The organism is Streptomyces sp. NPDC047042 (assembly GCF_040644035.1).
Taxonomy (GTDB): Bacteria; Actinomycetota; Actinomycetes; order Streptomycetales; family Streptomycetaceae; genus Streptomyces.
Window position 1 is genome coordinate 115,343 of record NZ_JBEYVP010000016.1, and the last position, 109,999, is coordinate 225,341.

General features: G+C 70.1%; 105 protein-coding genes, 2 tRNA genes and 1 riboswitch (1 of these 108 only partly in view). Of the genes, 42 read left to right on the top strand and 65 right to left on the bottom strand.

Annotated features, from left to right (window positions below; translation table 11 throughout):
- Positions 1 to 538, bottom strand: partial view of a trypsin-like peptidase domain-containing protein gene (locus ABZ855_RS20175; protein WP_360808594.1) — the 5' portion only. The gene continues 1,469 nt to the left of window position 1, outside the view; only the first 538 of its 2,007 coding nucleotides appear in the window; it begins with the start codon at positions 536 to 538; its stop codon lies beyond the left edge, outside the window.
- Positions 535 to 903: a CU044_2847 family protein gene (locus ABZ855_RS20180; RefSeq protein ID WP_360808596.1), complete on the bottom strand. Its 369-nt coding sequence runs from the start codon at positions 901 to 903 to the stop codon at positions 535 to 537. The genes ABZ855_RS20175 and ABZ855_RS20180 overlap by 4 nt, the downstream gene beginning before the upstream one ends.
- A 172-nt stretch (positions 904 to 1,075) precedes the next feature.
- Here ABZ855_RS20180 and ABZ855_RS20185 point away from each other — a divergent pair, with 172 nt between their 5' ends.
- From ABZ855_RS20185 to ABZ855_RS20195, 3 genes are all read left to right on the top strand, one after another.
- Entirely contained in the window at positions 1,076 to 1,255 is a 180-nt protein-coding gene (locus ABZ855_RS20185) for a DUF6104 family protein (protein WP_003992906.1), read from the top strand.
- Between the two features lie 144 nt (positions 1,256 to 1,399).
- Positions 1,400 to 2,281 (top strand): DUF4097 family beta strand repeat-containing protein, encoded by an 882-nt coding sequence (locus tag ABZ855_RS20190; protein ID WP_360808598.1) that lies wholly within the window; start codon positions 1,400 to 1,402, stop codon positions 2,279 to 2,281.
- Between the two features lies 1 nt (position 2,282).
- Positions 2,283 to 3,338, top strand: coding sequence for a helix-turn-helix transcriptional regulator (locus ABZ855_RS20195; protein WP_360808600.1), 1,056 nt, complete (start codon positions 2,283 to 2,285; stop codon positions 3,336 to 3,338).
- A 16-nt stretch (positions 3,339 to 3,354) separates the two neighbouring features.
- On the opposite strand, the gene ABZ855_RS20200 is transcribed toward ABZ855_RS20195, so the two are convergent.
- From ABZ855_RS20200 to ABZ855_RS20215, 4 genes are all read right to left on the bottom strand, one after another.
- Positions 3,355 to 3,930, bottom strand: a complete 576-nt coding sequence (locus tag ABZ855_RS20200) for a Clp protease N-terminal domain-containing protein (protein WP_360808602.1) — start codon at positions 3,928 to 3,930, stop codon at positions 3,355 to 3,357.
- A complete protein-coding gene (locus tag ABZ855_RS20205) occupies positions 3,930 to 4,139 on the bottom strand; it encodes a helix-turn-helix domain-containing protein (protein ID WP_055525534.1) in 210 nt (69 codons plus the stop codon). The genes ABZ855_RS20200 and ABZ855_RS20205 overlap by 1 nt, the downstream gene beginning before the upstream one ends.
- Before the next feature lie 137 nt (positions 4,140 to 4,276).
- Positions 4,277 to 5,242, bottom strand: coding sequence for a zinc-binding dehydrogenase (locus ABZ855_RS20210; RefSeq protein WP_360808604.1), 966 nt, complete (start codon positions 5,240 to 5,242; stop codon positions 4,277 to 4,279).
- A 226-nt stretch (positions 5,243 to 5,468) separates the two neighbouring features.
- Positions 5,469 to 6,677 (bottom strand): NADP-dependent malic enzyme, encoded by a 1,209-nt coding sequence (locus ABZ855_RS20215; protein WP_360808606.1) that lies wholly within the window; start codon positions 6,675 to 6,677, stop codon positions 5,469 to 5,471.
- A gap of 682 nt (positions 6,678 to 7,359) precedes the next feature.
- On the opposite strand from ABZ855_RS20215, the gene ABZ855_RS20220 reads away from it, so the two are divergent.
- Genes ABZ855_RS20220 through ABZ855_RS20230 form a run of 3 tightly spaced genes read left to right on the top strand, consistent with a single transcriptional unit; the run spans position 7,360 to position 10,084 of the window.
- A complete protein-coding gene (locus tag ABZ855_RS20220; RefSeq protein WP_360808608.1) occupies positions 7,360 to 8,313 on the top strand; it encodes an ABC transporter substrate-binding protein in 954 nt (317 codons plus the stop codon).
- 42 nt (positions 8,314 to 8,355) lie between these two features.
- Positions 8,356 to 9,285 carry an amino acid ABC transporter permease gene (locus ABZ855_RS20225; RefSeq protein ID WP_360808610.1) on the top strand — a complete coding sequence of 310 codons (930 nt, stop codon included), beginning with the start codon at positions 8,356 to 8,358 and terminating at the stop codon, positions 9,283 to 9,285.
- A 37-nt stretch (positions 9,286 to 9,322) separates the two neighbouring features.
- Positions 9,323 to 10,084: an amino acid ABC transporter ATP-binding protein gene (locus ABZ855_RS20230; protein WP_360808766.1), complete on the top strand. Its 762-nt coding sequence runs from the start codon at positions 9,323 to 9,325 to the stop codon at positions 10,082 to 10,084.
- Positions 10,085 to 10,148: 64 nt separating this feature from the next.
- Here ABZ855_RS20230 and ABZ855_RS20235 read toward each other — a convergent pair whose 3' ends face one another.
- On the bottom strand, positions 10,149 to 10,937 hold the full coding sequence (locus tag ABZ855_RS20235; RefSeq protein WP_360808612.1) for a class I SAM-dependent methyltransferase: 789 nt from the start codon (positions 10,935 to 10,937) through the stop codon (positions 10,149 to 10,151).
- 132 nt (positions 10,938 to 11,069) lie between these two features.
- On the opposite strand from ABZ855_RS20235, the gene ABZ855_RS20240 reads away from it, so the two are divergent.
- Positions 11,070 to 11,699 carry a CGNR zinc finger domain-containing protein gene (locus ABZ855_RS20240; protein ID WP_360808614.1) on the top strand — a complete coding sequence of 210 codons (630 nt, stop codon included), beginning with the start codon at positions 11,070 to 11,072 and terminating at the stop codon, positions 11,697 to 11,699.
- Here ABZ855_RS20240 and sodX read toward each other — a convergent pair.
- On the bottom strand, positions 11,603 to 12,061 hold the full coding sequence (gene sodX / locus ABZ855_RS20245; RefSeq protein ID WP_360808616.1) for a nickel-type superoxide dismutase maturation protease: 459 nt from the start codon (positions 12,059 to 12,061) through the stop codon (positions 11,603 to 11,605). The two genes, ABZ855_RS20240 and sodX, sit on opposite strands and share 97 nt — an antisense overlap.
- A 144-nt stretch (positions 12,062 to 12,205) precedes the next feature.
- On the opposite strand from sodX, the gene sodN reads away from it, so the two are divergent.
- On the top strand, positions 12,206 to 12,601 hold the full coding sequence (gene sodN / locus ABZ855_RS20250) for a superoxide dismutase, Ni (RefSeq protein WP_005480378.1): 396 nt from the start codon (positions 12,206 to 12,208) through the stop codon (positions 12,599 to 12,601).
- 69 nt (positions 12,602 to 12,670) lie between these two features.
- Here the strand turns inward: sodN and ABZ855_RS20255 are convergent, their stop codons facing one another.
- The 4 genes from ABZ855_RS20255 to ABZ855_RS20270 are packed head-to-tail and all read right to left on the bottom strand — an operon-like array spanning position 12,671 to position 15,733.
- A complete protein-coding gene (locus ABZ855_RS20255; protein WP_360808618.1) occupies positions 12,671 to 13,480 on the bottom strand; it encodes a class I SAM-dependent methyltransferase in 810 nt (269 codons plus the stop codon).
- Positions 13,481 to 13,513: 33 nt separating this feature from the next.
- Complete coding sequence (gene ppk2 / locus ABZ855_RS20260) at positions 13,514 to 14,398, bottom strand: polyphosphate kinase 2 (protein WP_360808620.1); 885 nt, start codon at positions 14,396 to 14,398, stop codon at positions 13,514 to 13,516.
- Positions 14,395 to 14,646 (bottom strand): hypothetical protein, encoded by a 252-nt coding sequence (locus ABZ855_RS20265; protein ID WP_360808622.1) that lies wholly within the window; start codon positions 14,644 to 14,646, stop codon positions 14,395 to 14,397. The genes ppk2 and ABZ855_RS20265 overlap by 4 nt, the downstream gene beginning before the upstream one ends.
- Positions 14,647 to 14,662: 16 nt before the next feature.
- Positions 14,663 to 15,733: an inorganic phosphate transporter gene (locus ABZ855_RS20270; protein ID WP_360808624.1), complete on the bottom strand. Its 1,071-nt coding sequence runs from the start codon at positions 15,731 to 15,733 to the stop codon at positions 14,663 to 14,665.
- A gap of 107 nt (positions 15,734 to 15,840) precedes the next feature.
- Between ABZ855_RS20270 and ABZ855_RS20275 the strand changes: the two genes are divergently transcribed.
- A complete protein-coding gene (locus ABZ855_RS20275; protein WP_360808626.1) occupies positions 15,841 to 16,659 on the top strand; it encodes a VOC family protein in 819 nt (272 codons plus the stop codon).
- On the opposite strand, the gene ABZ855_RS20280 is transcribed toward ABZ855_RS20275, so the two are convergent.
- The 6 genes from ABZ855_RS20280 to ABZ855_RS20305 form a co-directional block, all read right to left on the bottom strand.
- Complete coding sequence (locus tag ABZ855_RS20280) at positions 16,656 to 16,919, bottom strand: hypothetical protein (RefSeq protein ID WP_360808628.1); 264 nt, start codon at positions 16,917 to 16,919, stop codon at positions 16,656 to 16,658. The genes ABZ855_RS20275 and ABZ855_RS20280 overlap by 4 nt on opposite strands.
- Positions 16,916 to 17,248, bottom strand: coding sequence for a DUF952 domain-containing protein (locus ABZ855_RS20285; protein ID WP_360808630.1), 333 nt, complete (start codon positions 17,246 to 17,248; stop codon positions 16,916 to 16,918). Before ABZ855_RS20285 ends, ABZ855_RS20280 begins: the two co-directional genes overlap by 4 nt.
- A gap of 59 nt (positions 17,249 to 17,307) precedes the next feature.
- Complete coding sequence (locus ABZ855_RS20290; RefSeq protein WP_360808632.1) at positions 17,308 to 17,526, bottom strand: hypothetical protein; 219 nt, start codon at positions 17,524 to 17,526, stop codon at positions 17,308 to 17,310.
- 61 nt (positions 17,527 to 17,587) lie between these two features.
- Positions 17,588 to 18,196 (bottom strand): GNAT family N-acetyltransferase, encoded by a 609-nt coding sequence (locus ABZ855_RS20295; protein WP_360808634.1) that lies wholly within the window; start codon positions 18,194 to 18,196, stop codon positions 17,588 to 17,590.
- A 174-nt stretch (positions 18,197 to 18,370) separates the two neighbouring features.
- Positions 18,371 to 19,501, bottom strand: a complete 1,131-nt coding sequence (locus tag ABZ855_RS20300) for a family 2 encapsulin nanocompartment cargo protein polyprenyl transferase (RefSeq protein ID WP_360808636.1) — start codon at positions 19,499 to 19,501, stop codon at positions 18,371 to 18,373.
- Between the two features lie 104 nt (positions 19,502 to 19,605).
- A complete protein-coding gene (locus ABZ855_RS20305; RefSeq protein ID WP_360808638.1) occupies positions 19,606 to 21,012 on the bottom strand; it encodes a family 2B encapsulin nanocompartment shell protein in 1,407 nt (468 codons plus the stop codon).
- A 271-nt stretch (positions 21,013 to 21,283) separates the two neighbouring features.
- On the opposite strand from ABZ855_RS20305, the gene ABZ855_RS20310 reads away from it, so the two are divergent.
- The 3 genes from ABZ855_RS20310 (at position 21,284) to ABZ855_RS20320 (ending at position 23,250) form a co-directional block, all read left to right on the top strand.
- The gene (locus ABZ855_RS20310; RefSeq protein ID WP_044473334.1) at positions 21,284 to 21,517 is read left to right on the top strand and encodes a hypothetical protein; all 234 of its coding nucleotides are present in this window, start codon (positions 21,284 to 21,286) and stop codon (positions 21,515 to 21,517) included.
- A gap of 135 nt (positions 21,518 to 21,652) precedes the next feature.
- Positions 21,653 to 22,243 carry an N-acetylmuramoyl-L-alanine amidase gene (locus tag ABZ855_RS20315; RefSeq protein WP_360808640.1) on the top strand — a complete coding sequence of 197 codons (591 nt, stop codon included), beginning with the start codon at positions 21,653 to 21,655 and terminating at the stop codon, positions 22,241 to 22,243.
- Between the two features lie 122 nt (positions 22,244 to 22,365).
- A complete protein-coding gene (locus ABZ855_RS20320; RefSeq protein WP_360808642.1) occupies positions 22,366 to 23,250 on the top strand; it encodes a pyridoxal-phosphate dependent enzyme in 885 nt (294 codons plus the stop codon).
- A gap of 22 nt (positions 23,251 to 23,272) precedes the next feature.
- On the opposite strand, the gene ABZ855_RS20325 is transcribed toward ABZ855_RS20320, so the two are convergent.
- A complete protein-coding gene (locus tag ABZ855_RS20325) occupies positions 23,273 to 24,868 on the bottom strand; it encodes a Na+/H+ antiporter (RefSeq protein WP_360808768.1) in 1,596 nt (531 codons plus the stop codon).
- A 95-nt stretch (positions 24,869 to 24,963) separates the two neighbouring features.
- Between ABZ855_RS20325 and ABZ855_RS20330 the strand changes: the two genes are divergently transcribed.
- The 3 genes from ABZ855_RS20330 (at position 24,964) to ABZ855_RS20340 (ending at position 27,089) form a co-directional block, all read left to right on the top strand.
- Positions 24,964 to 25,224 (top strand): UBP-type zinc finger domain-containing protein, encoded by a 261-nt coding sequence (locus ABZ855_RS20330; protein ID WP_319210868.1) that lies wholly within the window; start codon positions 24,964 to 24,966, stop codon positions 25,222 to 25,224.
- 336 nt (positions 25,225 to 25,560) lie between these two features.
- A complete protein-coding gene (locus ABZ855_RS20335) occupies positions 25,561 to 25,974 on the top strand; it encodes an anti-sigma regulatory factor (RefSeq protein WP_053744517.1) in 414 nt (137 codons plus the stop codon).
- Positions 25,971 to 27,089 carry an RNA polymerase sigma factor SigF gene (locus ABZ855_RS20340; RefSeq protein ID WP_360808644.1) on the top strand — a complete coding sequence of 373 codons (1,119 nt, stop codon included), beginning with the start codon at positions 25,971 to 25,973 and terminating at the stop codon, positions 27,087 to 27,089. Before ABZ855_RS20335 ends, ABZ855_RS20340 begins: the two co-directional genes overlap by 4 nt.
- 30 nt (positions 27,090 to 27,119) lie before the next feature.
- Here the strand turns inward: ABZ855_RS20340 and ABZ855_RS20345 are convergent, their stop codons facing one another.
- Positions 27,120 to 27,596: a hypothetical protein gene (locus tag ABZ855_RS20345; protein ID WP_360808646.1), complete on the bottom strand. Its 477-nt coding sequence runs from the start codon at positions 27,594 to 27,596 to the stop codon at positions 27,120 to 27,122.
- A 152-nt stretch (positions 27,597 to 27,748) separates the two neighbouring features.
- Between ABZ855_RS20345 and ABZ855_RS20350 the strand changes: the two genes are divergently transcribed.
- Positions 27,749 to 28,717, top strand: coding sequence for a diacylglycerol kinase family protein (locus ABZ855_RS20350; RefSeq protein WP_360808648.1), 969 nt, complete (start codon positions 27,749 to 27,751; stop codon positions 28,715 to 28,717).
- 319 nt (positions 28,718 to 29,036) lie between these two features.
- Positions 29,037 to 29,294, top strand: coding sequence for a WhiB family transcriptional regulator (locus tag ABZ855_RS20355; RefSeq protein ID WP_006380970.1), 258 nt, complete (start codon positions 29,037 to 29,039; stop codon positions 29,292 to 29,294).
- 185 nt (positions 29,295 to 29,479) lie between these two features.
- Here ABZ855_RS20355 and ABZ855_RS20360 read toward each other — a convergent pair whose 3' ends face one another.
- Complete coding sequence (locus tag ABZ855_RS20360) at positions 29,480 to 30,946, bottom strand: PAS domain-containing sensor histidine kinase (RefSeq protein WP_360808770.1); 1,467 nt, start codon at positions 30,944 to 30,946, stop codon at positions 29,480 to 29,482.
- A gap of 501 nt (positions 30,947 to 31,447) precedes the next feature.
- On the opposite strand from ABZ855_RS20360, the gene nagB reads away from it, so the two are divergent.
- Complete coding sequence (gene nagB, locus ABZ855_RS20365) at positions 31,448 to 32,233, top strand: glucosamine-6-phosphate deaminase (RefSeq protein ID WP_360808650.1); 786 nt, start codon at positions 31,448 to 31,450, stop codon at positions 32,231 to 32,233.
- Between the two features lie 141 nt (positions 32,234 to 32,374).
- On the opposite strand, the gene ABZ855_RS20370 is transcribed toward nagB, so the two are convergent.
- The 4 genes from ABZ855_RS20370 to ABZ855_RS20385 form a co-directional block, all read right to left on the bottom strand.
- On the bottom strand, positions 32,375 to 33,856 hold the full coding sequence (locus ABZ855_RS20370; RefSeq protein ID WP_360808652.1) for a glycoside hydrolase family 3 protein: 1,482 nt from the start codon (positions 33,854 to 33,856) through the stop codon (positions 32,375 to 32,377).
- 10 nt (positions 33,857 to 33,866) lie between these two features.
- Positions 33,867 to 34,727, bottom strand: coding sequence for a carbohydrate ABC transporter permease (locus tag ABZ855_RS20375; RefSeq protein ID WP_360808654.1), 861 nt, complete (start codon positions 34,725 to 34,727; stop codon positions 33,867 to 33,869).
- The gene (locus tag ABZ855_RS20380) at positions 34,724 to 35,722 is read right to left on the bottom strand and encodes a sugar ABC transporter permease (RefSeq protein WP_360808655.1); all 999 of its coding nucleotides are present in this window, start codon (positions 35,720 to 35,722) and stop codon (positions 34,724 to 34,726) included. The genes ABZ855_RS20375 and ABZ855_RS20380 overlap by 4 nt, the downstream gene beginning before the upstream one ends.
- Before the next feature lie 113 nt (positions 35,723 to 35,835).
- On the bottom strand, positions 35,836 to 37,122 hold the full coding sequence (locus tag ABZ855_RS20385) for an extracellular solute-binding protein (protein ID WP_360808657.1): 1,287 nt from the start codon (positions 37,120 to 37,122) through the stop codon (positions 35,836 to 35,838).
- A 400-nt stretch (positions 37,123 to 37,522) separates the two neighbouring features.
- Between ABZ855_RS20385 and ABZ855_RS20390 the strand changes: the two genes are divergently transcribed.
- The 7 genes from ABZ855_RS20390 (at position 37,523) to ABZ855_RS20420 (ending at position 47,132) form a co-directional block, all read left to right on the top strand.
- Entirely contained in the window at positions 37,523 to 38,287 is a 765-nt protein-coding gene (locus tag ABZ855_RS20390; RefSeq protein ID WP_319210853.1) for a GntR family transcriptional regulator, read from the top strand.
- 90 nt (positions 38,288 to 38,377) lie between these two features.
- Positions 38,378 to 38,656 (top strand): DUF3311 domain-containing protein, encoded by a 279-nt coding sequence (locus ABZ855_RS20395; RefSeq protein ID WP_319210851.1) that lies wholly within the window; start codon positions 38,378 to 38,380, stop codon positions 38,654 to 38,656.
- Positions 38,653 to 40,281 carry a monocarboxylate uptake permease MctP gene (mctP, locus tag ABZ855_RS20400; protein WP_360808660.1) on the top strand — a complete coding sequence of 543 codons (1,629 nt, stop codon included), beginning with the start codon at positions 38,653 to 38,655 and terminating at the stop codon, positions 40,279 to 40,281. Before ABZ855_RS20395 ends, mctP begins: the two co-directional genes overlap by 4 nt.
- A gap of 122 nt (positions 40,282 to 40,403) precedes the next feature.
- Positions 40,404 to 40,545, top strand: a riboswitch (cobalamin riboswitch).
- Positions 40,546 to 40,670: 125 nt separating this feature from the next.
- A complete protein-coding gene (locus ABZ855_RS20405; protein ID WP_360808661.1) occupies positions 40,671 to 43,037 on the top strand; it encodes a ribonucleoside-diphosphate reductase subunit alpha in 2,367 nt (788 codons plus the stop codon).
- Positions 43,037 to 44,053 (top strand): ribonucleotide-diphosphate reductase subunit beta, encoded by a 1,017-nt coding sequence (locus tag ABZ855_RS20410; protein WP_360808663.1) that lies wholly within the window; start codon positions 43,037 to 43,039, stop codon positions 44,051 to 44,053. The genes ABZ855_RS20405 and ABZ855_RS20410 overlap by 1 nt, the downstream gene beginning before the upstream one ends.
- 331 nt (positions 44,054 to 44,384) lie before the next feature.
- Positions 44,385 to 46,454, top strand: a complete 2,070-nt coding sequence (locus tag ABZ855_RS20415; protein WP_360808665.1) for a putative Ig domain-containing protein — start codon at positions 44,385 to 44,387, stop codon at positions 46,452 to 46,454.
- A gap of 105 nt (positions 46,455 to 46,559) precedes the next feature.
- Complete coding sequence (locus ABZ855_RS20420) at positions 46,560 to 47,132, top strand: hypothetical protein (protein WP_360808667.1); 573 nt, start codon at positions 46,560 to 46,562, stop codon at positions 47,130 to 47,132.
- Here the strand turns inward: ABZ855_RS20420 and ABZ855_RS20425 are convergent.
- Positions 47,099 to 47,320, bottom strand: a complete 222-nt coding sequence (locus tag ABZ855_RS20425; RefSeq protein WP_360808669.1) for a hypothetical protein — start codon at positions 47,318 to 47,320, stop codon at positions 47,099 to 47,101. The genes ABZ855_RS20420 and ABZ855_RS20425 overlap by 34 nt on opposite strands.
- Positions 47,321 to 47,413: 93 nt before the next feature.
- Between ABZ855_RS20425 and ABZ855_RS20430 the strand changes: the two genes are divergently transcribed.
- On the top strand, positions 47,414 to 48,376 hold the full coding sequence (locus ABZ855_RS20430) for a helix-turn-helix domain-containing protein (protein ID WP_360808671.1): 963 nt from the start codon (positions 47,414 to 47,416) through the stop codon (positions 48,374 to 48,376).
- A gap of 28 nt (positions 48,377 to 48,404) precedes the next feature.
- Here ABZ855_RS20430 and def read toward each other — a convergent pair whose 3' ends face one another.
- The 8 genes from def to ABZ855_RS20470 all read right to left on the bottom strand — a co-directional run bounded on the left by def (position 48,405) and on the right by ABZ855_RS20470 (position 55,259).
- Positions 48,405 to 49,055: a peptide deformylase gene (def, locus tag ABZ855_RS20435; protein WP_360808673.1), complete on the bottom strand. Its 651-nt coding sequence runs from the start codon at positions 49,053 to 49,055 to the stop codon at positions 48,405 to 48,407.
- Between the two features lie 168 nt (positions 49,056 to 49,223).
- On the bottom strand, positions 49,224 to 50,204 hold the full coding sequence (locus ABZ855_RS20440) for a hypothetical protein (RefSeq protein WP_319210836.1): 981 nt from the start codon (positions 50,202 to 50,204) through the stop codon (positions 49,224 to 49,226).
- A gap of 157 nt (positions 50,205 to 50,361) precedes the next feature.
- Entirely contained in the window at positions 50,362 to 51,588 is a 1,227-nt protein-coding gene (locus ABZ855_RS20445) for an HD domain-containing protein (RefSeq protein ID WP_360808676.1), read from the bottom strand.
- Complete coding sequence (locus ABZ855_RS20450) at positions 51,585 to 53,006, bottom strand: HD domain-containing phosphohydrolase (RefSeq protein WP_360808678.1); 1,422 nt, start codon at positions 53,004 to 53,006, stop codon at positions 51,585 to 51,587. The genes ABZ855_RS20445 and ABZ855_RS20450 overlap by 4 nt, the downstream gene beginning before the upstream one ends.
- 165 nt (positions 53,007 to 53,171) lie before the next feature.
- A complete protein-coding gene (locus ABZ855_RS20455; protein WP_360808680.1) occupies positions 53,172 to 53,603 on the bottom strand; it encodes a roadblock/LC7 domain-containing protein in 432 nt (143 codons plus the stop codon).
- 18 nt (positions 53,604 to 53,621) lie between these two features.
- Positions 53,622 to 53,786 (bottom strand): hypothetical protein, encoded by a 165-nt coding sequence (locus tag ABZ855_RS20460; protein ID WP_360808682.1) that lies wholly within the window; start codon positions 53,784 to 53,786, stop codon positions 53,622 to 53,624.
- Between the two features lie 221 nt (positions 53,787 to 54,007).
- Positions 54,008 to 54,823 (bottom strand): hypothetical protein, encoded by an 816-nt coding sequence (locus tag ABZ855_RS20465; RefSeq protein ID WP_360808684.1) that lies wholly within the window; start codon positions 54,821 to 54,823, stop codon positions 54,008 to 54,010.
- Between the two features lie 70 nt (positions 54,824 to 54,893).
- Positions 54,894 to 55,259 carry a hypothetical protein gene (locus tag ABZ855_RS20470; RefSeq protein ID WP_360808686.1) on the bottom strand — a complete coding sequence of 122 codons (366 nt, stop codon included), beginning with the start codon at positions 55,257 to 55,259 and terminating at the stop codon, positions 54,894 to 54,896.
- Between the two features lie 163 nt (positions 55,260 to 55,422).
- Between ABZ855_RS20470 and ABZ855_RS20475 the strand changes: the two genes are divergently transcribed.
- Positions 55,423 to 55,788 carry a hypothetical protein gene (locus ABZ855_RS20475; RefSeq protein ID WP_360808688.1) on the top strand — a complete coding sequence of 122 codons (366 nt, stop codon included), beginning with the start codon at positions 55,423 to 55,425 and terminating at the stop codon, positions 55,786 to 55,788.
- 75 nt (positions 55,789 to 55,863) lie between these two features.
- Here the strand turns inward: ABZ855_RS20475 and rsrA are convergent, their stop codons facing one another.
- From rsrA to ABZ855_RS20495, 4 genes are all read right to left on the bottom strand, one after another.
- Complete coding sequence (gene rsrA / locus ABZ855_RS20480) at positions 55,864 to 56,157, bottom strand: mycothiol system anti-sigma-R factor (protein WP_360808690.1); 294 nt, start codon at positions 56,155 to 56,157, stop codon at positions 55,864 to 55,866.
- Positions 56,154 to 56,834 (bottom strand): RNA polymerase sigma factor SigR, encoded by a 681-nt coding sequence (gene sigR / locus ABZ855_RS20485; RefSeq protein WP_319210820.1) that lies wholly within the window; start codon positions 56,832 to 56,834, stop codon positions 56,154 to 56,156. The genes rsrA and sigR overlap by 4 nt, the downstream gene beginning before the upstream one ends.
- Before the next feature lie 276 nt (positions 56,835 to 57,110).
- Positions 57,111 to 57,773: an alpha/beta family hydrolase gene (locus ABZ855_RS20490; RefSeq protein ID WP_360808693.1), complete on the bottom strand. Its 663-nt coding sequence runs from the start codon at positions 57,771 to 57,773 to the stop codon at positions 57,111 to 57,113.
- Between the two features lies 1 nt (position 57,774).
- Positions 57,775 to 58,590: an SOS response-associated peptidase gene (locus tag ABZ855_RS20495; protein ID WP_360808694.1), complete on the bottom strand. Its 816-nt coding sequence runs from the start codon at positions 58,588 to 58,590 to the stop codon at positions 57,775 to 57,777.
- A 49-nt stretch (positions 58,591 to 58,639) separates the two neighbouring features.
- Here ABZ855_RS20495 and ABZ855_RS20500 point away from each other — a divergent pair, with 49 nt between their 5' ends.
- The 4 genes from ABZ855_RS20500 (at position 58,640) to ABZ855_RS20515 (ending at position 62,285) form a co-directional block, all read left to right on the top strand.
- A complete protein-coding gene (locus ABZ855_RS20500) occupies positions 58,640 to 59,362 on the top strand; it encodes a M50 family metallopeptidase (RefSeq protein WP_360808696.1) in 723 nt (240 codons plus the stop codon).
- A 117-nt stretch (positions 59,363 to 59,479) separates the two neighbouring features.
- On the top strand, positions 59,480 to 60,820 hold the full coding sequence (gene aroA, locus ABZ855_RS20505; RefSeq protein ID WP_360808698.1) for a 3-phosphoshikimate 1-carboxyvinyltransferase: 1,341 nt from the start codon (positions 59,480 to 59,482) through the stop codon (positions 60,818 to 60,820).
- A 16-nt stretch (positions 60,821 to 60,836) separates the two neighbouring features.
- The gene (gene rsgA / locus ABZ855_RS20510) at positions 60,837 to 61,847 is read left to right on the top strand and encodes a ribosome small subunit-dependent GTPase A (protein WP_360808700.1); all 1,011 of its coding nucleotides are present in this window, start codon (positions 60,837 to 60,839) and stop codon (positions 61,845 to 61,847) included.
- 114 nt (positions 61,848 to 61,961) lie between these two features.
- Positions 61,962 to 62,285, top strand: coding sequence for a multidrug efflux SMR transporter (locus ABZ855_RS20515; protein WP_360808702.1), 324 nt, complete (start codon positions 61,962 to 61,964; stop codon positions 62,283 to 62,285).
- A gap of 36 nt (positions 62,286 to 62,321) precedes the next feature.
- Here ABZ855_RS20515 and ABZ855_RS20520 read toward each other — a convergent pair whose 3' ends face one another.
- Positions 62,322 to 62,954: a TetR/AcrR family transcriptional regulator gene (locus ABZ855_RS20520; protein ID WP_360808704.1), complete on the bottom strand. Its 633-nt coding sequence runs from the start codon at positions 62,952 to 62,954 to the stop codon at positions 62,322 to 62,324.
- Positions 62,955 to 63,163: 209 nt separating this feature from the next.
- Between ABZ855_RS20520 and hisN the strand changes: the two genes are divergently transcribed.
- Both hisN and ABZ855_RS20530 read left to right on the top strand, forming a co-directional pair.
- Positions 63,164 to 63,964: a histidinol-phosphatase gene (gene hisN / locus ABZ855_RS20525; RefSeq protein WP_319210809.1), complete on the top strand. Its 801-nt coding sequence runs from the start codon at positions 63,164 to 63,166 to the stop codon at positions 63,962 to 63,964.
- Positions 63,965 to 64,113: 149 nt separating this feature from the next.
- Positions 64,114 to 64,506 (top strand): CBS domain-containing protein, encoded by a 393-nt coding sequence (locus tag ABZ855_RS20530; protein WP_360808706.1) that lies wholly within the window; start codon positions 64,114 to 64,116, stop codon positions 64,504 to 64,506.
- A gap of 56 nt (positions 64,507 to 64,562) precedes the next feature.
- Here ABZ855_RS20530 and ABZ855_RS20535 read toward each other — a convergent pair.
- From ABZ855_RS20535 to ABZ855_RS20550, 4 genes are all read right to left on the bottom strand, one after another.
- Positions 64,563 to 64,636, bottom strand: a tRNA-Met gene (locus tag ABZ855_RS20535).
- 201 nt (positions 64,637 to 64,837) lie between these two features.
- On the bottom strand, positions 64,838 to 66,664 hold the full coding sequence (locus ABZ855_RS20540; protein WP_360808708.1) for a sel1 repeat family protein: 1,827 nt from the start codon (positions 66,662 to 66,664) through the stop codon (positions 64,838 to 64,840).
- Between the two features lie 206 nt (positions 66,665 to 66,870).
- Positions 66,871 to 66,944 (bottom strand) — tRNA-Met (locus ABZ855_RS20545).
- A gap of 72 nt (positions 66,945 to 67,016) precedes the next feature.
- A complete protein-coding gene (locus ABZ855_RS20550) occupies positions 67,017 to 70,007 on the bottom strand; it encodes a UPF0182 family protein (protein ID WP_360808772.1) in 2,991 nt (996 codons plus the stop codon).
- A gap of 165 nt (positions 70,008 to 70,172) precedes the next feature.
- Between ABZ855_RS20550 and ABZ855_RS20555 the strand changes: the two genes are divergently transcribed.
- On the top strand, positions 70,173 to 70,715 hold the full coding sequence (locus ABZ855_RS20555) for a PPA1309 family protein (RefSeq protein ID WP_360808710.1): 543 nt from the start codon (positions 70,173 to 70,175) through the stop codon (positions 70,713 to 70,715).
- Between the two features lie 81 nt (positions 70,716 to 70,796).
- Here the strand turns inward: ABZ855_RS20555 and ABZ855_RS20560 are convergent, their stop codons facing one another.
- The 4 genes from ABZ855_RS20560 to ABZ855_RS20575 form a co-directional block, all read right to left on the bottom strand.
- Complete coding sequence (locus ABZ855_RS20560; RefSeq protein WP_360808712.1) at positions 70,797 to 71,894, bottom strand: PDZ domain-containing protein; 1,098 nt, start codon at positions 71,892 to 71,894, stop codon at positions 70,797 to 70,799.
- A 58-nt stretch (positions 71,895 to 71,952) separates the two neighbouring features.
- A complete protein-coding gene (locus ABZ855_RS20565; RefSeq protein WP_006379628.1) occupies positions 71,953 to 72,111 on the bottom strand; it encodes a hypothetical protein in 159 nt (52 codons plus the stop codon).
- A 106-nt stretch (positions 72,112 to 72,217) separates the two neighbouring features.
- On the bottom strand, positions 72,218 to 72,679 hold the full coding sequence (locus ABZ855_RS20570) for a molybdenum cofactor biosynthesis protein MoaE (protein ID WP_360808714.1): 462 nt from the start codon (positions 72,677 to 72,679) through the stop codon (positions 72,218 to 72,220).
- Between the two features lie 193 nt (positions 72,680 to 72,872).
- Positions 72,873 to 73,985 carry an SDR family oxidoreductase gene (locus ABZ855_RS20575; protein WP_319210798.1) on the bottom strand — a complete coding sequence of 371 codons (1,113 nt, stop codon included), beginning with the start codon at positions 73,983 to 73,985 and terminating at the stop codon, positions 72,873 to 72,875.
- Positions 73,986 to 74,173: 188 nt separating this feature from the next.
- On the opposite strand from ABZ855_RS20575, the gene ABZ855_RS20580 reads away from it, so the two are divergent.
- Positions 74,174 to 75,589, top strand: a complete 1,416-nt coding sequence (locus tag ABZ855_RS20580) for a zinc-dependent metalloprotease (RefSeq protein WP_360808716.1) — start codon at positions 74,174 to 74,176, stop codon at positions 75,587 to 75,589.
- A complete protein-coding gene (locus ABZ855_RS20585) occupies positions 75,586 to 76,101 on the top strand; it encodes an NUDIX hydrolase (protein WP_360808718.1) in 516 nt (171 codons plus the stop codon). The genes ABZ855_RS20580 and ABZ855_RS20585 overlap by 4 nt, the downstream gene beginning before the upstream one ends.
- A 112-nt stretch (positions 76,102 to 76,213) precedes the next feature.
- Here the strand turns inward: ABZ855_RS20585 and ABZ855_RS20590 are convergent, their stop codons facing one another.
- From ABZ855_RS20590 to ABZ855_RS20605, 4 genes are all read right to left on the bottom strand, one after another.
- Positions 76,214 to 76,969, bottom strand: a complete 756-nt coding sequence (locus ABZ855_RS20590) for an AIM24 family protein (protein ID WP_360808720.1) — start codon at positions 76,967 to 76,969, stop codon at positions 76,214 to 76,216.
- Positions 76,970 to 76,986: 17 nt separating this feature from the next.
- Complete coding sequence (locus ABZ855_RS20595; RefSeq protein WP_329271175.1) at positions 76,987 to 77,667, bottom strand: AIM24 family protein; 681 nt, start codon at positions 77,665 to 77,667, stop codon at positions 76,987 to 76,989.
- Positions 77,668 to 77,678: 11 nt separating this feature from the next.
- Positions 77,679 to 79,358: a TerD family protein gene (locus ABZ855_RS20600; RefSeq protein WP_360808723.1), complete on the bottom strand. Its 1,680-nt coding sequence runs from the start codon at positions 79,356 to 79,358 to the stop codon at positions 77,679 to 77,681.
- A 133-nt stretch (positions 79,359 to 79,491) separates the two neighbouring features.
- Entirely contained in the window at positions 79,492 to 80,094 is a 603-nt protein-coding gene (locus ABZ855_RS20605) for a M48 family metallopeptidase (RefSeq protein ID WP_360808725.1), read from the bottom strand.
- A 230-nt stretch (positions 80,095 to 80,324) separates the two neighbouring features.
- Here ABZ855_RS20605 and ABZ855_RS20610 point away from each other — a divergent pair, with 230 nt between their 5' ends.
- Positions 80,325 to 81,635, top strand: coding sequence for a TOMM precursor leader peptide-binding protein (locus ABZ855_RS20610; protein WP_360808727.1), 1,311 nt, complete (start codon positions 80,325 to 80,327; stop codon positions 81,633 to 81,635).
- The gene (locus ABZ855_RS20615) at positions 81,628 to 82,992 is read left to right on the top strand and encodes an AarF/ABC1/UbiB kinase family protein (protein ID WP_360808729.1); all 1,365 of its coding nucleotides are present in this window, start codon (positions 81,628 to 81,630) and stop codon (positions 82,990 to 82,992) included. Before ABZ855_RS20610 ends, ABZ855_RS20615 begins: the two co-directional genes overlap by 8 nt.
- A gap of 100 nt (positions 82,993 to 83,092) precedes the next feature.
- Here ABZ855_RS20615 and ABZ855_RS20620 read toward each other — a convergent pair whose 3' ends face one another.
- The 4 genes from ABZ855_RS20620 to ABZ855_RS20635 all read right to left on the bottom strand — a co-directional run bounded on the left by ABZ855_RS20620 (position 83,093) and on the right by ABZ855_RS20635 (position 86,645).
- Positions 83,093 to 83,416, bottom strand: coding sequence for a hypothetical protein (locus ABZ855_RS20620; RefSeq protein ID WP_319210781.1), 324 nt, complete (start codon positions 83,414 to 83,416; stop codon positions 83,093 to 83,095).
- Positions 83,413 to 83,781, bottom strand: a complete 369-nt coding sequence (locus ABZ855_RS20625; protein ID WP_189147026.1) for a WhiB family transcriptional regulator — start codon at positions 83,779 to 83,781, stop codon at positions 83,413 to 83,415. The genes ABZ855_RS20620 and ABZ855_RS20625 overlap by 4 nt, the downstream gene beginning before the upstream one ends.
- Positions 83,782 to 83,954: 173 nt before the next feature.
- The gene (locus ABZ855_RS20630; protein WP_360808731.1) at positions 83,955 to 84,278 is read right to left on the bottom strand and encodes a hypothetical protein; all 324 of its coding nucleotides are present in this window, start codon (positions 84,276 to 84,278) and stop codon (positions 83,955 to 83,957) included.
- A 171-nt stretch (positions 84,279 to 84,449) separates the two neighbouring features.
- Positions 84,450 to 86,645: an ATP-dependent DNA helicase UvrD2 gene (locus tag ABZ855_RS20635; RefSeq protein ID WP_360808733.1), complete on the bottom strand. Its 2,196-nt coding sequence runs from the start codon at positions 86,643 to 86,645 to the stop codon at positions 84,450 to 84,452.
- Between the two features lie 193 nt (positions 86,646 to 86,838).
- On the opposite strand from ABZ855_RS20635, the gene ABZ855_RS20640 reads away from it, so the two are divergent.
- Positions 86,839 to 87,096, top strand: a complete 258-nt coding sequence (locus ABZ855_RS20640; RefSeq protein ID WP_360808735.1) for a glutaredoxin domain-containing protein — start codon at positions 86,839 to 86,841, stop codon at positions 87,094 to 87,096.
- Between the two features lie 98 nt (positions 87,097 to 87,194).
- Here the strand turns inward: ABZ855_RS20640 and nudC are convergent, their stop codons facing one another.
- The 5 genes from nudC to ABZ855_RS20665 all read right to left on the bottom strand — a co-directional run bounded on the left by nudC (position 87,195) and on the right by ABZ855_RS20665 (position 97,359).
- Complete coding sequence (nudC, locus tag ABZ855_RS20645) at positions 87,195 to 88,142, bottom strand: NAD(+) diphosphatase (protein WP_319210773.1); 948 nt, start codon at positions 88,140 to 88,142, stop codon at positions 87,195 to 87,197.
- Positions 88,143 to 88,308: 166 nt separating this feature from the next.
- Complete coding sequence (locus tag ABZ855_RS20650) at positions 88,309 to 89,718, bottom strand: dipeptidase (protein ID WP_360808737.1); 1,410 nt, start codon at positions 89,716 to 89,718, stop codon at positions 88,309 to 88,311.
- Positions 89,719 to 89,722: 4 nt separating this feature from the next.
- On the bottom strand, positions 89,723 to 93,271 hold the full coding sequence (locus ABZ855_RS20655) for an ATP-dependent DNA helicase (protein WP_360808739.1): 3,549 nt from the start codon (positions 93,269 to 93,271) through the stop codon (positions 89,723 to 89,725).
- Between the two features lie 36 nt (positions 93,272 to 93,307).
- The gene (locus ABZ855_RS20660) at positions 93,308 to 96,736 is read right to left on the bottom strand and encodes an ATP-dependent DNA helicase (RefSeq protein WP_360808741.1); all 3,429 of its coding nucleotides are present in this window, start codon (positions 96,734 to 96,736) and stop codon (positions 93,308 to 93,310) included.
- Between the two features lie 257 nt (positions 96,737 to 96,993).
- The gene (locus ABZ855_RS20665) at positions 96,994 to 97,359 is read right to left on the bottom strand and encodes an MGMT family protein (RefSeq protein ID WP_360808743.1); all 366 of its coding nucleotides are present in this window, start codon (positions 97,357 to 97,359) and stop codon (positions 96,994 to 96,996) included.
- 185 nt (positions 97,360 to 97,544) lie between these two features.
- Here ABZ855_RS20665 and ABZ855_RS20670 point away from each other — a divergent pair, with 185 nt between their 5' ends.
- From ABZ855_RS20670 to ABZ855_RS20680, 3 genes are all read left to right on the top strand, one after another.
- Positions 97,545 to 100,280, top strand: coding sequence for a lysylphosphatidylglycerol synthase transmembrane domain-containing protein (locus ABZ855_RS20670; RefSeq protein ID WP_360808745.1), 2,736 nt, complete (start codon positions 97,545 to 97,547; stop codon positions 100,278 to 100,280).
- A gap of 107 nt (positions 100,281 to 100,387) precedes the next feature.
- Positions 100,388 to 101,938 carry an alpha/beta hydrolase gene (locus tag ABZ855_RS20675; RefSeq protein ID WP_360808747.1) on the top strand — a complete coding sequence of 517 codons (1,551 nt, stop codon included), beginning with the start codon at positions 100,388 to 100,390 and terminating at the stop codon, positions 101,936 to 101,938.
- Positions 101,939 to 102,052: 114 nt separating this feature from the next.
- Positions 102,053 to 103,600, top strand: a complete 1,548-nt coding sequence (locus ABZ855_RS20680; RefSeq protein WP_360808749.1) for an alpha/beta hydrolase — start codon at positions 102,053 to 102,055, stop codon at positions 103,598 to 103,600.
- Between the two features lie 80 nt (positions 103,601 to 103,680).
- Here ABZ855_RS20680 and moeZ read toward each other — a convergent pair whose 3' ends face one another.
- The 5 genes from moeZ to ABZ855_RS20705 all read right to left on the bottom strand — a co-directional run bounded on the left by moeZ (position 103,681) and on the right by ABZ855_RS20705 (position 109,828).
- Positions 103,681 to 104,859 carry an adenylyltransferase/sulfurtransferase MoeZ gene (gene moeZ, locus ABZ855_RS20685; protein WP_360808751.1) on the bottom strand — a complete coding sequence of 393 codons (1,179 nt, stop codon included), beginning with the start codon at positions 104,857 to 104,859 and terminating at the stop codon, positions 103,681 to 103,683.
- A gap of 63 nt (positions 104,860 to 104,922) precedes the next feature.
- Entirely contained in the window at positions 104,923 to 105,672 is a 750-nt protein-coding gene (locus ABZ855_RS20690; RefSeq protein ID WP_360808753.1) for a spherulation-specific family 4 protein, read from the bottom strand.
- Entirely contained in the window at positions 105,660 to 106,619 is a 960-nt protein-coding gene (locus ABZ855_RS20695) for an NAD-dependent epimerase/dehydratase family protein (RefSeq protein ID WP_360808754.1), read from the bottom strand. The genes ABZ855_RS20690 and ABZ855_RS20695 overlap by 13 nt, the downstream gene beginning before the upstream one ends.
- A 141-nt stretch (positions 106,620 to 106,760) precedes the next feature.
- A complete protein-coding gene (locus tag ABZ855_RS20700; protein WP_360808756.1) occupies positions 106,761 to 108,095 on the bottom strand; it encodes a hypothetical protein in 1,335 nt (444 codons plus the stop codon).
- Positions 108,092 to 109,828 carry a DUF3492 domain-containing protein gene (locus tag ABZ855_RS20705; RefSeq protein WP_360808774.1) on the bottom strand — a complete coding sequence of 579 codons (1,737 nt, stop codon included), beginning with the start codon at positions 109,826 to 109,828 and terminating at the stop codon, positions 108,092 to 108,094. The genes ABZ855_RS20700 and ABZ855_RS20705 overlap by 4 nt, the downstream gene beginning before the upstream one ends.
- Positions 109,829 to 109,999: the final 171 nt, after the last annotated feature.

Consider the following 109,999-nt stretch of genomic DNA (forward strand, 5'->3'; position numbering starts at 1 on the left):
CGCCGTCCTTTCCCACCCGGCGCGCCTTGACGATGCCGGCGACCAGCCCGCGCTCACGGTCGAGCAGCGGCCCGCCGGACGCCCCGTGGGGGATCTCGGCCAGGGGCCCGAGCGTCAGTCCGTAGCCGCCGTCCGTGCCGTTGCAGTCGGTCTCTCCGCTCCAGCGCTTGGGCAGTCCGTCCGTGGGGCGCCAGCCGTAGGCGGCGACGGAGTTGGGACGGTCGTAGCGGTCGGTGAGCCGCACGCACGCGTGGGGGACGTCTTCCGTCAACCTGATGAGGACGAGGTCCTGTTCGGGGTCCGTGCCGCCGCCGAGCCAGTAGGCCGGCCGGGCCCTTACGTCGAGACCGTCGTACCCCTGGACCCGTAAGGAACCCACGCCCTCCGGGCCGTCCTTGAGGGGCAGGATGTGGCGGCAGGTCAGTAACCATCCTGGTGCGACGAAGAATCCGCTGCCCCAGAGGGTGCCCGGTTCGTCGTCGGGTCCGATCCGTACGGTGGCTCGCACAACCAGGGCGTCGAGCTTGGCCGAGGTCATGTGGGGTTCGTGTCCCCCCGCCAGGTGAGGGTGATGGACAGCGCCGCCTTGGCCTCGCCGTCGGCGAGCAGGGCGACGGCCTTGCCCGGTTTCACGGCCAGTTCGATCCCGAAGGTCGCGCTGACCTCGTCCGGCCTCACGGCCCGCGCCGCGTCGAGGACGGCGCCGCCGACGCCTCGCACCAGCTCGTTCAACTGCTCGACGCGGGACGCCATGTGGTCGAGGGCGCCGACGTCGTCATAGGAGAACTCGTCCGCGGCGCCCGGCACTTGCCCCGGCCACGCCTCCGGGTCGAGAACGCTGACCCGGGCGAGTACGGTCCCGCCGCCCGGCAGCTCGATCTCCTGGACTCTGCGCTGTTCCACGACACCCCCGAACCTGGTGACTACAGGTGATGCCATTGTGCCTGTGCGAGTACGCGCGCGTGGGGAGGATCGTGAGGTTCGGGCACGCAGGGCCCGTTCACGCGTGCGCATAACCTGGAGGGACAGCACAAGCGGACCGCGAGAGTCCCCCCATCAGCCCAGGAGAACATCCGTGTACTTCACCGACCGAGGCATCGAAGAACTCGAGAAGCGCCGCGGCGAGGAGGAGGTCACCTTCGAGTGGCTCGCCGAGCAGTTGCGCACCTTCGTCGACCTCAATCCCGACTTCGAGGTACCGGTGGAGCGCCTGGCGACCTGGCTGGCCCGTCTGGACGACGAGGACGACGAGTAGGCAGGTCCACGAACGGGTGTCTTGACTTCCCGTGAGCGCGATATATCGTGAATAGCGGAAGACGCGATATGGCGCGTTGCGTCCTGTCGCCTCCTCCGCTGTTCACCTGTCGTCCGTTCATGTTCAACCAGGGGGGTCCGCATCATGTCCACGACGTCCGAGTGGTCCGTCAAGGAGCCCGGCAAGCTCACCTTCGACGAGCCAGTCACGGCCCTGCACGTACGCATCGTCAACGGAACGGTGAACGTGGTGGGCACCGACGACGGTTCCGCCCGTCTGGAGGTCTCCGAGATCGAGGGCCCACCCCTGCTGGTGACCCACGAGGACGGCGTCCTGACGGTGGCCTACGAGGACCTGCCCTGGAAGGGTTTCCTCAAGTGGCTGGACCGCAAGGGTTGGCGCCGCAGCGCGGTGGTGTCCCTGGCCGTCCCGGCCGACACCCGCGTCAAGGTGGGCGTGGTCGGCGCCAGCGCCGTGGTCTCGGGGGTCGACGGACCGACAGTGGTCAACGGCGTCACCGGCGACACGACACTGGTCGGCCTCTCCGGCCCGGTCCGCGCCGACACGGTCTCGGGCAGCCTGGAAGCCCAGGCGGTCACGGGCGATCTGCACTTCAACTCCGTCTCCGGCGACCTCACCGTGGTCGAGGGCTCCGGCCCCTCCGTGCGCGCCGAGTCGGTCAGCGGCTCCATGATCGTCGACCTGGACCCGGAGGGCCCGACGGACGTCCGGCTGACCAACGTCTCGGGCGAGATCGCCATCCGGCTCCCGCACCCGGCGGACGCCGAGGTGGAGGCGAACACCGCGAGCGGCAGAATCTCCAACGCCTTCGACGACCTCCGCGTCCACGGCCAGTGGGGCGCCCACCGGGTCACGGGCCGCCTGGGCGCGGGCACGGGCAAGCTGCGGGCGACCACGGTCTCCGGTTCGATCGCCCTGCTCCGCCGCCCCCAGCCCGAGGACGACCCGACCGACACCTCCGGCCCGACCGACGCTTCCGGCCCGACGAACAAGAAGGTGCTCTGACATGCCTCCCGTCTTCGCCCACGGCCGCCTGCGCCTCTACCTGCTGAAGCTGCTGGACGAGGCCCCCCGCCACGGCTACGAGGTGATCCGCCTCCTGGAGGAACGCTTCCAGGGGCTGTACGCACCTTCGGCGGGCACCGTGTACCCCCGCCTGGCCAAGCTGGAGGCCGAGGGCCTGGTCACCCACACCACCGAGGGCGGCCGCAAGGTGTACGCCATCACGGACGCGGGCCGCGCCGAACTGGCCGACCGCAGCGGTGAACTGGCCGACCTGGAACTGGAGATCCGCGACTCCGTCGCCGAACTCGCCGCCGAGATCCGGGCCGACGTCCGGGGCGCGGCGGGCGACCTGCGCCGAGAGGTGCGCGCGGCGGCGAGCGAGGCCCGCAGAGGCCCCGGCACCGTACGGAGCGCTCCGGACCACACCGACCTCGGCGACAAAGAGGCGTGGCGTGCCGCGAAGGAGGAGATGCGGCGCGCCAAGCAGGAGTGGAAGGAGCAGGCCCGCCGCGCGAAGGACGAGAGCCGCCGGGCCCGCGAGGAGGCCCAGCGGGCCAGGCGCCAGGCCAAGGAGGCCCAGGATCACGCCCGCGCCCAGGCGCAGGAGGAGGTGCAGCGCATCGCCCGGCGCGTCCAGGAACAGGTCCAGGACCACTTCAGCAGGGGCGACTGGCCGACGGGGGTGCGCGAGGGCCTGACCGAACTGGCCAAGGAGTTCGGCGAGTTGGGAATGGACATAGGAAAGAACCTGGGCAAGGACTTCGGCTTCACACCCCCCGGCAGCAATTCGACCTCATCGACTCGCGAACCGGAGCAGCCGCAGTACACGGACACTCCCCCGGACTTTCCGGCCGGCTATGAACCGCCCTGGGCCCACGAGGCGTCCACCGGCGACCCGGCCCGCGACCTGGACCGCCTCCTGGACCGCTTCCGGGACGACATTCGCGACACGGCTCGCGACCAGGGCGTCACGGAACCCCAACTCCACGAGATCCGTCGCCACTTGTCGGCGGCGGCGGCCCTGACGGAGGCGGCGCTGCGAACACCGAAGGTGTGAGGCGGGGGCCAGGGACTCAGCCCGCCTTGGCCTCACCCCCATGCTCCCCCTCACCGTGAAGCACACGATTCAGGGCCTCGTAAGTGACGCCCTGATCGGCGAGGACCTCCGACGGGACGCCGGGGCGGGTCACGAGAGCGAGGAGGATGTGCTCGTCGCCGATACGGCGGTCACGTCGGGCCACCGCGATGCGCAGGCACCTCTCCAGCACCTCCTTGGCGTCCCGGTCGAAGAGGCGGCGCCCGGACAGCCACCCCCTGTCCTGACGGTCGCCGGACATCGCGCCGGCCCCGTGCACCTCCTCGACCCGGGAGACGATGTCGGACACGTCGATACCGAGCCCGGCGAGGGCGTCGGCCTCCGCCTGCGACAGTCCGGCGCGGCGGCGGGCGTCGGCCAGAGCGGCCCTCACCGGCTCCTTGCGGTCGGCGAGTCCGAGCGAGGCCAGCGCGAAGGAGGCGCGCCCGCCCTCGCGGTCGAGCAGCGCGAGCAGGAGATGCTCGGCGCCGACCCGCCCGCTGCCGACGCGTTCCGCGTGTTCGACGGCACCCTGCACCACAGCGCGGGCATCGCTCGTGAACCGTTCGAACATCACTGCCTCCCGTATTTCTTGTGCACGGCCTGCCTGCTGACACCGAGTTCCGCGGCGATCTCCTGCCACGACCAGCCCTGATTGCGCGCGCTGCGCACCTGCACGGACTCCAACTGCTCGACCAGCTTCCGCAGCGCGGAGACGGCTCGCAGCCCGATCCGCGGGTCGCGGTCGCCCGCGCGCTCGGCGAGATCTGTTGCTTCGGTCATGATGTCAACCTAGGTTGACATCTTCACGCTTGTCAACCCTGATTGACATCTCAGAGCGCGCGGACACACGAACGGCGGGCCCGGAAACCCGGACCCGCCGCGGAGGGAAGGTATGCGCGATGACGATCAGGATGTGGTCAGGAGGTGGTGAGGACGATCTTGCCGAACTGGTCACCGGATTCGAGGCGTTCGAAGCCCTCACGGGCCCGGTCCAGCGGAAGCACCTCGTCGATGACGGGGCGTACGCCGGTGGCGGCGCAGAAGGACAGCAGGTCCTCCAGCTCGTCCTTGGTGCCCATCGTCGAGCCGACGACCTTGAGCTCGAGGAAGAAGATCCGGGTCAGTTCGGCGTGCGAGGGCCGATCGCCGCTGGTGGCGCCGGAGATGACGAGCGTGCCGCCGGGCCGGAGCGACTTGACCGAGTGGGACCAGGTGGCCGCGCCGACCGTCTCGATCACGGCGTCCACGCGCTGCGGCAGCCGCGCCCCGGACTCCACCGCCTCGACGGCACCGAGCTCCAGCGCCCGCTTGCGCTTGGCCTCGTCCCGGCTGGTGGCGAAGACCCGCAGACCCGCCGCCTTGCCGAGCACGATCGCGGCGGTCGCGACACCGCCGCCGGCGCCCTGTACGAGCACCGAGTCCCCGGGGCGTACACCCGCGTTGGTGAAGAGCATGCGGTACGCCGTCAGCCAGGCCGTGGGCAGACAGGCGGCCTCCGCGAAGGAGAGCTCCTTGGGCTTGGGCAGGATGTTCCACGCCGGTACGGCGACCTGCTCGGCGAAGGTCCCCTGGTAGCGCTCGGTGAGGATGGAACGGGGTTCCTTGGGGCCGACCCCGTGACCCGTCTGGCCGATGACGGAGTGCAGGACGACTTCGTTGCCGTCCGCGTCGACGCCGGCGGCGTCGCAGCCGAGGATCATCGGGAGACGGTCCTCGGGGAGTCCCACTCCACGCAGGGACCACAGATCGTGGTGGTTGAGCGAGGCGGCCCTGACATCGACCGTCGCCCACCCGGGACGCGCTTCCGGGGCTGGGCGCTCACCCAACTCCAGCCCGCTGAGCGGATGGTCGGGATCGATGCGGGCGGCGTAGGCAGCGAACATGCCTCCGACGATAGGCCGCAGGACGAACCCGGGGAACGACCCACCCCTGTGACACACACCCTCTTGACGCCCCCAACCAGCCCGTCCGGCGTTTGAGGACGAGGCCCCTTCAGGGCCGAAAGGGGGGGTCTGGGGGCGCAGCCCCCAGGAACGGGATGGGACGGGTAGGGGCGGCGGGGGCGAGGAAAAACACCACCCCCGGACGCCCCACCCCCAAAAAGCACCCTCAGCGCCGAGCAACCCCCTCCGCCCGAGCCGCCGCAGCAACCGCAGCCGTAACCGCCGGAGCCACCCGCGGATCGAACGGCGACGGAATCACGTAATCAGCCGCAAGCTCCTCCCCCACCACCGCAGCCAACGCATCAGCCGCCGCGATCTTCATCCCCTCGGTGATCCGAGACGCCCGCACCTGCAACGCCCCCGCGAAGATCCCCGGAAACGCCAGCACGTTGTTGATCTGGTTCGGGAAGTCCGAACGCCCGGTCGCGACGACCGCCGCGTACTTGTGCGCCACATCCGGGTGCACCTCGGGGTCGGGGTTGGCCATCGCGAACACGAACGCGTCCTTAGCCATGGAAGCGACCGCCGCCTCGGGCACCGTACCGCCGGAGACGCCGATGAAGACGTCCGCGCCCGCCAGCGCGCTCTCCAGCGACCCCGTCAGTCCGGCCTTGTTCGTCAGCTCGGCCAGCTCCCGCTTGACCGGCGTGAGGTCGTCCCGGTCCGCCGAGACGATGCCCTTGCGGTCGGCGACCGCGACATCGCCGAGCCCCGCCTCGAGGAGGAACTTCGCGATGGCGACGCCCGCCGCACCCGCGCCGGAGATCACGCCACGCAGTTCCCCGAGCTCACGCCCGGTCAGCCGCGCGGCGTTGCGCAGGGCCGCGAGCGTCACGACCGCGGTGCCGTGCTGGTCGTCGTGGAAGACGGGGATGTCCAGCCGCTCCTGGAGCTGCCGCTCGATCTCGAAGCACCGCGGTGCCGAGATGTCCTCCAGGTTGATCCCACCGAAGGACGGCGCCAGCCGGACGACCGTCTCGACGATCTCGTCCACGCCGGTGCAGGCGAGCGCGATCGGGACCGCGTCCACGCCGCCGAACTGCTTGAACAGGATCGCCTTGCCCTCCATCACCGGGAGGGAGGCCTCGGGACCGATGTCCCCGAGGCCGAGGACGGCCGTACCGTCCGTCACGACCGCGACGACCGACGACTTCCAGGTGTAGTCGTTGACGAGGTCGGGCTGCTCGGCGATGGCGGTGCACACCCGGGCCACTCCGGGTGTGTACGCGAGGGACAGGTCGTCCTTGTCGCGGATCGGCACGGTGGCCTGGACGGCCATCTTGCCGCCACGGTGCAGGGCGAACGCCGGGTCGAAGTCACCGGCGTCACTGTCCGTGTCGATGTCGCTGCGAGGATTGACGATCTCCGCTGCCACTTTGTTTTACCCCTTAGGTCTTCACGGTTGAGGGTGGCCACTCCTGGTGAGGGGTGGGCGGGCACCGCGTAAGGCCCCGGTGAGTGATGCGCACGGGCACGAACGCGACGGGCGCGCCGCACACGCGCCCTGAGCCCCTGATGAGGGGTGTAAAGAACCTTCTTACCGGATGGAGAACACAGACGACGACCCCACAACGGGAAGGTCACACCTGGGCGGCCCGACTCATCACCACACATGCCCACATACACGGGCATGATCGATCAAATCGAGAGCGCTCGACTCGAGCCGGAAGCGAGCAGGCGCCCGGCCGGGCAGCGCGCCGACACCCGGCCCGCGTGCCGTCGCAGACGAAGCCCCCATACGGCCGTTCGCGCGGGATGCAACAGCCGTTCACCTGGCGAGATGCACCGAAGATCTTCCGGCCGGAACGAATGATTCCCGCAGAAGATCCGGGAAGGTCCGGCCTGATGTACCGACCTGACACATGACGGGGGTCACCCGTTATCCGATTTTGACATAGTCGGTCGTCTGAATGACCAAGTCCGAATGGCAAGATGCCGTAATCACACAAGGTCGCGACACTCAAAGATGCGTGCACCAGCCGACCCGCCGGTACCGTCCGCTCCGCGAGCGGGCCCCGGCCCAATGGCACACCATCCATCCGCCGGAGGAACCCACCATGACCGCAAGCTCCACCGTTCGTACGACCGCCGCGCACAACCGGCTAGCCGCGGTCGGTGCGATCGCGGTCGCAGGCGCCCTGCTGCTCACCGGCTGCGGTGACCAGACCAAGGACAAGGGCACCGGCTCGGAGAGCGCCTCGACGAGCTCCGCCCCGCTGGCCGACAAGCTGCCCCAGGCGATCCGCGACAAGGGCGTCATCACCGTCGGCTCCGACATCGCGTACGCGCCGGTCGAGTTCAAGGACAGCTCCGGCAAGACGGTCGGTATCGACCCCGACCTGGCCGACGCCATGGGCAAGCAGCTCGGTGTGAAGTTCCAGTTCGAGAACGGCACCTTCGACACCCTGATCACGGGTCTGCGCTCCAAGCGGTACGACATCGCCATGTCCGCGATGACCGACACCAAGGACCGCCAGGAGGGCACCGAGAACGGCAAGAAGGTCGGCGAGGGCGTCGACTTCGTCGACTACTTCACCGCCGGTGTCTCGATCTACACCAAGAAGGGCGACGACCAGGGCATCAAGTCCTGGTCGGACCTGTGCGGCAAGAAGATCGCGGTCCAGCGCGGCACGGTCTCCGAGGACCTCGCCAAGGCCGAGACGAAGAAGTGCACCGGTGGCAAGAAGATCGCCATCGAGTCGTACGACAACGACCAGCAGGCCCAGACCCGGGTGCGCGCGGGCGGCGCGAACGCCGGCTCCTCCGACTTCCCCGTCACGGCGTACGCGGTGAAGACCTCGGGCGGCGGCAACGACTTCCAGGTCGTCGGCGAGCAGGTCGAGGCGGCGCCGTACGGCATCGCCGTCGCCAAGTCGAACACGCAGCTGCGGGACGCCCTGAAGGCCGCGCTCGACGCGATCATCAAGAACGGCGAGTACGGCAAGGTCATCGCCAAGTGGGGCGTCGAGGACGGCGCCGTGACGTCGGCGACCGTCAACGGCGGCAAGTGACCCGAGGCTCATCGACGCTACGGGCACTGAAAGGCAACACCCGTGACTGTTGACACCGACAAGACGACAGGACCGGCGGACACACCCCCGGCCGGACCGGAGGCCATCAAGGCCATCCCGGTCCGGCACTACGGGCGGTATGTCTCGGCCGTCGTCGCGATCGCGCTCTTCGTCGCGATCGTCTACGCGTTCGCCCAGGGCAACATCAACTGGGGCGCCGTACCGGACTACTTCTTCGACGACCGCATCATGACGGGCGTCGGGAAGACGCTCCTGCTGACGGTTCTCTCGATGCTGATCGGCATCGTCGGCGGCATCCTGCTGGCCGTCATGCGCCTGTCGAAGAACCCGGTGACCTCGACCATCGCCTGGTTCTACATCTGGTTCTTCCGCGGCACCCCGGTCCTGGTCCAGCTCGTGGTCTGGTTCAACCTGGGTCTGGTCTTCACGTACATCAACCTCGGTCCGATCTACAAGGACTACTGGTCCAGCTTCATGACGCCGCTCCTGACGGCGCTCCTGGGCCTGGGCCTGAACGAGGCCGCCTACATGGCGGAGATCTGCCGCGCCGGCCTCCTGTCGGTCGACGAGGGCCAGACCGAGGCCTCGCACGCCCTGGGCATGAGCCACGCCAAGACCCTGCGCCGGATCGTGATCCCGCAGGCGATGCGCGTGATCGTGCCGCCCACGGGCAACGAGGTCATCAACATGCTGAAGACGACCTCGCTGGTGTCGGTGGTCCAGTTCGCCGAACTGTTCCGCTACGCCCAGGACATCGGACAGACGTCCGGCGCCCCGGTGGAGATGTACTTCCTCGCCGCGGCCTGGTACCTGATCCTGACCTCGATCCTGAGCGTCGGCCAGTACTACATCGAGCGGTACTACGCGCGTGGTTCCAGCCGTACGCTGCCGGACACGCCGCTGCAGAAGATCAAGGCCAGTTTGTTCTCCCTCTCCGGATACCGGCGGTGACCCCATGACCTCAGTGGAGAAGACCGACGGCACCAGCGTGAACGCCATGGTCAAGGCAGAAGGCGTCCACAAGTCCTTCGGCCCCGTCGAAGTCCTCAAGGGCATCGACCTGGAGGTCAAGTCGGGTGAGGTGTTCTGCCTCATCGGCCCCTCCGGCTCGGGCAAGTCGACGTTCCTCAGGTGCATCAACCACCTGGAGAAGGTCAACGCGGGGCGCCTGTACGTCGACGGGGAGCTGGTCGGCTACCGCCAGAAGGGCGACAAGCTGTACGAGCTGAAGGACAGCGAGGTCGCGCTGAAGCGGCGGGACATCGGCATGGTCTTCCAGCGCTTCAACCTGTTCCCGCACATGACGGCGCTGGAGAACGTCATGGAGGCGCCGGTCCAGGTCAAGGGCACCAGCAAGGCACAGGCCCGCGAACGCGCCGGCCAGCTCCTGGAGCGCGTGGGTCTGGCCGACAAGGCCGGCAACTACCCCTCGCAGCTCTCCGGCGGCCAGCAGCAGCGCGTCGCCATCGCCCGGGCCCTGGCCATGGACCCGAAGCTGATGCTGTTCGACGAGCCGACCTCGGCGCTGGACCCGGAGCTGGTCGGTGACGTCCTCGACGTCATGCGCGACCTGGCCGAGTCCGGTATGACGATGGTCGTCGTCACCCACGAGATGGGCTTCGCCCGTGAGGTGGGAGACAGCCTGGTCTTCATGGACGGAGGCGTGGTCGTCGAGTCCGGCAACCCGCGCGACGTCCTGACGAACCCGCAGCACGAGCGCACGCAGTCGTTCCTGTCGAAGGTGCTCTGACGAGGGCGGATACCCGGGAGGGGCGGTACGAGATCCTCGTACCGCCCCTCCCGCGTCGCCGGGCCTACTTGAGCGCGAGCAGCAGCGTGTCGGACGGCGAGCACCACACGGGACGCGCCTCCGCGAACCCCTTCTCGCGCAGCACGCGCGCGTGCCACTCGGCGGAGGGCATGTCGCCGTCGGCGTGCTCGCCGTAGATCTCGAAGCGGCGGGCGGTCGGGCCGGCGAGTACGGGGTCCTGGGCGGCGAGCCGCCACCATTCGGCCCAGTCGACGGCGCCTCCGACTTTGGCCTGATCCATACGTGCGTGGCGCAGTGCGCGCTCCGCCGCGTTGATCCGGGGCGTGCTGTCGTCGATCATGTGGTCCGCGTTCATGAACAGACCGCCGTCGCGGACGACCTCCGCGATCCGGCCGTAGAGGTCCGCGAGAGGTTGGCTGTGCAGCCAGTGCAGGGCGGTGGCGGTCAGGACGGCGTCGTACGAGTCGTACGGCAGCCCGCTCGTCCACCGCGGGTCCTTGAGGTCGGCCGTGACGAAGGTGACGCGGTCGTCGCCCGCGAAGGTGCCCTCGGCGATGGCGAGGAGCGCCGGGTCGAGGTCGACGCCGACGCTGGTGGCCTGCGGGAACCGGTCGAGCAGCCGGGCCGTGATACTTCCCGTGCCGCATGCCAGGTCGAGTACGCGCGGGGCGGGGCCCACGAGGGCCTCGACCATGTCGAGCATGATCCGGAACCGTTCCTCACGGTCCGGCATGTACCACTCCTGCTGCCGGTCCCAGCTCGCCTGCCAGGCATTCCAGTCGGTTTCGGCGTCACTACCGGTAGTGCCCGCGTTGCCGGTCGTGGTGGTCATTGAAGCCCTTCCCGTCGGCCGTTCCTCGCCTGCCGCGCCCGCCTTCCGAACGCACGCGTAATACCCTGGAAGCAATGTCAGCCGTTACTTCCTCGCATCCACGACCATAGAACGCCCTCGTAAGGACTACAAGTGGAACTGGCCTATTACTCGGACTACGCCGTGCGCCTCGTCAACACCGAGGAACCGGCCCGCGGAAAGGACTCGCTGACCTCGATCGAAGCCGTCCGCGATCTCTTCGGCGCCAACCAGCAGGCCGCGCGCCGCGCCACCGACGCCGACGTGACCCGGTTCCGCTCCGTACGGGCCAGGCTGCGCGCGGTCTTCGAGGCGGCGGACACCGGCGACGAGACGCTCTCGGTGGACCTGCTGAACTCACTCCTGCTGGAGTTCCCGGTGAGCCCGCAGATCTCGGGTCACGACTTCCGCAACGACGACGGCCGCCCGCTGTGGCACATGCACCTCGCCGACCACCCGTCGAACGCGACCGCGGGCTACGCGGCCATCGCCGCGATGGGCCTGGCCTTCCACCTCACGGAGTACGGCGTGGACCGCCTGGGCCTGTGCGAGGCGCCGCCCTGCCGCAACGCCTACCTCGACACCTCGACGAACCGCTCCCGCCGCTACTGCTCCGACCGCTGCGCGACCCGGGCCAACGTGGCCGCCTACCGCGCCCGCAAACGGCTGGAGGCCGACCGGTCCGAGAGGACGAGCCTGCCGGCCGACACCGCCCAGCGCAGCAGCGCCAGCGGCGAACGCTGACCGGGCTTGAGCGGCCGGTAGCGGAACCGGACCCGGCCCAGGATCAGCTCGTGCGGCACGGTCCCGTAGTCGGTGCTGTCGCCGCCGGCGAAGGAGTTGTCCCCGAGCACCCACCAGCCGCCCTCACGGCGCTCAGCGGCCCGCTTGACGACCAGCAGGTCCTGCTGGAACGGATGACGCAGGACCACGATGTCGCCGACCCTGACCCGGTTCCCGTACCGCACCACGAGAAAATCGCCGTGATACAGCGTGGGCACCATCGACGGCCCGGTCACGGCGAACCATCCGAAGAGCTTCGCGATCCCGCCGCGTTCGCTCTCGTGTTCGCTTCCGTGCTCGCTCTCCTGCGACAGCTCCGGCATCCCGGCACCTCCCCGGTTCCATCCTCCACCAGTCCCAGTCTGACCCCCTACTTTTGTCCTAAGCCCATGGGGGCACTCGCGAAAAGGCTTCTCCCAGGGAGTAATGTCCAACCTGAGAAGACGATCACGAGGAAGGAACGCTCCATGCTTTCCCGCCTGTTTGCCCCCAAGGTCAAGGTCAGCGCACACTGCGACCTGCCCTGCGGTGTGTACGACCCGGCCCAGGCCCGCATCGAGGCGGAGTCGGTGAAGGCCGTGCAGGACAAGATGGCCGCCAACGACGACCCGCACTTCCAGGCGCGTGCCACCGTCATCAAGGAGCAGCGCGCAGAACTCGCCAAGCACCACGTCTCGGTCCTGTGGAGCGACTACTTCAAGCCGCCGCACTTCGAGAAGTACCCGGAGCTGCACCAGCTGGTCAACGACGCCCTGAAGGCCCTCTCGGCCGCCAAGGCGTCCACCGACCCGGCGACGGGCCAGAAGGCACTGGACTACATCGCCCAGATCGACAAGATCTTCTGGGAGACGAAGAAGGCCTGATGCGAGGCCTCGACGAAGAGGGCCGGTCGACAACCCGACCGGCCCTTTTCGCTGCCCTCCCTCAACGGCTCAACGGCCGCACACGAGGATCCCCGCCCGGCAGCCGACCTCGAACGACCCCTGGCGGGTGATCCGGTCGGTGACGATGGTGCGGGCCCGTTCCACGACCGCGGTGAACGGGGCCTCGTACAGGTCCGCCCAGGCGCGGTACGACGTCAGGTACGCGACCACCGGCTCGGGATCGCGGACCGTGACGGTGCTGGGGAGTTCGATGGTGCGCACCCTGCCGAACTCCGCCCCCAGGAAGGCCCGCGCCTTCTCCAGGGAGAAGCGGGCGCCGATCGAGAACCGGGCCGGTTCCCTGCCGGTGCCGAGCACGTCGGTCGCGGCCCGCTGCCACAGGTCGTGGAGTTCGGCCTTGTCGTCGTCGCTGTTGGTGGAGGCGATCAGCACGCCGTCACGGGCGACGACCCGCGCCAACTCCCGTACCGCCTGCGGAATGTCGGGTACGTGGTACAGCATGTGCATCGCCAGGGCCGCGTCGACGCTCCCCGAGGCCAGCGGCAGTCGCGTGACGTCCGCCACGGCGACGGGGCCGGGGACGGTGGCGAGGATGCCGGGGGCGAGGTCCAGGCCGAGCGTGGCGAGGTCGGGGCGGGATTCGCGCAGCCGCTCGACGTATCTGCCGTTGCCGCAGCCGACGTCGACCACACGCGCGCCGGCCCGCACACCGCCCAACTGTTCGACCACGATGCCCGGGAGATCGTGCCTGGGCGTCTGCCACGGGTAGAGCGACTGCCGGGCGGCGAGGTCCCGGTCGCTGCTGTAAGCGCCTTCGGCGAGGCGGGTCCGGTCGGTGGCGGTGGATCGGTCGGTCACGTCAGTGGCTCCCGGGGGTGTGTCGGGCGGCGTTCACACGCCGTCGTCATCCTCCCCCGCCTCCAGCAGGGTGGCCGCCGCGCCCACGATGCGCGGGTCCGGGCTGCCGACGACCTCCTCGTCCTTGCCCGTGTAGTCGAAGCGGGCCAGCACGCTGCGCATCGCCTCCACCCGCGCCCGCTTCTTGTCGTTGCTCTTCACCACCGTCCAGGGCGCCTGTTCGGTGTCCGTCGCGCGGAACATGGCGACCTTGGCCGCCGTGTAGTCGTCCCAGCGGTCCAGGGAGGCGAGGTCCATGGGGCTCAGCTTCCACTGTCTTACGGGGTCGACCTGGCGGATCGTGAAACGGGTGCGCTGTTCGCTCTGGGAGACCGAGAACCAGAACTTGATCAGGTCGACGCCGTCATCGACGAGCATGCGTTCGAACAGCGGGGCCTGGCGGGTGAAGCGACGGTACTCGTCGTCCGTGCAGAAGCCCATGACGCGTTCCACACCGGCCCGGTTGTACCAGGAGCGGTCGAAGAGGACGATCTCGCCGTCGGTCGGGAGGTGTTCGACGTACCGCTGGAAGTACCACTGGCCGCGTTCGCGCTCGGTGGGCTTCTCCAGGGCCACCACGCGGGCGCCGCGCGGGTTGAGGTGCTCCGTGAAGCGCTTGATCGTGCCGCCTTTCCCGGCCGCGTCCCGGCCCTCGAAGACGACGACCAGCCGGCGGCCGGTCTGCTTGATCCAGCTCTGCAGCTTCAGCAGTTCGATCTGCTGGAGCCGCTTGTGCCATTCGTACTCGCGGCGCTCCATGCGCTCGGGGTACGGGTAGTTCTCCCGCCAGGTCTCGACCGGACTTCCGTCCGGCCGGATCAGGACGGGCTCGTCGTGGTCGCTGTAGTCGACCTTCAGTCCGGACATCAGGGGTGTCATACCGTAGGCCTCCTTTGGTGGAACTGCGGGACGATCAGGTGGATGCCGTACGCGACCACCGCCGCGCACGCCACGAAACACAGTCCGGCCTGGGCGAATCCGAGCGTTCTGGTGTCCTCGCCATTCTCGCGCGCCCCCTCCGCCCGGGCGACTCCGAGCACCCCCAGGGCGAAGACGACGACCACGGCGACGGTGACCCCGAGGCTCACCGCGGCGACCTCGGCCAGTGCGGTCCAGTCCAGCTTCATCAGTGTTCTCCCCCGCTCACGCGGCCGTGCCGACGCTCGTCGGCGCCGTCGACTTGATGCTGACCTCGTGGGTGTCGTTGACGTTGTGCGCGCCCACCGGGTTGCGGCGCGCGGCCAGGACGATGCCCGCCGCGACCGCGACGGCGACCAGCGCGACGACCACGGTGCCGAAGTTTCCGCCGTACCTGACCGCGCCCGCCGAGACCCCGCCGACCAGCGCGGCGGCGGGCAGGGTGATCAGCCACGCCATGACCATGCGGCCCGCGACCCCCCAGTGCACCTCCGCCGGCCGCCTGCCCGGGCCCGCGCCCAGGATGCTGCCCGAGGCGACCTGCGTGGTGGACAGGGCGAAGCCGAGGTGGGCGGAGGTGAGGATGACGGCCGTGGACGCCGTCTCGGCGGCGAAGCCCTGCGGCGACTGGATCTCGGCGAGGCCCCTGCCCATGGTCCGGATGATCCGCCGGCCGCCCAGATAGGTGCCGAGGCCGATGGCCAGCCCCGCCGAGGCGATCACCCACGCCGGCGGTCCGGCGTCGTGGCCGAGCGCACCCGCGGAGATCAGGGTCAGCGTGATGATGCCCATGGTCTTCTGCGCGTCGTTCGTGCCGTGCGCGAGGGAGACCAGGGAGGCGGAGGCGATCTGACCGGCCCGGAATCCCTTGGTCACCGAGTCCCTGCGGGCGCGCGCCGTGATTTTGTAGGCGAGGTACGTGGCGATCAGGGCCGCGATTCCGGCCACCAGCGGCGAGGCCGGCGCCGGGATCAGCACCTTCTCCACGACCTTGGTGAAGTGCACACCGTCGGCGCCGGCACTCACCCACACCGCGCCGATCAGCCCGGCGAAGATCATCCCCGGGGTGACGAGCGTGTCGTCGACGATGCCTCCGGAGATCGTCTTCGCGACCTCGGTGGACAGGAACGCGCCGACGATATTCAGGACGCCACCGATCAGGACCGCGGTTCTCGGTTTCAGGGCGCCGGTGGCGATGGACGTGGCCATCGCGTTGGCCGTGTCGTGGAAGCCGTTGGTGAAGTCGAAGGCCAGGGTCACGATGACGACCGCCACCAGGAAGGTGATGTGGTCCATGCGCCCGATGGAAGCAAGCGCAGGCGTATTCGCGACGAACTGCGGGCAAAGCCTGTTCCCGGAAAAAGGCAGGTGACGTGGACAACAGCCCCTTTTACGATCACCCCATGAGCACCGCTCCTGCCACCGGCAACAGCACTGGCACTGGCACTGGCACTGGCACTGGTATCCGCTGGACCTACGCCTTCGTCGACCGGCCCGCCGGGCTCCTGGGCACCGCCCAGGCCTTCTGGACGGCCGTCACGGACACCCGCCTGTCCGAAATCCGGGGTGAGCAGGGCGAGTTCGTGACCCTGTTGCCGGGCGAGGGCGACGCCTGCGTCAAGGTCCAGGGGGTGGACTCCGGGGACGGGGGTGCCCATCTCGACTTCGCCGTCGAGGACGTAGACGCCTTCGTCGGCTCGGCGTCGGCGCTCGGGGCGACGGTCGCCGCCGCGCACGCCGGGTGGGCCGTGCTGCGGTCCCCCGCCGGGCAGCTGTTCTGCGCCGTGCCCTGGAACGGGGAGACGGTACGGCCCGCGGTGGTGAACGGCAGCCGCCTCGACCAGGTGTCCATCGACATCCCGCCGGCCGCGTACGCCACGGAGATCGCCTTCTGGGAGCGTCTCACCGGCTGGGACTCACTGACCGGCTCACTCCCCGAGTTCCACGTCCTCAGGCCTCCGGCCGGCCTCCCGGTCCGCATCCTGCTCCAGCGCCTCGGCACCGAGCGGCCCGCCGCCTCCGCCCACCTCGACCTGGCCTGCGCCGACATCGGGGCGACCGCCGCCCGCCACGAGCGCCTGGGTGCGGCGGTCGTCGCCCACGGCCCCCACTGGACGGTCATGCGCGACCCGGCGGGCGGTACGTACTGCCTCACCGGCCGCGACCCCGAAACGGGCGGCCTGCCGAAGCCGACACGGACGACGGCGGACGACATCGCCTAGCGAGGGTGGCGTACGCACACCACGATCACCCTGGACGTCTCCTCCGGTGTCGGAGTGGCCCCCGGTGTCGCCGGGCACATGCTTGCGGCGGCCTCCTTGTCCTGCCGCAGCAGCGGGGCCGGATCGCTGTCGCCCGTCCGATACCAGGCGGGCCTCTCCGGCGGCTCCGCCGAGGCCTGCAGCCACACCGTGAGCCCGCCCCCGGCGGCCACCGCGACCACCCACACGAGCACGGCCCACCGCCACGCCCTTCGGCTCACTCCCACGCCTCGACGCCGACCACGGCGGCCACCGGAATCGGCCCGTACACGTGCGGGAACTCCTCGCCGCCCGGCTTCGGCGCCTCGTACTTCAGGGGTACGTCGAGGAGGGCGGGGTCCACGACCAGCACCACCAGCTCGTCGGGGCCGGCGTAGGAGCCGTACAGGAAGGCCGCCACCGCGGGGAGTTGGGCGCGGGTCGAGCAGTGGATGAACCCCTCCTCCTGGAGGGTGCGGCCACGCGTCGACATCTCGTACGCGCCTCGCTCGCGGGCGGCGTCCCAGAGGGCGCGTTCGGTGATGTGGAGGATGTGCGGGAGTTCGGACATGCGCCCAACCTAAAGGGTGGCAGCGACCCGCGGGGTGGCCGCCCTCAAGGTTTCCGCGCTCATGGTTTGCGCGCGGTGCGCCCGCCCTTAGTCCTCGGGCCCGCCGCCGCCGCTGCCGCCTCGGCCTCGGCCGCCGGGTCGACGTACACCTCGCACTCGGTGTTCCGGCACGGCCCGGGGACCCACTTCGGCACCCATGCACCGAGCGTCTTGTACCGGCGGATCACCGTGGTCACATGCTGTCCGCAGACGGGACAGTCGTGCTCTTCTCTGTCCATGCCCTCAGGGTATTGCCGGAATACCCGAATCGCTCCCCGCCGGTCGGCGCATTCCGCGTCTTCAGCGCCCCTGCTGCGGTTCGCGCCACATGGGCCACATCCGGGGGCCGTCCGGGAGGTCCAGGGGGCGGTCGAGGAGGTCGAAGCCGAGCCGTTCGTACAGCTTGCGGCTGCGGGCGTTGCTCGCCTCCAGGTAGGCGGCCACTCCCTCCCGGTCGCAGCGGTCCAGGACCTGGCGCACGAGGGCCGTGCCCAGTCCCCTCCCCTGGGCGTCCGGTGCCACGGCGATCAGCCACAGATACTCGTGGGCGCGCCCGGCGGGATGGATACCCGCCGTGAGCCGTCCGATCAGCTCCACGCGCTCGTTGTCGGGTTCGACGGCCTCGCGCAACTGGGCGGCGCCGTCGTCCTGTTCCGCGTCCTCGGGGTGGGCGTCGGCGGGGACGGACAGCCACAGTGCGCACGCCAGGCCGTCCTCGGTGAGGTCGACCCGGCCCTCGGCGAGCACGATGTCGAGGAAGGCGGCCATCAGCTTGGGGTGCGTCACCCGGCGCTGCGCCTGGTCCGGGAAGACCCAGCCGCTCACCGGATCGTCCTGGAACGCCCCGTCGAGCAGCTGGACGACCAGCTCCCGGTCGCCCTCGTCCGCCGTGCGTATCGCCACGTCCATGCCCCGCCCCTTTTGTCTCAACCGCCGCTGATCATGCGGCGGTTGAGCCTAACGGGTGCGCGGTGCGGCAGGGCCCGCACACCGTGGGGATGTGCGGGACCCGCCACCCGGAGCGCCGTGGCGGGGCGTACGGAGTCAGGGCCGTACGCCCCGCCACGGGTGTCTCCGGGGGCCTCAGGTGCTGCGGCGGGTCACGAACTCGGCCAGGGACAGCAGGCCGCCCGCCGCCTCCGGGTCCGGGACCGCACGGGACAGTTCCTGTATGGCACGGGCCATCCGGTCGGCCGCCTGGAGCTGCGCCCAGTCCCGGCCGCCCGCCCGCTCGAGGGCGAGCACCGTCCGTTCCAGCGCCCCTTCCTGCCCCTCGTCGTACGGAACTCCGTACAACTCGGCCAGTTCGGTGGCCGCCGGTGTGCCGGAGGCCAGTGCGGCGACCACCGGCAGGGACTTCTTGCGGGCGAGCAGATCCGCCCCGGCCGGCTTGCCGGTACGGCTCGGGTCCCCCCATATCCCGATCACGTCGTCGATGAGCTGGAAGGCGAGCCCGGCCTCCCGGCCGAACGCGTCCATCGCCTCGACGTCCGCGGCCGATCCGCCCGCGTACAGCGCGCCGAGGGCGCAAGCGCAGCCGAGCAGCGCGCCCGTCTTGGCCTCGGCCATGAAGAGGCACTCGTCGAGGGTGACCTCGTCGGGGCTTCGTTTCTCCATGGCCGTGTCCGCGTGCTGCCCCTCGCACAGTTCGACGACACAGGACGCCAGCCGGGCGGCCGCGCCGGCCGCCGCCGGATGCGGGTCCTCGGCGAGCAGTCTCAGCGCCAGGGCCTGCAGGGCGTCCCCGGCGAGGATCGCGTCGGCGTCGCCGAACACGGTCCAGGCGGTGGGCCGGTGTCTGCGGGTGGTGTCCCGGTCCATGACGTCGTCGTGCAGCAAAGTGAAGTTGTGGACCAGTTCCACCGCGGCGGCCGCCCGTACGGCAGCCTCCGGCCGGCCGCCGAGAGCCACGGCCGCGGTCAGCACGAGGGCCGGGCGGATCGCCTTGCCCGCGTTGCCCGCCGCCGGGCTGCCGTCCGCGTGCTCCCACCCGAAGTGGTAGAGCGCGACACGGCGCATGGACCCGGGCAGCGACTCGATCGCCCCGCGCAACTCGGGATCGACCACGGTCCGGGTCCGCTCGAGGATGAGGGCGGCGTCCTGCCCGTCCGACCCGCCGGACACCACCCGCTCCTCCCCCTGCCCTCGTACCCGCACGGGGGCAGGGATCTGGCGCGCCTGCCCGGTGCCCACGTCCGGCCGCTCCCCTGCCACCGACTCCGGGGATCCTTCCGAAGGGCTCTGAGCGGGACTGCCCATGGGGTTCCGCCTCTCCGGATCCAGAGTCTCGAGGGTCTCGGCCGGGCCGTGGGCCGAGGTCATCGCCAGCGGCCGATCTCGACGTTCTCCAGCACGCCGAGGGCGTCCGGCACCAGGACGGCCGCCGAGTAGTAGGCCGTCACCAGGTAGTTGATGACCGCCTGTTCGTTGATGCCCATGAACCGCACGGACAGGCTGGGCTCGATCTCGTCCGGGATGCCGGCCTGCTGGAGCCCGATGACCCCCTGCTCGGCCTCACCGGTACGCATCGCGATGATCGAGGTCGTACGGGCCTCGGTGACCGGGATCTTGTTGCACGGGAAGATCGGGACACCGCGCCAGGTGGGGATGCGGTTGCCGCTCATGTCGATGGTCTCGGGGACGAGACCGCGCTTGTTGAGCTCGCGGCCGATCGCGGAGATCGCGCGCGGGTGGGCGAGCAGGAACTTGGTTCCGCGCCGCCTGCTGAGCAGTTCGTCCAGGTCGTCGGGGCTGGGTACGCCGTCGTGCGGCTGGAGCCGCTGGTCGTACTCGCAGTTGCTGAGCAGTCCGAACTCCCGGTTGTTGATGAGTTCGTGCTCCTGGCGCTCCTTCAGGGCCTCGACGGTGAGACGGAGCTGCTGCTCGGTCTGGTTCATCGGCTGGTTGTAGAGGTCGGCCACCCGGGAGTGGATGCGCAGGACGGTCTGGGCGATGCTCAGTTCGTACTCACGGGGCCTGGCCTCGTAGTCGACGAACGTGCGCGGGATGTCCGGCTCGCCGCTGTGACCGGCCGCCAGGTCGATCTGCTTCTCGCCGTACCTGTTGGCGTTCTGCTCCGGGATCGCGCTCAGCGCCTGGAGGTGTGCGCGCAGCGAGTCGGAGCGCTCGGCGACCTGCTCGAAGTGCGAACGGGAGAGGGTCAGCACGACGCATGTGGTGACCGCGCGGGCCGTGTACTCCCACAGGGCATCGGGGTCGAGCAGTGCCTGGTCGCCGAAGTAGGCTCCGTCGGCCAGCATGCCGAGTTCGGCGTCGTCCCCGTAGGGACCCGTGCCGATCTTCTCGACCTTGCCGTGGGCGAGGAGGAACACCTCGTCGTTCGTGCTGCCGAAGGAGGCGATCTCCGAGCCGGGCGCGAACTCCCGCTGCTGGCAGCGTCGGGCGAGCTCGGCGAACACCTCCTCGTCCTCGTAGGAGCGCAGCGCCGGCAACTCGGACAGCTCGGCGGGGACCACTTCCACCCGGTCGCCGGTCTTCACGAACGTCAGACGGCCGTCTCCCACGGAATAGGTGAGCCGCCGGTTCACACGGTATGCACCACCCTGCACGTTCACCCAGGGAAGCATCCGCAGCAGCCAGCGCGAGCTGATCTCCTGCATCTGGGGTACGGACTTGGTGGTGGTGGCCAGGTTCCGCGCGGCCGACGTTCCAAGACTCTGCTGAGGCCTGTCCTGCTCCGTGCGGATCTCTTCGCCTACCGACATAAAGAACTGCCCTCCCGATAACACGTAATGCGTTGATGCGTCGTTCCCCATCGGATCCGCCCGCATCGGACGCCTGCCCGCCCCACCCTTCCTCACCGAACGTGCCAGTGCTATTACACGAATGAGCGGGAATGGATCATCCCCGAAGTGGGCACACAGGGGGTTCTTCGGCGGCCCGTTCGACGGGACGAACGGAAAATGCCCCGAACGGGGAACTTCAAGATCGGGCCGGGCGTTCGAGCTTTTGACGGACGACGAACAGGAGACACCGATGGCAGGCTTCCTGGACCGCGCCAAAGAACAGGCACAGCGCGGCCTGACGCAGGGCAAGCAGAAGCTCGACGAGGTGCAGGCCCAGCGGGCCGGCAGCGACCTGCTGAAGAAGGTGGGCGCCGCGTACTACGCGGAGCGGCGCGGCAGCGGTTCGCCCGACGCGACACAGCGGGCCCTGCAGGCCCTGGAGAGCCACATCGCGGTGAACGGGGACGCGTTTCTGCGGCAGTGACCGAGTTCGGCATCACTGACCGGATCGGCTCGCACGCCGTACGAACAATTCGCCCCTGACCGTCCGATTCCGGTACAAGCTGCGGTACGAGGTGGTCACGACCGGTGGCCGTCGCGCAGCACGAAGGAGACGGTCATGGCCCCACCCATGTCCGCTGCCGATTTCCTGGACCGGCTCAGGGAGGAAGGCGTCACCGTCGTCGAGGTCGGCGACTGGGCCCACCACAACCGCAATCACAAGGGCCCCTGGGGGCCGGTCCACGGCGTGATGATCCATCACACCGTGACCAGGGGCAGCGAACGCACGGTGGAACTCTGCCGTGAGGGTTATGCCGAGTTGCCCGGTCCGCTGTGCCACGGCGTCATCACCAAGGACGGGTGCGTTCACCTTGTCGGTTACGGCAGGGCCAATCACGCGGGTCTCGGGGACGACGACGTGCTGCGGGCGGTGATCGCGGAGAAGGCGTTGCCGTTGGACAACGAGGCCAATACGGATGGGAACCGGCACTTCTATGGGTTCGAGTGCGAGAACCTCGGGGACGGGGAGGATCCGTGGCCGCAGGTTCAGCTCGATGCGATCGAGAAGGTTGCGGCGGCGTTGTGTCGGCATCATGGGTGGACGGAGCGGTCGGTGATCGGGCATCGCGAGTGGCAGCCCGGGAAGGTTGATCCTCGGGGGTTCGGTATGTCGTGGTTGAGGGAGAGGGTGCGGGATCGTTTGAAGTGAGGGGCTTTTTTCGCCCCCGCCGCCCCTACCCGTCCCATCCCTTCCTGGGGGCTGCGCCCCCAGACCCCCCTACGGCCCTGAACGGGCCTTGTCCTCAAACGCCGGACGGGCTGAAAGGCAGAATGGGGGGTGTGTCGCTGTCCTCCCCTCTTCAGGAACTCTCCGATCCCCGCTTCGGCCGTCACGGTGTTCGTTTGGTGTTGAAGCGGGATGATCTGGTTCATCCGGATCTCATCGGTAACAAGTGGCGCAAGCTGGTGCCCAATCTGGAGGCCGCCGGGGGGCGGGCGATCCTTACGTTTGGTGGGGCCTACTCCAACCATCTGCGGGCCACCGCCACCGCCGGGCGTCTTTATGGTCTGCCGACGGTGGGGGTGGTCCGTGGTCAGGAACTCGCCGGTCGGTCCCTCAACCCCTCCCTCGCCCACTGTGTGGCGAACGGTATGCGGCTGCACTTCGTCGACAGATCGACGTACCGGCGCAAGGCCGAGCCCGACATCCTCGCCGCCATCCGCCGGGAGGCGGGCGGTGACGCCGAGGACGCGTACGTCGTCCCGGAGGGTGGCAGCAACCTTCTCGCCGTACGCGGCTGCCGGGCTCTCGGCGAGGAGCTGCGCGGCCACGCCGATGTCGTCGCGGTCGCCTGCGGCACCGGTGGCACCCTCGCGGGCCTCGCCGCCGGACTCGCCCCCGAGCAGCGCGCCCTCGGTGTTCCGGTGCTCAAGGGGGGTTTCCTGGACGCGGAGATACGGGCTCTCCAGGAAACCGCCTTCGGCGGCCCCCGCGGCTCCTGGACCCTCGACCACCGTTTCCACTTCGGCGGGTATGCCCGTACGCCCCCCGAACTGCACGCCTTCGCCGCCGACTTCGAGGCCCGTCATGGCGTACCCGTGGAACGTCTCTATGTCGCCAAGATGCTGTATGGACTTGTCGCTCTGGTGGAAGAGGGGGCGTTCGAGAGGGGGGCGACCGTCGCGGCGGTGGTCACGGGGCGGCCGTTTCCGTAGGGGTGGTGGAGTTCGTCCGCCGCTACTCCGTCTCGCGGAACGCCGCCGCCTCCTCCAGGTCGAGCCGGCGCAGCAGCGTTCGCAGCATCTCGTCGTCGATGTGGCGGCCGTCGCGCAGCCGTACGAACACCTCCCGCTCCGTGCTGATCATCTCTCGCGACAGGCGCCGGTAGGTGTCGTCCACCGTCTCGCCGGTCACGGGGTTGACCGAGCCCAGACGCTCCCAGACGGCGTTCTGACGGCGTTCCAGCACCGAGCGCAGCCGATCGGCCAGCGGGGGCGGCAGGGTGTTGCGTTCGTCCTCCAGCAGGCCTTGGAGGCGTTGCTGTGCCGCCCTGGACGCCTGCGCCTGGGCGTTCGCCTCGGCGAGCGTCTCGGCCTGCGCGTCCCGGCCGGGCAGCTTCAGCAGCCGGATCAGCGGGGGCAGGGTCAGGCCCTGGACGACCAGCGTGCCGATGACGGTCGTGAAGGTCAGGAAGAGGACCAGGTTGCGTTCCGGGAAGGCCTGGCCGCCCTCCACCGTGAGGGGGATCGAGAAGGCGATGGCCAGCGAGACGACCCCCCGCATTCCGGCCCAGGAGATGACGAACACGCCCTGCCAGGTCGGATTCGGTTCCCGTTCCCTGATCCGCGCCGACAGCAGCCGGGGCACGTACGTCGCCGGGTACGACCAGGCGAAGCGGGCGACGACGACCACGAGGAAGACGGCGATCGCGTACCAGGCGGCATGGAGACCCTCGTACTCCCCAAGTCCCTCCAGGACGACCGGCAGTTGCAGCCCGATCAGGGCGAAGACGGCCGACTCGAGAACGAAGGCGACCATTTTCCACACCGCCTCCTCCTGGAGACGGGTGGCGAAATCGACCTGCCACGCGCGATGACCCAGATAAAGCGCCACGATCACCACCGCGAGGACCCCGGAGGCGTGCACCGATTCGGCGACCGCGTACGCGGCGAACGGGATCAACAGGGACAGCGTGTTCTGCAGCAGCGCCTCCCTGAGGTGGGTGCGCAGCCAGTGGATCGGCACCATCAGGATCAGTCCGATCCCGATGCCGCCGACCGCCGCGAGCAGGAACTCTCCGATTCCGCCCGCCCAGGTCGCCCCCTCGCCCACGGCCGCCGCGAGGGCGACGCGGTAGGCGGTGATCGCGGTGGCGTCGTTCACCAGGGACTCGCCCTGGAGGATGGTGGTGACCCGCGAGGGCAGGCCGACCCGGCGCGCGACGGCCGTGGCCGCGACGGCGTCCGGCGGTGCCACGACCGCGCCGAGCACCAGCGCGGCGGTCAGCGGCAGCCCGGGCACGATCAGATAGGCGGCCCAGCCGACGACGATCGTCGCGAAGAGCACGTACCCCACCGACAGCAGTGCCACCGGCCGCAGTTGCGCGCGCAGGTCGAGGTACGAGCTGTCGACGGCCGCCGTGTACAGCAGCGGGGGCAGCATCAGCGGCAGGACGACATGCGGGTCGAGGGCGTAGTCGGGCACCCCGGGGACGTAGGAGAACACCAGGCCGGCGGCGACCAGCAGCAGCGGGGGCGGGACAGGGGTGCGGCGGGCGGCGGCGGCAATGGCGGCGCTGCCCGCGACCAGCAGGAGCAGTGGCATCACATGCATCGGTTTCGGCCCACTCTCGTCTCCGCCCACCCTGGTTCCTCGCGCGCTCGGGCATTCCGCGCGGCTTTCCCCACCACCGTCGTAACCTGGCAATCATGAAACAGTGCACGCATGCCGACGCGCTGCCGCACCCGGAGCCCGAGCCCAAGAGCGAGACCTGTCCGGAGTGCCTGGCGGCCGGTACCCACCCGGTGCAGCTGCGTCTGTGTCTGGACTGCGGCCACGTCGGCTGCTGCGACACCTCGCCGCATCGCCACGCGACACAGCACCACAAGGAAACGGGGCACCCGGTGATGCGGACCTTCGAACCCGGCGAGAACTGGCGCTGGTGCTTTGTCGATCACGTTCTTGTATGACCGCGCGGAAACCGTACATCGCCGCGCCCCCGGCTCCGCACCCGTGTGAGCAGGGGCATTGGTGACCGAGGGCGTACTCGTGTGACCCTGGATCCGGACGGTTCGACCGTCTGACGTCTGGGTACGTCAACCCGGCGCGCGCTCTTCCCAATTGGGCCCGCAGACCCCTAGCCACTGTGCGTATCCATAGGTTTACTATGAGTGACAGCAAGGGGCTGGGGTCCCGGGGGACAGGAGCATCCGGAGCGCGGTAGCGTCACCGCTGAACCACGTACGCGTTACCCCGGGGGGCGACCCTCGGCCCCCGAAAGAGCTTGTACCACCTTGGAGGTGAGGGTGTCCCAGTTCGCAGGCGAGCCCGCGACCCAGGACTTCGTCGAAGTCCGGCTGCCGGCCGCGGGTGCCTACCTGTCGGTGCTGCGTACGGCCACGGCCGGACTCGCGGCCCGTTTGGACTTCACCCTCGACGAGATCGAGGACCTGCGCATCGCAGTGGACGAGGCCTGCGCGATCCTGCTTCAGCAGGCCGTGCCCGGCTCCGTACTCAGCTGTGTGTTCCGGCTGATCGACGACTCTCTGGAGGTCACGGTCTCCGCCCCGACCACGGACGGTCACGCCCCCGCGCGCGACACCTTCGCCTGGACCGTCCTGTCGGCCCTCGCGGGCCAGGTCGACTCGACCGTGGCCGAGGACAAGACCGTGTCGATCAGTCTCTACAAGAAGCGCGGCGCGGGACCCGGGCCGGCGTGAGGAACGGGGACGGGCCGGTGCGGGACGAAGAACGCGGCACACGGGAGCTGCCCACGGCGGGCAGCGACGGCCCGGACGGGCCGCGGGACACGGCGGACGCTGTCGCCGGTATCCCGGGCATCCCCGAACAGGCCCGGCCGCACCCGGAGGACGACCTCTCGGAGGCCGGCCTCAAGGACGACGGGCAGCTGGATCGGGAAGGTGCCGTGCGGAGTGCGCCCCTGGAAGAGCCAAGTGAGGTCTCCCCGGTGCGCGTCGACGCGCGGACTCGGGGAGGGTCGACGGGCGGGACGATGAGCGAGCACGAACGAGACGAAGCGCAGGGCTCACAACAGACGGTGCAGGTCACGCAGCACTCTCCGACGGACCGCAGCGGGGCGCGCGCCCTGTTCTACGAGCTGCGCGCACTGCCGGACGGCAGCGCGGAGTACGCGGAGCTGCGCAACCGGCTGGTCCGTATGCACCTCCCGCTGGTCGAGCACCTCGCGCGCCGCTTCCGCAACCGCGGTGAGCCGCTGGACGACCTGACCCAGGTCGCGACGATCGGCCTGATCAAGTCGGTCGACCGCTTCGACCCGGACCGAGGCGTCGAGTTCTCGACGTACGCGACCCCGACGGTCGTCGGTGAGATCAAGCGGCACTTCCGTGACAAGGGCTGGGCGGTCCGCGTGCCGCGCAGGCTCCAGGAGCTGCGCCTCTCGCTCACCACGGCGACGGCGGAGCTCTCGCAGCTGCACGGCCGCTCCCCCACGGTCCACGAGCTGGCCGAGAAGCTGGGCATCTCCGAGGAGGAGGTCCTGGAGGGCCTGGAGTCGGCCAACGCCTACTCCACGCTGTCCCTGGACGTTCCCGACACGGACGACGAGTCCCCGGCGGTCGCGGACACCCTGGGCTCCGAGGACGAGGCCCTGGAGGGGGTCGAGTACCGCGAGTCGCTCAAGCCGCTCCTGGAGGATCTCCCGCCCCGGGAGAAGCGGATCCTCCTGCTGCGTTTCTTCGGCAACATGACGCAGTCGCAGATCGCGCAGGAGGTCGGGATCTCCCAGATGCACGTCTCCCGTCTGCTGGCCCGGACCCTGGCCCAGCTGCGGGAGAAGCTGCTGGTCGAGGAGTAACCCTTTCGGGGTCACTCCGGTGCCTCGAGGTCATTCCTGTGCGTTGCCGGGCCCCCGGATCCCGAGGGCCCGGGTCGTCTCCTGGTTCACCAGCAGTACGAGCGCGGCGATCGCCACGACACCCAGCACGATCCCGCCCGGAATGGCCATGCTGTCGGCCTGGAGCAGGTTGTAGGCGACGGGCAGCGCCATGATCTGGGTGATGACGGCGGGCCCCCGGCTCCAGCTCCGCCGCCCCAGCAGCCCGCGCGCGGCGAGCAGCGGCAGCAGGGCGAGCACGATCAGCGTGACCCCACCGGTGACGGCCTGCTGCCGGTCGTCCGGATCGCCCGTCACTCCCAGCACGAGGATGAAGGCCCCGCCGACGAGCAGGGCGAGGCCCTCCAGGGCGGCGAGCAAGGCCGCGGCGGTCAGCCGCAGGGGGCGCGGCCCCGTCGGGTCGAGGGTTTCCGGGGCAGCGGCTTTGGGGTCGGGGGCTCTGGGGGCGGGGGTCTGCTCAGCGCTCACCCCTGAAGGGTAGCCGTGGGCGTGGAGCGCCTCGTGGGGTGTGCCGTTCGTCCGCACACGCCCCCTACGGGATGCGGTCACGCGCCCCCGATTCTTACGGACCCCTCACCTGCCCTAGGGGTGAGTACCACCCAGTAGGTACTCTGCTTCGCATGCGTGCACTTCTCGTGGTCAATCCGGCGGCTACCACCACAAGCGCACGTACGCGCGATGTGCTGACCCATGCTCTCGCGAGCGAGATGAAACTCGAGGCGGTCACCACCGAGTACCGGGGCCACGCGCGTGATCTCGGCCGGCAGGCGGCGGAGAGCAAGGACATCGACCTGGTCGTCGCCCTCGGCGGCGACGGAACGGTCAACGAGGTCGTCAACGGCCTGCTGCACAACGGACCCGACCCGGACCGGCTGCCCGGCCTCGCCGTCGTCCCCGGCGGCTCCACGAACGTCTTCGCGCGTGCCCTCGGTCTGCCCAACGACGCCGTGGAGGCCACCGGCGTCCTCCTGGACGCCCTGCGCGAGGGCCGCGAGCGTACGGTGGGCCTCGGTGTCGCGAAGGGCACCCCGGGCACCGAGGACGAGTCGGTGCCGGAGCGCTGGTTCACGTTCTGCGCCGGCCTGGGATTCGACGCCGGTGTGATCGGCCGGGTGGAACAGCAGCGCGAAAAGGGCCGGAAATCCACACATTCCCTTTACCTGCGGCAGGTCGTGCGCCAATTTCTGGGTGAGGCGAATCGCCGGCACGGCACGATCACTCTGGAACAACCGGGCGCCGAACCGGTTACCGATCTTGTGCTCTCCATAGTCTGCAACACGTCCCCGTGGACGTTCCTGGGCAATCGTCCGGTGTACGCGTCACCTAAGGCCTCGTTCGATACCGGGCTCGACGTACTCGGTCTCAGCCGCATGTCGACGGGCGCTGTTGCCCGGTATGGCATGCAGTTGCTCACTTCGTCCCCCGAGCGGGGACCCCATGGCAGGCATGCCACCTCCCTGCACGACCTGACCGACTTCACCTTGCATTCGAAGGTGCCTCTGCCCCTCCAGATGGACGGCGACCACCTCGGACTGCGAACGAGCGTGACGTTCACAGGCGTACGCCGTGCACTGCGTGTGATTGTGTGAGCGGAACGGGCTAAAGTCCTTCCACTCGAACGTTTAGGCCAGGGTCCACCCCATGGAAGTACGGCTGTGACTGAGCCGACACCGAGGAATCAAAAAAAACTTTCCGGTAGGGGTTGTATCCGTCGCTGAGGTTTGCGAGTCTCTACGTGGCGCTCGGGACGGCCCGCAACACCGGCCACCACAGAGAGCCAGAACCCCTCCTCACTTCACAGGACCACATCAGTCCGTCTGATGATCGGCCCTTCAGTTGTTGAGGGATTCGTGAAAGCGTTCACATTCACAAGCAACGTGCATGTAATACCAAGGAGAGGTAGCAGCCATGGACTGGCGTCACAACGCCGTTTGCCGCGAGGAAGACCCCGAGCTCTTCTTCCCCATCGGCAACACCGGTCCTGCGCTGCTGCAGATCGAGGAAGCCAAGGCCGTCTGCCGCCGCTGCCCCGTCATGGAGCAGTGCCTGCAGTGGGCGCTTGAGTCCGGCCAGGACTCCGGCGTCTGGGGTGGTCTCAGCGAGGACGAGCGCCGTGCCATGAAGCGTCGCGCCGCCCGCAACCGGGCCCGTCAGGCAACCGCCTGACAACCCACCCCGCTAACAGCCTGAGCTTGGCGGCGCGTACAGCGAGTACGCATCTCCCGCCCCCGAGCCGCAGCGCGCAGTGCCCCCGATGCGCATAGCAAACGCGCGAACAAGCATATGAGCCCCGGACCGTTCCATGGTCCGGGGCTCATCGCTTTGCTCAGGTCATCGCCGCCGTGCGCGGGCTACTTGTTGGCGCGCACCGGGATGTCGAGGATCACCTGCGTACCCCGCTCGGGTGCCGGCACCATGTCGAAGGTGCCGCCCAACTCGCCCTCCACCAGCGTCCGTACGATCTGCAGGCCGAGGTTGCCCGAGCGGTGCGGGTCGAAGCCCTCGGGGAGGCCCACGCCGTCGTCCTGAACGGTGACGAGCAGGCGGGACTCCTTGGTCGTGCCGCCGCGGACCGCCGAGACCTCGACGGAGCCGGTGTCGCCCGGTCCGAAGCCGTGTTCCAGCGCGTTCTGCAGGATCTCGGTCAGCACCATGGAGAGCGGGGTGGCGACCTCCGCGTCCAGGATGCCGAAGCGCCCGGTGCGCCGGCCGGTGACCGTGCCCGGCGAGATCTCGGCGACCATCGCGAGGACGCGGTCGGCGATCTCGTCGAACTCCACACGTTCGTCGAGGTTCTGCGAGAGCGTCTCGTGCACGATCGCGATGGACCCCACGCGCCGTACGGCCTCCTCCAGGGCCTCGCGCCCGCGCTCCGAGTCGATGCGCCGGGCCTGGAGGCGCAGCAGAGCGGCCACCGTCTGGAGGTTGTTCTTGACGCGGTGGTGGATCTCCCGGATGGTCGCGTCCTTGGTGATCAACTCGCGCTCGCGGCGACGCAGTTCGGTGACGTCCCGGAGCAGGACGAGCGAACCGATGCGCGTGCCCTTGGGCTTGAGGGGGATGGCGCGGAACTGGATGACCCCGTCCACGGACTCGATCTCGAACTCGCGCGGCGCCCAGCCGCTGGCGACCTTGGAGAGCGCCTCGTCCACCGGGCCCCGGGTGGGGGCGAGTTCGGCGGTGGTCACGCCCAGGTGATGGCCGACGAGGTCGTGGGCGAGGCCGAGGCGGTGGTACGCGGACAGCGCGTTCGGCGAGGCGTACTGGACGATGCCGTCGGCGTCGAGCCGGATCAGTCCGTCGCCGACGCGCGGCGAGGCGTCCATGTCGACCACCTGGTTGGAGAAGGGGAACGATCCGGCGGCGATCATCTGGGCCAGGTCGGAGGCGCTCTGGAGATACGTCAGCTCCAGGCGGCTCGGGGTCCGGACGGTGAGGAGGTTGGTGTTGCGGGCGATGACCCCGAGGACGCGTCCTTCCCTGCGCACGGGGATCGACTCGACGCGCACCGGGACCTCTTCGCGCCACTCCGGGTCGCCCTCGCGCACGATCCGGCCCTCGTCCAGGGCGGCGTCCAGCAGGGGGCGGCGGCCACGGGGGACGAGGTGGCCGACCATGTCGTCCTGGTAGGAGGTGGGGCCGGTGTTGGGCCGCATCTGGGCGACCGAGACATAGCGGGTGCCGTCGTGTGTGGGCACCCACAGGACGAGGTCGGCGAAGGAGAGGTCGGAGAGCAGTTGCCACTCCGACACCAGCAGGTGCAGCCACTCCAGGTCGGAGTCACTGAGCGCGGTGTGCTGGCGTACGAGTTCGTTCATGGAGGGCACGTGTGCGAGCGTACCCGCCGGTCCGGACCTGGCCGGAAAACACCCGCGGGCCGCGGCGCCTGAGAGGGACCCTCAGCCCTCCCGGCACCGCAGCCCGGAGCAGCAACGGCCGTGGGGTGTGCGGTCCCGGTCGGCCGATGGATGAGGAGCCGGTGCAGTCAGGGCAGAGAGCCCCGGTTCCTCGAATCCGTCCTCCTGTGCGGGGAAGACGGAAGTTCTGGTCGTACTACTTGGTCGCCCTACTTCTACGCATTGTGGACTAGACCACAAGCCGTGTCCATGCGTTGAAGTGTGTTTGTTGCTGTGACTTCACGAGCGGAACGGACTCCACGGGGCAGTCCGGAAGAACTGGTCGGACATCCGAGCGTCCTCCATGCAGCCTAGCTCTGTTGGTTCCTGTGCGGGGGCGGATCTCCCGGTCAATTTCCGCCGTAACCGGGGTCTGTTAGATTGGTCTAAACCACACGGTTCTCTCAGATCGGCAGGCCCAGCGTGGAAGTTGTCATCGTTCCGGACGCCAAGGCGGGTGGCGAGCTCATCGCCGGGGCCATGGCACAGCTGCTCCGGCACAAGCCGACGGCCCTGCTCGGCGTGGCCACCGGCTCCACCCCGCTGCCCGTCTACCAGGCGCTCGCGGCCCAGGTGGGCTCTGGAGCCGTGGACGTGTCCCGGGCGCGCATAGCGCAGCTCGACGAGTACGTGGGGCTGCCGGCCGAGCATCCGGAGTCGTACCGCTCGGTGCTGCGGCGCGAGGTGCTGGAGCCGCTCGGGATCGGGATGGACGCGTTTCTGGGGCCCGACGGGACCGCCGAGGACGTGCGGGGCGCGTGCGAGGCGTACGACAGGGCGCTGGCCGAGGCCGGCGGGGTCGATCTCCAGTTGCTGGGGATCGGGACCGACGGGCACATCGGGTTCAACGAGCCGTGCTCGTCGCTGCGCTCGCGGACCCGGATCAAGACCCTGACCGAGCAGACCCGGGTGGACAACGCGCGGTTCTTCGACGGGGACATCTCGCAGGTGCCGCACCATGTGATCACGCAGGGTATCGGGACGATTCTCGAGGCTCGGCATGTCGTGCTGCTGGCCACGGGTGAGGGTAAGGCGGATGCGGTGGCGGCGACTGTGGAGGGGCCGCTTGCCGCGGTGTGTCCTGCGTCGGCGCTGCAGTTGCATGCGCATGCGACTGTGGTTGTCGATGAGGGGGCGGCTTCAAAGTTGAAGCTCGCTGATTATTTTCGGCACACCTTTGTCAACAAGCCTGAGTGGCAAGGGATCTGAGGTTTTCGCGTCTGCCGGGTTCGGTTTCGTTGTTGGGTGCAGGGGCGTTGTGGCTTGTCGCGCAGTTCCCCGCGCCCCTAAAGACAAAAAGCGCCGGTCCCCCCGGTTTCGGGGGGACCGGCGCTTTTGGCTTTGTGTGGGTCAGGTTTCTGTGAGGAATTCTGCCGCTGCCTGGCCGCAGACTCTTGCCGCGCCGTGGGTTGCCAGGTGGAGGGGGGCTCTGCGGGGGGCCTGGGGGACGCCCATTTCCACCACGATCGTGTCCGGGCGGGCGGCCAGGAGGGTGTCCAGGGCCGCCGACATCCAGGGGTGGCGGTGTTCGTCGCGGACCACGGCGACGATACGGTTCTGGCCCGCCTCGGCCAGGGCCGTCCGGCCCGCGTTCTCGCCGGTGAAGGTGCCCGTGCGGGTGCCGGGGAGAAGGCGTACCAGCTCGGCTGCCACGCCCCAGGGGGTCTCGTTGCCGACGGCGAAGTTCGCCACGGGGGTGAAGGCGGCCACGTACGGGGGTTCCCGGAGGGGTTCGTAGGGGCCGGAGTGTGTTGCCTCCAGGGCTCGGCGGGCGGCTGTGAGGCCCACCTCCGTGGGCGTCGCGGCGGAGGTCTTCGGGGTCGAGGCCGTCCAGTGGGACAGGGTCCGGACGCGTTCCGCCGCGTCCGCAAGGCGGTCCTCCGGGAGTTCGCCGGTGCGGACGGCCCTGACCAGGGCGTCTCGCAGACGGCGTACCGTCTCGTCGTCCGAGAGGCCGCCGCCCACGCAGATGGCGTCGGCGCCGGCGGCGATCGCGAGGACGCTGCCGCGTTCGATGCCGTAGGTGCCCGCGATGGCCTGCATCTCCATGCCGTCGGTGACGATCAGGCCGGTGTAGCCGAGTTCGCCGCGCAGCAGGTCGGTGAGGACCGGGTGGGAGAGGGTGGCCGGGCGGTCGGGGTCCAGGGCGGGGATCAGGATGTGGGCGCTCATCACCGCCTTGGTGCCGGCGGCGAAAGCGGCGCGGAACGGGGACAGCTCGCGTTCGAGGACGACGGAGCGGCTCGCGTCGATGCGGGGAAGGGCGTGGTGGGAGTCGACCGAGGTGTCTCCGTGGCCCGGGAAGTGCTTCGTGCAGGCGGCGACGCCCGCGGCCTGGAGGCCGGTGACGTAGGCGGCGGTGTGGCGGGCGACCAGCTCCGGGTCGGCGCCGAAGGAGCGGACGCCGATGACGGGGTTGGCGGGGTTGGAGTTGACGTCCGCCGACGGGGCCCAGTTGAGGTTCACCCCGCAGGCGCGGAGGCGGCGGCCGAGTTCATGGGCCACCTGCCGGGTCAGCTCGGTGTCGTCGACCGCGCCCAGGGCGTGGTTGCCGGGGAAGGAGGAGCCGGTGCGGACCTCCAGTCGGGTGACGTCGCCGCCCTCCTCGTCGATCGCGACCAGGACGTCTTCGCGTTCGGCACGCAACTGGGCGGTGAGGGCGGCCAGTTGGGTGGGGGAGGTGATGTTGCGGCCGAACAGGCCGACGGAGGCGAGGCCTTCGCCGAGGCGGCGCAGCAGCCAGTCGGGGGCGGTGGTGCCGGGGAAGCCGGGCTGGAGGACGGTGAGCGCGTCGCGGGTCAACGTGTCCGGGCGCCGGGCGAGAGTCGTCATGGGGTGGGGGTTATCCCTTCACGGCGCCAGCGGTCAGGCCCGCGGCCATCTTGCGCTGGACGAGGAGGAAGAGGACGACGATCGGCACGGCCATCATCGTGGAGCCGGCCATCATCGGGGCGTACTCGGTGCCGTGCTTGGTGGTGAAGTTGCCGAGCCAGACGGTGGCGGTCTGGTTCTTCTGGCTCATCAGCATCAGGGCGTAGAGGTACTCGTTCCAGGCCTGGATGAAGCCGTAGACCGAGGTGGCGACCAGGCCGGGGGCCAGGAGGGGGAAGACCACACGCAGGAAGGCGGTGGTGCGGGAGCAGCCGTCGACCATCGCCGCCTCCTCCAGTTCCTTCGGGATGTTGACGATGAAGCCGCGCAGGGTCCACACCGTGAACGGAAGGATGAAGGTGAGGTAGGTGATGATCAGGCCGGACAGGCGGTCGTACTGGTCGAGGTCGTTGAGCAGCAGGAACACGGGGATGATCATCGCGACCAGGGGGACCATCTGGACGGCCAAAATGCCGACGATGACGACTTTTCGGCCGCGGAAGGCGAAGCGGGAGATGGCGAGGGCCGCCAGCATGCCGACGACGATGCCGATCACGACCACCGTCAGGGACACGATGAGGCTGCGGCCGACCGGGCCCCAGAAGTCGGCGATGTCCAGGGCGCGGCGGAAGTTGGCGAGGGTGAGGCCCGTCGGCAGGAGGCTCGGGTCGGGGTCGATCGCGTCCTTCGCCGGTTTGACGGCCGTGTTCAGCATCCAGTAGACGGGGAAGCCGGCCGTCAGGAACACGAGCAGGCCGAGAAGGTTCCAGCCGGCCTTCGACTTGCGGGGTTTCCCGGGCTTGCGGGGCACGGAGGGGGCTACCGCACTCATTCGACCTCTCCGATCTTCAGCATCTGGCGCATGTAGACGGCGACGACACCGAGCAGCAGCACCACGGTGAGCAGGGCGATCGCCGAGCCCTGGGCGTAGTCGTTGACGGCGAAGGCGCGGTCGTAGGAGTAGGTGGTCAGGAGCTGGAACTCGGCCTCCGGGTGGCCGCCCCGCATGACGAACACCTGGGGGAAGACGCCCATGTCCCAGATGACCGACAGGGTCGTGAGCATCACGATGATCGGCTTGAGGATGGGCAGGGTGACGTACCGGAAGACGCCCCAGGCGCCGGCGCCGTCCAGTCTGGCCGCCTCCTCCAGTTCCTTCGGGACCTGGGTGAGGCCCGCGCCGAGGGTGATGACCACGAAGGGCACCGCGCCCCAGACGACGAGCAGCATGATCACGGCCAGGCCCTGAGGTCCGCTCGCGAACCAGTTGTGGCCGATCAGCTCGACGCCCGGCAGCTTGCTCAGCAGCGCGTTGACGATCCCGTAGTCGGAGTCGAACAGCCACTTGAAGACGGTGGTCGCCACGATGATCGGCATGCCCCAACTGGCCACCAGGACGATGTTGATGAGCGTCTTCAGCCAGCCGCTCACCCGCTGGAGCAGCAGTGCGATCAGCATGCCGCCGACCATGGTGAGGACGACGCAGCCGACCGCGAAGACGACGGTGCGCACGACGACGTCCCAGAACTCGCTGTCGCCGAGCACCTTGCCGAAGTTGCTGAAGCCCACCCACTCGGCCGGCTGGAAGCCCCACAGCTGGGACTGCCCGAACTTCTGGAAGGACAGGGTGACCAGACGTACGAGGGGATAGCCGAGGACCAGCGCGAGGATCAGCAGACAGGGGGCGAGCAGGGCCCACGGGATCGCGGCGGTCGTCCTCGACGTCCGTCTCGCGGGTCTCGCGTCCGAAGCGGGCGGCGGTGACGGCGGCGTGTGCCGCGTCGGCGGCGGCAGCTTGGCAGGTGTGGTGGTATCAGCGGCACTCATCCGCGCACTCCTCAGCGGTCCCTCAGGTCGTACGGTCGTTGCAATCGCCCACGTCATGGGCGATCAGACGGCGAGCGAGCGGGGCCCTCCCCGTGACAGGGCCCCGCCTCGGCTCACTGCGTGACGTTGATGACCTTGTCGATCGCGGCGTCCGCTTCCTTCGCGGCGGCCTCGACCGTCTCCTTGCCGGTGCCGATGTTCTGGAGCATCGTCTGGAGGATCTGGGCCTTCTCGACCTGGCCCCAGCCCGGTGCCATCGGCACGAACCAGTTGGACTCGGCCGCGGTGGCCGGGACCGCGGTCGCCGGGTCGTTCTTCAGGGTGGCGAGGTCGGTCTTGTTGTTGGGCAGGTTGCCCTTGGCCATCAGGCCCTTCTGGCCGCTCGCTCCGGTGTAGGCGTTGATCCACTCGGCGGCGAGGCTCTGCGCCTTCGACTTCACCGGGATGGCGAGGTCCGAACCGCCCAGGAACACCGGCATGTTCTTGCCGGACGGGCCGGGCATCACGAAGTTCTCCAGGTTGCCCTTGAGCTTGCCGGTCTTGTCGTTCTCCGGCGTCTCGGCGGTCGCGCCCTCCCAGGCGGCACCGAAGATCATGCTGGTCTTGCCCTGGCCGTAGACGATGTAACGGTCGGACTCGTCCTTGGTCTTGTCGCCGTGCATGTACTTGTCGACGACGTTCTTGAACTCGGTGAGGCCCTTGACGGACTCCGGGGAGGAGAGGCTCGCCTTCCACTGGCCGCCGGACTCCTCGGCGATCGAGCCGCCGGCGTCGTACACGAAGGACATGGCGGCGTACCAGTCGCGGGTGGGCTGGTACCAGGCGTTGTACTTGTCGCCCTCCTTCTTCTGGATCTTGTCCAGGTCGGAGGTGAGTTCGGCGTACGTCTTCGGCACCGACTTGACGCCGACCGAAGCGGCAACGTCCTTGCGCCAGTTGGCGACCCGGCCACCGGCGTAGTACGGGACGCCGTACGTCTTGCCGTCGTAGGTGACGGAGGCCTTGAGGCCGTCGAGCCAGGCGGACGAGTTCTCGAACTTCGCCGGATCGACGGGGGCGAAGGCGCCCTTGACCATGTAGCCGAGCATCTCGGTGTTGCCCATCTCGACCACGTCGGGGGCCTTGTCGGTGGCCAGGACGGCGTCGAGCTTGGCGTTCTTGTCGGGCCAGCCGTAGTACTCGTGGTTGATCTTTACGCCGGGGTGCGCCTTCGTCAGCGTGGCGTCGGCGGCTTTCACCAGCTCGGGCCAGTTGTTCTGCGCGTCCACGGTCAACCAGACGGTCAGTTCCTTGGCGTCGGCCCCGGACTTGTCCGAGCTGCCGCCGTCACTGCCCCCACATGCCGCGACGGAGACCATCATGCCCGCGATACCGATCGCGACTATCAGCTTGCGCTTCACGCCACCCTCCTCAGGGACCTGGACCAATGGTGTAGACCAGTAGGCGGAGCTTGGCTCAGACCAAACGGCGTGTCAAGGGTGCTGGAATGGCTTTGACCAGCCGTTATGCGACCTACATATGCAGGAACCTTTAAGTAAGAAAGTGGCGGAAATACCCCGCCCATCCATCCGGAACGAGGTAGACCACTCCAGCGGGGTGCTTGCCGACCGTCTTTGGCGCGGCTTTCCCCGCGGTGGACTAGACCAGAGGGGGGCGTGAAGGTATACAGAGGGGATCACGGAGCGCGCGGGGGTCCGCCCGGACCATTCGGAGGTCAATCGCGGCGCCGACCGTGCCACGATGTGAACTTCGACCGGCGGGGCGCCGGCGTAACGGCACCAGAAGCCGGGAAGGCGGAGCATGAGCACCGACGTGAGCAGTGCGGAGAACGAGGGTGGGGCTACCGTCCGTACCGCGCGCGTGCCCAAGTACTACCGTCTGAAAAAGCATCTGCTCGATATGACGGAGACCCAGGCACCCGGCACTCCCGTCCCGCCCGAGCGCACGCTGGCCGCGGAGTTCGACACCTCCCGCACGACGGTCCGTCAGGCCCTCCAGGAACTGGTCGTCGAGGGCCGGCTCGAACGCATCCAGGGCAAGGGCACCTTCGTCGCCAAGCCGAAGGTCTCCCAAGCGCTGCAACTCACCTCGTACACCGAGGACATGCGCGCCCAGGGCCTCGAACCCACCTCGCAGCTCCTCGACATCGGCTACATCACCGCCGACGACACCCTCGCCGAGCTGCTCGACATCACGGCGGGCGGGCGTGTCCTGCGGATCGAGCGGCTGCGGATGGCGAACGGCGAGCCGATGGCCATCGAGACCACCCACCTCTCCGCGAAGCGCTTCCCGGCCCTGCGCAGGTCACTCGTGAAGTACACCTCCCTGTACACGGCCCTCGCCGAGGTGTACGACGTCCACCTCGCGGAGGCCGAGGAGACCATCGAGACCTCCCTGGCCACCCCGCGCGAGGCCGGTCTGCTCAGCACCGACGTGGGCTTGCCGATGCTGATGCTGTCCCGGCACTCGCTGGACCAGGACGGGCAGCCGGTGGAGTGGGTGCGGTCCGTCTACCGGGGGGACCGCTACAAGTTCGTGGCGCGGCTCAAGCGGCCCCTGGACTAGGGCTGTTCCATAAAGCGAGGCCGTCCCGTAGATTTCCTGCGCGTTGCACTAGTGATCACAGGTAGTCGGTGAGGGGACGGAGGCCGTGACATGTCAGAAGCGCCTGAAGTGAGACAACCGGTGGCGGAACAACCGGTGGTGACTCCGATGCGCGTCGTCATCGGGCTCTGCCTTTTCGCACCCTTCGTCTCGATGCTGTGGGTGGGCTCGTACGCGAAGGTCGACCCGACCTTCATAGGCATACCGTTCTTCTACTGGTACCAGATGCTGTGGGTGGTCATATCCACCGTGCTGACGATGACGGCCTACCAGCTCTGGCAGCGTGACCAGCGCGCCCGTGCCGCCTCGAAGGGTGGTGCGGACGCGTGAAGGACGGCGTGAACGGCGTGGCACTAGCCGTCTTCATCATCTTCTTCCTGGCCGTCACGGTCATCGGCTTCATGGCCTCGCGCTGGCGCAAGGCCGAGAACGAGCACAGCCTCGACGAATGGGGCCTGGGCGGACGGTCGTTCGGCACCTGGGTCACCTGGTTCCTGCTCGGCGGCGACCTCTACACGGCGTACACCTTCGTGGCCGTACCTGCGGCGATCTACGCGGCGGGCGCGGCCGGGTTCTTCGCGGTGCCCTACACGATCCTCATCTACCCGCTGATGTTCGTGTTCCTGCCCCGGCTGTGGTCGGTCTCGCACCGGCACGGGTACGTCACCACCTCGGACTTCGTACGTGGCCGGTTCGGCTCGAAGGGGCTGTCGCTGGCGGTCGCCGTCACCGGCATCCTGGCGACGATGCCGTACATCGCGCTTCAACTGGTCGGCATCCAGGCCGTGCTGGACGTGATGGGTGTCGGCGGCGGCGCGGACACCAACTGGTTCGTCAAGGACCTCCCGCTGCTGATCGCCTTCGGTGTGCTGGCCGCGTACACGTACTCGTCCGGTCTGCGGGCCCCCGCACTGATCGCGTTCGTGAAGGACGGGCTGATCTACCTCGTCATCGCGGTCGCGATCATCTACATCCCGATCAAGCTGGGCGGCTTCGACGACATCTTCAAGGCCGCGGGCGACGCCTTCTCCCAGACCAGCCCAGCGACCGGCAAACCGCGCGGGGCAATCGCTCCCGGCGAGGCCTCGCAGTGGACCTACGCCACGCTGGCGCTCGGCTCGGCGCTCGCGCTGTTCATGTACCCGCACAGCGTGACGGCGGTCCTCTCCAGCCGCAGCCGTGACGTGATCCGCCGCAACTCCACGATCCTGCCCCTGTACTCGCTGATGCTGGGCCTGCTCGGACTGCTGGGCTTCATGGCCATCGCGGCCGGAGTCAAGGTCACCAACGGCCAGTTGGCGATCCCGCAGCTCTTCGAGAACATGTTCCCGTCCTGGTTCGCGGGCGTGGCCTTCGCGGCGATCGGCATCGGGGCGCTCGTCCCGGCGGCCATCATGTCCATCGCGGCGGCGAACCTCTTCACGCGGAACATCTACAAGGACTTCCTCAAGCCCGATGCGACTCCGGAACAGGAGACGAAGGTCTCCAAGCTGGTCTCGCTCCTGGTGAAGGTGGGCGCGCTGGTCTTCGTCCTGACCATGGACAAGACGGTCGCCATCAACTTCCAGCTGCTGGGCGGCATCTGGATCCTGCAGACCTTCCCGGCGCTGGTGGGCGGCCTGTTCACCCGCTGGTTCCACCGCTGGGCGCTGCTGGCCGGCTGGGCGGTCGGCATGCTGTACGGCACGCTGGCGGCGTACGGGGTCGCGTCTCCGACGCAGAAGCACTTCGGGGGCAGCGCGAAGGAGATTCCGGGGATCGGTGAGATCGGGTACATCGGGCTGACGGCGTTCGTCCTGAACGTCGTTGTCACGGTGGTCCTTACGTTTGTGCTGAGGGCGCTGAAGGCGCCGGATGGGGTGGACGAGACGAAGGCGTCGGACTACACGGCGGATGCGGGGGATCCGGGGGTGGCGGTGGAACTGCCGCCGGCCACGGCTGGCTCGGCGCACTGATGGCTCCGCCGGGTCCGTGGATTTTTGTCCGCGGGCCCGGTGGGGGCTTGTCGCGCAGTTCCCCGCGCCCCTAAAAGCTGCTCAACTCGCCGTTTCGACACAACATGTGGGGGTGCTTTCCGGGCCCGGCACAAGATGTATGCTCGTGCTCGCTGTCGTCGCAGGGGAATCCGGTGGGAATCCGGAACTGTCCCGCAACGGTGTACTCGTGCATGTTTGTGCGCGTGGTCAGTCCGAGGACCTGCCGACAGTGCGCCCGGCCGACCGGTCCGGGTGCCTGACGTCCGGGCCTCGTGGAGTGGGCCGGTGGACGCGCGCGTACCCGTATGGCGTCCGTGTGCCCCGCTGCCCTCCGCAAGGCCCCGTGCCGAGCGAGGGAGAGCCCCCCTGTGACCATCGCGCCAGCCGAACCGGCTTCAGCGAACCCAGTGGACGCGGTCGAGACGGACGGTCCCGGTGCCGCCCTGCTGCGGACCCTGACCGAGCTGACCGCCGACCTCCCCGACACCGACCCCGGCCGGGTCGCCGCCGCCGCGTTGCGCGGCCGGTCCGCGCGGGCCGACGCGTCGGAGCTGCGCGAGCTGGCCACCGAGGCGGCGGCCGGCCTCATCTCCGAGGACCCCGCCTACTCCCGGCTGGCCGCCAGGCTGCTGACCGTCACCATCGCCGCGGAAGCCGCCTCACAGGGCGTCACCTCCTTCTCCGGGTCGGTCGAGGTCGGACACCGGGAGGGCCTGATCGCCGACCGCACCGCCGAGTTCGTACGGCTGCACACGGACCGGCTGAACGCCCTGATCGACGTCGAGGGCGACGACCGCTTCGGGTACTTCGGGCTGCGGACGCTGCACAGCCGGTATCTCCTGCGCCACCCGATCACGCGCCGGGTCATCGAGACTCCCCAGCACTTCATGCTGCGCGTGGCGAGCGGTCTGGCGGAGGACGACAGTCAGCGGGCCCTCGACGAAGTCGCCGCGCTCTACCGGCTGATGAGCCGCCTCGACTACCTCCCCTCCTCCCCCACCCTGTTCAACTCCGGTACCCGGCACCCCCAGATGTCGTCCTGCTACCTCCTCGACTCCCCGATCGACGAGCTGGACTCCATCTACGACCGCTACCACCAGGTCGCCCGCCTCTCCAAGCACGCCGGCGGCATCGGACTGTCGTACTCCCGTATCCGCAGCCGGGGTTCGCTGATCCGCGGCACCAACGGGCACTCCAACGGCATCGTGCCGTTCCTGAAGACGCTGGACGCGTCCGTCGCCGCCGTGAACCAGGGCGGCCGGCGCAAGGGTGCCGCCGCCGTCTACCTGGAGACCTGGCACTCCGACATCGAGGAGTTCCTGGAGCTGCGCGACAACACGGGTGAGGACGCCCGGCGTACGCACAATCTGAACCTCGCGCACTGGATCCCGGACGAGTTCATGCGCCGGGTGAACGCGGACGCGCTCTGGTCGCTCTTCTCCCCCTCCGACGTGCCCGAGCTGGTCGATCTGTGGGGCGCCGAGTTCGACGCCGCCTACCGGAAGGCCGAGGAGGCCGGGCTCGCCCGCAGGACCATCCCGGCGCGCGATCTGTACGGCCGCATGATGCGTACCCTCGCGCAGACCGGCAACGGCTGGATGACCTTCAAGGACGCGGCCAACCGCACCGCCAACCAGACGGCCGAGCCGGGCAACGTCGTCCACTCCTCGAACCTGTGCACCGAGATCCTGGAGGTCACGGACGACGGGGAGACGGCGGTCTGCAACCTGGGCTCGGTGAACCTGGGCGCGTTCGTCGACACGGCCGCCGGGGACATCGACTGGGAGCGGCTGGACGAGACCGTCCGTACCGCCGTCACCTTCCTGGACCGGGTCGTCGACATCAACTTCTACCCAACCGAGCAGGCCGGCCGCTCGAACGCGCGCTGGCGCCCGGTCGGCCTGGGCGCCATGGGCCTCCAGGACGTCTTCTTCAAGCTGCGGGTCCCCTTCGACTCACCCGAGGCCAGGGCCCTGTCCACGCGGATCGCCGAGCGCGTCATGCTCGCCGCGTACGAGGCCTCCGCCGACCTCGCCGAGCGCAACGGCCCGCTGCCGGCCTGGGAGAAGACCCGTACCGCCCGGGGCGTCCTGCACCCCGACCACTACGACGTGGAGCTGACCTGGCCCGAGCGCTGGTCGGCGCTGCGGGAACGTATCGCCCGGGTCGGCATGCGCAACTCGCTCCTCCTCGCGATCGCGCCCACCGCCACCATCGCCTCGATCGCCGGTGTGTACGAATGCATCGAGCCGCAGGTGTCCAACCTGTTCAAGCGCGAGACGCTGTCCGGCGAGTTCCTCCAGGTCAACTCCTATCTGGTGCGGGAGCTGAAGGAACTCGGCGTGTGGGACGCCCGCACCCGGGAGGCGCTGCGCGAGTCGAACGGCTCGGTGCAGGACTTCGCGTGGATCCCGGCCGACGTACGCGCCCTCTACCGGACGGCGTGGGAGATCCCGCAGCGCGGGCTCATCGACATGGCCGCCGCCCGGACCCCGTTCCTGGACCAGGCGCAGTCCCTGAACCTGTTCCTGGAGACGCCGACCATCGGCAAGCTCTCCTCGATGTACGCGTACGCCTGGAAGTCGGGCCTGAAGACGACGTACTACCTGCGCTCGCGCCCGGCGACCCGCATCGCCCGCGCCGCGCAGGCCACCGTCCCCGTCCAGCAGGCCGCCGACCCCGACGCCGTCGCCTGCTCCCTTGAGAACCCCGAGTCCTGCGAGGCCTGCCAGTAATGCCCACGAACCAGAATCAGAACCTTCTCGACCCGGGTTTCGAGCTGACCCTGCGCCCCATGCGCTACCCGGACTTCTACGAGCGCTACCGGGACGCCATCAAGAACACCTGGACCGTCGAGGAGGTCGACCTCCACTCGGACGTCGCCGACCTGGCGAAGCTGTCCGAGGGTGAGCAGCACATGATCGGCCGGCTGGTCGCGTTCTTCGCGACGGGCGACTCGATCGTGGCCAACAACCTGGTCCTGACCCTCTACAAGCACATCAACTCGCCGGAAGCGCGCCTGTATCTGTCGCGCCAGCTGTTCGAGGAGGCCGTGCACGTCCAGTTCTATCTGACGCTCCTGGACACCTACCTCCCCGATCCCGACGACCGGGCTGCGGCCTTCGACGCCGTGGAGAACATCCCGTCGATCCGCGAGAAGGCCGAGTTCTGCTTCAAGTGGATCAACGAGGTCGAGAAGCTGGAGCGGCTGGAGACCCAGGCGGACCGCCGCCGGTTCCTGCTCAACCTCATCTGCTTCGCCGCGTGCATCGAGGGCCTGTTCTTCTACGGTGCCTTCGCGTACGTCTACTGGTTCCGCAGCCGGGGTCTGCTGCACGGTCTTGCCACCGGCACCAACTGGGTGTTCCGGGACGAGACGATGCACATGAGCTTCGCCTTCGAGGTGGTCGACACCGTCCGCAAGGAGGAGCCGGAGCTGTTCGACGAGCAGCTCCAGCAGCAGGTGACCGCCATGATGCGGGAGGCGGTGGAGGCCGAGCTCCAGTTCGGCCGCGACCTGTGCGGGGACGGGCTGCCGGGGATGAACACCGAGTCGATGCGCCAGTACCTGGAGTGTGTCGCCGACGAGCGTCTGGTGCGCCTCGGGCTGGCTCCGGTCTACGGGTCCGAAAACCCGTTCTCCTTCATGGAGTTGCAGGGCGTACAGGAACTGACCAACTTCTTCGAGCGCCGCCCGTCGGCGTACCAGGTGGCCGTGGAGGGCACGGTCGACCTCGACGAGGACTTCTGACGTTGCGCCACTGATGGTGCAGATGGTGCCGGGCCCAACAGGCGGCCCGGCACCGTCGGTTCGGCCTCGTCCGTCGGTTCGGTCTCGTAATCCATGGACCGTCCATCGGCCGTCCATGGACCTCCTATGGAGCGGCAAAGTTCTTCTGAGGCATCTGTTCCGGTCTCGTCGGCCCGGGCTACTTTCTGGCCATCCGGTCATGCGTACACCGGCATCACGGACCGCTCCATGTGTCATGCCCCTGACGACTGCGCTCTGCCGCCGCTACGCGCGTCACAGGCCTGCCACCAGCGTCGAGAACCCCACTCCAACGACGGAGGCAGTAACCCCCATGCGTAAAACACGCACCGACAAGCCCAGGCGGAGCCTGCGAAGACTTCTGGTCGTCGCCACACCCGCCCTCGCCCTCAGCCTCGCCGGACTCGTCGCGGCGCCGGCGCACGCCGCGCCCGCGGCGCGCGCGGTCGCGCCCACCTCCCACGTCAGCCAGAACTCCAGGGCCCTCACCTCCCCGGACCGGCAGACGTTCCACTCGACCGGCAAGGCCGGCCAGAAGGTGCCGACCACGCATCTGTGCGCCGCCGCCGAGCCCGGTCAGGTCTCCTGTTTCGCCCAGCGCCGGACCGACATCAAGCAGCGACTGGCGAGCGCGGCCGCTGCCGCCGCGCCCTCCGGGCTCAGCCCGGCCAACCTGCACAGCGCCTACAACCTCCCCTCAACGGGAGGCTCGGGCCTGACAGTTGCCGTCGTCGACGCGTACAACGACCCCAACGCCGAGGCGGACCTCGGCACTTACCGGTCGCAGTTCGGCCTGTCCGCCTGCACCAAGGCCAACGGCTGCTTCAAGCAGGTGAGTCAGACCGGCTCGACGACCTCGCTGCCGACCAACGACACCGGTTGGGCCGGCGAAGAGGCGCTCGACCTCGACATGGTCAGCGCCGTCTGCCCCAACTGCAACATCATCCTCGTCGAGGCCAACTCCGCCAACGACACCGACCTCGGCATCGCCGAGAACGAGGCCGTGACGCTCGGCGCGAAGTTCGTGTCCAACAGCTGGGGCGGCGACGAGGCCTCCTCCCAGACGAGCGAGGACACCTCGTACTTCAAGCACCCCGGTGTCGCGATCACGGTCAGCGCCGGTGACAGCGCCTACGGCGCCGAGTACCCCGCGACCTCCCAGTACGTGACCGCCGTCGGCGGCACCGCCCTGACCACGTCCTCCAACTCCCGCGGCTGGACCGAGTCCGTGTGGAAGACCAGCAGCACCGAGGGCACCGGCTCCGGCTGCTCGGCGTACGACCCGAAGCCGGCCTGGCAGACCGACACGGGCTGTTCCAAGCGCATGGAGGCCGACGTCTCCGCGGTCGCCGACCCGGCCACCGGCGTCGCGGTCTACGACACCTACGGCGGCTCCGGCTGGGCCGTCTACGGAGGTACGAGCGCCTCGGCACCGATCATCGCGGGCGTGTACGCGCTGGCCGGCACCCCGGGTTCCAGCGACTACCCGGCGAAGTACCCCTACAGCCACACCAGCAACCTGTACGACGTCACCAGCGGCAACAACGGCTCGTGCTCGACCTCGTACTTCTGCACCGCGACCACCGGCTACGACGGTCCGACCGGCTGGGGCACCCCCAACGGCACCACCGCCTTCACCTCGGGCACCACCAGCACGGGCAACACCGTGACCGTCACCAACCCGGGCAGCCGGTCCACCACGACCGGCAGTGCGGTCAGCCTGCAGATCGCCGCGACCGACAGCGCGGGGGCGGCCCTCACCTACAGCGCGACCGGCCTGCCGACCGGGCTGTCGATCAGCTCGACCGGCCTGATCTCCGGTACGGCGTCCACCGCGGGCACCTACCAGGTCACCGTGACCGCGAGCGACAGCACCGGTGCCTCCGGTTCCGCCTCCTTCAGCTGGACCGTCGGGTCGAGCAGCAGCACCTGCACCTCTTCCCAGCTGCTCGGCAACCCCGGCTTCGAGTCGGGCAACACCACCTGGACCGCGTCCAGCAGTGTCATCAGCAACTCCACCAGTGAGGCGGCGCACGCCGGTTCGTACTACGCCTGGCTGGACGGCTACGGCTCCGCGCACACCGACACGCTGTCCCAGTCGGTGACCGTGCCCACCGGCTGCAAGGCCACCTTCACCTTCTACCTGCACATCGACACCAAGGAGACCTCCACCAGCAGCGCCTACGACAAGCTGACGGTCACCGCCGGATCGACCACCCTGGCGACGTACTCGAACCTCAACGCCGCCTCGGGCTACGCGCAGAAGTCCTTCGACCTCTCCTCGTACGCAGGCTCCACCGTCGCCCTGAAGTTCAGCGGGGTCGAGGACTCCTCGCTCCAGACCAGCTTCGTCGTCGACGACACCGCCGTCACGACCAGCTGACCACCGCTGTGCCACAGAGCCCCGGTCGCCGCCTTCGCGGCCGGGGCTCCGGTGTGGATCCGGATGTGCGGGTCACACGTCGAACAGCGGAAGGAGGCTTTCCCCATGCGTCGAACGACCCGCCGCCACACGATCCGCCGCCACGCGGCCCCCGCCGTCCCGGTACTGGCCCTCGCCATCGCTCTCGCGGGCTGCGCCGACCCGACCGACAGCGGCAAGGGCGGCGGCATCAGCGTGTCGCCCTCCGCCACGACGAGCCAGAGCCAGAGCCAGAGTCAGAGCCCTGGCGCGAGCGTGAGCCCGAAGACGAGCCCGAAGACGAGCCCGACGCCGGGTCCCACGGACCCGAGTCCCACAGACTGTGCGCCGGCGGCAACGGCGACGCTCGCCGCCCGCGACAGCGGCCGGACGGTGTGCCTGGCGGTGGGCGACACCGTCCGTATCAGTCTGGACGGAACCTCCGAGCGGCCGTGGAAGCCGCTCACCGCGAGCGGCTCCGGCCTGGAGGCCGCCAACAGCGGGATCGTCCTGCGACCCGGCGACGCGAGCGCCGCCTTCGAGGCCGTGTCGGCGGGCAGGACCCGGCTGGAGTCCACGCGGCCGCTGTGCGCCACCGAGCCGGGCCGGGTCTCGTGCCGGGGGATTCAGGAGTGGCGGGTCACCGTGGTGGTGAAGTAGGGGCGCCGCCGTGCGGGAAGCTCCGTTGGTCCGATTCGCTCGGCTTCCCGGCGAGTTCGCTCGGCCTCGCGTATCTGACGGTCGATGCGACGGTCCTTCGCGATGCCGATCAGGGACGGGAGGGCGAGGGCCACGAAGATCGCGACGACGACGAGGATTCCGACGATGTTGTCCGTTGCTGTGTTCATGGACATCAGTCTGGCGCCGGACACTCCTGACCGTCAGTGGCAGGACTGCCGCACACCCTCGATTTCCTGCCAATGCCGAGGCACACTGGCAGCATGCTCGAAAACGTGGCCGTCGTCCTGCTCGACGGGGTGCATCCATTCGAACTCGGGGTCGTCTGCGAGGTCTTCGGCCTCGACCGCAGCGACGAGGGCCTGCCGGTGTACGACTTCGCGGTGGCCTCGGCCGAGGGCCCGACGCTGACCACCCACGCGGGCTTCTCCGTGGGTACGGAACACGGGCTGGAGCGTCTGGAGAGCGCCGACCTGATCGCCGTACCGGCCGGCCAGACCTATGTGGACCGCGAGTACCCGCCGGAGCTGCTGGACGCCCTGCGCGGGGCGGTGGACCGGGGGGCCCGGGTCCTCAGCGTCTGCTCCGGGGTCTTCGTGCTCGCCGCCGCGGGACTGCTGGACGGCCGGCGGTGCGCCGTGCACTGGCGGCACGCGGACGAGCTGGCCAGGCGCTATCCGCTGATCCGGGTCGAGCCGGACGTGCTGTACGTCGACGCGGGGCCGGTGATCACCTCCGCCGGCACGGCCGCCGGGATCGACGCCTGTCTGCACCTGGTCCGGGAGGAGCACGGGCCCGAGGTCGCCAACGCCATCGCCCGCCGGATGGTCGTACCGCCGCACCGGGACGGCGGGCAGGCCCAGTACATCGAGCGGCCGCTGCCCCGGTCGCGGTGCGACACCGTCGGGGAGGTGCTGGTGTGGATGGAACGCCATCTCGACGAGGAGGTGACCGTCGAGCAGCTCGCCGAGCGCGCCCATATGTCGCCCCGCACCTTCGCCCGCCGGTTCCAGCAGGAGACCGGCACCACGCCCTACCGCTGGATCCTGCGGCAACGGGTACTGCTGGCACAGCGGTTGCTGGAGGCGACGGACGAGACGATGGACGCCATCGCCTGGCGCACCGGGTTCGGCACGGCGGCGGCGCTGCGCCACCAGTTCGTACGGTCGCTGGGGACCACCCCGCAGGCGTACCGGCGTACGTTCAAGGGCCCGGAGGCCGCCTGAGCGTACGCCTGGTAGGCCGCAGGGGTTCTCAGTCGTTCGCGACCACGGGGTAGCGGGGCTCGTTCTCGGCCATCTGCCGCAGGGCGTCCTTGCGCTCGCGCTTGGAGAGCCGGTCGATGTACAGGTACCCGTACAGGTGATCGGTCTCGTGCTGCAGACAGCGCGCGAAGTAGCCGGTGCCGCGCACCTTGATCGGGTTGCCCTTCTCGTCCTGCCCGGTGACCTCGGCGTAGTCGGGCCGGGCGAGCGGCGCGTACGCGGTCGGCACGGAGAGGCAGCCCTCGTTGCTGTCGTCCAGCCGCCGCCGGTCGGCGGGCAGCTCGACGAGCCTGGGGTTGCAGATGACGCCGGTGTGCCGCTGGCCCTCGTCGTCGGGGCAGTCGTAGATGAAGACCTTCAGGTCGACGCCGATCTGGTTGGCGGCCAGACCCACGCCCTCGGCGGTGCGCTGGCTGGCGAACATGTCCGCGACCAGCTGGTCCAGCTCCGCGCCGAACTCGGTGACGTCCTGGCACTCCTTGTGCAGCACCGGGTTCCCGACGACCGTGATGGGCCGGGAGGTCCCCCGCTCACGCCAGGCGGCCTCACGCTCCTCCCCGTCCTCGGTGTCGATGACGAAACCCTCGTCGTCCACGGGAAGCACGCCCACGTGCTGCTGATCGGTGTCCTGCTGCGCCATGACCGACGATGCCTTCCTCAAACAAGCGGGGGAGAGTTGCTGATACAGGGTACGGGGAGCAGGCCCTGGGGGCCGCCCCGCAGGAGCGCGCCCGTCAGGGGCGCGCCCTGTAGGGGCGCGGGGAACTGCGCGACAAGCCCCCACCGAACCCGCACCCGGCAACAACCCCTAACAAACCTCTTCCAGATCCCGCCAGTCCCGAGTCTCCGGACTGTCAGCGACCCACCCGTCCAACAACCCCCTCACAAGCGAGGCCGGGGCAGCAATGCCACACTCCCGCTCGGGCGCCCAGAACTGCCCGTCCGTCCGATGCCCCAGCGGCCCGGGATGCCCCGGCTCACTGTGATCGTGGGGATCAAGATGCTCCCCGTCCCCCTCGTCGGACGGCATCCGCGACTCCGAGCACATCCGGCACAGCAACCGCACCGACGACGACCAGTCCTCCGCGGCGAACCCGGCGTCGGACGCCAGCCGCTCCAGCGCGTCCCGGTCGTCCTCCGCGGCGGCCTCCAGGAGGACCACCCAGGTCGGCACCGGCGAGGGCGCCCACAGCTCGATCTCGTCGAAGACGGGGTACGAATGCCCGGCCGCGGTGGTCCGCTCCCCGTGGGGCACCCCGTCGTGCAGCACGACCTCGCCCCAGCGCCGCCCGGAGGACGGCAGCGGGATCGACAGCACCTCGAGACGGGCGGGGTCGAGCCGCCGCCCCCACACGACCTCGGCCTCGCCCTCCGGCGACAGCCGTACGGCCGCGCTGCCCAGCTCCATCCCGGCGGGCTCACCGGCGGCGGTGGCACCGCCGGGCACCCGCAGCCCGTACGCCTGCCAGGCACGCCGGGCCAGCGACCAGTCCTGGAGGGCGGTGGCCGCGATGCCCACGTTCCACCAATCGGGGGCCCCGGTCTCCCGGTCGAGCAGCGCGACGGCGCGCAGACCGGCCGCCCGGGCCTGCTCCCAGTCGTGCCGGAACTTGTGCAGCAGGGCCAGGTTGAACCAGGACTCGGACAGCCAGGGTTCAAGATCGGCGGCACGTGTCAGCAACGCTCCCGCGTCCTCGTACCTACCGTCGCCGATCAGCGTGAACGCCCGGTCGGTGGCCTGCCGCCATGAGGCGGAGGGCCGGTGCCGCCCCTTGCCGAAGATCCTCACGATTCCCGCCTGCCAGTGCCGTGGAGTGGGCCGGCTTCTGCCCCCGTACAGCCTCTCCCTCGCATCCAACCACGGACCGCTGGAGGGGCGCTCATTACCCATGGGTTACCCAACCGAGGGCAGCGTAAGACCGTCCACCCCTGTCCCACCACCACCTTCAGCCGATGTGCTCGTGGACGACTCCGCCATTCCTGGCGAGTACCCGGGCGAGGGATTCCACCACCTCGGGTCGATAGTCCCGTCCCGTCCCGAGCCGCAGCTCCTCGAGCGCGCGCAGCGGTCCGCCGGCTCCGGCGTCCCGCACCATCTCCTCGTACGCGTTGACCGCCCGTACGACGCACGCGGAGATGGGCTGCTCCCGGTAGGGATCGGCCTGCCGTTCCACGACCACGGCGACGGCGGCGTCCACCCCCGTCTGCCGTACGACGGCCCCGCCGAGCAGGGCGATCCGGCGCTGTTCCGCTACCGGGAGTACGGCGGTGGCCCCGGCCGGGACCGGGTCGACAAGGCTGAGCTGCCCGATGTCGTGCATCAGGGCCGCGTACTCCAGCACGGTCAGCTCCGCCTCGGACAGCCCCAGCTCTCGCCCCACCGCCCGGCTGAGCACCGCGACCCGCCGGGCGTGCCCGGCCGGGGTGTACCCGGCGATCTCGGTGGCGCGGGCCAGGGAGGCGATCGTCTGCCGATAGGTGGCCCGCACGGCCGCGTACCGCCGGAAGGCGAACTGGGTGAGAAGCAGCGGCAGCGAGAAGACGGGCAGCGCCCAGAGCCCGACGACACCGACGGCGAGCGCCATGACCACCCCGGTCGCGCACACGGCGGTCCCGATCCCCAGCACGGCCCGCAGCTCGTCCCGCAGCAGCGGACCGAAGGGCCAGCCGGTGCGGGAGTGCGCGAGCGCGGCGGCGAGTACGGCGTCGCAGAGCGCGGTGAGCCCGAGCAGCGCGACGAGCAGCAGCACATGCGCGGGACCGCCCCAGGCCTCGAACACGCCCTGGTTGTAGAGGGGTTGGAAGCAGACGGCGGCGAAGCCGGTGGTGAGCACACGGCGGGTGAGATGGTCGGCGGTCGGCCCCTGGCCACGTGCGACGTGCGGTACGCAGCCGACGAGGGTGGCCGCGACGACGACGGTGACGACCTGGAGCGCGCCGTGGTGCGTGGCCCGTCCGGCGTCCTCCCCGAGCAGCGCGTACGACAGCGCCCCGGCGACGGCGAGCGGCGCCGCCTCCCGCGACTCGGGCCCACTCCACCGGGTCAGCTCCCCGAGCAGAACGAGCAGCCCGAAGGAGAACGCGACGGCGGGTTGGTCGACCCCGCACCAGAGGGTGTGGGAGAGGGAGAGAAGGGTGAGGAGGGCGGCGGTGCCGCCAACAAGATTCCTCATCTCACCCCGCCCTTACTGCTTACCTGCCCGGGAAGGCCGTTGGGGTGCGTTGTTGTCGGACTGGAAACGGGCGGAGCGGGTGGGTAATCACATGGTGACTGGACGGAGTCCGCTGTCACCGCCGGATGCCACCCCCCACGCCGAGCCAGCGCCCGCGCCAACGCCCCGACCATCACCGGATCGAACTGCGTCCCCGCGCACCTCTCCAGTTCCGCCAGGGCCACCTCCACAGGCCGGGCCCTGCTGTACGACCGCGTCGACGTCATCGCGTCGAACGCGTCGGCGACGGCGACCACGCGCGCGAACTCGGGGATCTGGCTGCCGACGAGCCCGTAGGGGTACCCGCTGCCGTCGAGCCGCTCATGGTGGTGCAGGATCGCCGACCGGGCCTCCCCGAGGAAGCCGATTCCCCGGACCATCTCGTGTCCGTACTCCGGGTGCAGCTCGATCACCCGCCGCTCCTCGGGGGTCAGCGGCCCGTCCTTGCGCAGCAGCCGGGTGGGAACGCCCAGCTTGCCGACGTCGTGCAGGATCCCGGCGAAGCGAAGAACCTCCACCCGCTCCTCGTCCATGCCCAGTTCCCGGGCGATCATCATCGACGCCTGCCCGACCCGTTCACTGTGCCCGCGTGTGTACCCGTCCTTGATGTCGACGGCCTGCACGAGCGCTCTGATCGTGGCCTGGTGTGCCGCCCGCTCCCGGTGGTACTGCGCGAAGACCCACCACGACACCCACATCGGCAACAGCACGAGCAGCGCGGCGAGGGGCCCGTAGGGGCTGCGCCACAGGACGGCCATCATCAGCCCGGCGAGCCCGTGCACACCGACCGGCACGAGTGACCGTACGAACAGTCCCCGCCAGGCCAGCCGTACCGGCACCTGTTCGGCGAGCGCCAGGATGCCTCCGTCGAGCAGGGCCAGGACCAGGCAGAACGCGACCACGGACACTCCGGCAGCGGCCAGGGTGTACGGGAAGTCGGCGGAGACGACGGTGTCCGGCCCGCCGAGGGCTCCGTGCACCCGCGAGGCAGTCCAGGCGCCGATCCCGAGCTGTCCGGCCCGCCAGAGCCGACGCGGCCAGGGCGTGTGTTCGCCGCCCCGCACCAGCAGCGCGCCCGGCAGCGGCACGAGCGCGGCTGCCTCGGGCGGCAGCAGGAACGCCCCGGCGAGCAGGACGGGCGTGTGCCAGCGGGGCGGACCGCCGACGGCGCCCCCGGGAGCCTCGGCGCCGGGACTCCCGTATCCCCGGCCCGCGCCGAACCGGCCGACCGCGAGCTGCTCGCACGCCGCGCACAGCGCGGCGAACAGCGCCACGGCGCCCCAGGGGGCGTGCGCGAACCGGACGGGCGCCGCGCACAGGACGGCCCCCACGGCGACGGCGACGACGTAGACGCGCGCCCACGGTGTGATCGACCGCATGGCGCTCCCTCCCCCGAGTTTCGCCTGTTCAGGCTCCGGGTCAAGGAGGATAGGGCGGCCGACGGCGGCCGTATGGAGGCATTGGGCGATTCTCAGGCCTCAGGAACCGCAGATTAGCCCGTTAGAGTGAGCCGCCGTCATTCCGCGCCATACGGCGGCACGCCGTCAGTACGCCACATCCGCGGCCAGCACCTTGGTCAACTCCTCGACCGTGGCCGGGGATTCACGCTGGAACGCGGCGATGTCCAGCCCGTCGTCGCCCACGACGGTCAGCAGCGCGCGTTCGCCGACGGCCAGGACGATGACGTGCCCGGAACCGCACCGGGCGACCACTTCACGCAGCGCGCCGACCTTCGCCTGGTCGGCGATGCGACGGCTCACTCCGAGTGTGGCGGCGGCGAGCGCCGCGACCGACTCGGGGTGCACGGTCTCCGCGTCGGCCACGACGAGAAGGCCGTCCACCGTGGACAGAACGCTCTCGGAGACTCCCAGCACCCGGTCCCGCAACGAGACCAGGATGCCGGTCAGCTGGGAGGACTGAGGGGGCTGTGGGTCGGGATTGTCGCTCAGGGGACTCGGGGGGCTCAGGGGACCCATGGGACGTACTCCTTGCGGTCAGTCGGGCTCCGGCAGAGCGCGCAACGCGCGGCGGACTCGCCGCAGCGTCTCGACAGAGGGTTGGTCGGCGGCCAGTTCTTCGGCCGTGGGGCCCAGCAGGGCGGGGTTCGGCGCACCGCGTACGGGAAGCGGCTTCCGTACGGGCAGAGAGGGTGTCGTCACACCCTGGTGGTCGGGGTCCGCCGCACTTCCGTCGGCGCTTCCCTCGGTGTTTCCCGCAGTGCTGCCTTCGGCGTTCCGGTCGACGTTCCTGTCGGCGTTCCGGTCGACGTTCCGGTCGGCGTTTCCGCCAGTGTCTTCGTCAGTGTTGCCGTCAGCGCCCCGCTCGGTGCCGCCGTCGGCACCTCGGTCGGTGCCTGGGTCATCTCTTCCATCGTCCGCACTCACTTCCCCCCTTTCTCTCCGCCACGGGGCATACGCCTCGGCAGCGGCTCGGTTCTCGACGGCACCGGCGGCGGGCCGGCGGCCGACGTACGGCCGGGGGTGACACGTGGCGCCGTGCTGGGCCGACCACCGGGGACGGTCGGGGTCTCCCACCTGAGGAGCCCGAGCGTCTGCATACGGATCAGGTCCAGCATCACGGCGTACAGCCCGCGCCCCAGCGCGAAGGCGATGTCCCGGGCCGTACGGCGCCCGTTGACCTGGTTCAGAATGTTCTCGTGCCGCGCCGACAGCGGCCCCTCCACAACTCCCGTACCCGGTACGGGACGTACCCGGGCGAGATCGCCCGGTGGTCCCCACAGGCGGATGAGCAGCGCGATACGCCGGGTGGTCTCGTCGGTCAACCGCCGTGGTTCCACGCCCGGTCGGGCGAGAACCGCCGGCTCCCGTTCGCTCAGCTGCCAACTGCCCAGCGCGCCCAGTGACATGGCGAAGGCTCCGTCGAACACGGCGGCCGTGCAGATGACTTCGAGCTCGCCCGCGCCCACCAGCCCGTCGGACACCAGGCGTTCACCGAGCAGGTCCGCGTCGCGCTGTGCGGCGCACGCGGCGAGCCAGTCCTCGTCGCCGATCCGGCCCGAGGTCAGCAGTACCGAGGTCGCGGTCGGCGCTCCCGGTGTCTCGACGGCGCCCACCAGCCCGTCGCGCAGCTGGAGCGTGCCACCCGGGGTGCCTTCCACCCGTACCGTGCCGCTGAACCGCTCCTCGCGCAGCTCCAGCAGCAGCGCGGGCAGATTGCGCGCGGCGGACGCCCTCATGCACCCACCCGCGTTCTCGCACCCTTCGTACGAGTCATGCCCTCCGTGCCGGCCGGGCCGGTCGGGCCCCTCATGCCAGCACCTCGGCGGCCAGGTCCCCCACGCTGCGCGCGGCGAGCGCGAGATTGGCCCGGTCCCGGTCGAGCCCGGCCGTCAGCAGCAGCGGATCCCCGGCCGGTCGGCCCACCATGACCAGGACCTGATGGCGTCGCACGCTGGTCGTGACGACACTCTCCAACTCGCCCTCGGCGCCCGCCCGGCCCAGCCGTTCGGCGACGAGGGCGGCGAACTCGGAGCTCTCCTGGCCGTCGCCGGCCTCGGCGGTGTCTCCCGCCACTCCGTAGGTGAGGCCGGTGACGGCGTCGACGAGGGCGACACCGGTGACGCCGGGGGAGTCGAGGAACCTGGCCAGCGAAGCCTCAACTGCCGTCGACATTTCGCCATTCCCCCTTCGCGTACGACCGCTGCGCAGTACTTTGAACGACAACTTTCGTACCGCACACCAAAGTTGATGTTTTGCGACCCGTAAGTCGCTTGAGTTCGATCGTAGTTGCACGGACAGCGACCGGTCAGCGTCACTGAGGAATTGGGGCAGCAGAATGAACATCGAGACAGCGCTCAAGGAAGCCATGGCCGTCGACGGGGCACTCGGAGTCGCGCTCGTCGACTACGACAGCGGTATGTCGCTCGGCACGCTCGGTGGCGGCCCGGGCCTGGACCTGGAACTCGCGGCGGCGGGCAACACCGAGGTCGTACGGGCGAAGATGCGCACGCTGGCCTCGCTGGACATGAACGACAGCATCGAGGACATCCTGATCACGCTGGGCAGGCAGTACCACCTGATCCGCCCGCTGGCCAGCAGCAAGGGCGCGCTCTTCCTGTACATCGCGCTCGACCGGTCGCGCAGCAACCTGGCGCTGGCCCGGCACAGCCTGAAGAGAATCGAGAACGGCCTGGACGTCTGACGTCGCAGCCCGAAAACGACGCCGCAAACGACGATCGGCCCCGCTGGTGCGGGGCCGACGACGTACAGGCGTGGGTCAGCTCTCGGCAGCCACGTCGTGCTCGGGTACCGACTCGCCGGATCGGATCATGTCGAGCCGCCCCATGACCTTGGCGCGCAGGTCGGTCGGCACGGCGTCCTGGCCGCAGCAGCGCTTGACGAGCTTCTTCACGGCCTGTTCGAGCCCGTACTTCTCGAGGCACGGAGAGCATTCCTCGAAGTGGACCTCGAACTTGGTGCACTCCGAGTCCGGCATCTCCCGGTCGAGGAACTCGTAGAGATGATCGAGTACTTCACTGCAGTCCGTCTCGTGCGGCTCTCCGCAGCTCATGAGCCCGAGCCTTTCGCTTCGTTCGACTCTCCGGCACCGGCCGGGACGAGGCCACGGTCACGGGCGTAGTCCTCCAGCATGCCGCGCAGCTGACGACGGCCGCGGTGCAGCCGGGACATCACCGTACCGATGGGTGTCCCCATGATGTCCGCGATCTCCTTGTACGCAAAGCCCTCTACGTCCGCGAGATAGACCGCGATGCGGAATTCCTCAGGGATGGCCTGGAGGGCTTCCTTGACATCCGAGTCGGGCAGGTGGTCGAGCGCCTGCGACTCGGCGGAGCGCAGACCGGTCGACATGTGCGACTCGGCACGCGCGAGCTGCCAGTCCTCGATCTCCTCGGCCGCGCTGCGCTGGGGTTCACGCTGCTTCTTGCGGTACGAGTTGATGAACGTGTTCGTGAGAATCCGGTACAGCCACGCCTTGAGGTTGGTGCCCTCACGGAACTGGTGGAAGGACGCGTACGCCTTGGCGTACGTCTCCTGCACCAGGTCCTCGGCGTCGGCCGGGTTGCGCGTCATGCGCAGCGCGGCCGAGTACATCTGGTCGAGGAATTCGAGCGCGTCCCGCTCGAAGCGCGCGCTGCGCTCGACGGTCGACTCACTCCTGCCCTGGCCCTCGGGCTGCTCCGCCTGACCGTGTTCGGTCCCCGCGTCGGTCCCAGTGACCGGACCCACCTCCTCAGACGACGTGATGGAACCGAAACCGATCCCACTCGAATCGGAGGATAGACGACCTGCGGTCGGAGAGGCGTGAACATTGTGTCCGCCCGCCGGCCTGATAGGCCCGGTCTTCGACGCGTGCAGCACCGTCCAGTCCAGGTCAGCGCTGCTGCGACGAGTCGGGCAGGTGGTCGAACCCATGCGGCGGACTTCCTCTCGTACGAACGGTCACTCCACGCTCGTGGTGTCTGATCCGCACAACAGTGGTCCGCCGCCCGGCATTCCCGGCCCTCACCCGAGTGACGCGACCCACTCCCCGACCCGGCCGGTGATCACCGCCACCGCCTCGTCCTGTCCGAGGGGCGCCCGCTTCGGCACGACGAAGCCGTGATCGCCGTACGGCACCTCCACCAACTCGTGCTCCCCCGGCGGGAACTCGTCCGGTTTCCCGAACGGATCGTTGCCGCCCTGGACGACGAGGGTGGGCACCCCGGCCCCGAGCAGTTCGGCGGCCCGCGACTTCTCCGGATTGCCGGGAGGGTGCAGCGGAAAGGAAAGCGCGAGCACGGCCACAGCGCCCAGTTCCCGGGCCGTACGGCAGGCCACGCGGGCCCCGGCGCTGCGTCCGCCCGCGATCACCGGCAGCCCGGGCTTCGTGAGCACGGGCCAGATGCCCCGCCAGCCCACGTCCAGCGTCTTCGGCGCGGGCGCGACCTTCTTCCCGGCCACCCGCCAGGGCTGCTCGACGAGCGCGACGGTGACACCGCGCGCGGGCAGCTCCCCGGCGAGCGCCTGGAGATCCCGCGCCTCGATGCCCCCGCCCGCGCCATGGCCGACGGCCAGGACGAAACGGGCCGCCGCGGCCGGCCGCCAGGTGATGCGGGCGGTGCCGGCCTCCGTCTCGACGGTCTCGACTGTGTCGGAGGTCTCGGTATGCGCTTCGGAAGGGCTCACATCAGAAGAGTGTGCCCTCCTCGGGCCCCTCCAGCTCGGTCAGCAGCTCCGGCCCGTTGTTGCGGACGTTGCTCACGGCCGTGGAGACGGGATAGGCGCGCATCAGCCCGGTCGGGGGCGGGGCGAGCAGCTCGCGCAGGTCGTCCACATCGGTACGCGCCGGATCGAGCCAGGCGTCCCAGTGGTCCGGGGTGAGCATGAGGGGCATCCGGGGGTGGATGTCGGCCAGGGCGCGCGGGCCCTCGGCGGGGGCGACCGCGAGCGGCGAGGTCTCCGCCTCCGTGGTGATGACGGAGCACGTCACCCACCAGGCGAGCGCATGGTCGTCCGGCAGCGTCCGGTCCCGCCAGAACTCGTACAGTCCCGCCATGGCGAAGACCGACCCGTCGGCGGGCGTCACGAAGTACGGCTGCTTGCGCGGCCGCTTCTTCTTCCCCTCGACCTCCAGCTCACGCTCGCCGGCCCCGGTGACCCACTCGTAGTACCCGTCGGCGGGCAGGATGCAGCGCCGGCTGGTGAAGGCCCGGCGGTACGAGGGCTTCTCGTGGACGGTCTCCGCGCGCGCGTTGATCATCCGGGCGCCGCCCTCGGGTGTCTTGGCCCAGGAGGGGACGAGTCCCCATTTGAGCTTGCGGAGCTGCCGAACCGGTTTCGGGTCTCCGGCGTCCTTCAGAGGGCGGTCGAGGACCGCGTAGACCTCTTTGGTCGGGGCCACGTTGTAGTCGGGGGCGAGTGTCTCCTCGGGCTCCCACTTGTCGACCTCAAAGATTCCTGCGAGATCCTCGGGCGCACGACTCGCTGCATACCTACCGCACATACGTGCCACACTGCCAGATTCGAAGCGACGCTAGGAGCCCTCGCCGACAATGGACAGCACCGCATCCACCTCGCTGGCCGGCCTCTGGGACGAGATATTCGGCAGCCAGCCCGACCCCGACCTGTGGGTGGTGATCGCGACCCTGGTCGCCGCGCTCGCCGTGACCGTCCCGCATCCCCTGTGGCGCCTCTCGCGCAACGCCATCACCATCGCCCACGAGGGCGGCCACGGGCTCGTCGCGCTGTTGACCGGCCGTACCCTCACCGGCATCCGCCTGCACTCCGACACCAGCGGCCTCACGGTCAGCCGGGGCAAGCCGCACGGCATCGGCATGATCCTCACGGCCGCCTTCGGCTACACCGCTCCCCCGCTGCTCGGCCTCGGCGGCGCCGCGCTCCTGGCCGCCGGCCACATCACGGCCCTCCTGTGGCTGGCCACGGCGCTGCTGGTGGCGATGCTGGTGATGATCCGCAACGCGTACGGCGCCCTCACGGTGTTCGTCACCGGCGGCACCTTCGTCCTGGTGTCCTGGTTCGCCGGCCCCCAGATCCAGGCTGCGTTCGCCTACGCGGTGGTGTGGTTCCTGCTCCTGGGCGGAGTCCGCCCGGCCTTCGAACTCCAGGCCAAGCGCAGAAGGGGCGGAGCGGGCGACTCGGACGCGGACCAGCTGGCCCGCCTGACCCACGTACCGGCGGGCCTGTGGCTCTTCCTGTTCCACGCGGTAAGCCTGTGCTCCCTGCTAGGCGGAGCCAGGTGGCTGCTGGAGGTGTAGGCGGGCGTTGGGGAGATGACGCCGCCCCGCAGGGGCAGGCGTTCAGGGGCGCGGGGACTGCGCGACCAGCCACAACGCACCCGCACCCGAACCACCACCGCCCACTAAAGTGACCCCATGGCCCCAACCCCCGCAGACCCCGCCCTCTGGCCCGCCCCCCACGCCCGCGGAGCCGTCGACGCGACGGTCCACGTGCCCGGGTCCAAGTCCGTCACCAACCGCGCCCTCATCCTCGCCGCCCTCGCCTCGGAACCCGGCTGGCTGCGCCGCCCCCTCCGCTCCCGCGACACCCTCCTGATGGCAGCCGCCCTGCGCACGATGGGCGTGGGCATCGAGGAGACCGTGTCCTCGTCGTCCACCATCGCGGCGGAGCCCAACCCCTCCGGCGAGGCCTGGCGTGTGATCCCGGCCGGCCTGCACGGCCCCGCCACGGTCGACGTCGGCAACGCCGGCACCGTGATGCGCTTCCTGCCCCCGGTCGCCGCCCTCGCCGACGGCCCCATCCGCTTCGACGGCGACCCGCGTTCGTACGAGCGTCCGCTGCACGGCGTGATCGACGGTCTGCGCGCCCTCGGCGCCCGCATCGACGACGACGGCCGCGGCGCGCTCCCGCTGACCGTGCACGGCACCGGGGCCCTGGACGGCGGCCCGGTGTCGATCGACGCGTCCTCGTCGTCGCAGTTCGTGAGCGCGCTGCTGCTGTCCGCGCCACGCTTCAACCAGGGCGTCGAGGTCCGCCACACCGGTGCGACCCTGCCCTCCCTCCCCCACATCCGGATGACGGTCGACATGCTGCGCGCGGTCGGCGCCCAGGTGGACACCCCCGAGTCGGGCGGCGAACCGAACGTCTGGCGGGTCACGCCCGGCGCGCTGCTCGGCCGGGACCTCACCATCGAGCCGGACCTCTCCAACGCCCAGCCGTTCCTGGCGGCGGCCCTGGTGACCGGCGGCAAGGTCACGATCCCCGACTGGCCCGCCCGCACCACCCAGCCCGGCGACCGGCTCCGCGAGATCTTCACGGAGATGGGCGGCTCCTGCGAACTCACCGAGTACGGGCTCGAGTTCACCGGCTCCGGGGCGATCCACGGCATCGACGTGGACCTGAGCGAGGTCGGCGAGCTGACCCCGGGCATCGCGGCGGTTGCCGCCCTCGCGGACTCTCCCTCCACCCTCACCGGGGTCGCCCATCTGCGCCTCCACGAGACGGACCGGCTGGCCGCGCTGACCAAGGAGATCAACGAACTCGGCGGCGACGTGACCGAGACGGCCGACGGCCTGCACATCCGCCCGCGCCCCCTGCACGGCGGCACCTTCCACACGTACGAGGACCACCGCATGGCGACGGCAGGCGCGATCATCGGTCTGGCGGTGGAGGGCGTACGGATCGAGAACGTGGCGACGACGGCGAAAACCCTCCCGGACTTCCCCGATCTGTGGGCCGGAATGCTCGGGAACTGACGGGCGGACCGGAATCATGCGCCGCTACGGCAAGCACACCGACGAGGACGACATCCGCTCCCGCCCGAACCGCAAGGGCAACCGACCGCGTACGAACATCCGCCCGAAGCACGAGGACGCGGCCGACGGCATGGTCCTGACCGTCGACCGGGGCCGGCTGACCGTCCTGGTCGACGACCGGATCGTCCTGGCGATGAAGGCCCGCGAACTGGGCCGCAAGGCGGCGGTGGTCGGCGATCAGGTGGCCCTCGTCGGCGACCTCTCCGGCAAGAAGGACACCCTGGCCCGCATCGTCCGCATCGGCGAGCGCACCTCGCTCCTGCGCCGCACGGCGGACGACGACGACCCCTACGAGCGGGTGGTCGTGGCCAACGCCGACCAACTGGCCATCGTGACGGCCCTGGCGGACCCGGAACCCCGCCCCCGTCTGATCGACCGCTGCCTGGTGGCCGCGTACGACGGCGGCCTCGACCCCCTCCTCGTGCTGACCAAGTCGGACCTGTCCCCACCGGACAAGCTCCTGGAGCTGTACGGCGCCCTGGACATCCCGTACGTCGTCACGAGCCGCGAGGAGCTGGAGAGCGGGGCCGCCGTGGCCCGCGTACGCGAGCAACTGGACGGCAAGACCACCGCGTTCGTCGGCCACTCCGGTGTCGGCAAGACGACCCTGGTCAACGCGCTGGTACCGAACGACCAGCGGCGCTCCACGGGACACGTCAACGCGGTGACGGGCCGTGGCCGCCACACCACCACCTCCGCTCTGGCCCTCCCGCTCTCGGGCGACGCGGGCTGGGTCATCGACACCCCCGGCGTACGTTCGTTCGGGCTGCACCATGTCGACCCGTCACGGGTGATCCACGCCTTCCCCGACCTCGAACCCGGTACGGAGGGCTGCCCGCGCGCGTGCAGTCACGACGAGCCCGACTGCGCGCTGGACGAGTGGGTGGAGAAGGGCCACGCCGATCCCGCCCGGCTCTACTCCCTGCGCCGGCTGCTGTCGACACGGGAGCGGACGGAGGGCGACTGACCTCCGCGTTGTTTGGCGGGGGCGAGTGCCGGTAAGTGCATAATCGCACCGAGCCGGATCCGAGCGTGACGAAGCAGAGCGAAGCAGTCGGCGTGGCACACGGGAGGACAAGACATGGCGTGGCTGCTGGTCGTTGTGGCGGGGCTCCTGGAAACCGGCTTCGCCGTCTGCCTGAAGCTCTCCCACGGCTTCACCCGGCTGTGGCCCACGATCGCGTTCGCCATCTTCGCCCTCGCCAGTTTCGGCCTGCTGACCCTCTCCCTGAAGAAGCTCGACGTGGGCCCCGCGTACGCGGTGTGGACGGGCATCGGCGCGGCGGGCACCGCGATCTACGGGATGGTCTTCCTCGACGACCTGGTGTCCGTCCTGAAGATCGTCTCGATCAGCCTGGTGATCATCGGCGTGATCGGCCTCCAGCTGTCGGGCTCGTCGCACTGACGCGAGCCACGGCCCCGGCACTCACGGCCCGCGCGTTCAGTTCCACACGGCAGAGGTCGCCGGCGGCTCCATCACGCTCCTGACGAGCTCGCCGATGCCGCCCTCCCCCGGGGGCGCGGACACGCAGGACAGGGCGAGCCGGACGGCCAGTTCGCAGGTACGGGACATGTCGGCCGCCTCCGACTTGGCCGCGCCCGCGCCGGACAGCACGGTCACGGCACGGTCCCTGACCAGGGCCACGAGATCGCCGGGCGAGGGCAGCGGCCCGTCGGCCCGCCGCTGCGCGGGCACCGCGGCGGAGGACGGCACGGCGGACAGGGTCGGCGAGGGCAGCCGTTCGCTCCAGAAGCCGGTCAGCAGGGCCCGTACGAGGACGCTGTCGCGGGCGGCCGACGCGGTCCACTCGGCGGTCGCGGTGAGCCGCTCCCGCGCTCCGGCGCCCGGGTCGGCGGGCCCGGTCAGCGCCCGCTCGACGCCCGCGAGGTAGGCGTCCGCCTCTCTGCGGACCAGGGCCCTGGCGAGCCCCTCCTTACTGCCGAACTCGTTGTACAGCGTCTGCCGTGACACTCCGGCCGTCGCCGCGACGTCGACCATCCGCACCGCGGACCACGGACGGCGCGCGAGCGCCGTGTAAGCGGCATCCAGCAAGGAATCCCGCGCTGCAGGCATCATTCGCCTCCCAGGGGCGAGCGGCTCTGCGCCATAGGTTTGACGCGCACGGGGTCACTGTCAAGGGTTCGCGACGGCGCCGGGGGCGCATGGCCACATTCGCACCCTGTGCGCGGCCGACCGCACAGCGCCAGAGCCTGTCAACCGCGGGTGATCGCACCTGCCGCCCCCTGTAGCCCGGCGGCGGCCGTGAAAGATACGGTTCGCCTATGCCCGACTATCTCGATGACCTGCGCCTTGCCCACGTCCTCGCGGACGCTGCCGACGCCACGACGATGGACCGGTTCAAGGCACTCGACCTCAAGGTCGAGACGAAGCCGGACATGACACCGGTCAGCGAGGCGGACAAGTCTGCCGAGGAACTGATTCGCGGCCAGCTGCAGCGGGCCCGCCCGCGTGACGCGATCCTCGGCGAGGAGTTCGGCATCGAGGGCACGGGTCCCCGCCGCTGGGTGATCGACCCGATCGACGGCACCAAGAACTACGTCCGCGGGGTGCCCGTCTGGGCCACGCTGATCTCCCTGATGGAGGCGGGCGAGGGCGGTTTCCAGCCGGTGGTCGGCGTGGTCTCCGCCCCGGCGCTGGGCCGCCGCTGGTGGGCGGCGAAGGGGCACGGCGCCTTCACCGGCCGCAGCCTCTCCTCCTCGTCCCGGCTGCGCGTCTCGAACGTCTCGAAGATGACGGACGCGTCGTTCGCGTACTCGTCGCTCACGGGCTGGGAGGACCGCGGTGTCCTGGGCGGCTTCCTGGACCTGACCCGCGAGGTGTGGCGCACGCGCGCGTACGGCGATTTCTGGCCGTACATGATGGTCGCCGAGGGCACGATCGACATCTGCGCGGAGCCCGAGCTGTCCCTGTGGGACATGGCGGCCAACGCGATCATCGTCACGGAGGCCGGCGGCACGTTCACCGGCCTCGACGGCCGCCCGGGCCCGCACAGCGGAGACGGCGCGGCGTCCAACGGGCACCTGCACGACGAGATGCTGGGCTACCTCAACCAGCGCTACTGATACCTACCGGTCCCCCGTACGCCCTGTAACAGCCGTACGCGCCCCGTTGCTTGCCGTCTCTTTACCTGCCACCCTGAAGTTCCCCCCACTTGTGAACTTGTGAAAAACCGAACGAGGGGCGGGAACTCTCTAGGAGGTGGCTCCACCCCATGCTCGTACGTGACGCCATGAGCACCGTGGTCCTCACCATCGGCCCCGATCACACCCTTCGCCAGGCAGCCGCACTGATGGCCGCGCGGCGCATCGGCGCGGCGGTGGTCCTCGACCCGGACGCCGGCGGAATCGGCATCCTCACCGAACGCGACATCCTCAACTCCGTCGGCCTCGGCCAGAACCCCGACGCGGAACGCGCCCACGCCCACACCACCAACGACGTCGTCTTCGCCACCCCCTCCTGGACACTGGAGGAGGCCGCGTACGCGATGGCCAACGGCGGCTTCCGCCACCTCATCGTCCTGGACGGCGGCGAGCCGACGGGCATCGTCTCGGTCCGCGACATCATCCGCTGCTGGGCCCCACTACGACAGCACGCACCCGCCTGACCGCGAACACACCTAGGGCCGGAACCCTGTACAGGATTCCGGCCCTAGGCCTGAAGTAGCGGGGACAGGATTTGAACCTGCGACCTCTGGGTTATGAGCCCAGCGAGCTACCGAGCTGCTCCACCCCGCGTCGGTAAACGCAACGTTACGCCAGCCCAACCCACCAAGGCAAATCGCTTGTTTCCAGAGCCCCGGCCCGCCCCCTTTTCAGCCCGTCCGGCGTTTGAGGACAAGGCCCGTTCAGGGCCGGAGGGGGGTCTGGGGGCGCAGCCCCCAGGAACAGGATGGGACGGGTAGGGGCGGCGGGGGCGAAAAACCCCACCCCACCCCGTCAGGCGGACAACTCCTCCCGCAAAGCGTCCCGCAACCGAGCCGCCCGCTCCGCCACCTCCCCCGGCCCCAGCGAAACCGCCAGATCGGCCCACCGCTGCCCCTCCGCCAACTCCCCCCGCCGCGCGTACACCAGCGCCAACCGCAACGCAGCCCGCCCATGCCCCGCCTCAGCCGCCCGAGCCCACCACACCGCGGCCTCGGGCTCACTCCCCTCCCGGGCCAGCAACAGCCCAAGGTTGAACGCCCCGTTGCGGGACCCGGCCTCGGCCGCGGCCCGGTACCACCGCGCCGCCTCCACCACGTCCCCCCGAGCCGACGCCAGCATCCCCACCCGCACCTGCGCCCGCCGATGCCCCTGGGAAGCCGCCCGCTCGTACCACTCCTCGCACTCGGTCTTGTCGTGCGCGATCTCACCGAGTTCGTGCGCGGGCGCCTGCGGCCGCCGCGCGTCGAGCACCGCGGCCAGCCGGTACGCGGCCTCGGGGCTCCCCCCGCCCGCCGCACACCGCAGATACCGCTCGGCCTCGCGCTCGTCCCCGTCCCGCAGCCGGACGATGCCGACCTGGAGCGCCGCCTCGGTGTGCCCGGCGCCGGCGGCACGCTCGTACCAGCGCAGCGCGGCCTCGTCCTCACCGCGTCCGGCGTGCAGGATCCCGAGGTTGAAGGCGGCGTCGACACTGCCCGCCTCGGCGGCCTTGGAGAACCAGGGCTCGGCCCCCGCCGCGTCCCCACCCTGCAGCAGCAGAATGGCGAGCGCGTTCGCGGCCTCGCGATGCCCGGCGTACGCGGCACGCCGGTACCACTGCTCGGCCTGCGCGGTACGCGACTGCTCGGCGCACAGCAGACCGAGGTTGTACGCGCCGTTCACGTCCCCGGCGTCCATGGCCGCCCGGTACCAGCGCTCGGCGGTCTGGGTCTCACCGCGTTCGGCGTGCAGCGCGCCCAGCGCGTTGGCGGCGTTGCCGTCCCCGTCCTGGGCAGCCCGCAGCCACCACACGGCGGCGCTCTCGGCGTCCCCCGCGTCCCGCAGCAGGAACCCGAGCGCGCACGCGGCCCGCGCCTCGCCGTCCTTGGCGGACGTCAGATACCAGCGCCCGGCCTCCTTGAGCTCACCGCGCTTCTCCAGGATGGCCCCGAGGTGCAGCGCGGCCCGCTGATGCCCCCGGGCGGCAGCCTGTCGATACCACTGCTCGACCTCACCGGCCGCGCCGTCGCCCGCACCACCCTCGGCGCCGGCACCACCCGCGCCACCCGCGCCGTCCATGCCCTCCGCGGCCTTCCGGTCGAGTGCCCGGGCCAGCCGATAGGCGGCCTCCCGGTGCCCCCGCTCGGCGGCGACCCGCATCCACTTCTCCGTCGCCGCGTCCCCGCGGTGCTCCAGCAGATCGGCGAGGGCGTACGCGCCCAGCACATGTCCCTGTTCGGCGGACTGCCGCAGCCAGTACTCGGCGGCCGGCTCGTCACCGCGCTCGCGGTGGTGGCGGCCGAGCGCGTGCGCGGCGGGAGCGGATCCGGCGACGGCGGCGATCCGCCACCATCCGGCGGCGTCATCGGCGTAACCGCGCTGATGGAGGAGGACGCCGAGGTTGTTGGCGGCGGCACGGTCACCGGCGGCGGTGGCGGCACGCAGCTGAGGCTCGGCTCCGTCGAGATCACCGCGGCGCAGCAGCATGGCTCCGAGGACACTCATCGCCTCGACGTCGCCGGCCTCGGCGGCGAGCCGTTGGCGTGCCTCTTCTACCGCCTCGCCGGTTTCGTCCCGGCCGGAAGGCTGCACAAATCGCCCTGTCTCCAACAGAGTTGCCTTGTCCCCCATAACGTCCATCGTCGCACCACCTGCAACCTGGGTACACCTGGTATACCGCAGCCAGTGAGGTCTCTACAGCGTTTTGTCGACATGCCCACAGAGAGACAAGTCAAACACAGTTACTCTCAACTGCCCCGGGAAGGCGCGGTCTTCACCGGGCCGGTACATGCGTTCGCACACCACGAAGGCCCGGATCCTTGGAGGATCCGGGCCTTCGAGATCAGTAGCGGGGACAGGATTTGAACCTGCGACCTCTGGGTTATGAGCCCAGCGAGCTACCGAGCTGCTCCACCCCGCGCCGTTGTGTTTCAACCGTACCACGGCGCGGGAGGAGCAGAGGACGCAGCCTCAGCAGGGCCTTCGACCAGCGCTAACCACTGGTCGAACCGCTACTGGGACTACTGCTGGGACTGCTGCTCGGCGAACCACTGGGACGGGGACTAGGACTGCCGGAGGCACCGTTCCCGGCCCCGCCGGTACCGCTGCCGCCGGTCTTCTTGTCGGCCGCCGACTGCGCCTCCTCGGCCCGCTTGAGCGCGTCCTCGAGGTCCGACTGCGCCTTGCCGTACGCCTCCCAGTCGCCCTTCTGGAGGGCCGCCTGGCCGTCGTCGAAGGCCTTCTGGGCATCGGCGAGCGCCTCTTGGACCGTCGGATTGCCCGACGCCGGCGGCGGCTTGGTCGTACCACCGCCGTCGTCCGGCGGTGTGGTGGTCGGGCCCTCCGTCCCGAAGACCTTGTTGAGCGCGGCGTCGAGAGTGTCCTCGAAGGCGGTCTGGCCGCCGTAGGTCACCAACACCTTGCGCAACAGCGGGTACTTGAGCCCGCTGCCGCGGACGTAGACGGGCTCCACATAGAGCAGGCCTCCGTCGAGCGGCACGGTGAGCAGGTTCCCGTACTCGATCTCCGAGTCGCCGCCTCTCAGCAGCCTGATGGACTCGGCGATGTCCTGTTCGGAGTTGAACTGGCTCTGGACCTGTTTGGGGCCGTCGACCGTTCTGCTCGTCGGCAGTTTCAGGATTCTGATCCTGCCGTAATCACTCGTCCCCGCCTCGGCGTTGACCGACATGAAGGCACTCAGGTTGTCCCGGCCGTTCGGCGTGAACGTCGTCGTCAGGGAGAACGCCTGTGCCTTCTGGTCGGGCATCTTCAGGCTCTGGTAGTACGGCGGGACCGCGTCGCCCGACTTGTTACTCGGGTCGTCCGGCACCTGCCACACCTCGGAGCCGGAGAGGAACGTCTGCGCGTCCTTCACGTGGTACCGGGTCAGCAGTTCGCGCTGGACCTTGAACAGGTCCTGCGGGTACCGGAGATGGGCCATCAGCGAGGCCGAGATGTCGCTCTTCGGCTCGACCGTGTCCGGGAAGGCCTTCATCCAGGTCTTCAGGACGGGGTCCTTGGTGTCCCACTGGTAGAGCTTGACCTCGCCGGTGTACGCGTCGACGGTCGCCTTCACCGAGTTGCGGATGTAGTTGACCTGGTTCTGCTGGGCCACCACCGCCCGCTGGTTGTTGTTCGCGGTGAGGGAGTCGGCCGTCGTGTCACCCAGCGTGGTGCGGGAGGCGTACGGATAGCCGTTCGTCGTCGTGTACGCGTCGACGATCCACTGGATCTCACCGTCGACGACGGCCGGGTAGGCGTCCCCGTCGATGGTCAGCCAGGGCGCGACCGCCTCGACCCGCTCCTTGGGCGTGCGGTTGTACAGGATCCGCGAACCCTCGCCGATGGCACCGGAGTAGAGGATCTGCGGCTCGCTGAACGCGACGGCGTACGCGGCGCGGTTCATCGGGTTGGAGAGGTTGACACCGCTCTTCCCCTTGTAACTGGTGGTCTTCTCACCGGTGTCGTCGGAGTAGTCGATCTCCTTCTGGGGACCGCCGACGATCGAGTACTGGCTGGTCTTCTCGCCGTAGTAGATCCGCTGCTGGTACGTCCCGAGGTCACCCGTGGACGGCAGATCGGACTCGGTGAAGACCGGGCGGCCCTCGGCGTCCGCCGTGGTGCCCTTGGCCGCGACCACACCGAAACCGTGTGTGTAACGGAAGTGGTCGTTGATCCAGTTGTTCTTCGGAATGCCGTTGAGGTTCAGCTCACGCAGACCGATGACCGTGTCCTGGTCCTTGCCGTCCTTGCTGTACCGGTCGACATCCAGGTTGGTCGGGAACGCGTAGTAGTTGCGCATCTGCTGGAGCTGCTGGAACGTCGGCGAGACGATGTTCGGGTCCATGATGCGGATGCTCGCCGTGGTGTCGACGTCGTCGCGCAGCTTGGTCTTGTCCTCGGTCTCACTGCGTCCGGCGTACTCGCTGACCTTGGCGCCGTCGATGCCGTACGCCTCGCGCGTCGCCTTCAGGTTCTTCTCGACGTACGGGGCTTCCTTCGCCTGCTCGTTCGGCTGGACCTGGAACTTCTGGACGATCGCCGGGTACAGCCCGCCGATGAGGATGGCCGAGAGGACCATCAGTCCGAAACCGATGACCGGCAGTTGCCAGGTGCGCCGCCACAGGGTCGCGAAGAACAGCAGCGAGCAGATGATGGCGATGCAGAACAGGATCGTCTTGGCCGGCAGATAGGCGTTGGCGTCGACGTAGCGCAGACCCGTCCAGTTGCCGGTCGCCTTGAAGTCGCTCGACTTCACCGCGAGGCCGTACCGGTCGAGCCAGTACGCGACCGCCTTCAGGGCGACGAAGAGCCCCAGCAGCACGGACAGATGCCCGGTCGCGGCGGCCGTGGCACGGGCTCCCGGGCTGGTGATGCGCAGCCCGCCGTACAGATAGTGGGTGAGGGCGGCGGCGATCAGGGAGAGGATCGTCGCGGCGAAGCCGAAGCCCAGCAGGAAGCGGTACCAGGGCAGGTCGAAGGCGTAGAAGGACACGTCCAGACCGAACTGGGGGTCCTTCTGTCCGAAGGACACACCGTTGACCCACATCAGCCAGGTCCGCCACTGCCCGGACGCGGACGCGCCCGCGATGAGGCCGACCATGGCGGTGATGCCGAGCAGCAGCCACTTCTTGTACGGGGCGATGCCCATGCGGTACCGGTCGAGGCTCTGCTGCTCCATCGACATGGCACTCAGCGGCGGGCGCAACCGGTGCGCCAGCCAGATGTTCACACCCACCGCGATCGCCATCAGCAGACCGAAGACGAAGAAAAGACCGATCTTGGTCCACAGCGTGGTCTTGAACACCGAGGAGTAGTTGACCGAGCGGTACCAGAGCCAGTCCGTCCAGAACCCCGCGAACATGATGAACGCCATGCCGAGTACGGCAAGGACGCCCAGCGTCATGAGCAGGGTCCGGACGCGCCGGGACGGGCGGCCCACTCTGATCCGTGGCCCCTGCGGGCCTCCGCCGCGGTCCGGCATCTGGAAAGCCAAGGTCGGCACCTCAATAGTCGCTGTCGGTCCGTCAGGCCCCCGTGATCGCGGACCATCCGTCAGGCCTCGTGATCGTAGAGGCCTCACCTATGCAACTTACTCACGCTTTACTCGGTTCCCGGTTCGGCCCATGAACGAGGCAGGATTGTGACCATGTCCAACACTCCCATGGCGGCGAACCCGCTCACCCGGGCCGTACTCGAGATCGACGAGTACGCCTCCGGCCTCGGCTGGGACCAGCCGGCCCGCCTTTTCGCCCTCGTAGACACCGCCCGGCTGCGGGTGCAGGAACCGGCTCTCGCGGCCCAGCTCGACCTGGCGGACGAGCAGAAGGCCGCCGGTCTCACCCCGATCGAGCAGGACGAGATCCCCGCGGGCAAGCCGCTGGACGAGTTCCTCGCCACCATCGCCTGGCCGGACGCGGTGGTCGGCTGCGCCCTCACCGTCGAGCGCCTGATGCTTCCGCCGTCCGCGGAGGCGTCGGTTCCGCAGGGGCTGAGCGGCAAGAAACTGACCGCCTGGGTCGCCGCCCACCCGGACCGCCAGGAGGTCCGGATGACGGTCGCGGTCCTGCGGGACGGCTCGCGCGACTCGGCGGTGCGTCTGCGCGAGAAGGACGCGGCGACGGAGGTGCTCACGGGTTCGGGCCTGGTACCGGGCCTCGCGGAGGCGCTGTCGGCGACCTTCGCGGACTAGCGGAGGAGCAGAGCGAAGGAGCGGGTCCGCGGTCCTGAGGACCACGCACCCGCTCCGATAGATTTCGCCGCCCGCTGCTGCCTACTCAGTGCTGCTGCACTTCGGCAGATCGCCGGTGTCACCGGAGCGGATGTCCTTGAGGGCGTTCAGCGCGTCGCCGATAGTGGCCACCTTGACGAGCCTGAGCCCGTCGGGGACGTCCTTGGCGGCGGCCGCGCAGTTGTCGGCCGGCGTCAGAAAGTACTGAGCCCCCTTGTCCCGCGCGCCGACGGTCTTCATCTCGATCCCGCCGATGGGACCGACCTTGCCGTCGTCGTCGATGGTGCCGGTGCCGGCCACGAACTTGCCGCCGGTGAGGCTTCCGGGCGTCAGCTTGTCGTAGATGCCGAGGGCGAACATGAGCCCCGCGCTGGGCCCTCCGACATCGGCGAGCTTGATGTCGATGGTGAACGGGAAAGTGTGGTCGGTCCCGGCGGAGATCCCGACGATGGCGCGCTCGGGTTCGCCGTCGGCGGACCTGGTGGTCGTGATGGTGACGTCGCGCGTCTTGGTGGCCGCCCGGTGCGCCTTCTCGGCGGCGGCCTGCTCCGCGGCGGGCACGATGGTGAAGACGACCTTCTCGCCGGCCTTGTGCTTGGTCACCAGCTTGGCCACGTCGGTGGTCTCCTTGATCGTCGTACCGTCGACGGCCTTGATGACATCACCGGCGTGCAGCGCGCCCTCGGCCGGGGACCCCTTGAGGACGGTGGCGACGATCACCCAGGACTGCACCGGGACACGGAGTTCCTCCAGGGCCGCGACCTTGGCGCTCTCCTGGGACTGGCTGAACTCCTCGGCGTTCTCCTGGGTCGACTCCTCCTCGGTCTTGCCGTTCGGGTACAGCGTGTCGTACGGCACGATCTTGCTGTCGTGCGTGAGCCACCCGGTTACGGCCTCTATGAGGTTCATCCGGTAACCGGCGCTGGTCACCCGGACGGTGGTCATGTTCAGATGCCCGGTCGTCGCATAGGTCTTGCGCCCGGAAATCTGCAGCACCGGCTCGCCGTCGTGGTCCCCGAGGGTGTTCACGGTCGGCCCCGGCGACAGCTCCGAATACGGCACGCGGATGAACACTCCGGCACACAGGAGCGTGATCAGCATCAGGGTGGAGGCGAGCAGCGTCGCGGTGCGGCGTGGCATGGCACGACAGTACGGGACGGTCCTGTCGGCACACCGTCAGGGCCGTCCGTACGGGGGCTCAGGTACGGGACTTCTCCATGGCCTCGCGGAACCGCTCGTAGCCGTCGAGCTCGGGCCCGTCTCCCCGGGTTCTGCGTGTCCGGTTGGCCCAACTTCCCCACAGACCGGCACCGATCGCAGCCACCAGCGGAATCAGCAACCAGGCGAGCGCCGCCATGCCGACCTCCCAACCCCAAAGAGCGACCGCAACTGACTGATCAGCAGACTAACCTCCGCCGTGTCAACGCTCACGTTTGGGGGGCGGTTACGCAACCGGAGAGTCGTCAGCAGGCGCCGACCCATTCCTCGGTCCCGTCCGAGAACGTCTGGTGCTTCCATATGGGCACCTCGTGCTTGAGGTCGTCGATCAACTTCCGACAGGCCTCGAAGGCCTCGCCCCGGTGCGGACAGGACACGGCGACGACCACCGCGAGATCCCCCACGGCCAGGTCCCCGACCCGATGCACGGCGGCAAGCGCCCGCACCGGAAACTCGGCGACGACCTTCTCGGCCACACGCCGCATCTCGGCCTCGGCACTGGGATGACACGAATAGCCGAGCGCCTTGACGTCGGCACCCCCGTCATGATTCCGCACGGTCCCCACGAACAGCGCGGTCCCCCCGGCGGAGTCGTCCCCGACAGCCCGAAAAACCTCGTCAAGCGAGAGCGGCGTCTCACGAACGGCCACCAACTTGATGGGCTCGAGAGCCGCCTGCTCACCGGGGTGCTCATTGAGAGATGCCATACCCCCATCCTGCCTCACCCCACTGACAACCCGACCGCCACCACACAGCCCGTCCGGCATCTCCAGCCCGTCCGGCGTTTGAGGACAAGGCCCCTTCAGGGCCGTAGCGGGGGTCTGGGGGCGGCAGCCCCCAGGAACGGGATGGGACGGGTAGGGGCGGCGGGGGCGAAAAAACACCCCGGCAACCCCACCCTCAGATCCGCCGCCGAGCCTTCCGAGCCCTCCGCACCAACGCCGCCGTACCCAACAACGCGACCGTCGCCCCCGCGGCTCCCGCCGCAGTCGCATCCTTCCGCCCCAACCGCCGCCCAGCCACGGTATGCCGCCCGGCAACCTCCTCCAGCAGCTCGGCGAGCACCTCCTCATTGCTCCACCGAGGCCGCCACCCCGCATCGTGCAACCGGCTCCCGCTCACCACCCAGGGATACATCGTGTACGCCAGATCCCCGGCCGGAGACGGCGTGAGCCCGATCCGGTGCAACCGCGCGGCCGCCCCCAGAGCGACAGCGGACGGCAGCTCCATGCGCCGGATCCCGCTGAGCTCCTCGACCTCCTCCTGCTCCAGCCACCCGTCGCACCCGACCGCCAGCTCGCCCTCGACCTTCTCCAGCACCGCGTACTCCAGCGCGCTGCACAGATCCTCGACATGGCAGAACTGCCAGGCGGGCCGCGACCCGGCCACGACAAGCAGCCGAGGCGACTCGAAATACCTGGTCAGAGCGGTGTCCGTACCCCCGATCAGCACCGCGGGCCGCACGACCGTCACATTGAGCCCCGGATGCGCCCGCGGCGCGCGCCGGGCGAGCCGCTCGATCTCCAGCAGGTCCCCGACCCCGGTCGCCTCGGCGGTCGCCCGCAGCTCCGCGTCCTCGGCCAGCGGCAGTTCGTTGTCCGGCAACGCCCCGTAGACCATCGCGGACGTGCACAGCACGACCCGGTGCACCCCTGCCGCGGCGGCAGCCGTCAGCACGGTCTGCGTCCCGCGCACGTTGTACGCCGTACGGGCCGCCCCGTCCGTCTCCAGGTCCAGGTCCACGGCCAGATGGACGACGACGTCGGCACCCCGCAGCTTCTCCGCGATGGCCGGATCGCGTACGTCGAGAATGTGCCACTGCGCCGCCGCGCACTCGCCGCGCCGCTCGTCGATGGCGACGACCTGCTTGATCTCCTCGGACGCGGCGAGCCGCTCGGTGAGCAGCGCCCCGATCCCGGTCGCGGCGCCGGTGACCGCGACGACCGGTCGGCGTAGGGCCGGATTGGTTGAGTGGTTTCGCGCTGCGCGAACCTGCGGATCTGGGGAACTCACCGGCGTCTCCAGCGGTTGTCTTCAGTAAGGACGCGCGTGACGCGTACGTACCAGGTGACATCCATCCTGCCGCAGGCCAGGAGTCGGCGAAGCACCGAGCCCCCAACCGGCCGCGGTGTCTAGGCTGGGTGGTGTTGTCGGGCAGCCGCCGTCGAAAGAGCCGACGGCCTTACCAGCCGAGGAATCCCGTGAGTGACACCCCATTCGGATTCGGCCTTCCGCCGGAGGAGCCGGAGAACGGCGACGAGGGCAAGCAGAAGGACCCACAGGGCGGTGCTGGTCAGGGGCCGTTCGGTTTCGGACTGCCCGGCTTCGGCGGTCCGGGAGGCGACAATCCGTTCGCAGCCATGTTCGGTTCCATGAACCCCAACGACCTCGGTGCCGCGTTCCAGCAGCTGGGCCAGATGCTCTCCTACGAGGGCGGACCGGTGAACTGGGACATGGCCAAGCAGATCGCCCGTCAGACGGTCTCCCAGGGGACGTCCGACGGCGTCAAGGACTCCAGCATCGGTCCCGCCGAGCGCACCGCCGTCGAGGAGGCCGTCCGCCTGGCGGACCTGTGGCTGGACGACGCGACGTCGCTGCCGTCGGGTGCCGGCTCCGCGGTGGCGTGGAGCCGCGCGGAGTGGGTCGAGGCGACCCTGCCCGCCTGGAAGGAACTGGTCGACCCGGTCGCGGAGCGCGTCGGCGCGGCCATGGGTGATGTCCTGCCCGAGGAGATGCAGGCCATGGCGGGCCCGCTGATCGGCATGATGCGCTCCATGGGCGGCGCCATGTTCGGCACGCAGATCGGGCAGGCCGTGGGAGTGCTCGCGGGTGAGGTCGTCGGCTCGACGGACATCGGGCTGCCGCTGGGCCCGACGGGCCGGGCCGCGCTGCTGCCGGCGAACATCGAGGCGTTCGGCAAGGACCTGGGCGTGCCGCAGGAGGAGGTACGGCTGTATCTCGCGCTGCGCGAGGCCGCCCACCAGCGTCTGTTCGCCCATGTGCCGTGGCTGCGCTCCCACCTGTTCGGCGCGGTCGACGGCTACGCGCGCGGGATCAAGGTCGACACGGCCAAGCTGGAGGACGTGGTCGGCCAGTTCGACCCGCAGAACCCGGAGCAGCTGCAGGACGCGCTCCAGCAGGGCATGTTCCAGCCGGAGGACACCCCGGAGCAGAAGGTCGCCCTGGCCCGCCTGGAGACGGCGCTGGCCCTGGTCGAGGGCTGGGTGGACGCGGTAGTGCACGCGGCGGCGAAGCCCCGGCTGACGTCCGCTGACGCGCTGCGTGAGACGCTGCGCCGTCGCCGTGCGTCGGGCGGCCCGGCCGAGCAGACGTTCGCCACGCTGATCGGTCTTGAGCTGCGTCCGCGCCGGCTGCGGGACGCCTCGCGTCTGTGGGCGTCGCTGACGGACGCGCGCGGTGTCGACGGCCGGGACGGCCTGTGGGCCCACCCGGACATGCTGCCGACGGCGTCCGACCTGGACGATCCGGACGGCTTCGTGCACCGTGAGCAGCTCGACTTCTCCGAGCTCGACAAGATGCTCGGCGAGGCGGCGGGCGGCTCCGCCGAGAAGCCGAACGAGAAGCCGAACCTGAAGAAGGACGACGACTCCGAGTGACTCTTCACGGCAACGCGGTCCGGGTGCTGGAGAAGTACGAGGACCAGCAGGATCTCCGTCAGGTCTACCTGGACCATCTGCACGGCCGTCCCGACGGGATGTGGAAGGCGTGCGAGGACGGGCACATCACGGCCAGCGCTCTGGTGATCGACCCGGAGCGTGAGCGGGTCCTGCTCACGCTCCACAAGAAGCTGCGGATGTGGCTCCAGATGGGCGGTCACTGCGAGCAGAGCGACAGCACGCTCGCCGGTGCGGCGCTGCGCGAGGCCACGGAGGAGTCCGGCATCCCCTCGCTGCGGCTGCTCCAGAGCACGCCGGTCCGCCTGGACCGGCACCACACGCCCTGTGCCTGGCACCTGGACGTGCAGTACGCCGCAGTGGCCCCGGCCGGCGCGGTGGAGGAGATCAGCGACGAGTCCCTGGACCTGCGCTGGTTCCCCTACGCCGAGGTCGCGGACGTGGCGGACGACTCAGTCGTACGACTGCTCGAAGCAACCCGCGCCCGACTGTGAACGGGTGAAGGGTGAACGGGTAAGGGGCGACCGCCCATGGTGGTCGCCCCTTACCGTCCTGTCCTGTCCTGTCCTGTCCTGTCCTGTCCTGTCCTGTCCTGTGCGGCCGGCTCTAGCTCCAGGCGTTGCCCTGGTTCTGCGCCCGCACCCCGTGCTGTCCCATACCGATCTGGGCGGCGAGGCCCTGGCCGATCTGGGCGTTCTGCGGCGGCAGCAACTCGCTGGGCTGGACCAGCGCGTAGCCGCTGCCCATGAAGCTGAGCTCCCAGCCCTCGCCGGTGTTGCCGCGCCGCCGCCACACTCCGGACGTGTGCGTCTGGGCCTGCATCTGGACCCGCAGGCCGGTCGACCAGGCCACGATCGCGTCGGCGTCGCAGTTGACGTACCGGTCCGGTGTCACCTGCATCATCAGGGGCGCGCCCGAGGTCATCAGGGCGACCCTGCCGCGGCCGGTGATGTTGAGCTGGTACTTCCCGGAACCGGAGATGCCGTACAGGCTGTCCACGGCGATGACCTCGTGGTGCAGCCCGGAGTCCATCGCCAGCACGTAGCTGCTGTCGACCGTCAGCCCGTCCTGTTCCACGTCCACCATGTGGATGTGCTGGGCGAGGTTGGCGAGATAGACCGTGCCCTGCCCGTGGCAGCGCATCAGGTCCAGGCCCTCGCCGGTGTGCGCGCGGGAGCGGCCCTGGTTGCGGCTCTGGTACTCGGCGTCGAACTCCATCAGGCCCTGGTAGGCGACCATCGTGCCCTTGCGGGCGAGGATGTCGTCGTGGCCCTCCAGGGTGACCCGGAGCATCTGCTTGTTCTGCAGACTCCAGCGTTCCTGGGTCTGCGAGTCGTTGTGCGCGAAAAGTGGGCTCTGCATGGCGTTCTGGCTCCCCCTCAGCCCCGGAACCGGAGACGGTCGGTGCTGTCCTCGCTGGGCTGGACGACGACGATGCCCTGGCCGGAGAAGGCCATCTGGTAGGCCTCGCCGCTGCCCCGGCCGATGAGCGACTGCGCCTTGAAGCTGCGCTTGCCCTTCACCTTGAGGTTCGGGGACCAGGCGACGAGCGCGTCCGGGTCGACGTACGTCTCGTCGTCGCCACCGCCGCAGTCGACGACGATCGGCTTGCCCCGGGAGGTCAACGCGACCCAGCCCTGCCCGGAGATCCTGGTGTTCCACAGGCCCTGTCCGGCGAACTTCGCGAGCCCCTTGACCCGCTCGACGCCCCAGGTGAGGTGCGCGTCGAAGGCGAGGAGGTTGGTGGCGTTGACGGAGATGCCGTCGCCGTTGAGGTTGATCACGACCACGTTCGCGCCGTAGTCGGCGAGATAGAGCAGACCGTCCCCCGAGCACTTCATCAGGGGCGCGCCCTCGCCGGTCATCCAGTCCTTGGCGATCTGGCGTACGGCAGGCGGGTTGGGCTCGTACTGGACGAAGCCCTCGTAGGCGACCATCGACCCCACGCGCGCGAGGAGGTCGTTTCCGGTCTGCATGGCGACCTTCAGCATGTGGTTGCCGTGGTTTTCCATACGGGCGGTGACGGGTGCGGGAGCGTAGCCCGCGAGTGGCTGATTCATGACGGGCTCCCTCAGACCTCGTACGGCTGGACGACGATGAAGTTGCCGGGCGCGCCCCGGAACTGGAGGTTGACGCTCTCTCCGGTGTCGCCCGGGTAGGCGTTGCGGCGCATCCGTACCTGGCTGGAGACGACCACCTGGGAGGCGGCCGACCAGGCGACCACGGCGTTGCAGTCGGCGAACGTGGTGGGTGTGACGGGCAGGACGACGGGGACGCCGTGCGTCTTCACGACGATGGTGCCGGTGCCCGTGAACTGCATGGTGAACAGCGCACCGCCGGGGATGCCGTGTCCCTCGACGCGACGGACCTCGTACTGGAGGCCCTCGTCGAACGCGAGGACGTTCTCGGCGGACACACAGATGCCGTCGCCCTGGAGTTCGATGGGGTGCAGCATCGTGGCGTTGTCCGCGAGGAACACCTGGCCCTGGCCGGTACAGCGCATCAGCTGCATCTCCTGGCCGGTCGCGTTGCCCACAATTCGGCCGGAGAACCCGGCGCCCTTGTAGCTGAAGTCGACCTTGCCCTGGTAGAGCACCATGCTGCCCTGCCGGGCCAGTACGGGCTGCCCGCCGATGCCCAGGTCGACGCGGATCAGCTTCTTGTTCTGCTGTGTCCAGCGCTGCCCGGTCGGCGTCTCCTTGAACTGCTGGAGCGCGGCCGACACTCCGGCGCCCTGGCCGCCGCCCTGGGGGACGCCTTGCGGCACCCCGTAGGTGGCCTGCGGGCCGGGGGCATGCCCGAGCGGGGGCTGCTGAGCGTAACCGGGCGGGCCGGGGGGAGCCTGGGGAGCCTGCGGCTGGCCGTAGCCCGGGGGCAGCGACCCGGTCTGGCCGGGTACCTGGCCGTACGGAGCCTGCGGGGGCACCGGCTGTCCGTAGGGCGCGGGTGCCGGAGCCGGCGGCGGTACCTGGGCGCCGCCGGGCGGTGTCAGGGGCGCCACGATGGTGGGGGCCGCGTGCACCGGCGGTGCGGGCGCCGGGGGCGGGGTGGCTCCCGGAGCGGGCGCGAAACCCTGGGCGACGGGCTGCGGAGCGGCCGGGCCCGGCGCCGGCGCAGGAGCACCGAAGGCGGGCGGCGGGGCGGCCGGGGCGGGGGCGCCGAAGGCGGGCGGGGCGAAGCCGGGCGCGGCTGCGGGCTGGGGCTGCTGGGCGGGGGTCTCCTCCTCGGCGACCTCACCGCCGAAGTTCTTCAGCAGCGCCTCGAGGCCGCCGTCGAAACCCTGTCCGACCGCGGCGAAGCGCCACACGTCCTTCAGGTAGAAGTCGCCCAGCATCACGGCCCGCTCGGTGGAGAACTCCGAGCCGTTGAAGGCGTAGCGGGCCACCTCCTCGCCGCCGGCGACGATGCGGATGTACCCGGGGGCGATCTGCGACATCTGCCCGGCGCCGTCGAGCGTGGCCGTGAACGACAGTTTCTGGATCTGCGCCGGAATCCGGTCGAGGGTGACGCGGAAGGACTCCGTGTCGCCCGCCTGAGCGCCCAGGAGCTGGATGGACTCCTCGGGTGACTTCGGCTGGTTGAAGAAGACGAAGTACCGGTCGTCCGAGAGCCGCTCGTCGGCGTCGAGGCCGAAGCAGCTGATGTCGAAGGTCAGCCCCGGTCCGGAGATCTGCACACCCACGTACAGATCCGTGCCCGCTGTGAGATCACTGATCCTGGCCTTGTGGCCGCGTTGGAATTCCCTGGCCATGCGTAACGACCGTCCCCCATCCCGAATGCCGAATGCGTCGGGTCAGGCTAACGGCTAATTCCGGCCTTGGACGAAGCCGGTACAAATCCGGTACACAACACCTCGTCGCCCCCGGCCCATCTGCCGCTCGGGCTCACTCCCCGCGCGCGGAGGGCGGGGTCGGCAGGCGGTCGGCGGCGACCACTCCTTCGAGGTAGCCCCGGGCCCGTTCGGTGCGTGGATACGCGTCCAGCAGCCGCCAGAAACGGGGCCCGTGCCCGGGCACCAGCAGATGCGCCAGTTCATGGAGGAGGACGTAGTCGACGACGTACTCGGGCATGCCCTGCAGCCGGTGCGACAGCCGGATACTGCCCTCGGCGGGGGTGCACGAGCCCCAGCGTGTGTTCTGGTTCGTGACCCAGCGCACCGTCGCGGGCCGGGCGCGACCGCCGAAGTACTGGGCCGACAGCTGCTCGGCGCGCTCGGCCAGCTCGCTGTCGCCGGGCACCCGTTTGTTCTTGCTCTCCTGGGCGGCCAGTTTGTCGAGCATGACAGTCACCCAGCGCTGTTCCTCGGCCTCGGACATCCGGGCGGGGATGAGCACGACGGTGCGATCGCCCTCGCGGTACGCGGAGACCGTCCGGCGTCGCCGGGAACTCCTGCGAACCTCGATCGCGCTCGCCCCCGAGCCGCTTGGCGGCTGGCTCGTCGTGCTGCGCTGTGGGTTTCCGGCGCGGTGCAGTGGGTCGGCGGGCACGGCACGACGTTACCCGCTGTGCACGGAGGAAGTCTTGACTCCGGCACGGTTCGGCGGCGATCCCCCACCATGCGTTTGATTTGTACGACGAATACCCACCGCCTGTGGACAACTTTCGACGCCCGATGAGCGAACCGGGCAAGCTGGCACCCGTCGGCGGAACGAGCACCGAAATCCACCGACATACCAGGACTTTCAACGGGGACGTTCTCTGGCTACGGGGGCCTGTCATGCGATCAACCACCACTTCTGCGCCTGCGCCGGACACAGCCACCGCGCTGCCGGCCACAACCCACCTGGGTGAAACCCATCCGCGTGTCACCCACCCGACGATCAAGGGCGCGCTGCGCACCTGCTGGCGGGATCTGAAAACCGTGCAGTTCGGGATGACGCCCGCCCACGCGATGACACTCGGCCCGATGGACACGGCGACGGGCAGCTTTCTGACCCTGCTCGACGGCACCCGCGGGCTGCCGCTCCTCCATGAGGAGGGGCACCGGATGGACCTGCCCGCCGACCACATCGACGGCCTGCTGGAGCGGCTGAGCGAGGCCGGGCTCCTCGACGACTCGAGCGGTGGCGGTCCAGCCGTCGAGAAGCTGCGCGGTAAGAAACGGGTTCTGGAGCGGCTGGGCCCCGATCTGGCCTCCCTCTCCCTGGTCGCACCGGCGCCGGGCGAGGCGATGGCCCGGCTGGCTGCTCGCCGGTCGCTGCGTGTGCAGGTCCGGGGCGCGGGCCGGGTGGGCGCGGTGGTGGCCTCCCTGCTGGCGGGGGCCGGCGTGGGCCATGTCGATGTGCGCGACGGCGGGGTGGTCGAGCCGTGGGACGTCGCACCGGGTGGCCTGCCCCTCGACTCCGTCGGCGAGCGCCGGGACGAGTCCGCGCGGCGCGCGGCCCGCAAGGCGGCGCCCGACCGCCCGCCACGGCGTACGGCCGCCCAGTCACCGGAGGGTGAGAGCGACTCCGGTCTCTCCCTGGTGATCCTCGCCCCGCGCGACGACCTCGCCGTGCACGCGCCCGACCCGGCCGCCGCCGAACCGCTCGTGATGTCGGGCACACCTCATCTGTACGCGGGTGTCGTGGAGGGGACCGGAATCGTGGGCCCGCTGGTGCTGCCGGGAGAGACCGCCTGCGCGGGCTGTCTGGAGCGGTGGCGCGTCGACCGGGACCCTGCCTGGCCGCGTCTGGTGACGCAGTGGCGGTCCGCACGACCACGCCAGGTCAGGGCCTGTGACCTGGCCCTGGCGACGACGGTCGCGGGCCTGACCGCGAGCCATGCGCTCGCCTTCCTCGACGGCAGGACCCCGTCCACCGCGGGCGCCCGTTGGGAGGTGTCCGTGCCCGGGCTCGACTGGCACGCGCGCCCGGTCTGGGCGCATCCCGCATGCCCGTGCGGTGCCGAGGAGAAGAGTAAGAAGGAAGAACACACCTCAAAGGACGGGGAGTCGCACGAGAGAATGGCGGAGCAACGGCCGTCGACGGAGTTTCGCCGTAGGGCACACGCGGCGCGGCTGTCCGGAACTTGGAGGGCTCATGTCTGATCTTCCCCGGAAGGCGGTCACCCGTACCGCCAAGCTCGCCGCGCTTCCGCTCGGCATCGCCGGGCGGGCCACCTGGGGACTCGGCAAACGGATCGTCGGCGAGTCGGCGGACATCGTCGGCCGCGAGCTGCAACAGCGCACCGCGGAACAGCTGTTCAAGGTGCTCGGCGAGCTCAAGGGCGGCGCGATGAAGTTCGGGCAGGCGCTGTCCGTCTTCGAGTCCGCCCTGCCCGAGGAGGTCGCCGGCCCCTACCGCGCCGCGCTGACGAAGCTCCAGGAAGCGGCTCCGCCGATGCCGACCCGCACGGTGCACTCGGTGCTGGCGACGCGGCTCGGCGCGGACTGGCAGGACCTGTTCCTGGAGTTCGAGGACAAGCCCTCCGCCGCGGCCTCGATCGGCCAGGTGCACCGGGGGGTGTGGCACGACGGGCGCGAGGTCGCGGTCAAGGTGCAGTATCCGGGCGCCGGCGAGGCGCTGCTGTCCGACCTGACCCAGCTGAGCCGCTTCGCCCGTCTGCTGGGGCCCCTCATTCCCGGCATGGACATCAAGCCGCTCATCGCCGAACTCCGGGACCGCGTCTCAGAGGAACTCGACTACGGCCTGGAGGCCCAGGCCCAGCGAGCCCACGCGGAGGAGTTCACGGACGATCGGGACGTCGTGGTTCCAGCCGTCGTCCACCAGTGCGAGCAGGTGCTGGTGACGGAGTGGATCGACGGCATACCGCTGTCGGAGGTGATCACCGACGGTACGCCGGAGCAGCGCGACCGTGCCGGTCAGTTGCTGACCCGGTTCCTCTTCTCGGGTCCCGCTCGCACCGGCCTTCTGCACGCCGACCCGCATCCCGGCAACTTCCGGTTGCTGCCCGGCGGCCCGGCGGGCAAGGACGACTGGCGGCTGGGTGTACTGGACTTCGGTACCGTCGACCGCCTCCCGGGTGGCCTGCCCCCGACGATCGGCCACTCCCTGCGCCTGACCCTGGACGGCCAGGCGGAGGCGGTCTACGAGGCGCTTCGCGCGGAAGGCTTCGTCAAGGACTCGATCGACCTGGATCCCGACGCGGTACTCGACTATCTCCTGCCGATCATCGAACCGGCCCAGGTGGACGAGTTCACTTTCAGTCGGGGCTGGATGCGCAACCAGGCGGCCCGCATAGCCGACCCGCGCTCCCCCGCGCACCAACTGGGCAAGCGCCTCAACCTGCCCCCCTCCTATCTGCTGATCCACCGGGTGACCTTGAGCACCATCGGCGTCCTGTGCCAACTGGGAGCGACGGTCCGGATGCGCGCAGAACTGGAGGAGTGGCTGCCGGGATTCCTGCCGGAGGACGAGGAGGAGTCCGTGGCCGCCGAGGCCTGACCGGCGCTCGCGCGGGCCCAACGCACAGCGAGGGCCGGTCCGTTGGACGGACCGGCCCTCGCGAGAAGTGGCTGCTGTTACTGCCGAGCTGCCGTGGTCGTTACTGCATGACCGCCATGGCGAGCGCCCGGCGGGCGCGCAGCGAGGCGCGCTCCGCTCGGCGCTGGAGGCGGCGGGCGGTCACCACGCGGTGCGCGCGACGTTCCCGCTCGGCCTCCTGGAGGCGGTCGTGCATATGCGCACGAGCCAGGGCTTCTGGGATGAGTTGCATCTCTCGGGTCCTGTTCTGGCGCGAGTCGTTCGCACCGGTGGTGATGAAGTCTTGGGTCGCGGAGCCGACGGGCTCGCTGGTGGATGGCGTCATCGGGGCCTGCTTCTTGGGGTCGTGCGTGAAGGGGCGGTCGATCGTTCCTGCGGTGTTCATGCCGTGACCGGGTTCTTGCGCGGACGGCCGCGGGGCCGCTTGCGGGCCACGACGACACCCTGGACGAACAGTTCGCCACCCCAGACGCCCCAGGGCTCACGCCGCTCCTTGGCGCCGGCGAGGCAGGCCTCCATCAGCGGGCAGGTGCGGCAGAGGGACTTGGCGTACTCGACATCGGCCGGCGACTCGGCGAAGAAGACCTCCGGGTCGTAGGAACGGCAGGGGACGGGTACGCCGAGGTTCTCGATGGCGTCGTCGAGCGCGGTGAGCGCAGTGAGCGGGATCAAGGTGCAGTCCTCCGTGAGGCCGGGCGGGGGGATCGTTTCGGAAGGCGGTACGGACGGGGCGTGCGCTTCGAGTTGCACGGTTTGTTTTCCTCGTCTGGTCGTTCCGGCCCTGTTGGGCCGAGTGCGGCTGGTACCGGCGGGTTTTCTCTTGTCCCGAGGCCCCTTCACTCCGTCGTCCCCGTTCGGGGAAAACAGAAGGGCCGCGGATCCCGGATGGGGTTCCGCGGCCCTGAAGGCGCCGGCCTGACAGATCAGGCTGGATCACTCCAGGGTTCTGGCCCACGGAAGGCCCACATCGTGTGGTGCTGCGTCGTCTGCTTGAGGGATCCGGCACCGGCTGCAAAGGCATAGGCCGGGGCCTGTGCCACTACTGCTCCTGCTTCCAGTGCCTTGCTCGGTCGCTCATTGCGCTCGCGGACAGGGAGACCCGCGAGAGACACGGTGGACGCCGGCCGGACGGCAGGAATGCCGGACAGACCGGTGCCCAGGTTCGAGACGCCGAGCATGCACAGGGAAGCGGTCGAGAGATCGGTCATTTTGACCTCGCTGACAGAGCTGGTGTAGATGCTGATCACTGGACTCGCCTCCTCTCGGCGTCTTGGGGGACTGGGGTGAACCAGTCCAACGGATATACGACTATGAAGTACAGCACGGAGTCAGGCCTTCTGAGAAGACTCTGTTCCGATGGCTAAGAACCTATGGGGATTGCCGGGGCATGCGCAAACCATTTTTCCGACGAGTTTGAATCAGTCACCGCTGTCCTCCCCCGCAACTTCCTGACCTGCACAGATGGCCAGAACATCGGTTCCGTACCGGTTGAGCTTGCGCACGCCGACGCCGGGGATGCGGGCCAACTCCCCTTCTTCGTCCGGGACTGCCTCCGCGATCGCCATCAGGGTCCGGTCGGTGAAGACACAGAAGGCGGGCTGCCCGCTGCGCGCCGCCTGGACGGCCCGCCACTCGCGCAGCCGTTCGTAGAGCCCTTCGTCCATGTCCGAGGGGCACTCGTCGCAGCGCATCAGTTTCATCTCGCCCGCGTCGGTCAGGGTGCGCCCGCAGACCCGGCAACGGGCCGGGGTTCTCTGGGTCCGGCGCGGGGTGGCTCCCGGGTTGCCCACGAAGCCGCGCTCGATACCGGCGGAGCCTCCCGTGCCGGTCCGAAGGGTGGTGGCGACGGACCCGGGGCGAAGGCCGTCGAGGAAGCGGCTGGGGCGGCGGTTCGGCCGACCCCCGGGCGTGCGCGAGAGGGCCCAGGAGACCTGAAGGCGTTCTCTCGCGCGGGTCACCCCGACGTACAGGAGGCGTCTCTCCTCCTCGATCTGTTCATCGGTCTTCGCGTAGCTGATCGGCATCATGCCCTCGGCGACTCCGACGAGGAAGACGACGTCCCATTCCAGCCCCTTGGCCGAGTGGAGGGAGGCGAGTGTGACCCCCTGCACGGTCGGGGCGTGTTGTGCGTTCGCCCGCTCGTCGAGTTCGGCGACGAGGTCGGCGAGTGTCACGTCTTGTTTCGCAGCAGCGAAGTCGTGCGCAAGGTTCACCAGGGCGGCCAGGGACTCCCAGCGTTCCCTGACGGCCCCTGACCCCGCGGGCGGTTCGCTGGTCCAGCCCTCCCCCGAGAGCACGGCACGCACCTGGGAGGGCAGGTCGACGACATCGTCCAGGAGGGAGTTGTTGGCTCCGAAGCGGGCGGAGGCGCGCAGCGAGCTGAGGGCCTTGCGCACCTCGGGCCGGTCGAAGAACCGTTCGGCGCCGCGCAGCTGGTAGGGGACACCGGCGTCGGCGAGTGCCTGTTCGTAGGTCTCCGACTGGGCGTTCGTCCTGAACAGGATGGCGATCTCAGCGGCCGGGACACCGGCGGCGACGAGGTCACGGATGCGTCGGGCCGCGCCCTCGGCCTCGGCGGGTTCGTCGGTGTACTCGGTGTAGGCGGGTTCGGGTCCGGGGTCGCGCTGCGAGACCAGTTCCAGGCGGTGTTCCGCTGCGCGGCCCCGGGCCTGGGCGAGCAGGCCGTTGGCGAGGTGGACGACCTGGGGGGTGGAGCGGTAGTCGCGGACCAGTTTGACGACGGTGGCCCCGGGATGGCGGGTGCGGAAGTCGAGCAGATGGTCAGGAGTTGCTCCTGTGAACGAATAGATCGTCTGACTCGCGTCGCCGACCACGCACAGGCTGTCCCTCTCCCCGAGCCAGAGCTCCAGCAGTCGCTGCTGGAGCGGGCTGACGTCCTGGTACTCGTCGACCACGAAGTGCTGGTACTGGCGGCGCACCTGCTCGGCGATGTCGTGCCGGTCCTGGAGGACCGCCACAGTGAGGAGCAGGACGTCCTCGAAGTCGATGACGGAACGGTCCCGCTTGAGGTCCTCGTAGGTGGCGTAGAGCTGGGCGATCTCGGCCGGGTCTCGGGGCGCGACCCGGCCGGACTTCGCGATGGCGGGCACGTAGTCGGCGGGGACGGTCTGGGTGACCTTGGACCATTCGATCTCGGCGGTGACATCCCGCAGTTCGCCCCGGTCGAGGCGGATACGGCAGGCCGCCGCGGCATCGGCGACCAGCTGGATCTTGCGGTCGACCAGGCGCGGCATGGAGCCGCCGACGGCCTTCGGCCAGAAGTACTGGAGCTGGCGCAGCGCCGCCGAGTGGAAGGTGCGCGCCTGGACTCCCCCGGCACCGAGCTGTCGCAGCCGCCCGCGCATCTCTCCGGCTGCTCGGGCGGTGAAGGTGACGGCGAGCACACTGGAGGGCTGGAGGATTCCGGCACGCACGCCGTAGGCGATGCGGTGGGTGATCGCCCGTGTCTTGCCCGTGCCGGCGCCTGCCAGTACGCACACCGGACCGTGCAGCGCGGTAGCCACTTCGCGCTGCTCGGGATCGAGTCCGTCGAGCACCGCGTCGGCCGAATCCGGAACCTGCGGGAAGAGAGTGGAGTGCGTTGCTGCTGTCACACCGCCATGCTGCCAGGTCGCCGGAGACGGGTGAGCCGGTTGTCCACAGGCGGACCCCTGCAGTCGTACTAATGCGGCAAGCGTCTCGTGCCCGGCCGCTCTCCCGATACCCCGGGCGGGAATGGTGGCCGGGGCGCGAACGTTCCCCCAGAGCGAGCACCCGTCCCCGAACCGCTGAGGAGCGCTAGAGACCATGCCGGGCACTGTGACGATGTACAGCACCACGTGGTGCGGCTACTGCCAGCGGCTGAAGAGCCAGATGGACCGCGAGGGCATCGCGTACAACGAGATCAACATCGAGCACGACCCGGACTCCGCGGCGTTCGTGGAGAAGGCGAACGGCGGCAACCAGACGGTTCCGACGGTGCTGGTGGTTCCTTCCAACGACGGCCCGCAGGTCGTGATGACGAACCCGAGCCTCGCCCAGGTGAAGCAGGCCCTCGGCGCCTGATACACGCGTGAATCCGACCCCCGCCCGGCCCGGTGCCGTACGGGGGTCTTCGCGTGCCCGGGGCGCCTGGAGGCCGGCTCAGGGGCCGCCCTGGGGCGTCAGAGCGCGCTGCCCGGCTTCGGCAGCGGCTTGCCGTACCAGAGTTCGATCAGGCGGGCCGCGATCGAGATGCCGTACGGCGGGAGGACCTCACCGGATTCGAAGCCCGCGCGCAGGTCCTCACGGGAGAACCAGCGGGCCTCGTGGATCTCGTCGCCGTCGACCTCGATCTCGTTGGAGACGGCACGGGCGTTGAAGCCGAGCATGAGACTGGACGGAAAGGGCCACGGCTGGCTGGCGACGTACTCGACCTGGCCGACGAGAATGCCGGCCTCCTCGAACACCTCGCGGCGCACCGACTGTTCGATGGACTCGCCGGGCTCGACGAAGCCGGCGAGCGTCGAGAAGCGGCCTTCGGGCCAGTGGACCTGGCGGCCGAGGAGGATGCGGTCGTCCTCGTCGGTGACGGCCATGATCACGGCCGGGTCGGTGCGCGGGTAGTGCTCGGCGCCGCAGGCCTGGCAGCGGCGGATGTGACCGGCGGCGGCGATGACGGTGCGCTCGCCGCAGCGGGAGCAGAAGCGGTGCAGGCGCTGCCAGTTCTCCAGGGCGACGGCGTGCACCATGAGGCCGGCGTCGCGGGGCGAGAGGAGCAGGCCGGCCTCGCGCAGGCCTGCGGGGCGCGCGGACTGGTCCATGCGGCCGGGCAGGCCGTCCTTCTGGAGGGCGAAGTAGCTGGTGCCCTCTTCGTCAGTGCCCAGGAAGTAGCGGTGTGCCTCGGTGAGGGGGGCCTCGAAGGAGGGGGTCATGACGAGTTCGGTCCGCCCGTCAGGCGTCTCGTCGATGAGGACCTGCCCGCCGGAGACCACGAAGCAGCGGGTGGTGGGGTGGCTCCATGCCGCGGCGAGCCAGGCCTCGTCGAGCCGGTGGTGGGCGGCCCGGTCGATGCCGCTGGGGGCGGTGAGGGAGATGGGACGGTCGGCGGTGTGGTCGGTCCAGGTGGTCACAGGTGCTTCCAACTCCCCCGGTGGAACGGATATTTCGGCGGGCGGTACGGCGGGACGTGGGTGGCGGCGCTTCGGGGGCGGCGGTTTTCGGACGGGTTCGCGCGGGTTTCGGGCGGTGCTTTCGGCGTCGCCCGGGGTGTCCGACGGTCCGGTCCGGACCGGATCGTCAGGACTCATGGCGCCAGTTCTCCGCGAGGTCGCCCCACAGATGGGCGGTGGTCTCGACGCCCTTGAGGAGGAGGTCGATCTCCACCTTCTCGTTGGGGGCGTGCCAGCCGTCGGAGGGGACGGAGATGCCCAGGAAGAGCACGGGGGCACCGAGGACGTCCTGGAGGTCGGCGGCCGGGCCGCTGCCGCCCTCGCGCGTGTAGCGGACCGGTTTGCCGAAGGCGCGGCTCATGGCGCGTACGACGGACTGGAGGGCGGGGTGGTCCAGGGGGGTCAGACAGGGGCGGGTGGCCGCCGCGAATGTGATCTCGTGCCGGATCCCGGCAGGGACGTGGGTCGCGGTCCAGTCGCGGACGATCTTCTCGATGTGGTCGGGGTCCTGGCCGGCGACCAGCCGGAAGGAGAGCTTCACCATGGCCGAGGCCGGGACGATCGTCTTGCTGCCGGGCCCCTGGTAGCCGCCGCCGATGCCGTTGACCTCGGCGGTGGGGCGCGTCCAGACGCGCTCCAGGGTGGTGTGTCCGGCTTCACCGTGGGTGGCGTACGACTTCGCGGTGCGCAGCCACTGCTCCTCGTCGAAGGGGAGTTCGGCGAAGAGTTCGCGTTCCCGGTCGGTGAGGTCGGTGACGCCTTCGTAAAAGCCGGGTATCGCCACGCGTGCGTGCTCGTCGTGGAGTGCGGCGACGAGGCGGGCGACGGCGGTCGCCGGGTTGGGCACCGCGCCGCCGAAGGAGCCGGAGTGGATGTCCTGGTCGGGTCCGTGGAACTGGATCTCGCACTCGGCGAGGCCGCGCATACCCGTGCACACCGTGGGGGTGTCCTCGGCCCACATGCCGGTGTCGGAGACGATCACGGCGTCGGCGGCGAGCCGGTCGGTGTGCGTCTCGACGAGGGACCGGAAGTGGAGGGAACCGGACTCCTCCTCGCCCTCGACGAGCATCTTCAGGTGGACGGCGGGTGCGGTGCGGCCGGTCGCGGCGAGGTGAGCGCGGACGCCCAGTGTGTGGAAGAACACCTGGCCCTTGTCGTCGGCGGCGCCTCGCGCGTGGAGGCGGTTGCCCCGGACGACCGGTTCGAAGGGGTCGCCGTCCCAGCCGTCCTCGCGGGCCGCGGGCTGCACGTCGTGGTGGCCGTACACGAGGACCGTGGGCGCGGCGGGGTCGTCGGCGGGCCACTCCGCGAAGACCGCCGGTGCGCCCGGGGTCGCCCAGACCTCGACGGTCGGGAAGCCGGTTTCCCTGAGTTTGGCGGCGAGCCAGTCGGCGCTGCGTCGTACATCGGCGGCGTGGTCGGGCTGGGCCGACACGGACGGGATGCGCAGCCACTCGGCGAGGTCGTCGAGGAAGGCGGCGCGGTGCTGCTCGATGTACGTGCGGACGGCGCTGTCCGGGGCCTGGCTCATGGTCATGAGCTTATCGGCCCGCGCTGACATCCTCGTCCGGTACCTCGAACGCGGCCGGCTCGTCCAGGAGCAGCCGCTCCAGCGCGGCCCGGTCCAGAAGATCGTCCGGCCGCACGGTCTCGCCGCTGCGCACGTAGAGGAAGGCGGCCTCGACGGCTTCCAGCGGCACACCCTGCTGCTCGGCCCAGGCCAGCCGGTAGACGGCGAGCTGGAGGGGGTCGGCGGTGTGGGCGCGGTGGGTCTTCCAGTCGATGATCTCGTACGTGGCTTCCGCGCCGTCGCCCTCCTTGTAGACGGCGTCGATTCGGCCCCGTACGACGCGTCCGGCGATGTCGAGCTGGAAGGGTGCCTCGACCCGGTAGGGCGTGCGGTGGGCGTACGGGGTCTGTTCGAAGGCGTCCTTGAGGGCTTCCAGGTCGCGTTCGTCGTCGATCTCGGCGTCGCCGCCGGGCAGCTCTTCGGGCTCCAGCATGGGGAGCTGCAGTTCCTCGAAGCGTGCCTCGACCCAGGCGTGAAAGCGGGTACCCCGGCGGGCCGCTGGCTGCGGAGGGCGGGGCATGGGGCGCGCCAGTTCCTGCGCGAGCGCGTCCGGGTCGGCGGCCAGGAGCATCAGCTGGGACGCGGTGAGGGACGGGGGCAGGGGCACGTCGGTGACGCTCTCCCGCGCGCGCAGCAATTCCCCGGTGAGGGCGTCGAGGTCACGGTCCCAGGAGGCGACGGCGCGGGCCTCCTCGGGTGTGAGATCCATCTCGGCGGGGTGTCTGCGGGCGTGGGGAACGGTGGGCGGGCGATCCGGGCCGTGTCCGGTGCGGGGCACGCGCGCGTGGGGCGGCGTCTGTGCGGGCGGTGCGGGACGGTCGGTGGTCCAGGTGTCCCAGTCGGTGTCGTCCTCGGCAGGGAGAGGGGCGTCTTGGTCGGGAGAGCTGTGGTCGAGGTATCCGTCATGGGGTTCGCCGTCCTCATACGGAGGCTCGTCGTACGGAGGCTCGTCGTCCGGGGGCGGGGGCCAGTCCGGGTCGTCGTACGTGTCGGGAGCGGGCGCGGGCGCGGGGTGGGAGGAGAGGGTCTCCAGGTAGGCGAGGACGGTCTCGGCGGCGGCCCGGCGGCGGCGGAACGCGGCGTCGTCCAGGGGCAGAGGCCACACCTGGTCGGCGGTGGTCGCCTGCAGGGCGGGATTCTCCTCGCCTTCCTCGGGTTCGTCCGCCCACACCTCGGTCTCGCCGTGTCCGGCCGCGCAGTGGTCGTGGAGGGCCCACAAAAAGTCTGAGGGGCCCCGGGGCTTCTTCTGGGAGGGTCCCCACCAGTGGCCCGAGCCGAGCAGGAGGGAGCGGGGGCGGGTGAAGGTGACGTAGCCGAGGCGGAGTTCCTCGGTGTGCTGGTGGTCCTTCATCGCCTCCTGGAAGGCCTTCATGCCCCGGGAGTCCCAGGCCTCGATGTCGGGCAGCGTGGCGGTGTCGCCGCGCAGTCCGTGCGGCAGGACCTTGGCCTGGGAGGTCCACTTCTCGCGGCCCTGCGCGCTGGGGAAGGTGCCGGTGACCAGGCCGGGGACGGCCACGACGTCCCACTCCAGGCCCTTGGACTTGTGCGCGGTGAGCACCTTGACGGTGTTCTCGCCGCCGGGCAGGGCGTTGTCGAGGCCCTTCTCGTACTGCGCGGCCGTGCGCAGGAAGCCGAGGAAGGCGAGCAGACTCGCCTCGCTCTCGTGGGCGGCGAAGGAGGCGGCGATGTCCAGGAAGTTGGAAAGGGTCTCGCGGCGGCGGGCGGCCAGGGCGTGCGGGGACGCGGACAGTTCCACTTCCAGGCCGGTGACGGCGAGCACGCGGTGCAGTACGTCCATCAGCGGGTCGGCGAGGGAGCGGCGCAGGTCGCGCAGTTCGGTGGCCAGCCGGGCGAAACGCACGCGCGCGTCCGGCGAGAAGGGCAGCCCGTCGTCGTCGCCCTCGCCCCTCATGGAGGTCTCCAGGAAGGTGTCGAGGGCGTCCGCGAGCGATATCACCTCGGCGGGATCGACCCCCTCGACCGCCTCGGCGAGCCGACGGTCCGGGTCGTCCGGGTCGCCCACGCGCGCGTGGGACACGAGAAAACGGGCCCGGCGGCCCAGCAGGGCGAGGTCGCGCGGGCCGATGCGCCAGCGCGGGCCGGTGAGCAGCCGGACCAGGGAGGCGTTGGCCCCCGGGTCCTGCAGGACCTCGCAGACGGACACCAGGTCGGCGACCTCGGGCAGGTGCAGCAGCCCGGAGAGCCCGACGACCTCGACGGGGATGTCCCGGGCGACGAGCGCGCCCTGGATCTCGGCGAAGTCCGTGGCGGTGCGGCACAGGACGGCGATCTCGCCGGGTGCCTTGCCGGTGCGTACGAGGTGGGCGATGGAGTCTGCGAGCCAGTCGATCTCCTCGGCGTGGGTGCGCAGCAGCGCGCAGCGCACCTGGCCGTCGCGCTCGGCGCCGGGTGCGGGGCGCAGGGCCTCCACGCCCGCGTGCATGGCGCGCAGGGGCTCCGCGAGGCCGTTGGCGAGGTCGAGGAGGCGGCCCCCGCTGCGGCGGTTCTCGCTGAGCGACTGGCGGACCGCCGAGCCGCCGTCGGCGTGGGCGAAGTGCTCGGGGAAGTCGTCGAGGTTGGCGACGGAGGCGCCGCGCCAGCCGTAGATCGCCTGGCAGGGATCGCCGACCGCGGTCACCGGGTGGCCGGTGCCGCCGCCGAACAGCCCTGCCAGGAGGATGCGTTGGGCCACGGAGGTGTCCTGGTACTCGTCGAGGAGCACCACTCGGAACTCCTCACGCAGGACGCGGCCCACCTCGGGAATGCGGGCGAGCGTCGCGGACAGGGCGATCTGGTCGCCGAAGTCCAGGAGGTCCCGCTCGCGCTTGGCGGCCCGGTAGCGGGTCACCAGTTCGGCGAGTTCGCGGCGGGCGGCGGCCGTCTCGGGGACCTTGCGCAGATCGGCGTTGGTGAGCTTGGCGCCCTCCAGGGCGCGCAGCAGTTCGGCGTCGTACGCGCGCAGTTCCTCGGGGCGCACGAGGTGTTCGGCGAGTTCGGCGTCCAGGTTCAGGAGGTCGCTGACGAGGTCCGGGAAGGAGCGGGTGAGCGACGGGTAGGGGCCGGGGGCTTCGCGCAGTACGCGCGCGGCGAGCTGGTAGCGGGTCGCGTCGGCGAGGAGGCGGGCGGTCGGTTCGAGGCCGATGCGCAGGCCGTGGTCGGTCAGCAGGCGGCCGGCGAAGGAGTGGTAGGTCGAGATGACGGGTTCGCCGGGAGGGTTGTCGGGGTCGATGACGTCCGGGTCGGTGACGCCTGCCTTGACGAGTGCCTTGCGGACCCGTTCGGCGAGTTCACCGGCGGCCTTGTTGGTGAAGGTGAGCCCGAGCATCTGTTCGGGCGCGACCTGGCCGGTGCCGACGAGCCACACCACACGTGCCGCCATCACCGTGGTCTTGCCGGACCCCGCTCCGGCCACGATCACCTGCGGGGCGGGCGGCGCGATGATGCAGGCCGTCTGCTCCGGGGTGAACGGGATGCCCAGGAGCTCCTTGAGCTGCTCGGGGTCACTGATACTGGCTGGCACGTCAGAGAGGCTAGCGGCGGCCACTGACAGTGGGTGTCACTCGACCACGTGCCGGCCTTCCGGGCGGGCGCTGCACGACGCCCTGAAGGAGCAGTGGGCGCACTGCTGGCCCGCGGTCGGGGTGAACCGTTCGTCGAGCACCTTGCCGGCGGCGGTGGCCAGCAGGTCGCCGATCCACTCCCCCCGCGCCCCTGCCTCCGCCGCTCCCTCCAGCCCCCCTTCCGACTCTCTTTCCGGTGTTCCTGCCGGAGTTCCTTCCAGGGGAGCCTGGGCCTGCACCTTGGGCAGCGACTCACCGCCGTCCCTCTTCGCGGCGCCCTGACGCAGCTGGACGAGTTCGGCGCCGCCCGGTTCGGGGCGCACGCCGTCGAAAACGTCGTCGACGGCGCCTTCACGGACGGCGAGCTGGTAGACGGCGAGCTGGGGGTGGCGGGCGACCTCGGCGGCGGTGGGCGCCTGTTTGCCGGTCTTGAAGTCGACCACGTAGGCCCGGCCTTCGCCGTCGGCGTCGACGCGGTCCATGGAACCCCGGATGCGCACTTCGTAGTCGCCGGCTTCGAGGGTCACGTCGAAGTCGTGCTCACTGGCCACGGGGGTGCGGCCGGTGCGCCTGGAGTCGACGTGCCACGTCAGGAAACGTTCCAGGGCCACACGCGCGTGCTCCTTCTCCTGCGCCGACTTCCAGGGCGCGTCGAAGGCGAGCGCGTTCCACACCGACTCGAGGCGTTCCATGAGGACGGCGAGGTCGGCGGGGGTGTGTCCGGAGGCCACCTCGTCGGCGAGGACGTGCACCACGTTGCCGAAGCCCTGGGCGGCGGTCGCGGGGGCGTCGGCCTTCACCTCACGGCCCAGGAACCACTGCAGGGCGCAGGTGTTGGCGAGTTGGTCGAGGGCGCTGCCGGAGAGCACGACGGGCTGGTCCCGGTCGCGCAGGGGGACCTTGCTCTCGGTCGGCTCGTACATGCCCCACCAGCGGTAGGGGTGCGCGGACGGTACGAGGGGGCGGCCCTCCTCGTCGGTGAGCGCGGCGAGCCGGGCCAGGCGGCGGGCGGCGGCCTCTCTGAGGGAGTCGGACACACGCGGGTCGACCGTGGTGGCGCGCAGTTCGGCGACGAGGGCGGCCACGGAGAGCGGGCGGCGCGGGCGGCCCGTGACGTCCTTGGGTTCGACGCCGAGTTCGGTGACGAAGCGGGAGGGCTGGTCGCCGTCGTCGGCGGGGGCCTTCACCGCGGTGACGACCAGGCGTTCACGCGCACGCGTGGCGGCCACGTAGAACAGCCGCCGTTCCTCGGCGAGCAGTGCGCCCGGGGTGAGCGGTTCGGCGAGGCCGTCGCGGCCGATGCGGTCGGCCTCCAGGAGGGAGCCGCGGCGGCGCAGGTCGGGCCACAGGCCCTCCTGGACGCCGGCGACGACCACCAGGCGCCACTGGAGGCCCTTGGCGCGGTGCGCGGTCATCAGGCGTACCGCTTCGGGGCGTACGGCTCGGCGGGTGAGGGTGTCGGCGGCGATGTCCTCGGCGTCGATCTCCTCCAGGAAGTTGAGGGCGCCACGGCCGCCGGTGCGCTCCTCCGCGCGCGCGGCGGTCGCGAACAGCGCGCACACGGCGTCGAGGTCGCGGTCGGCGTTGCGGCCGGCCGCGCCGCCGCGTCGGGCCGCCCGCTCCAGCCGTCCCGGCCAGGGTGTGCCGTTCCACAGGTCCCAGAGGGCCTCCTCGGCCGTACCGCCGCCCGCGAGGCGCTCACGTGCCTTTCCGAGGAGCGCGCCGAGGCGTTGTGCTCCCCGCGCGTACGTCGGGTCGTGGGCGACAAGGCGTCGCGGTTCGGCCAGCGCGCGTGCCAGCAGTTCGTCCGAGGGCGGCGGTGCGGGGTTGCCCGCGGCCCGCTCCTCCTCGCGCAGGGCGCGGCCGAGGCGGCGCAGATCGGCGGCGTCCATACCTGCGAGCGGTGAGGTGAGCAGGGTCAGGGCGGTTTCCGTGCCGAGCCAGCCGATGTCGCCCGGCTCTGCCACGTCGGCGGCCGCGCCCTGGTCGTCCCCTGCCTCTGCGGCGTCGCTCTCCGCGCTCCCGTCCGATGCCTCGGCGGTCGCCACGGCTCGAAGCGCCGTCAGGAGTGGTGCCACCGCCGGTTCGTGGCGCAGGGGCAGGTCGTCGCCGTCGATGTCGAGGGGCACCCCGGCGGCCGTGAGGGCGCGCCGGATCGTCGGGATCGTACGGCCGCCGGCCCGCACCAGGACGGCCATCTCGCCCCAGGGGACACCGTCCTCGAGGTGTGCGCGGCGGAGGATGTCGGCGATGTTGTCCAGCTCCGTACCGGCTGTCGGGTACGTGCAGACCTCGACACGGCCTCCGTCGCGGACCGGGGCGAGCGCGCGGTGGGCGCGCACCTTGTCGGCCGGGAGCCGGGTCAGAGGCATGCGCTGGGTGAGGAGCCGGGTGGCGGTCAGCGGGACGGCGGCGGAGCGGCGGGAGGTCCTGAGGACCTCGACCGGTGCCGGGCGGCCGTCCGCGCGCGGGAAGGCTTCCGGGAAGTCCAGGATGCCGTTGACGTCCGCCCCGCGGAACGCGTAGATCGACTGGTCGGGGTCACCGAGGGCGACCAGCGTCCGGCCCCCTCCGGCGAGCGCGTGCAGCAGCCGTACCTGGGCCGGGTCGGTGTCCTGGTACTCGTCCACGTAGACGGCGTCGTAGCGGGCGGCGAGCTGCCCGGCGGTGTCGGGGCGGCTCGACAGGAGTACCGCGCGGTGCACGAGTTCCGCGTAGTCGAGCACCCCTTGCATGTCGAGTACGTCGAGGTACTCGGCGAGGAAGGCGGCGGCTGCGCGCCAGTCGGGGCGGCCGATGCGGCGGGCGAACGCGTCCAGGGCGTCGGGGCCCAGCCCCAGTTCGCGGCTGCGGGCGAGAACGGCGCGGACCTCGTCGGCGAAGCCGCGGGTGGTGAGGCAGGCGCGCAGTTCGTCGGGCCAGCGCACATGGGCGAGGCCGAGCCGCTCCAGGTCGGGCTGACCGGCGAGCAGTCCGCGTACGGCCACGTCCTGTTCGGGACCGGAGAGCAGCCGCAGGGGTTCCACGAAGAGGTCGCTGTCCTGGTGGGCGCGGACCAGGGCGTAGCAGAAGGAGTGGAAGGTCGTCGCGCGGGGAGCGCGGGCGGCGCCGATCCGCAGCGCCATGCGGTCGCGCAGTTCGACGGCCGCCTTACGGCTGAAGGTGAGGACGAGGATCCGCTCGGGGTCCCCGCCCCGGGTGATCCTGGCGGCCACCGACTCGACGAGTGTGGTGGTCTTCCCGGTTCCCGGACCTGCGAGGACGAGCAGCGGTCCGTGCGCGTGGTCAACCACCGCGCGCTGTGCGGCGTCCAGACTGAGGGGATCCTGCCGCGTGGGCGGGGTACGGACCAGTCGGTAAGCGCCACGGGTCCCCTGTCGCCCCTGGGGGTGCGGCAGGCGTCTGGTGGAGGAAGAGGAGCTCACGTGGTTCGCCGGTCCTGGTGGGTGTGCTGGTTTGCTGTGCGCCACGTGCGGAGAACGGTGGCCGGGAGGTGAGGGGGGCAGGTGCAGCCGACGCTACGCCGCCGGGCGGTTCGGAAGCAGGGCTTCCGCATGTTCCCTCCGGCCCCGAGCGCCACCCCGGCCCCTCGCCCCACGAACGTACGCCATGGCACGGACGTGCCCGGTTTACCCCGTACGGGCCACAGGTTCCCCTGATGCCCGCAGGATGGCGGAAGCTGTCAGGTGTGACCCTCCGCCCGCTCACCGCCGTCCCACCGGGCCCGTCTCATGTCGAGGCGCGGCAGGTGTCCCACAGCGGCCGTGCTCGCCTCTTTCAGGGGTGTGCCCTCCGCGCGGTAGTGGTCGAGGGCCTCCAGCTCGTGCCCCGGGAGCAGGACACCGTCCGCGCGAACGACCCGCCACCAGGGAACGGCCCCTCCGTAGAGGGCCATCACGCGTCCGACCTGGCGTGGTCCGCCCTCCTCCAGCCATTCGGCCACGTCGCCGTAGGTCATGACACGCCCGGGCGGGATCAGTTCCGCGGCCTCCAGGGCCCGCTCGGCGTACTCCGGCAGGGCGTCCGCCGGGTGGCTCTCGTCGCTCATCCGCCCCATCCTGCACCACCCCACCGACAATGGGACAAGGTGGCGGCCGCGGGCATTCCTCGCCCCCGAGCGGCGCTTGCGGCAGACTGTGCGCCCCCGCATCGCACCCTGATGCCCCTGTGTGTCAGTGGGGCATGCCACCATCGTGCGGGCGGTGACCGGTGATACGAGACCAAGAAGAGACCATGAGGCATCAGGGCGTGCACCCCGAAGACGCGGAGGACACCTCTGAGGTCTCGCCGCGCCCCGGAGCCGACGGCACCGGCCACGAGCACGAGCGGACACCGGCCGGACCGGACGTCGACTGCGTCGACGATGACGCCCCTGCCGAGGAGGTCGAGGGCGACGAACCGCTGCTCCCCGCGCGCGTGCACCGCCCCTCCGATCTCATGCGGCTCCTGGCGGGTGTCGTCGCGGTCGTCGTCCTGCTGGCGATCGCCGCGTTCGCGCACGGCACCACCTCGGGGCTCGAGCAGGACATCAACAAGGGCACCGGCCAGGCACCCGACCTGCTGATCAAGATCGCGGGGCTGGCGTCGAGCATCGCGATCCTCCTGGTGCCGGTCGCCTTCGCCATTGAGCGGCTGATCAAGCGGGACGGGCTGCGCATCGCCGACGGCGTCCTCGCGGCGGTCCTCGCGCACGGGGTGACCCTCGCCACGGACCTGTGGGTCGCCAAGGCCGCCCCGGACTCCATCCAGGAAGCCCTGACCCAGCCCTCCCCCGGCGACATCCACGCCCTCACCGACCCGGTGCACGGCTATCTCGCGCCGGTCATCGCGTACATGACGGCCGTCGGTATGTCCCGTCGGCCGCGCTGGCGTGCCGTGCTGTGGGTGGTGCTGCTGCTCGATGCCTTCTCGATGCTGGTCACCGGCTACACCACCCCGTTCTCGATCATCCTGACGGTGCTGATCGGCTGGTCGGTGGCGTACGGGACGCTGTACGCGGTCGGCTCACCGAACGTGCGTCCTACCGGGCGCAATCTGATGGCGGGCCTGCGGCACGTCGGTTTCCGCCCGGTGAGCGCGGCCCGTGAGGAGGTGCCGGAGACGTCGGACAGCGGTGACCGGGGCCGACGCTACTTCGTCACCCTGGAGGACGGCCCCCCGCTGGACGTCACGGTGGTCGACCGCGAGCAGCAGGCGCAGCACTTCTTCTACCGCATGTGGCGCAACATCACCCTGCGCGGTCTGGCCACCCGCAGCAGCCTCCAGTCGCTGCGCCAGGCGCTGGAGCAGGAGGCGCTGCTCGCGTACGCGGCGATCGCCGCCGGCGCCAACGCGCCCAAGCTGATCGCGACCTCGGAGCTCGGCCCCGACGCCGTGATGCTCGTCTACGAGCACACCGGAGGCCGCACCCTGGACTCGCTGGACGACGAGGACATCACCGACGAGCTGCTGCGCAACACCTGGCACCAGGTGAAGGCCCTGCAGTCGCGGCGCATCGCGCATCGCAGGCTCGTCGGCGAGGCGATTCTGGTGGATCGTTCCGGCAAGGTGATCCTCACCGACCTCAGGGTCGGCGAGATCGCGGCCGGGGACCTGCTGCTGCGCATGGACATAGCGCAACTGGTGTCGACACTGGGCCTGCGCGTGGGCGCCGAACGCGCGGTGGCGTCGGCGGTGGGGGTGCTCGGCCCGGACGCGGTGGCGGACTGTCTGCCGATGCTCCAGCCCATCGCGCTGTCGCGCTCCACGCGCGCGACGCTGCGGAAACTCGCCCGTGAGCGCGCCCAACGTGAACGCGAGGCGGTCCTGGAGGCCTCCCAGCAGGCCAAGCAGGCCCGGCTCGAGGCGGCGCATCCCGACACCGCGCCCGTCGTACTGGAAAAGCCCGACAAGAAGGCCGTTCGCGCGGAGCAGCGGGCCGAGAAGCGGGCCATCGACGAAGCCCTGGAGGGGGCCCGCGAGGAGGATCTGCTCACCCAGATTCGCCACCAGGTGCTGCTGATCAGACCGCAGGCACCGGTGGAACCGGCCCGGCTGGAACGGGTCAGACCCCGCACGCTGATCAGTTTCATCGCCGGCGCGTTCGGTGCGTACTTCCTGCTCTCCCAGCTCACCCACATCGAGTTCGGCACCCTGTTCGACAACGCCGAGTGGGGCTGGGTCATCGCGGCCGTGCTGTTCTCGGCGCTGAGTTACTTCGCCGCGGCCATGAGTCTGCTCGGGTTCGTCCCGGAGCGGGTGCCGTTCATGCGGACCGTGGCGGCGCAGGTCGCCGGATCGTTCGTGAAGATCGTGGCGCCCGCTGCGGTCGGCGGCGTCGCCCTCAACACCCGTTTCCTGCAGCGCGCGGGCGTGCGGCCGGGGCTCGCGGTGGCCAGTGTCGGCGCGTCGCAGCTGTTCGGACTCGGTTGCCACATCCTGATGCTGCTGTCCTTCGGCTATCTGACGGGCACCGAGAAGACGCCCTCCCTGTCGCCGTCCAGGACGGTCATCGCGGGGCTGCTGACCGTCGCGGTGCTGGTCCTCGTGGTGACCTCGGTGCCGTTCCTGCGCAAGTTCGTCGTCACGCGCGTGCGGTCGCTGTTCGCCGGTGTCGTCCCGCGCATGCTGGACGTTCTCCAGCGGCCGCAGAAGCTGGTCACCGGTATCGGCGGCATGCTGCTGCTGACCGCGTGCTTCGTGATGTGCCTGGACGCGTCCATCAGGGCGTTCGGCGACGAGTCGACCTCGCTCAGCCTCGCCAGCGTCGCCGTCGTCTTCCTCGCCGGGAACGCGCTCGGGTCGGCGGCGCCGACTCCCGGTGGTGTGGGCGCGGTCGAGGCGACCCTGACGGTCGGTCTGATCGCCGTCGGCCTCCCCAAGGAGGTCGCCGCCCCCGCCGTACTGCTCTACCGGCTGCTGACGCTGTGGATTCCGGTGCTGCCGGGCTGGCTGTTCTTCAACCATCTGACGCGGAAGGGCTCCCTCTGAGGGTGCCTCCGAAGGCAAGCTGTCGCACGCCCGGGGCTCGTGGCGCGCGGTAGCTCGTACGGCTCGCGCCCCGAGCGCCTCGTGGAGTACGACCGCAGGATGGGTGCATGCCCAGTCCCCTCCGGCCGCGTGCCGCTGTCCTGACGGCCACAGCCCTCCTGCTGTCGTCCCTGCTGACGGGGTGCAGCGACGACTCCGGCCCGGCGAACGAGGATCTGCCGGCCCAGAAGCTGAGCTGGAAGGACTGTCCCGCACCGGACGCGTCGGAGGGCGGCGGCGAGGCGCCGTCCCCGCTGCCGGGTGGCGCGCCCTGGCAGTGCGCCACCATGAAGGCACCACTGGACTGGGCCCGGCCGAAGGGCGACACGATCGAACTCGCGTTGATCAGGGCGAGGACCAGTGGCAGCGCGAGCAGGCGCATCGGCTCCCTGATCTTCAACTTCGGCGGCCCCGGCGGCTCGGGAGTCAGCGCGCTCCCCTCGTTCGGCGCGGACTACGCGACGCTGCGCACGCGCTACGACCTGGTGAGCTTCGACCCACGCGGCGTCGGCCGCAGCGCCGGTGTGCGATGCGAGGACGACGAACAGCTCGACGTGCACTTCCAGCAGGACGCGACGCCCGACGACGCCGCCGAACGCGCCGAACTGCTGGACAACACCCGCAAGTTCAACGCGGCCTGCGAGAAGCACTCCAAGAAGATGCTCCCGCACGTACGGACCACCGACGCGGCCCGGGACCTGGATCTGATGCGCCAGGTCCTCGGTGACGACAAGCTGCACTACTTCGGCATCTCGTACGGCACCGAACTCGGAGGTGTCTACGCCCACCTGTTCCCCAGGAAGGTGGGCCGTGCGGTGTTCGACGCGGTCGTCGACCCCACCCAGACCCCCGAACAGGGCTCGCTCGGGCAGGCCAGGGGCTTCCAGCTCGCACTCGACAACTACGCCGAGGACTGCACCTCGAAGACCGAGGGCTGCCCGGTCGGCGACACCCCGCAGGGCGTCAAGGACCGTATCTCCAAGCTCCTCGAGCAGCTCGACGCGAAGCCGATCCGGGGCCTCTTCCCTCGCGAGCTGACCCAGACTTCGGCGACCGACGGCATCGCGCAGGCGCTGTACTCCCAGGACTTCTGGCCGTATCTCACCCAGGGCCTCGACCAGGCGTACCAGGGTGACGGCACGGTCCTGATGCTGCTGGCCGACTCGATGAACGACCGCAACCGCAACGGCGAGTACAGCAACCGGACCGCGGCGAACACGGCCATCAGTTGCTCCGACGCGAAGGCGCGCTACACCGTCGCGGACGTCGAGGCGAAGCTGCCCGAGTTCCGCGCCGCCTCGCCCCTGTTCGGCGACTTCATGGCCTGGTCCATGGTCAGCTGCACCGGCTGGGCCGTGCCCGGCGCCGGCGAGCACCCGGACGTCCGGGCGACCGGATCGGCGCCGATTCTCGTCGTCGGCAACACCGGCGACCCGGCAACGCCGTACGAGGGCGCGCGGAAGATGGTGGGGGCGCTGGGTGAGGGCGTGGGCGTCGAGCTGACGTACAAGGGGCAGGGGCACGGCGCGTACAACAGCGGGAACCGTTGCGTGCTCACGGCGGTGAACGGCTACCTGCTGAAGGGGAAGGTACCGGCCGCAGGGACCGTGTGCACCTAGAAAGTGCAGGTCAGAACGTTATCCACAGGCCGATATGGCCTCGGCTCGATCCGCCTACTATGGCCCGAACGCCATCCGCCGACTCGAGCGGACGGTCCGCAGGGGGGAGTTCGCATGTCTCGTTTCGTACGGTGGACGGCCGCTGCCGCAGCCGCGTTGCTGGTGGCCGGGTGCAGCGGCGGTACGTCCGGCGACGGGGACGACAAGGGGTCCGGCACCACCACTCCTTCGTCGGCCGCTTCCTCGTCCGGTGCCCCACCCGGTCTGCCGGCCTCGCTGACCTCGCAGAAACCGGACTGGGGCCGCTGCGAAGGTACGTCGGACTCCCCCACTCCGGGCAACGACTGGCAGTGCGCGAAGCTCAAGGTGCCGCTGGACTACGCGAAGCCGGACGGCGAGACCATCGACCTGGCGCTCATCCGCGCCAAGGCCACCGGGGGCAAGCGCATCGGGTCCCTGCTGTTCAACTTCGGCGGACCGGGCCAGTCCGGGATCTCCGTGATGCCCTCCTACGCCGGCACGGTCTCCGCGCTCCGCGAGCGTTACGACCTGGTGAGCTGGGACCCGCGCGGGGTCGGGGCGAGCGAGGGCGTGCGCTGCCGCAGCGACAAGCGGATCCAGGCCGCCGAATCGGTGGACCCGTCGCCGGACGACGCGGCCGAGGAGAAGGCGTACTTCCAGGACGCGGCCGACTTCGGAAAGGGCTGCGAGAAGGCCGCCGGAAACCTCATCGCGCATGTCTCGACGACCGACTCCGCCCGCGACATGGACCTGATGCGCCAGGTTCTCGGCGACACGAAGACGCACTACTTCGGCATCTCGTACGGCACCGAACTCGGCGGTGTCTACGCCCACCTGTTCCCGAAGAACGTGGGCCGGCTGATCCTCGACGCCGTCGTCGACCCGAGCGCCGACCTGGTGGGACACGCGAAGAACCAGGCCCGGGGTTTCCAGCGCGCGCTCGACGACTACCTGAAGTCGACGGGCCAGGACCCGCAGCAGGGTTCGCGGAAGATCACGGCTCTGCTGAAGCGGATCGACGCCAAGCCACTGCCCACATCCTCCGGCCGGAAGCTGACCCAGGGTCTGGCGGTCATCGGCATGGTCCTGCCGCTGTACAGCGAGCAGAGCTGGCCGGCCCTGACCAGTGCTCTGGACGCGGCCGAGCAGGGTGACGGATCGGACCTGCTGGCACTCGCGGACGGCTACAACGACCGCGACGCGTCGGGACACTACGGCACGACGACACATGCACAACGGGTCATATCGTGCTTGGACGACAAGCAGCGGCCGACCGCCGCACAGGTCAAGAAGCTGCTGCCCGAATTCAGGAGGATCTCCCCCGTGTTCGGGGAGTTCATGGGCTGGGACACGGCCGGCTGGTGCCACGACTGGCCGGTGGCGGGCCAGTACGACACCCCGGAGGTCAGCGCGCCCGGGGCGGCGCCTGTCCTGGTGGTCGGCAACACCGGCGACCCGGCGACGCCGTACGAGGGCGCCCGCAGGATGGCGGACGAGTTGGGCAGGGGAGTCGGGGTGATGATGACCTGGAAGGGCGAGGGCCACGGGGCCTACGGCAGTGGGAACGCGTGTGTCGACTCCACGGTGAACGCGTATCTGCTCGACGGGACGGTGCCGCGGGACGGCAAGGTCTGTTCATGACGGCGGCGGGGGCCCCGGGCACCTGTGGTGCGCGAGACCCCCGCCGGCCGAACAGGACGAACGAGGTGGTGGACCGAAGGTCAGTAGACCGGCTTGTGGGGCTCGATCTGGTTGACCCAGCCGATCACACCGCCACCGACGTGGACCGCGTCCGCGAAACCGGCGGACTTCAGGACCGCGAGGACTTCCGCACTGCGGACACCCGTCTTGCAGTGCAGGACGATCTTCTTGTCCTGCGGGAGGGTCGCCAGGGCGGTGCCCATGAGGAACTCGTTCTTCGGGATCAGCTTGGCGCCGGGGATCGAGACGATCTCGTACTCGTTGATCTCGCGGACGTCGATGATCTCGATGTTCTCGCCGTCGTCGATCCACTCCTTGAGCTGCTTGGGAGTGATCGTCGAGCCGGCCGCCGCCTCCTGGGCCTCCTCGGACACGACGCCGCAGAAGGCCTCGTAGTCGATGAGCTCGGTGACGGTCGGGTTCTCGCCGCAGACCGCGCAGTTCGGGTCCTTGCGGACCTTGACCTGGCGGTACTGCATCTCCAGGGCGTCGTAGATCATCAGACGGCCGACGAGGGGCTCGCCGGTGCCGGTGAGGACCTTGATGGCCTCGGTGACCTGGATGGAGCCGATGGACGCGCACAGCACGCCCAGGACGCCGCCCTCGGCGCAGGAGGGGACCATGCCCGGCGGCGGGGGCTCCGGGTAGAGGCAGCGGTAGCAGGGGCCGTGCTCGGACCAGAAGACGGAGGCCTGGCCGTCGAAGCGGTAGATCGAGCCCCACACGTACGGCTTGTTCAGCAGCACGCACGCGTCGTTGACCAGGTAGCGGGTCGCGAAGTTGTCCGTGCCGTCGACGATCAGGTCGTACTGGCTGAAGATGTCCATCACGTTCTCGGCCTCGAGCCGCTCTTCGTGAAGGATCACCTCGACGTACGGGTTGATGCCCAGTACGGAGTCGCGGGCGGACTGGGCCTTGGAGCGGCCGATGTCCGCCTGGCTGTGGATGATCTGCCGCTGCAGGTTCGACTCGTCGACCTCGTCGAACTCCACGATGCCGAGCGTGCCCACGCCCGCGGCGGCCAGGTACATCAGCGCCGGCGAACCCAGCCCGCCGGCGCCCACACAGAGCACCTTGGCGTTCTTCAGCCGCTTCTGCCCGTCCATCCCGACATCGGGGATGATCAGGTGGCGGGAGTACCTGCGGACCTCGTCTACGGTGAGCTCGCCGGCGGGCTCGACCAGGGGTGGCAGCGACACGGGGACTCCGTTGGTCGGTCAATCACTACAGTTGTTCTCCCCGTAACACTGCCACGCCCTTCTTCATTCCGAGACACCCGTTCCAAGGCGCGAGACAAGGTCGTCCCAGTAGCCGGGCAGGGTCTCCCAGGGGTCGGTGCGGCCACCGCGCTCCGTACGGTCGGTGAAGAAGATCGTGGCGGCACCCTGCCAGCGGGCGACGCGCAGCGCCTCGTCGAGATGACCGAGCGGCAGTCCGTGCACGAAGTGGCAGAAGCGCTCCGGCGGATGGTCGGCGGTCCACTCGGCCACCTGCGACCAGCGGTAGTCGCTCCAGTGGCCGGAGAAGGTGACGAGCTGGTCGCCGTGCTCGGCGTAGCCCGGATGCGGATGGGTGCCGTGGCCCAGGACGATGTGCGGGTCGTCGCCCGCCGCGCGCAGCGCGCCGACCGTGCGGCCGATCCCGGGGAGCGCGGTGCGGTCGGTCGGGCAGCGGTCCAGGAGGAACCCGTCGGCCTTGTACCAGACACGGTACCGCTGCGCTTCGGCGACCAACTCCCCGTGCGGGCGGGCACCGTGGGCCGTGTCGAGGTGGCCGAGGACGCGGACGCCCGCGTTGCGCAGACGGCCGGCGGCCTCCAGGCAGTGCGGATCGGGGCGGCTGCCCGGGCCGTCGGCGACGTTGAGGACGACCCAGTGCAGGGGCGTGCCCGGGCGGGACAGTTCGCCCCACTCGGTCGGGGCGAGGAGGGGGTGCGCGAAGCCGGGGACGCCGAAGCCGGTGCGTACACCGGTGCTGGCGGTGCCCGACTTGGCGCTGGTCAGATGCGGCATGCCGCCTCCATCCAGATGTCCGCGAGGGACTCCTCCAGGTTGATCCGGGGCCGCCAGCCGAGCCGGTCGCGCGCGGTACGTACGTCGGCCTGCTGCCAGCTGCCGCAGCCGTCCGGGTACGGATACGCGACCGGGGCCACGTGGTCCGGGTCGGTGCGGGGGTGGCCGATGGACGCCCGCAGCGGGCCGGGGGGACCGTCGAGCTCGTGCAGCGCACCGCCGTATCCGGCCACCCGGGCGAGGACGGAGGCGGCGTCGCGCAGACGCACGGCACGGCCGGAGCCGATGTTGATGACGCCCTGCGCGGCCGAGAGCGAGGCGGCGTGCACGGCCCGCGCCACATCCCGTACATCGATGAAGTCGCGCTGCGCGCCCAGGCCGCCGAGCTTGAGCTCGCCGTCGCCGGACTGCATCGCGCGGCGCATCGCCTCGGCGAGGCGGCCGAGCGGGGAACCGGCGGGTGTGCCGGGCCCGGCCGGCGAGAAGACGCGCAGGACGACGGCGTCGAGACCGGAGCCCAGGACCAGTTCGGTGGCGGCGAGCTTGCTGACGCCGTACGGACCGCCGGGGCGGGGGACCGCGTCCTCGGCCGTGGAGGAACCGGGCTGGCTGGGGCCGTACTCGGCGCCGCAGCCGAGCTGCACCAGACGGGCGCCGCAGCCGCTGCGCCGCAGGGCCTCGCAGACGGTGGCGACGGCGACCGTGTTGTGGCGGGTGAGTTCACGGGCACCGCCACGTGTGGCGCCCGCGCAGTTGACGACGACTCCGGGGTGGACGGCGTCGAGGAAGCGGGTGAGTGCGCCGGGGCTGCCGGACGCGAGGTCGAAACGGACGTCGGCGTCGTCGCCGCGGCCGAGGACGGTGAGCTGCACGGCCGGGTCGGCGAGCAGCCGGTCGGCGACGAAGCGGCCGAGATAGCCGTTGGCTCCGATCAGCAGAACCCTCATCGGACGGCTCCCTCGGCGGACTCTCCGGCTCCGGGTCGGGAGGTGATCATCGGTGTTCTCCTTCGGGGGTTGCGGGTGCGTTCGTGATCGGGGACCGGGCGTCGCGGAACGGGCCGGCTGCCGTGGTCGTGGTCCGGGGCGTCATACGGGCTCCCCCGGGATCGCGTGCGCCGACGCTCTGGTCAGCGAGCGGGTCGCGTGGAGCAGGAGGAGCAGGGCGGCCACGCCACAGGCCGCCGCCGGGATGCCCGCCGGGCCGCAGGCGGCCACGACCGCGTCCACCGGGGCTGCCAGGAAGGCGCAGCCGGGGAGGCGGGACGCGAGAGCGGCGGCCAGGGTCGTCGCCTCGGCTGCGGCTGCCGCACCGAGGACGACCGCCGGGGCGTGGGTGAAGCCGTGTGTCGCGAGGAGGCGGGCAAGGAAGAGCAGGGCGCCCAGGGTGACGGTCGTGGTGTAGGCCACCGGTTCGTGCAGGGCCGTCGCACAGAGCGCCACGAGCACTGTCGACACGCAGACGAACAGGGCGACGGCACCCAGGAGGAGGGGCTTCACGGCCGCGGTGAAGTCCGCCAGGCCTCGACTGGCGGCCAGTTTGCGACGGGCTCCGGCCGCGAAAAGGTGTGCGCACCAGGCCGCCGGAGCGCAGGACAGGGTGAGCGCCAGCACCGGGCCGGTGGACAGTTCCCGCAGCGCGGCCGGGAATCCGTCGGGGCCGTCCGTCAGGGCGGCGGTGAGGAGGTCGTCACCGAAGAGGGCGTACGCGAGGAGCCAGTAGGTCCACGCGCGCGTGGAGGCCGGGGTGCGGCTCGGGTACGCGCCCGAGGACTCCGGGTGGGACCGGGCGCTCAGCGGCCCCCGGCCGAGTGCCGCGCGCACGGCAAGCACCACGGCGAGGGCGCCCAGAGTCGCCAAGGCCAGCCGGAGCCGGCCCTCGGTGAAGTGCAGGCCCGTCACCGTCGCCGCGCACAGGGCGCCCGGCAGCACGGAGAGCAGGACCCAGTCGGCCCGTACGCCGGATGCGGTCGGCGGGGTGGGCCACGGTGCTGTTTCCGCGTCCCTGGAGACCCGGGCGTGCATCTCCTCGGCCAGGGAGAACACGTCCCGGTGGCGGAAGCGTGCGGCTGTCCGGTCCGTCACGCCGTGGGCCTCCAGGCCGGCGGCGATCTCCAGGGGGTCCACCGCCCGCTCGCACAGCTCACGGTGTCGGTGCATGAGCGCCTTCACGGGGTCGGCGGTCCCACGGCGCGCGGCGCGCGTGGAAGGCGTCGCCGGTTGCGACACCGGCAGCGTCGTCGCCGCGTCTCGTACGTCCGTCTCCGTCTCCGTCTCCGCCTCCGGTTCCGCGTCTCGTCCGTTCGACTCCGTGTCCTGGACGTCCGTCTCGGCGGTGTCCGTGAGCCACTCCTCCGAGTGGTCGTCCCAGGCTCCGGGGCTGTCCGGTGTCCCGGGGCGGTCCAGTTCTCCCAGCTCGCTCATCGGGCGCCCTCCCCGGCCGGTACGGGGGTCGCCTGTACCGGTGCGGAAGCGCGTCCTGTCGCCCAGCTGGGCCCGCCCCGGGCCACCACGCCTATGCCGGGCCGCGTCCAGCGGCCGGGGACGTGGGCCTCCGCGGGGACGGCGAACGGGAGCGGTTCCCCGGCGCCGTCGAGGACCACCCCGCGGGCGGGGCTGCGCGCGACGACCTCCAGGTAAATGCCGTGAAATGCCTCGACGTTCTGCTCGACGGTGAACAGTTCGAGGGCACGGGCGCGGGCGGCGGCGCCCAGCCGCTCTCGGCGCGCCGGGTCGCGCAGCAGCGCCACGCACGCCTCGGCGAGCGCTCGCGGGTTGCGCGGGGGCACCACGAGCCCCGTACCGCCGATGATCTCGACCACCGCGCCCACGTCCGTCGACACGGTCGCCCGGCCGCAGAACATGGCCTCGACCAGGCTGATCGGAAAGCCCTCGACCACGCTCGACAGGACGACCACCCCGCCCGCCGCGTACGCCTCGGCGAGCGTCGGTGCCTCCGGGCCGCCGATCTCCTCGAACGACACCGGGTTCTCACCGACGGCGTGAATGCCCTCGGCCTCGTCGGGGAAGAGCTGCGCGGCCAGCGCCCGGCAGTGACCGAGGTAGGCCTCGCTCTCGGCGCCCGCGGCCGCCCCGATGACGCGCAGGCGGGTCTTCGGTTCCTCCTTGCGCACCTCAGCGAAGGCGTGCAGCAGCGAGACCAGGTCCTTGGCGGGTTCGATGCGGCCGACCCAGATCAGCGTGTCGGTGTCCCCGGACTCCGGCGACTCGCCCACCTCCGCGAAGTGGGACGCGTCCATGCCCGGGTAGACCGTGCGCAGCTTCTCCCGGTCGGCCCCGCATCTCTCCTGCCAGCGGCGGGTGTGCGTGTTGCCGGGGGTGACGATCGCGGCCCGCCGGTAGATCTCCGCGGCCAGCCTGCCGTGGAAGGCCGCGAGCAGGGACCGTACGGCGGCAGCGCTGTCGTCGGCGCCCGAGGCGAGGTAGTGCGCGCGCAGCGGGACGCCGTACTCGGTGACCAGCAGGGGTACGCCGGAGAAGTGGTGGGCGAGCAGGCCGGGGAGCGCCGCCGGACCGCCGGCCGCGGCATGGCACAGGTCCACCGAACCGAGTCCGTCGTCCTCGTACCAGTCGAGGGAGAGGGGGCGCAGGGCGCGTTCCAGGGACGCGGCGACGGTGAGCAGGTCCGGGACGCGCGCCTCGCGCGCCGCTCCCTGCGCGCCGGGCGCGCGACAGGCGCGTTCCAGGGCGCTCACGGCGGCTTCGGAGCGGAGCGCTCCCACCAGGCCGCCCTCGTCGCGGGCGAGTTCGGCGAGGCCGTACAGCGCGCTGCCGAAACGGTCCGCCTCAGCGGTGGAGGCGTCCGGTCCGTCCGATGCTCCCCCCGAGGCGGTCGCCGTACCGGGCCCGGCGCACAGGACCGAGGCCAACTCCCCGTAGAGCTCGGCGAATCGCCGCCGTGCGCGGCGGCCGTACACCACGCCGTCGTCCTCGGCCGTCCACAGCGGTGCTGTCCGGACCCGGCTGACCTGCGGTGGCAGCTCGATCCAGCCCTCGTCCTCCTGTCGCTCGCTGCGGCTGAGCGCGTAGATGTCGAACTCGTGTCCGCCGAGCCCGCGCACGAGCCGGTCGCACCAGAGTCTGGCGTCACCGCTCACATACGGATAGCCACCCTCCGTCAGCAGTCCGATGCGCACGAGCACACCCCCGATCTCCCGTATGAGGAGCCGCCGTTGACCCGGCGGCTCGCAGCGGGACGAACGTATGCGGACATCACGGTGGTGCGACTCTTGACCTTCTCCTTCGTCTGCTTCCGCCCTGTCTCCGGATCGACCTCTCCCACCTTGATCTTCTTCGTACGGACGCGC

Coding starts and splice junctions, on each gene's coding strand:
- ABZ855_RS20190 (WP_360808598.1), top strand. CDS start 1,400: ATGTCCACGACGTCCGAGTGGTCCGTCAAGGAGCCCGGCAAGCTCACC.
- ABZ855_RS20195 (WP_360808600.1), top strand. CDS start 2,283: ATGCCTCCCGTCTTCGCCCACGGCCGCCTGCGCCTCTACCTGCTGAAG.
- ABZ855_RS20200 (WP_360808602.1), bottom strand. CDS start 3,930: ATGTTCGAACGGTTCACGAGCGATGCCCGCGCTGTGGTGCAGGGTGCC.
- ABZ855_RS20205 (WP_055525534.1), bottom strand. CDS start 4,139: ATGACCGAAGCAACAGATCTCGCCGAGCGCGCGGGCGACCGCGACCCG.
- ABZ855_RS20210 (WP_360808604.1), bottom strand. CDS start 5,242: ATGTTCGCTGCCTACGCCGCCCGCATCGATCCCGACCATCCGCTCAGC.
- ABZ855_RS20220 (WP_360808608.1), top strand. CDS start 7,360: ATGACCGCAAGCTCCACCGTTCGTACGACCGCCGCGCACAACCGGCTA.
- ABZ855_RS20235 (WP_360808612.1), bottom strand. CDS start 10,937: ATGACCACCACGACCGGCAACGCGGGCACTACCGGTAGTGACGCCGAA.
- sodX (WP_360808616.1), bottom strand. CDS start 12,061: ATGCCGGAGCTGTCGCAGGAGAGCGAGCACGGAAGCGAACACGAGAGC.
- sodN (WP_005480378.1), top strand. CDS start 12,206: ATGCTTTCCCGCCTGTTTGCCCCCAAGGTCAAGGTCAGCGCACACTGC.
- ppk2 (WP_360808620.1), bottom strand. CDS start 14,398: ATGACACCCCTGATGTCCGGACTGAAGGTCGACTACAGCGACCACGAC.
- ABZ855_RS20265 (WP_360808622.1), bottom strand. CDS start 14,646: ATGAAGCTGGACTGGACCGCACTGGCCGAGGTCGCCGCGGTGAGCCTC.
- ABZ855_RS20270 (WP_360808624.1), bottom strand. CDS start 15,733: ATGGACCACATCACCTTCCTGGTGGCGGTCGTCATCGTGACCCTGGCC.
- ABZ855_RS20275 (WP_360808626.1), top strand. CDS start 15,841: ATGAGCACCGCTCCTGCCACCGGCAACAGCACTGGCACTGGCACTGGC.
- ABZ855_RS20285 (WP_360808630.1), bottom strand. CDS start 17,248: ATGTCCGAACTCCCGCACATCCTCCACATCACCGAACGCGCCCTCTGG.
- ABZ855_RS20290 (WP_360808632.1), bottom strand. CDS start 17,526: ATGGACAGAGAAGAGCACGACTGTCCCGTCTGCGGACAGCATGTGACC.
- ABZ855_RS20295 (WP_360808634.1), bottom strand. CDS start 18,196: ATGGACGTGGCGATACGCACGGCGGACGAGGGCGACCGGGAGCTGGTC.
- ABZ855_RS20305 (WP_360808638.1), bottom strand. CDS start 21,012: ATGTCGGTAGGCGAAGAGATCCGCACGGAGCAGGACAGGCCTCAGCAG.
- ABZ855_RS20310 (WP_044473334.1), top strand. CDS start 21,284: ATGGCAGGCTTCCTGGACCGCGCCAAAGAACAGGCACAGCGCGGCCTG.
- ABZ855_RS20315 (WP_360808640.1), top strand. CDS start 21,653: ATGGCCCCACCCATGTCCGCTGCCGATTTCCTGGACCGGCTCAGGGAG.
- ABZ855_RS20320 (WP_360808642.1), top strand. CDS start 22,366: ATGGGGGGTGTGTCGCTGTCCTCCCCTCTTCAGGAACTCTCCGATCCC.
- ABZ855_RS20325 (WP_360808768.1), bottom strand. CDS start 24,868: ATGCATGTGATGCCACTGCTCCTGCTGGTCGCGGGCAGCGCCGCCATT.
- ABZ855_RS20330 (WP_319210868.1), top strand. CDS start 24,964: ATGAAACAGTGCACGCATGCCGACGCGCTGCCGCACCCGGAGCCCGAG.
- ABZ855_RS20350 (WP_360808648.1), top strand. CDS start 27,749: ATGCGTGCACTTCTCGTGGTCAATCCGGCGGCTACCACCACAAGCGCA.
- ABZ855_RS20355 (WP_006380970.1), top strand. CDS start 29,037: ATGGACTGGCGTCACAACGCCGTTTGCCGCGAGGAAGACCCCGAGCTC.
- ABZ855_RS20360 (WP_360808770.1), bottom strand. CDS start 30,946: ATGAACGAACTCGTACGCCAGCACACCGCGCTCAGTGACTCCGACCTG.
- ABZ855_RS20370 (WP_360808652.1), bottom strand. CDS start 33,856: ATGACGACTCTCGCCCGGCGCCCGGACACGTTGACCCGCGACGCGCTC.
- ABZ855_RS20375 (WP_360808654.1), bottom strand. CDS start 34,727: ATGAGTGCGGTAGCCCCCTCCGTGCCCCGCAAGCCCGGGAAACCCCGC.
- ABZ855_RS20380 (WP_360808655.1), bottom strand. CDS start 35,722: ATGAGTGCCGCTGATACCACCACACCTGCCAAGCTGCCGCCGCCGACG.
- ABZ855_RS20390 (WP_319210853.1), top strand. CDS start 37,523: ATGAGCACCGACGTGAGCAGTGCGGAGAACGAGGGTGGGGCTACCGTC.
- ABZ855_RS20395 (WP_319210851.1), top strand. CDS start 38,378: ATGTCAGAAGCGCCTGAAGTGAGACAACCGGTGGCGGAACAACCGGTG.
- ABZ855_RS20410 (WP_360808663.1), top strand. CDS start 43,037: ATGCCCACGAACCAGAATCAGAACCTTCTCGACCCGGGTTTCGAGCTG.
- ABZ855_RS20415 (WP_360808665.1), top strand. CDS start 44,385: ATGCGTAAAACACGCACCGACAAGCCCAGGCGGAGCCTGCGAAGACTT.
- ABZ855_RS20420 (WP_360808667.1), top strand. CDS start 46,560: ATGCGTCGAACGACCCGCCGCCACACGATCCGCCGCCACGCGGCCCCC.
- ABZ855_RS20425 (WP_360808669.1), bottom strand. CDS start 47,320: ATGAACACAGCAACGGACAACATCGTCGGAATCCTCGTCGTCGTCGCG.
- ABZ855_RS20430 (WP_360808671.1), top strand. CDS start 47,414: ATGCTCGAAAACGTGGCCGTCGTCCTGCTCGACGGGGTGCATCCATTC.
- def (WP_360808673.1), bottom strand. CDS start 49,055: ATGGCGCAGCAGGACACCGATCAGCAGCACGTGGGCGTGCTTCCCGTG.
- ABZ855_RS20445 (WP_360808676.1), bottom strand. CDS start 51,588: ATGAGGAATCTTGTTGGCGGCACCGCCGCCCTCCTCACCCTTCTCTCC.
- ABZ855_RS20450 (WP_360808678.1), bottom strand. CDS start 53,006: ATGCGGTCGATCACACCGTGGGCGCGCGTCTACGTCGTCGCCGTCGCC.
- ABZ855_RS20455 (WP_360808680.1), bottom strand. CDS start 53,603: ATGGGTCCCCTGAGCCCCCCGAGTCCCCTGAGCGACAATCCCGACCCA.
- ABZ855_RS20465 (WP_360808684.1), bottom strand. CDS start 54,823: ATGAGGGCGTCCGCCGCGCGCAATCTGCCCGCGCTGCTGCTGGAGCTG.
- ABZ855_RS20470 (WP_360808686.1), bottom strand. CDS start 55,259: ATGTCGACGGCAGTTGAGGCTTCGCTGGCCAGGTTCCTCGACTCCCCC.
- ABZ855_RS20475 (WP_360808688.1), top strand. CDS start 55,423: ATGAACATCGAGACAGCGCTCAAGGAAGCCATGGCCGTCGACGGGGCA.
- rsrA (WP_360808690.1), bottom strand. CDS start 56,157: ATGAGCTGCGGAGAGCCGCACGAGACGGACTGCAGTGAAGTACTCGAT.
- ABZ855_RS20495 (WP_360808694.1), bottom strand. CDS start 58,590: ATGTGCGGTAGGTATGCAGCGAGTCGTGCGCCCGAGGATCTCGCAGGA.
- ABZ855_RS20500 (WP_360808696.1), top strand. CDS start 58,640: ATGGACAGCACCGCATCCACCTCGCTGGCCGGCCTCTGGGACGAGATA.
- aroA (WP_360808698.1), top strand. CDS start 59,480: ATGGCCCCAACCCCCGCAGACCCCGCCCTCTGGCCCGCCCCCCACGCC.
- rsgA (WP_360808700.1), top strand. CDS start 60,837: ATGCGCCGCTACGGCAAGCACACCGACGAGGACGACATCCGCTCCCGC.
- ABZ855_RS20515 (WP_360808702.1), top strand. CDS start 61,962: ATGGCGTGGCTGCTGGTCGTTGTGGCGGGGCTCCTGGAAACCGGCTTC.
- ABZ855_RS20520 (WP_360808704.1), bottom strand. CDS start 62,954: ATGCCTGCAGCGCGGGATTCCTTGCTGGATGCCGCTTACACGGCGCTC.
- hisN (WP_319210809.1), top strand. CDS start 63,164: ATGCCCGACTATCTCGATGACCTGCGCCTTGCCCACGTCCTCGCGGAC.
- ABZ855_RS20530 (WP_360808706.1), top strand. CDS start 64,114: ATGCTCGTACGTGACGCCATGAGCACCGTGGTCCTCACCATCGGCCCC.
- ABZ855_RS20540 (WP_360808708.1), bottom strand. CDS start 66,664: ATGGACGTTATGGGGGACAAGGCAACTCTGTTGGAGACAGGGCGATTT.
- ABZ855_RS20550 (WP_360808772.1), bottom strand. CDS start 70,007: ATGCCGGACCGCGGCGGAGGCCCGCAGGGGCCACGGATCAGAGTGGGC.
- ABZ855_RS20555 (WP_360808710.1), top strand. CDS start 70,173: ATGTCCAACACTCCCATGGCGGCGAACCCGCTCACCCGGGCCGTACTC.
- ABZ855_RS20560 (WP_360808712.1), bottom strand. CDS start 71,894: ATGCCACGCCGCACCGCGACGCTGCTCGCCTCCACCCTGATGCTGATC.
- ABZ855_RS20565 (WP_006379628.1), bottom strand. CDS start 72,111: ATGGCGGCGCTCGCCTGGTTGCTGATTCCGCTGGTGGCTGCGATCGGT.
- ABZ855_RS20570 (WP_360808714.1), bottom strand. CDS start 72,679: ATGGCATCTCTCAATGAGCACCCCGGTGAGCAGGCGGCTCTCGAGCCC.
- ABZ855_RS20590 (WP_360808720.1), bottom strand. CDS start 76,969: ATGCAGAGCCCACTTTTCGCGCACAACGACTCGCAGACCCAGGAACGC.
- ABZ855_RS20595 (WP_329271175.1), bottom strand. CDS start 77,667: ATGAATCAGCCACTCGCGGGCTACGCTCCCGCACCCGTCACCGCCCGT.
- ABZ855_RS20600 (WP_360808723.1), bottom strand. CDS start 79,358: ATGGCCAGGGAATTCCAACGCGGCCACAAGGCCAGGATCAGTGATCTC.
- ABZ855_RS20610 (WP_360808727.1), top strand. CDS start 80,325: ATGCGATCAACCACCACTTCTGCGCCTGCGCCGGACACAGCCACCGCG.
- ABZ855_RS20615 (WP_360808729.1), top strand. CDS start 81,628: ATGTCTGATCTTCCCCGGAAGGCGGTCACCCGTACCGCCAAGCTCGCC.
- ABZ855_RS20620 (WP_319210781.1), bottom strand. CDS start 83,416: ATGAACACCGCAGGAACGATCGACCGCCCCTTCACGCACGACCCCAAG.
- ABZ855_RS20640 (WP_360808735.1), top strand. CDS start 86,839: ATGCCGGGCACTGTGACGATGTACAGCACCACGTGGTGCGGCTACTGC.
- ABZ855_RS20650 (WP_360808737.1), bottom strand. CDS start 89,718: ATGACCATGAGCCAGGCCCCGGACAGCGCCGTCCGCACGTACATCGAG.
- ABZ855_RS20665 (WP_360808743.1), bottom strand. CDS start 97,359: ATGAGCGACGAGAGCCACCCGGCGGACGCCCTGCCGGAGTACGCCGAG.
- ABZ855_RS20670 (WP_360808745.1), top strand. CDS start 97,545: ATGAGGCATCAGGGCGTGCACCCCGAAGACGCGGAGGACACCTCTGAG.
- ABZ855_RS20675 (WP_360808747.1), top strand. CDS start 100,388: ATGCCCAGTCCCCTCCGGCCGCGTGCCGCTGTCCTGACGGCCACAGCC.
- ABZ855_RS20680 (WP_360808749.1), top strand. CDS start 102,053: ATGTCTCGTTTCGTACGGTGGACGGCCGCTGCCGCAGCCGCGTTGCTG.
- ABZ855_RS20690 (WP_360808753.1), bottom strand. CDS start 105,672: ATGCCGCATCTGACCAGCGCCAAGTCGGGCACCGCCAGCACCGGTGTA.
- ABZ855_RS20695 (WP_360808754.1), bottom strand. CDS start 106,619: ATGAGGGTTCTGCTGATCGGAGCCAACGGCTATCTCGGCCGCTTCGTC.
- ABZ855_RS20700 (WP_360808756.1), bottom strand. CDS start 108,095: ATGAGCGAGCTGGGAGAACTGGACCGCCCCGGGACACCGGACAGCCCC.